Below are 113,750 nucleotides of genomic sequence, written 5' to 3'. Positions count from 1 at the left end.
TCGCCGGGCACTGCCTGGCAGGTGCAAGTTTTGCTTGAGCGCCATTCAATTCTCTTCTGGAGCCGTTTTTTCGATGCACTCCCTGTCTCCCATCGTGTTGGTATTGCTGGTCGCCGTGCTGGCGGTGACCGCGTGCCGCAGTCTGCGCGTACCACCCATGCTGGGTTACCTGGTGGTCGGTTTCATGGCCGGCCCCGGCGTGATGAGCCTGATCCCGCAGGGCGAGGAGACCGAATTCCTCGGCGAAATCGGCATCGTGTTCATGATGTTCTCCATCGGGCTGGAGTTCTCGCTGGCCAAGCTGAAGGCGATGCGGCAGCTGGTGTTCGGCATCGGCCTCGCGCAGGTGCTGCTGACCCTGTTCCTGATCGGCGCCATCGTGTGGTGGCTAACCGGCAGCCCGCTGGCCGGCTTTGCCGTCGGTGGTGCGCTGGCACTGTCGTCGACGGCCATCGTCAGCAAGCTGCTGTCGGAGCGGCTGGAAATGGCGCAGCCGCACGGCCAGCTGGCGATCGGCGTGCTGCTGTTCCAGGACCTGGCGGTGGTGCCGCTGCTGATCCTGCTGCCGGCGTTTGCGGCCAACTCTGACCGGCTGTGGATGGACCTCGGCCTCGCGCTGGTCAAGGTGGTGGTGATGAGCCTGCTGCTGGTGTTCGGCCAGCGCCTGATGCGGCCGTGGTTCCACCTGGTGGCACGGCAGCGCTCCGGCGAGCTGTTCACCATCAACGTGCTGCTGGTGACGCTGGGCATCGCCTTTCTCACCCAGCTGGCCGGCCTGTCGCTGGCGCTGGGCGCCTTCGTCGCCGGCATGCTGATCTCGGAAACGGAGTACCGCTTCCAGGTGGAGGAGGACATCAAGCCGTTCCGCGACATCCTGCTCGGTTTCTTCTTCGTCACCGTCGGCATGAAGCTGGACATCGGCGTGCTGCTCGACCGTGCCGGCGACATCGGCGTGATGCTGCTGCTGTTGCTGCCGGTGAAGCTGGCGGTGGTGTACCTGCTGGCGCGGCTGTTCGGCCATCGTGCCAGGGATAGCCTGAAAGGCGCGCTGGCGCTGGCGCAGGGCGGCGAATTCGGCTTCGTGCTGCTGGCGCTGTCCGGCAACCTGGGGCTGATCTCGTCGCCGGTGGAGCAGTCGGCGCTGGCGGCGATCGTGCTGTCGATGCTGGTGGCGCCGTTCCTGATCCAGCACGCCGAGCGCATCTGCAGCCGCCTGATCAAGCAGGACTGGGCGCTGCAGGCGGTGGACCTGCACCAGGTACTGGTGCAGAGCATGGCCAAGGACGAACACGTGATCATCTGCGGCTATGGCCGCAGCGGCCAGTCGCTGGCGCGCCTGCTGGAGGCGGAGGGCATTTCCTTTTTCGCGCTGGACATGGATCCGGAGCGGGTGCGTGAGGCGGGCGAGGCGGGGGACCCGGTGGTGTTCGGCGATGCCGCCAAGCGCGAGGTGCTGATGGCGGCCGGCGCGATGCGCGCCAAGACGGTGGTGATCACCTTTGCCGATACCCATGCCTCGGAGCGCATCATCCACATGGTGCACGACCTGCGCCGCGACCTGCCGGTGATCGTGCGTACCATCGACGACTCCGACATCACCCGCCTGCGCGAAGCCGGCGCCGACGAGGTGGTGGCCGAGGTGATGGAAGGCAGCCTGATGCTGGCCTCGCACGCGCTGATGGTGATGGGGGTGCCGATGAGCCGCGTGCTGCGCCGCATCCGCACCGTGCGCGAACAGCGCTACAGCCTGTTCACCGGCTTCTTCCGCGGCGCCAGCGACGAGCTGGACGGCATCGACGACAGCGATCAGCCGCGCCTGCTCAGCGTGCAGCTGGTGGCCGGTGCCCACGCCATCGGCATGCCGCTGGGCGGGGTGAAGCTGGACAGCCTCGGCGTCGGGGTGCGCGGCATCCGCCGTCGCAACGTCCGTCTCGCCCACGTGGCGGCGGATTCGGAATTGCAGGAAGGCGATGTGCTGGTGCTGCTCGGCCGGCCGGCGGCGCTGGCGCAGGCGGAGGCGCTGTTGCTGCAGGGCTAGTGGCGCAGACTGTTGCCGGAGATGGCGGCCAACCTTGGCTTCAGGGTTGGCCGCCATTTTTTTGGGTCCGCTGCGGTGTCGCAACGCCGGGTTTGACGGCGGGGGGCGGTGTGCATGGCGCGGGCGGGCGGTTGCTGAGCGTCGACAGCAGTTTCGTGCCCAGTGCTCACCCCGCGGTACCGCGGGGCCTGCAGCTGTCAGCATGCTGAGCCGGGCTGCCTCGTCTGCCTGCGGCACAAAGCATTGCGGCCAACCTTGATACCAAGGTTGGCCGCAATCAATGCTTCGTGCCCGGCTGCGTCTACGGTGCCGGCTTGACCGGCAGGATGCTGGTGATCTGCTTGCCCAGTTCCTGCTTCAGCACCTGCTGTTTCTCGCCCTCGGTTTTCTTGCCCTTGACCATGGCGTTGAAATCCAGCGAGTACACCGGCTGCTGCAGCGGGCCGGTTATCTTCAGCGGGATGCTGATGCCGCCCAGCCTGGCGAAGGCGCTGGGGTTGGCCTGCACGTCCAGGGTGTAGTCGATGATGCTCTGCGTCAGGTCGAACTTGCCGCTGCCGCGGACATTGACCAGCGACGACGCCAGCTTCATGTCCTGGTTGCGCGCCACGCCGTCCTGCAGCTCGAACTGTGCCGACAGCGCGGAGAAGGTGGTTTTCTGGTCCGGCGCGGTGCTGACCGGGCCGTTCCAGCGTTCGCTCTCGCCAGGCAGGTCGCGCAGCGCGGCGACGAGGTCGATACCGGTCAGCGCGCCGCGCTCCAGCCGCGCGGCGACCTTGCCGTTGAGGGTATTGCGCAGCGCCTGCAGCGACTGCCCCTTCGCCTCCAGCTGCACCCAGCCGTTGCCGCTGCCTTCGATGCGGCTGAAGGCGAACAGGTCCAGCATCAGCGGCCGGATCTGCATCCCGGTCAGCTCCTGCTGCAACGTCAGCCGCGGGATGCGCTCGCGGAACAGCGTGGCACGGCCGGTGAGGTGGCCTTCGTAGATGTCGGCGGTGAGGTTGTCCAGCTGCAGCTGCTGCGGGGTGCCGGTGACATCCGCGTTGATGCCGTTGACGCGGAAATTGCCGACCGCCAGCTCGCCGATGGCGAGCTTGCCCTGCACATTGATGAAGTCCATCCAGTCGAGGCGGAACGGCTTGTCGTTCTGGAACAGCGCCACCGCCTGCTCCGCCTTCTGTTCCGGCAGGTAGCGGTTGAGGTCGAGCTTGCCGATCGACAGCGTCGCCTCGTGGCGCGGCGCGACAAAGCCGTACTGGGTGATGGTGGAGGCGAGCTTGGCGCCGTCCAGCTCGCCGCTGACGCGCAGGTTGAGGCGGCTGTCGGCGAGGTCGCCTTCCAGCGCGCCCTGCAGCGTGGCGCGCAGTTGGCCGCGCGGCAGCTCCGGCGTTTTCAGGTGTGCCGACAGCGTCAGCGGGCTCATGCTGAGCAGGCTGAACTGCGCCAGCTTCAACGGCGCCTGCACCACCATGTTCAGCGAGTGCGGGCCGACGCTCCACGAGAAGTCGTTATTGCTGCTGGCGGCGAACAGGCCGTTCTGGTTGAGCTGCAGCTGTGCCAGCCGGCTGCTGAAACGGTACTGCGTGCGCTGGTAGCTGATGTTGCCGCTGAGGCTGGCCGCCGGCGTGCTCAGTTCGCTGAGGCTGGCGCTGACGGTGGGGATCAGGATCTCGCTGTGGCTGCTCGGCTTGGTGGTGTCGATGGCGACCTTCAGCGCTTCGCCCTGCGCCAGCAGCGTGGCCAGGTTCAGCTGCAGCTTGCCGCTGGCGTTGACGCGGATCTCGCCCAATTCTTCGCTGCTGCTGATGGCGGTGGCGCTGAATTGCGGAATGTCGATCTGGTCGTCGTTGCGGGTGAACGGCGCGGTCAGCGACAGGTTCACCAGCCGGCCGCCGCTTTGCAGGCGGCCGCCGAACGCCATCTGCGCATTGGCGCGCAGTTCGTCGGCCAGCAGGCTGGCGTCCTCCAGCTTCAGTAGCTGGCCGTTGACGCGGTCCTGGTATTCCAGGCGGGTGCCGTTGATGGCCAGCGAATCGAGGTTGAACATGAACTTGCTCGACGGGCGGCTGCGCAGCAGGTCGGCAAAGTTGAGGCTGCCGTCGGTCTGGCGCACCACGGTCAGCTGCGCGTCGTGCAGCGCGACATGGGTGATTTCCAGGCGGCCGAACAGCAGCGGCAGCCATGCCAGCCGTGCCTCGATCTGCGCGACGTGGGCAAACGGGGTCTTGCCGTCCTGTTCGCTGACGCGCACCTCGCTGATTTCCAGCCCCGGCGACGGCAACAGCATCGGCGAAATGGTGCCACCTATGCTCAGCGTGCGGCCACTGTCGGCCAGCGAACGCTCCAGGTTGCGGCGCGCGCTGTCGGCGTCAAAACGGGTAAAGAACAGCGTCAGGATGGCAACGAACAGGATGCCCAGTGTCAGCAGCGTATAGACGGAGATTTTGAGCCATAGCCGGCCGGAGTTCCAGTTCATAGGCGTGCGGTTCTGGGACGGTCAAAGGGGGAGGGCGGTCATGGAGCGGGTGAAGGGAATCGAACCCTCGTCGTAAGCTTGGGAAGCTTCTGCTCTACCATTGAGCTACACCCGCACAAGGCGAGCGCAGAGTATACGCATAGCGGGTGCGCCTTGCAACGCAGCCGTGGCCGCCAGCGGTTTCCCTGCGCCGGAAGACATGGTATTTTCGCCGATTGTATTCCGTATACAGGATCGCCCCTGCCGACATGGCCGCGGGCGGTCGTGGCTTTCTGACTAGGCCATGCGTTCTTTCCTGAGCGGGCGGCGGCGCGCAGTCAACCGGTACTGCGCCTGCCTGGCCCGCGACGGACAGCCTACCCGGCTGCAGTCATCCGCTTGCCGGCAGCAATCATGCCGGCTGGCGGCTGCAACGAGCGCCAGACGAGCCGCCCGGTTCACCGACCTGGCGGTTTCTTGCGCAGCCGGCTATCCGCCGGCGGTTTTCGTTCCGTTTTTGAAAAGAAGTGATGTATGGCTAGATCTCAATGGGGCTCGCGCCTCGGTTTCATCCTGGCAGCAACCGGCTCGGCCATCGGCCTGGGCGCAATCTGGAAATTCCCCTACGTGGCCGCCACCAATGGCGGCGGGGCGTTCCTGCTGATTTACTTCCTGATCTGTCTCAGTGTCGGCCTGGCGCTGATGCTGGGCGAAATGGCACTCGGCCGCGCCGCCGGCAACAGCGCGGTCGGCACCTTCCGCGATCTGCGCGGTGGTCGCTGGCCGCTGGTCGGCTTCGTCGGCGTGCTGGTGTGTTTCCTGGTTTACTCTTTCTATAGTGTGGTCGGCGGCTGGACCATCGCCTATATCGGCAAGTCGTTCGGCGGCGAGATCCTGACTTCCGACGCCAAGGTGCTGGGCGATATCTTCAACGGCTTCATCACCGATCCGGCGCTGCCGCTGCTGTATCACGGGCTGTTTGCCGGCCTGACGCTGGCGGTGGTGATCGGCGGCGTGCAGAAGGGCATCGAGAACCTGTCGAAATTCCTGATGCCGGCGCTGTTCGTGCTGATGCTGGTGTTGATCGCGCGCGCGCTGACCCTGCCCGGTGCGATGGAAGGCCTGCTGTATTTCCTGACCCCGGACTTCTCCAAGGTCAGCGGCAGCATGCTGGTCGATGCGATGGGACTGGCGTTTTTCTCGCTGTCGCTGGGCATGGGCATCATGATCACCTACGGCTCCTACGTCGATAAGGAGGCCAACCTGCTCAGCTCCTCGCTGTGGGTGATCGCGCTGACGGTGCTGACCTGCTTCCTTGCCGGACTGATGGTGCTGCCGGCGGTGTTCGCCTTCGGGTTCGATCCGTCGGCCGGCCCGGGGCTGACCTTCATCACCATGCCGGCGGTGTTCGCGCAGATGGTGGGCGGCCAGCTGTTTGCGGTGCTGTTCTTCTTCCTGCTGCTGGTGGCGGCGCTGACCTCGTCGGTGTCGTTGCTGGAGGTGGTGGTCAGCTTCGTGATCGACGAGTTCAAGGTTGGCCGCAAGGCGGCGGCGCTGGGCGTGTCGCTGCTGGTGTTCCTGCTGGGCATCCCGGCGTCGCTGTCGCTGGGCATCTGGAGCGAGTACACCGTGTTCGGCCTCGGCTTCTTCGACCTGCTCGACTTCCTCACCTCCAAGCTGCTGATGCCGGTGGGCGAGGTGCTGCTGGCGATCTTCGTCGGCTGGAAGGTGTGGCCGGTGATCGAGGCCGAGCTGTCCGCCGGCGCGCGGGTGCCGGCCTGGCTGCGGGCGATGCGCGGCTTCTGCCGCTACGTGGCGCCGGCGCTGATCGCCGGTATCCTGGTGCACAATCTGTAACCGTCACCTGCGGCGTGGCCTCCGGCACGGAGCCACGCCGTTTTTCCGTCTGCCCGCCACCGCGGGCGACGCCTATCATTTAGTCATTGTTGTCAGGAGTACCTGTGATGAAGCGACTGCTCATTCTCTATACCGGCGGCACCATCGGCATGGACCACACCCCCGAGGGGCTGGCGCCGGTGCCCGGCTTCCTGCCGCAACAGCTGGCGCGGCTGGCACGCGACGGGGTGAGCTGGGAGGTGCGCGAATACGCGCCGCTGCTGGATTCGTCGGCGATCACGCTGGCCGACTGGCAGCGGCTGGTGGCCGACATTGCGGCCAACCATGACGCCTTCGACGGCTTTGTGGTGATCCACGGTACCGACACCATGGCCTATACCGCCAGCGTGCTGGCGTTCTGCCTGCAGGGACTGGCCAAGCCGGTGGTGGTCACCGGCTCGCAGCTGCCGCTGGTGCACCCGCGCAGCGACGGCTGGGGCAACCTCGCCGACGCGATCGAGGCCGCCTGCCAGAGCGAGCTGCACGAGGTGGCGATCAGCTTCAACCGCCTGCTGCTGCGCGGCGTGCGCGCACGCAAGCTGGACGCCGCCAGCTTTGCCGGCTTCGACAGCCCCAATGCGCCGCCGCTGGCGCAGTTCGGCATCCAGCCGCAGTGGCACCGCGCCGGCTGGCGCCAGGCCAGCGGCCCGTTCCGGCCGCAGCTGCCGGCCAGCCCCGACATCCGCTGCGGCATGCTGCTGCCCGGCGCGATGGCAGCGGCGTTCGGCCGCTGGTTGGCGCAGGACACGCCGCAGGCGGCGATCCTGCTCAGCTACGGCAACGGCAACACCCCGGCCGACACCGAGTTGCTGGCCGGGGTACAGGCCGCCAGCGCCAGGGGCTGCGTGGTGCTGAACCTGACCCAGTGCGTGCGTGGCGCGGTGGCGGTCGGCGCCTACGCGGCCAGCCAGCCGCTGGCGCAGGCCGGTGCGGTGGCCGGTGGCGACATGACGCCGGAAGCGGCGCAGGCCAAGCTGCTGTGGCTGCTGTCGCAGCCGCTGAGCCCCGCAGAAGTCCGCGCGCGACTGGCGGAAGACTGCCGCGGCGAGCTGACGCCGGCTGCCTAAAAAACAGGCGCCGGCTTTTTCTGCCTGCCGGATCAATGGCTTGCGGTATTTGTCCACAGGCCGCCCACAGCGCTATGCAGTCCGGCCGTGGGTAAATCGTCGCCACTGCCTGTTTTTTGTGCAGCGCGCGGCTTGCCCTTTGCCATCAGTCAGTTAGCGCAGTTGTCCACAGCGCGTACACATGCCGCCCACACTGCTGTCCCCGCAGCGTGTGGGCGTTTTCCGTGCAGCCGGTGCACAGCGTATAATGGCGGCTTATGTTGCCGACTTATCCCGTGCCGTTACGGCTTGCCATTGTCGGGCCGGAGTCCTGCGGCAAGAGCACGCTGGCTGCCGAGCTGGGTGCCGCCTTGCAGGCGCAGGGCATCGCCGCCGCGTGGGTGCCGGAGTACGCGCGCGCGTATTACGCCGCGCGCGCCTACCACGTCAGCCCCGCCGACATCCTGGCGATTGCCCGTGGCCAGCTGGCGGCTGAAGCCGCCGCCGCGGCCAGTGGTGCCCGCGTGTTGCTGTGCGACACCACGGTGCTGACCTGCCGCATCTGGGCGCAGGTGGCGTTCGGCAAGGCCGAGCCGGCGCTGCTGGCGCTGGACCGGCCGCAGGACTACGCGCTGACGCTGCTGGCCTGTCCCGACATCCCGTGGCAGCCGGATCCGCTGCGCAGCCATCCGCAGCAGCGCGACTGGCTGTTCGGCCTGTATCAACAGGCGCTGGCCGACGCCGGCGTCACGCCGCTGCTGCTGGCCGGGACGCGGCAGGCAAGGTTGGCCGCAGCGTGGCGCGCGCTGCAGTCGTGGCTGCCGCAGCTGCCCAATTTTTGAACAGTCGCGACTTTTCCCTGTCTGATCAGTAGCTTGTGGCGCTTGTCCACAGCCACTCAACAGCCCTGTCCCGTCGTGGTGTGGAAAGTCTGGCGTCGCTGCCCAAAAAATGGGCAGCGTGAAAATGACTAATTTGATCAATGGCTTGTGCCGCTTATGCACAGGCCACTCACAAGGCTGTCAAAAGACAGTGTGCAGAACATGAACGAAATCTTTGAATTGCGCGGTGAATACATCGCGTTGTGTGATCTGCTCAAGACCACCGGCATCATGGAGACCGGCGGCATCGCCAAGCAGTTCATTGCCGAGGGCAATGTGCTGGTCGACGGCCAGGTCGAGCTGCGCAAGACCAACAAGATCCGCGCCGGGCAAGTGGTGTCCGGCGACGGCTTCGAGATCAAGGTGATTGCGGCGTGAGCGTGACGGACGACGTGTTCGACCCGATGCCGGAGGCACCGGAAGCACCGAGCGACGACATGTGCTGCGGCAGCGGCTGCGATCCCTGCGTGTGGGACACCTACAATGCGGCGGTGCAGCTTTACCGCCGCCAACTGGCGGACTGGCAGGCGCGCGAAGCGGCACGCCAGGCGGCCAAGCCCGGTAACTGACATGGCGAGCATCGACCTGCACTTTCATTCCACCGCCTCCGACGGCGGCCTGCCGCCGGCAGAGGTGATCCGGCGTGCCGCGGCGCGCGAGGCCCGCCTGCTGGCGCTGACCGACCACGACTGCACTGCCGGGCTGGCCGAGGCGCGCGCCACGGCGCTGGCCGCCGGTGTCGATTTCCTCGACGGCGTCGAGGTGTCGGTAACGTGGAACGCGCGCCACACCGTGCACATCCTCGGCCTCGGCATCGACCCGGACAACGCGGCGCTGTGCGCCGGGCTGCAGTCGATCCGCGACGGCCGCGTCGAGCGCGCGCGGCAGATGGGCGAATCGCTGGCCAAGATCGGCATTCCCGGCGTCTTCGACGGCGCGATGCGGCTGGCGGCCAATCCGGAGATGATCGGCCGCACCCACTTTGCCCGCTATCTGGTGCAAAGCGGCGAGGTGAAGGACGTCAAGAGCGTGTTCCGCAAATACCTGACCACCGGCAAGCCCGGCTACGTCGCGCACGAGTGGGCGACGCTGGAAGATGCGGTCGGCTGGATCCGCGGCGCCGGCGGCATGGCGGTGATCGCCCATCCCGGCCGCTACGACATGGGCCGCACCCTGATCGAGCGGCTGGTGACCGATTTCAAGGCCGCCGGCGGCGAGGCGCTGGAAGTGGTCAGCGGCAGCCACAGCCTGGACGACATGCTGCGCTTCGCGCTGGTGGCGCAGAAGCACGGCCTGTACGCCAGCGCCGGCAGCGATTTCCATGCCCCTGGCGAGGGCGGCCGCGATGTCGGCAGCACCACCGACCTGCCGCCGATCTGCCAGCCGATCTGGCAGGCGCTGGCGCCACGCATCCACCGCGCTGCGGCCAACGTTGAGGAGTAGCCGATGTCGCAATTTTTCATGATCCACCCGGAAACGCCGCAGGCGCGGCTGATCCGCGAGGCGGCCAAGATCATCCGCGAGGGCGGGGTGGTGGTGTATCCCACCGACTCCTGTTACGCGCTGGGCTGCCACCTCGGCGACAAGAAGGCGATGGAGCGGCTGCTGGCGATCCGCCAGCTCGACCTCAAGCACCACCTGACCCTGGTCTGCGCCGACCTGTCGGCACTGGCCAATTACGCGCGGGTGGACAATGCACAGTTCCGCCAGCTGAAGGCGGCGACGCCGGGCAGCTTCACCTTCATCCTGCAGGCCAGCCGCGAGGTGCCCAAGCGCACGCTGCACCCCAAGCGCGCCACCATCGGCCTGCGCGTGCCGGATCATCCGGTGACGCTGGCGCTGCTGGAGGAACTGGGCGAGCCTATCCTGTCCTGTACCCTGCTGTTGCCGGGTGACGCCGAGGCGCTGACCGATCCCTACGAAATCCGCGAACGGCTGGAACATCTGGTCGATCTGGTGATCGATGGAGGCTGGTGCGGCACCGAGCCAACCACCGTGATCGACATGACCGACGGCATCGAGCTGATCCGCCGCGGCAAGGGCGACCCGGCGCTGCTGGGCCTGTAACCCGACAAGGAAACCCTCTTGGAAGAACTGAACCTGATCCAGAAGATCGCCATCTACGCACTGCCGGTGCTGCTGGCGATCACCCTGCACGAAGCCGCCCACGCCTACGCCGCCAAGCGCTTTGGCGACGCCACCGCCTACATGATGGGGCGCATGACGCTCAACCCGCTGAAACACATCGACCCGGTCGGCACCGTGCTGCTGCCGCTGCTGTCGGTCGTGATCGGCGGTTTCCTGTTCGGCTGGGCCAAGCCGGTGCCGGTCAATTTCGGCGCGCTGCGCAATCCGCGTGTCGGCATGCGCTGGGTGGCCGCCGCCGGGCCTGCGGCCAACCTTGTGATGGCGATCCTGTGGGTGCTGCTGCTCAAGCTCGCCATCGTGATGGACAACGACTACAGCCGGCCGCTGGCGCTGATGAGCCAGGCCGGTATCGGCATCAACGTGGTGCTGATGGTGCTCAACCTGATGCCGATCCTGCCGCTGGACGGCGGCCGCATCGTGGAGAGCCTGCTGCCGCGCCCGCTGGCCTACAACTTCTCGCGGCTGGAGCCGTACGGCATGTGGATCCTGCTGGCGCTGGTGTTTACCGGCCTGCTGTCCCCGATCCTGCGTCCCTTTACCACCATGGTTTACGAGCTGCTCGGCTTTTTGCTCTGAGCCTTAACCTGTCACTCACGGAACCCGACACACCATGTTTGCCAACCGCATTCTTTCCGGCATGCGCCCGACGGGCAGCCTGCATCTGGGCCACTACCACGGCGTGATCAAGAACTGGGTCGAGCTGCAAACCCGCCACGACTGCTACTTCATGGTCGCCGACTGGCACGCGCTGACCACCAACTACGACGAAGTCGCCATCATCGAGAAGTCGATCTGGGAAATGGTGATCGACTGGCTGGCCTCCGGCGTCGATCCGGAACAGGCCACCATCTTCATCCAGTCCAAGGTGCCGCAGCACGCCGAGCTGCACCTGGCGCTGTCGATGGTGACGCCGCTGGGCTGGCTGGAGCGGGTACCGACCTACAAGGACCAGATGGACAAGCTGAACCACAAGGATCTGGCCACCTACGGCTTCCTCGGCTATCCGCTGCTGCAGGCCGCCGACATCCTGGTGTACAAGGCCGGGCTGGTGCCGGTCGGCGAAGACCAGGTGCCGCACATCGAGCTGACGCGCGAAGTGGCGCGCCGCTTCAACAACCTGTACGGCCGCGAGCCGAACTTCGAGGAACTGGCCCGCGCGGCGGTGAAGAAGATCGGCAAGGCGGGCAAGCAGTTCGAGCAGCTGCGTACCCGCTACCTGCAGGACGGCGACGGCGAGGCGCTGCTGGCCGCGCGCGAGCTGCTGGCCGCCAGCCAGAACCTCGGCAACAGCGACCGCGAGCGGCTGCAGGGCTATCTGGAAAACAAGGGCAAGATCATCCTGCCGGAGAGCGAGGCCCTGCTGACCGCGGCGTCGAAGATGCCGGGGCTGGACGGCAACAAGATGTCCAAGTCGTACAAGAACACCATCACCATGCGCGAGACGCCGGAAGAGGTCAGCAAGAAGATCCGCGCGATGCCGACCGACCCGGCCCGCGTGCGCCGCACCGACGCCGGCAACCCGGACAAGTGCCCGGTGTGGCAGCTGCACGAGGTGTACAGCAGCGACGACACCAAGCAGTGGGTGAAGGCCGGCTGTACCAGCGCCGGCATCGGCTGTCTGGACTGCAAGCAGCCGGTGATCGAGGCGGTGGTACGCGAGCAGCAGCCGATGTTCGAGCGCGCCGAGAAGTATCTGGCCAACCCGAACCTGGTCAAGGAGATCGTGTTCGAAGGCTGCCACAAGGCGGAACTGGTGGCGCGCGAGACGATGAAGGAAGTGCGCGAGGCGATGGGGCTGGGTTACTGACAGCCGTGCCGCCACCGTTGCGGCCAACCTTGCAAGGCAAAACCCCCGCCGGCGGCCGCTGGCGGGGGTTTTTGTCTGCGATGCGGCACAAGCTTGGCCGCCATGCCTTAGCCAAGTGGCCTCAGTCGTTGAGACCGAGGAAGCTGCGCAGGCGGGCTTCGATGATGCGCGGGTTCTCGCCGTTGGCGATGGCGATCAGCCCTTCCAGCGTCAGCTCCTTGAGGTTGACCTCGAGGCTGATCAGGTTTTTCAGCTTGTTGGCGATCGGCAGCAGGAATAGGTTGGCGATGCCGACGCCGTACACGGTGGCGACAAAAGCCACCGCGATGCCGCCGCCGAGCTTGGACGGGTCGGACAGGTTCTCCATCACGTGGATCAGGCCCAGCACCGCGCCGAGAATGCCCATCGTCGGCGCGTAGCCGCCGGCGGATTCCCAGATCTTGGCCGCCTGCTTGCGCGCGTGCTCGAAGATGCCGATCTCGGTTTCCAGCACGTCGCGGATGATCTGCGGCTCGGCGCCGTCGACCAGCATCTGCAGCCCCTTGCGTACGAACGGGTCCTTCTGGTTGTTGATATAGCCTTCCAGCGACAGCAGGCCGCCGCGCCGCGCCGCCTGGCTCCAGCTGACCAGGTCGCGGATCAGTTTTTCCTGGTCGTGCACCGGCGGGCGCAGCACCCAGCCGGCCATGCGCAGGCCGGTGAGGAACTGCTTCGGTGTCGACTGCAGCATCACCGCGCTGAAGGTGCCGCCGATGACGATCATGAAGGCGGTGACCTGGATCAGCGAGCCGATGTGGCCGCCTTCCAGTGCTTGTCCGGCCAGGATGGCGGTCAGGCCGCCGATGATGGCAATGAGGCTAATTTTATCCACAGGCTATGGTTTCCGTACGCGTGGCGGGTTCAGGTCCAGTCGCGCAGGCGCGTGCGCAGGCGGGCGATGGCCTGGCTGTGCAGCTGCGAGACGCGGGATTCGGAGACGCCCAGCACGGCGCCGATTTCTTTCAGGTTGAGGTCCTGCTCGTAGTACAGGCTCATCACCAGCTGGTCGCGCTCCGGCAGCAGCTTGATGGCGTCGATCAGCGCGCTGCGGAAGTGGTCTTCGGCGAGGTTGTCCAGCGGGGTGGCCGCGTCGCCGTCGACGATGTTGGCGATCTGGTTGCTGCCATTGCCTTCGTCATCGTGGAAGTCTTCGAAGTGCACCAGGGTCAGCCCCTTGCACTCCGCCAGCATCGCCTGGTAGTCGCTCAGCGGCAGCGACAGGCTGTCGGCGATCTCGCCTTCCGCCGGGCTGCGTCCCAGCTGCTGTTCCAGCTGGTGGATGGCGCTTTCGATCTGGCGCACATTGCGTCGCGCCTGGCGCGGCAGCCAGTCCTCGCGGCGCAGCTCGTCCAGCATCGCGCCACGGATGCGCTGGCTGGCGAAGGTTTCGAACAGCACGCCCTGCGCACTGTCGAACTGGCGCGCGGCCTCGATCAGGCCGATGGTGCCGACCTGGATCAGGTCGTTGATATCCACGCTGGCCGGCAGGCGCGCCATCATCATGCTGGCCAGCTTCTTGACCAGCGGCGCGTGCTGGTTGATGTCGATGGTTTCGCGCTGGCTGTGCTGCTGATAGGCCTGCCATTTGTTTGCTACTGCCATATTTAATGACCTGTCAAATCTGCAAGCGCTTTGCTTGTCATTAAAAGATGTTCGAGATAACTGCCGCGCGGGGTGTCGTCGTCGGGCGCGTGCCACTGCGGCAGCATCTGCGCCAGCTGCAGGTAGGCGTGCGCCGCCTCGCTGTCCGGAAACGCCTCCACCACCGGGCGCCGTAAAGTCTGACTCTTTCTGATGGTGTTGTCATCAGGGACGAAACCGACCCAGCGCAGGCCGACCGGCAGGTAGTCGCCGGCCACGCGCTGCAGGCGGCTGAAGATCGCCTGCGCCTCGTCAAAGTTGGCCGCACGGTTGACCAGCACGTTGAAGCGGCGGCGCGCGTAGTCCTGCGCCAGCCGTTTCAGCTGTGCGTAGCCGCCCATCAGGCTGTCGGAGGACGGGGTCAGCACCAGCACCAGGTTGTCGGCGATGCAGCAGGGGCCGGGATCTTCGCTCAGCGGCGGGGTATCCAGCAGCAGCAGCGCCGCGTCCTGTTCCACCGACGCGAACTCGTTGATCAGGCGGCGCCAGATGCGCGGCGACAGCCGCGTGCGCTCGTCGACGCTGGCGGCGAGGTTGACCAGGGTCAGGCCGTGGCGGTTGCTGACCATCAGCTCGTTGAGATCGCCGAGGCTGACCGCGACGCTGCCCAGCGTGCCGGCGGCCGGCAAGCCGAGGCGGCGTGCCAGTTGCTGGCCGTTGCGGTGCTCGATCAGCAGCGGGCGTTGCCGTTGCAGCGCCAGCGCCGCCGCCAGCTCGCCGGCAACGGTGCTCTGGCCGCAGTGGTCGGCGCCGAAAAAGGCGAAGGACGGCGGGTAGTCGTGCAGCGCCTGGCGGCGCAGGCCGGAAGCCTGATCCAGCACGCTCATGACAGCCAGCCGGACTGCGCGGCATTGAGCATCGCCATTTCATCGCTTTCCGGATTGAACGGCGAGGCCAGCTGCGCGGCGCGCAGCGCGCGGTCGATCAGCAGCTCGGCATGGGCGGCGTGGATGTCTTCCGGCACGCGCTGGCCGTTGGTGACGTAGAACAGGCGCAGGCGGTGGCGGATGACGACGTCGAGCCCCGGCCCCAGCATCAGCGCCTCGTCGATCTTGGACAGGATAGCGCCGGCGAGACCGTCGCCGCGGTAGTGGCGTACCACGTCTTCCAGCGTGTGGCCGTCGGCGTTGGCGGCCAGCAGCAGCAGGCGCTCCACCGGGCGGCCGGTCTGGTTGAACATGTCCAGCTGTGCCTGTACCCGCGCGTCGCGCTGGCCCATGCCGACGGTGTCGATCAGCACGATCTTGCGCTGCGCCAGATCAGCCAGCGTCAGCTGCAGGTCGCCTTCGTTCTGCACCGAGAACACCGGTACGCCAAGGATCTTGCCGTAGATGCGCAGCTGGTCCTGGGCGCCGATCCGGTAGGTGTCGGTGGTGATCAGCGCCACGTTCTGCGCGCCGTGGCGCATGGTGGCGCGGGCGGCCAGCTTGGCGACGGTGGTGGTCTTGCCGACGCCGGTGGGGCCGACCAGCGCATAGATGCCGCCGCGCTCGATCGGGTCGTGCTGCGGATCCATGCACTTCAGGTTGTGGATCAGCGCCGAGCGCGCCCACTTCTGCGCGACATCGCCTTCGTACTGCGGCGGCAGCTTCTGTGTCAGCTGGCGGATCAGCGTCGAGCTGAAGCCGGCGGTAAGCAGGTGGCGGAACAGCTCGGCACGGTTGGGCGTGCGCTGCTCCATGTCCGACCAGGCAAAACCGGCCAGCTGGCTTTGCAGCAGGCTGCGCAGCTGCTTGATCTCGTCGCCGATCTGTTTCAGTTCCTGCGCCATCTGCTCGCGCTCGGCATCGTTGCTGCTGGCAACGTTGGCCGCAGGCCGGGCCGGTGCCGCTTGCGGCTGTGGCGCCGCCTTCGGTGGCGGGCTGTTGCCCTGCACGTGGGCGAGGAACGGTTTCGGTTCGGTGCTGGCTTTCGCCTGCGGTGGTGGCGGCGGTGTCGGTACCGCCGGCGCTTCCAGCGGCTCCACCGGCATCGCGTAGGTGCGGGCGATGGCGCGGTTCATGCTGCCGCCAGTGGCGGCGGGCGCGGGCACCGGAGACGGTGTCGGCGCATTGCGCGGCGGGTGTTTCGGCTGCGACGGCGGTGTCAGAGTGGTGGCCAGCGCGGAAACATCGGCATCGGCGACGGCCATGATCTCTACGCCACCGCCCAGGGTAGGGCGGTTGGACAGGATCAGCGCATCGGCGCCCAGTTCTTCACGAACCTGGCGTAGCGCATCCCGTGTTGTTTTGCCGTAGAACTTTCTGACCACCATGATGCGTTAGCTTTTGCTCCCCCCGATCACCGCAATTATACGAATGGATTTGCTGTCCGGTATTTCATTATGCGAAATCACGCGTAACTGCGGCAGGGCGCGGCGCAGAAAGCGTGCCAGCAAAGGCCGTAATGCCGGTGGGGTCAATAATACGGGATTAAAGCCCTGGTTTTCGACTTGTTCCGATTGTTCCGCGGCATTGGCCAGCAGGTTTTCTGCCAGCCCCGGCTCCAGACCGCCGCCCTTGCTCTGTACCGCCTGCAGCAGGATGCCTTCCAGCTGCGGGTCCAAGGTCATCAGCGGCAGCTCCTGTTCGCCGGGGAACAGCTGCTGCACGATGGCGCGCGACAGCGCGGTACGCACCGCCGAGGTCAGCTCGTCGATGTCGGCGGTGACGCCGACGTGATCGGCCAGCGTCTCGATGATGGTACGGAAGTCGCGCAGGTGGATGCCGTCGGTCAAGAGCTGCTGCAGCACTTTCTGCAGGGTGCCGATCGGCACCACCTTCGGCACCAGGTCCTCGATCAGCTTCGGTGCTTCCTTGGCCTGATGGTCGATCAGCGCCTGCACTTCCTCGCGGCCAAGCAGTTCGGCGGCGTGGGTCTGCAGCAGGTTGGACAGGTGGGTGGCGACCACGGTGCTGGCGTCGACCACGGTATAGCCCAGCGTCTGCGCCTCGTCGCGTTTGCTGGCGTCGATCCAGATCGCCGGCAGGCCGAAGGCCGGATCGGTCGTCGGGGTGCCTTGCAGCTCGCCGCTGACCTGGCCGGGGTTGATGGCCATGAACTGGCCGACGAAGGCCTCGCCGCTGCCCACCTCCACGCCCTTGAGCAGGATGCGGTAGGCATTGGGGCGGATTTCCAGGTTGTCGCGGATGTGTACCGGCGGCACCAGGAAGCCGAGTTCCTGCGCCATTTTCTTGCGGATGCCGCGGATGCGGCGCAGCAGCTCGCCGTCCTGCTCGCGATCGACCAGTGGGATCAGGCGGTAGCCGACCTCCAGTCCGAGGGCATCGACCGGCTGCACGTCTTTCCAGCTGACTTCGGTCAGCGGCTGGTCCAGCACCGCCGGTGGCAGCACCTCGATTTCGGCCGGCTGCGTAGCGCGGCGCGCGGCGCTGATTTCCAGCCAGCGGGCACTGCCGGCGAGGATGGCGGCGATCATCAGGAAGGCGACGTGCGGCATGTTCGGGATCAGGCCCAGCATGCCGATCACCGCGGCGGTGAGGTACAGCACCGTCGGGTTGGCAAACATCTGCCCCAGCAGCTGTTCCGACAGGCCTTTTTCGGTACCGACGCGTGCCACCACCATGCCGGCGGCGGTGGAGATGATCAGCGCCGGGATCTGCGCCACCAGGCCATCGCCGATGGTGAGCAGGGTATAGGTTTCGGCGGCTTCGGCCACCGGCAGGTCGTGCTGCACGATGCCGATGATCAGGCCGCCGACGATGTTGATCACGATGATCATGATGCCGGCCACGGCATCGCCGCGCACGAACTTGGAGGCACCGTCCATCGAGCCGAAGAAGTTGGCCTCTTCGCCGATCTTGGCGCGGCGGGTGCGCGCCTCGTCCTCGCCGATCAGGCCGGCATTGAGGTCGGCATCGATCGCCATCTGCTTGCCGGGCATCGCGTCCAGCGCGAAGCGGGCCGAGACTTCGGCTATACGGCCGGCACCCTTGGTGATCACCACGAAGTTGATGATGGTCAGGATGATGAACACCACGATGCCGATGGTGACGTTGTCGCCAATCAGGAAGTGGGCAAAGGATTCGATCACCGCGCCGGCGGCGGCGGAGCCGTTATGGCCTTCCAGCAGGATCACCCGGCTGCTGGCCACGTTCAGCGACAGGCGCAGCAGGGTGGTGATCAGCAGTACCGAGGGAAAGGAGGAGAATTCCAGCGGTTCGCGCGTGTTGATACCCACCATCAGCACGATGATGGAGACGGCAATATTGAAGGTAAAGAAGATGTCCAGCAGCACCGGCGGCAGCGGCAACACCATCATGGCCAGAACCAGGATGATCAGGACCGGGCCTGCCAGGGTGTTCAGATCAATCTTTTTCAGGAAGTCCTGCAGTGTGTTCATGCCTCGTTGCGATGACGTGCTGCGTTAGGTTTTTGGCGGCGTATGTTGCTGGCGTTTGCTTTCGGGGTCAAGTTCGGCAGGGACGTCCAGCTGCTCGGGGAACACCGGGGCCAGACCGCCGCTTTGCTCGAAGTGCTTCAGCTAGTGAATATAGGCCAGCACCTGCGCGGCAGCGGTATACAGCTGCGACGGTATCTGCTCGCCCAGCTCGACGTTGAAGTACAGCGCGCGGGCAAAACTGGGCGCGCGCAGGATGGCGATGCGGTGTTCCTGTCCTGCGTTGATGATGCGCTCGGCCAGCTTCAGGCTGCCCTTGGCGATCAGCACCGGTGCGGCCATCTCTTCATCATACTTGAATGCAACGGCGTAGTGAGTCGGGTTGGTAACAATAACGTTGGCGTTGGGAATCTCCTGCATCATGCGTTTGCGTGCCGCCTCGCGCTGCAGCTGGCGGATGCGGCCCTTGACCTCGGGCGAGCCTTCCTGCTGCTTGTATTCCTGCTTCACTTCATCCTTGGTCATGCGCAGGTTCTTGTGGTACTGCCACAGCTGGAACGGCACATCCAGTACCACCAGCAGCAGCATGGCGCCGACCACCATCAGAAAGGTGTGCTCCATCAGTGCCACCAGCTTCAGCAGCGCGCCATCCAGCGGCATGCTGATCAGCCCCATCAGCTCGTCGCGCTCGTTCCAGATTGCCCAGGTGGCGACGCCGCCGATCAGTGCGCTTTTCAGTACCGCCTTCAGCCCTTCGGTGGCGGCATTGACCGAGAACAGCCGCTTGATGCCGCTGAGCGGGTTGAGCTTGCCGAAATTGGGCATGAAGCCCTTGCTGGTGAAGTTCCAGCCGCCGATCAGCAGCGGTGTTAGCGCCGCCACCAGCAACAGCCCGCCCAGCAGCGGCGCCATTTGCAGCAGGGTGTCCTGCACGCTCTGCCGTAGCCGCTCCATGATCACCAGCGGGTCGCGCAGGCTTTCCTGGTTGAAGGTAAACCAGGCGATCATGCTTTCCTTCATGGCGGCGAACAGCTGGCCGCCGGTGGCGATGAGCAGGGCCAGGCCTGCCATGGTGACGGCAAAGGTGTTCAGCTCGCGCGAGCGCGGGACGTTGCCGTCCTCGCGCGCCTGTTCGAGCTTCCGCGCCGAGGGTGACTCGGTGCGGTCTTCCTTGTCTGAGTCTTCAGCCATGGCGCGGTGATGTGACCCTGTGGATTAGTGATTCGATGCGCGATGGTAGCGCATTTGCCTGTGCTCTGCGCGCCGCGCGGCTGGTGTCGTCGCCTGCGGTTGATAGTAGAATTGGCGCATTCAATTCACAGGCGCTGTCATGAAACAGTATCTCGACCTGATGCAGCACGTGCTGACGCACGGCGTTGACAAGTCCGACCGCACCGGCACCGGCACCCGTTCGGTATTCGGCTACCAGATGCGCTTCGACCTCGCCGCAGGTTTTCCGCTGGTGACCACCAAGAAGTGTCACCTGCGTTCCATCATTCACGAACTGCTGTGGTTTCTGTCCGGCGACACCAATATCCGCTACCTGCAGGAAAACGGTGTCCGTATCTGGGACGAGTGGGCGGACGAGAACGGCGACCTCGGTCCGGTATACGGCTACCAGTGGCGCAGCTGGCCGGCGCCGGATGGTCGCCATATCGACCAGATCGCCAACCTGCTGGACATGATCCGGCGCAATCCCGATTCGCGTCGGCTGATGGTGTCGGCGTGGAACCCGGCGCTGGTGGACGAGATGGCACTGCCGCCGTGCCACAGCCTGTTCCAGTTCTATGTGGCCGACGGCAAGCTGTCGTGCCAGCTGTACCAGCGCTCGGCTGATATCTTCCTCGGCGTGCCGTTCAATATCGCCAGCTACGCGCTGCTGACCATGATGGTGGCGCAGGTGTGCGGCCTCAAGCCGGGCGACTTCGTGCACACGCTGGGCGATGCCCACCTGTACAGCAACCATCTGCAGCAGGCGCAACTGCAGCTGACGCGCGAGCCGCGACCGTTGCCGACGATGCGCATCAACCCGGATGTCAGCGACCTGTTTGCCTTCAAGTTCGGGGATTTCACGCTGGAGGGCTACGACCCGCATCCGCACATCAAGGCGGAGGTGGCGGTATGAGCGTGCGGCCAACCTTGACCCTGGTGGCGGCGATGGCGCGCGGCAACGTGATCGGCATCGCCAACACCCTGCCGTGGCATCTGCCGGAAGACCTGAAACACTTCAAGGCGGTGACGCTGGGCAAACCGGTGATCATGGGGCGCAAGACCTTCGATTCCATCGGTCGCGCCTTGCCCGGCCGGCTGAACATCGTGATTACCCGCCAGTCGGAGTGGCAGCACGAGGGCGTGACGGTGGCGCATTCGCTGGAGGAGGCTCTGGCGCTGGCGGCCAACGTTGACGAGGTGTGCGTGATCGGCGGCGCCGAGCTGTATCGCCAGGCGCTACCGCTGGCCGACCAGCTGCGGCTGACCCATATCGAGCTGGAGGTGGCCGGGGATGCCACTTTCCCGGCGTGGCGTGACGAGGAGTGGCAGGCCACGTCGCAGCCGGCGCAGACCGCGGCCAACGGGCTGGTGTACCGCTTTGTCGATTACCGGCGCCGTGCCTGACACGGCGTGAGCAAGCAAAAGGCGGCCGCGAGGCCGCCTTTTTCATGGCTGTCGCGGCTTAGCTGCCGTCGGCGCCGAGCGCCGTGGCCGAGGCTTGCGCCAGCTGGCTGTAGTCGTGGCCGAACTGCTGGATCATCTGGCGCAGCCTGGACTGGTCGCGGGCGATGATCGCCTGCAGCAGGCCGTCGAGGAAGTCGTGGGTCTGTTCGATGCGGCTCTTGCCGGCGCGCAGGATGGCAAACAGGCAACGCTGTGACAGCGGCAGCAGGTCGTGCAGCGTCTGCGCCAGGTAGCGGTTGCCGGCATGCTGGTACAGCGCACCGAGAAAGCTGACGCCGTGGCGGTAGAAGCCGTCAAGATCGTCGTTGCGGTTGCACTCGCCCAGCTCCGTCATCAGCTCGAAGAAGTCGGCGAGGTCGTCGTTCTGCCAGTTGTGCGCCAGATGCGATACCGCCTGTTCCAGCAGCACGAACCACAGCTCGAAGAAATCGCGCACGTCGCTTGCGGTCATGCTGGCGACGATGGCGCCGCGACGCGGATAGATGTCGACCAGGTGGCGGCGCTGCAGGATCAGCAAGGCCTCGCGCACCGAGCCGCGGCTGACGTTCAGTTCCGCGGCAATGCGCAGTTCCTGAATGCGTTCGCCGGGCAGCATGTTGCCGGTGATGATCTGGTTGCCGAGAAAGCGGGCAATCTGTTCGGTGAGGGAATCGTTGGCCTTGAAGCTCATTAAAGCTCCTGATGAATTCGACGGGGGCGTTGCGGCATGCATTGTAAACTTTATATTGTCCGGCAATCGGACGGTATCCGTATTCTAGCATCAAACCGGCGCCCCGGCGCGGCAGCGCCGCACGCGCCGCGTGTTGCAAAATCACCCGTTTTCGCCGCCGGCGCCCAAAAAGCACTTGCGTGAAAACGCACCTCACCTTACGATTCAAACGCTTGTTTAAATCAGGGCCGGGCGAGGATCATGAGGGGCTAACATCATAAGTGGCTCGCAAGGAAATGGTTGAGACAGCTGCTTCAAGAGCAATAACGTCGCTTGTTATTGCGTGTTCCATCGGGAACCTTGCAGGTACGACACGGGTGTTACCTCCCCACTAGGCTGGGGAGGTTTTTTTTTGCCTGCGTCAGCGTGGGCTCTTGTCGCGCGCGCGTTCGGCGGCAACCAGGTCGGACAGCAGAATATTCAGCGCGTCGGTCGACATGCGCAACTCCAGTAAGGACATGCCCAGCGAGCTGATCAGCAGCAGCAGGCTGGTGCCGAAGGTGATCTGTGCCGCCTGCGGCCAACCGGTGTAGATCTGGAACATGGCCACCACACACAGGAACAGGCTGCCCACGCCCATGCTCTGCATCCACTTGATCAGCGCGATGCGGCGGCGCAGATTGCCGATCTGCCGGACCAGCTTGTCGCTGGGGGTCTGTTGATAGTCGTCATACAGATTGCGGATGATGCTGGCCAAGGCCAGATAGCGGTTGGTGTAGGCGAGCAGCAACAGGGAAATGGCCGGAAACAACAGGGCCGGGGTGGTCAGGTTGAGCATGGCTAGTTTTCTTCGCTGATCAGCACGTCGATGCCGTTGGCGGTCAGGTTGTAGAGTTCGATCACGTCTTCGTTGCGCATGCGCACGCAGCCGCGCGAGGTCGGCGTGCCGAACGGCACGTGCTGGCCGGCGCCGTGGATGTAGATGGCTCGGTCATAGCTGTCGACCTCGCCGCCCTGGTTTTTGCCCGGCTCCAGGCCGCACAGCCACAGGATGCGGGTCAGGATCCAGTCCTTGTCCGGGTTTTCGGCGGCCAGTTGCGGCGTGTATTTCCACGGTGTCACCTTGCGCCGGTAGATGATGGTGTCGGCGGCGACATCATCGCCGATGCGTTCGCATACCCGGTGCCAGCCGCGCGGGGTCTGGTAGCTGTTGACGCGCTCGCCGACGCCGTTTCTGGCGGTGGACACGGTGTAGCGCTTCTGCGGCAGGCCGCGCTGGTCGTAAAGGGTGAGCGACTGTTCCGCGACGCTGACATGCAGCCACGGCTGGCCGGGATTGAGGCGGTTGGCATGGGCGGCCACCAGCGCTCCGTCCTGCTGCTGCAGGATGAAGTCTGCCGGGCTGGCGACGAGGCTGCCGCTGCAGCACAGCAGCAGTAGCAATAGCCGTTTCATCACGACTCCTTCCTGGCGGTGTGGCGGCGCTGGCGGAAAAAGCCGGCCAGCAGTCCGGCACAGCTTTCGGCGTCGATGCCGCCGTCGATGGCGGTCTGATGATTCAGTTTAGTCTCGGCAAACAGGTTCAGCACGCTGCCGGCGGCGCCGGTCTTGGCGTCATTGGCGCCGAACAGCACGTGGTCGATGCGCGCGTGCAGGATGGCGCCGCTGCACATCGGGCACGGCTCCAGCGTGACGTAGAGCTGGCAGCCGGCCAGCCGGTAGTTGCCAAGGTTGGCCGCAGCGTCGCGCAGCGCCAGCATCTCGGCGTGCGCCGACGGGTCGTGGCTGGCGCAGGGGCGGTTGTAGCCGCGGCCGATCACCTCGCCATTCCTGACCACCAGCGCGCCGACCGGCACCTCGCCTTCCGCTGCCGCCTGCTGTGCCAGCTCGCGCGCCAGCGCCATGAAACGCTGCCGCTCGGCCAGCGGTGGCAACGGTCGCTGCGGCGGCAACTGTGCCAGCGCCGTGCGCAGCCGCAGGCGGTCGTCGTCGTCCAGCTGCGACCAGTGCACGCCGCGGATTGCCGCTTCCAGCGCGTACAGCAGCTTCAGTGTCACGGTGTGGCCAGCGGCCTTGAGCAGGGCATAGGCGCGCGCGGCGCCGCATTGGGCCAGCGTCGGGCGGTCGCGGATGTCCAGCGCGTGCAGCCAGCGGATGGCGGCGGGGGGCAGTGGCGGGGAGAGCAGGGGTGCGGTCATGTTATCCAGACGGTTGCGGCCAACCTTAGAGCCTGTTCACGATCTGCTGCGGCTGATCTCAATGGGGCGATACGGCGTTGAAAACGGCTTCGGCATGCTTGTTTATATTTGGATAAACGCCGCTTCCTCAGCCGTTTTCGCCTTGTCTCGCTCTAGCTCGCTAGATCGTGAACACGCTCTTCGGATTGGCCGCAGGCCGTGGCTGCCTCAGGCGAGGCGGCGGGTGGCCATCAGGTAGTTGACGTCGGTGTCGTCATTGAGACTGTAGACGCGGGTCAGCGGGTTGTAGCCGATGCCGGCCAGCGTCTCCACGCCCAGCCCGGCGTTGCGCGCCATGCGCGACAGCTCGGACGGCTTGAGGAAGCGTGCGTACTCATGGGTGCCTTTCGGCAGCATGTTCAGCACGTACTCGGCGCCCAGCACCGCCAGCAGGTAGGACTTGGCATTGCGGTTGAGGGTGGAGAAGAACACCCAGCCGCCCGGCTTCACCAGCTGCGCGCAGGCGCGCACGATGCTTTGCGGGTCCGGCACGTGCTCCAGCATTTCCATGCAGGTCACCACGTCGAAGCTGGCCGGCGCCTCGGCGGCGAGGTCTTCCACCGCGACACAGCGGTAGCTGACGCTGACGCCGGACTCCAGGCTGTGCAGCTGCGCCACTTTCAGCGATTTCTTGGCGAGGTCGATGCCGGTGACGCTGGCCTCGTAGTGGGCCATGCTTTCCGACAGGATGCCGCCGCCGCAGCCGACATCCAGTACCGCCTTGCCGGCCAGTGCCGCGTGCTGGTCGATGAAGTCGAGGCGCAGCGGGTTGATTTCATGCAGCGGTTTGAACTCGCTGTCCATGTCCCACCACTTGTGGGCGATCTGGCTGAATTTGTCGAGTTCCTGTTCGTCAACGTTGCTCATGCTGGTTCCTTAATTTCCGAGAATGCGGACGCGCCAGCTGTCGGCGCGGGCTTTCAGTTCTGCTTCGTCCAGCGTGGTCAGCTTGCGCTCGCGCAGGACATTGCGACCATTGACCCACACATGGCTGACCTGTTCGCGGCCGGCGGCGTAGACGATGTGCGAGATCGGGTCGAAGTTGGGGCTGGTCTCGATCTGGGCCAGATCGACGGCGATCAGGTCGGCCTGCTTGCCGACGGCGATGCTGCCGACCTTGTGCTCGATGCCCAGTGCGCGGGCACCGTGCAGCGTCGCCATGCGGATGGCGGTGGCGGCCGGCACCGCGGTCGGGTCGAGGGTGCCGACCTTGGCCAGCAGCGCGCCCATGCGGGTCTCGGACAGCATGTCCAGCTTGTTGTTCGATGCCGCACCGTCGGTACCGATGCCGACGTTGACGCCGGCGGCCAGCAGTTTCTGCACCGGGGCGATGCCGGACGCCAGCTTCATGTTGGAGGTCGGGTTGTGCGCGATGGACACGCCGTGCTTGGCCACCAGCGCGATTTCGGCGTCGGTCAGGTGCACCATGTGGGCGGCAATCAGGCGCGGCGACAGCAGGCCGAGATTGGCCAGGCGTGCCAGCGGCCGTTGCTGGTGCTGTTCGACGCTGCCGTTGACCTCGTCCATGGTCTCGTGGATGTGGCAGTGGATCAGCATGTCCTGCTGCTCGGCCAGCGTCACCACCTTGCGGAAGGTGTCGTCGGCCACGGTGTACGGCGCGTGCGGAGCCAGGGTGAAGGTCACCAGCTCCTCGCCGAGGAACTGGCTGCGCTCGGCCATCGCCTTGCTGATGTAGTCGTCGGCGTTCTGGCCGTAGACGGTAGGGAACTCCAGGATCGAGCAGCCGACAAAGGTGCGCATGCCGGCGGCCATCGCGGCGCGCGCCATCGCGGCATGGAAGAAGTACATGTCGTTGATGGTGGTGGTGCCGCTGCGGAACATCTCGCCCATCGCCAGCAGCGCACCGTCGAACACGAAGGCGTCGCTGACGTGCTTGCCCTCTGCCGGCCAGATGTGGTTCTGCAGCCAGTCCATCAGCGCCTTGTCGTCGGCCATGCCGCGCAACAGGGTCATCGCCGAATGGCCGTGCAGGTTGACGAGGCCCGGCATCAGCACGTGGTTGTCGAGGTTCAGGTGTTCGTTGGCGCTGACGCCGGCGACTTCGGCCGGCGACAGAATGGCAACAATGCGGCCATCGCTGATCGCCAGCGAGTGGTTGTCAAGAATGACACCATCTTGTTCTACTGTAATAATCCAGCGTGCGGTGATGAGTTGGTCGTAATGACGATGCGACATTGGTGTGTGACCCTGTAAATAATTGCCGGCGATTGTAGGCAGCGCCGTGCGCTTTCGACAACCCGCCTGCGGCTGCCGGCGCGCGCGATTAAAGCATAATTGTAAGGCAAAGCGGCAGCAGGCTCGTGCTGCGCTGCGCGATGGCAAACATTTGCAGTCGCTTTGCCGCTGAGACACAATGATCCGGTACGACGATTGTAGCGCAGGCGCATAAGCGGATTCACGTTGCAGTCGTCACTGCAGGCCTGCAAGCGCCCCACCCGTGGCGAGCGGCAAATGAACTGGCTTGGTAACAGTCAGGCTTTTCTTAAAAATAAAATAATGTGGCAGCCCTGCGGCAACCCGATATATGACAAGACAAGCAGAAACGTTTGATTACTCCCAGCCTGGCGGCAGATTGTCGCTGCGCCAGGCATTCCTGATTGCCGTTGTGCTCGGCCTGCTATTCCCCGCCCTGTTGATCAGCTTCCTCAGTTTCAACCTGCAGCGCGACAAGATGGAGACGCAACTGGCCGTCGACCAGAACCGGCTGCTGGAAATCGTGGCGCTGGGGATGCAGGAGCCGCTGTGGAACCTCAGCCGCCAGGCCGGTGCACCGCTGGTATCGTCGGTGATGGACGACGAGCGCATCATTTCGGTCCGCGTTTCCGACACCCAGTCCAATACCATCTTCCTGTCCGCGCTGCGCAGCGAACGCCGTATCGGTGGCGTGGCCTTCGTGCAGAAACCGGTGGTCTATCGCGGCGAGGAAATCGGCCAGGTCAACATCGAGTTCGACACCGAGCATCTGGGCATTGCCCAGAAAAACCAGCTGAAAGACCTGCTGCTGATCGTGGCGGCGCAGCTGCTGCTGTCCATCGTGCTGATCATGAGCATTCTCAACTCGCGCTTCCTGAAGCCGATCCGCCAGCTGTCAGAGCAGGCCACGCAGTTGGCCGCACTGAAGCTCGACCAGCCGTTCCAGTGGGGACGCCAGGACGAGATCGGCACCGTCGGCAAGCATCTGGAATGGATGCGCGCCGAATTGAAGCGGCTGATCGACGAGCTGAAGGCCAAGACGCTGGCGCTGGAGGCGGACATCGAACGCCGCCGCGAAGTGGAAGACGCGCTGCGCCGCTCCGAAAACAAGTACCGCGAGCTGTTCTGGTCCAATCTGGACGGCATCGTGATCAGCTCGCTGGAAGGGCAGGTGATCGACGCCAACCCCGCCTTCCTCAGCCTGATCGGCTACAGCCTCGACCAGCTCAAGCTGCAGAACTTCTGGAAGGTGGTCTCCGACAACAGCGAGGCGGTGGAGCGCTACAACCTCGACAACAAGGTGATGCGCTTCGGTTTCTGCGACGAGTTCGAGGTCGAGTACATCAACCGCCTCGGTAGCGCCATCCCGGTCAGCGTCAAGACGGTGGCGATGCGCGATGCCGACGGCCGCATCACCGCGGTGTGGCGCATGGTGCGCGACATCTCCGAGCGCCGTGCCGCGGAAGAGCGCATGCAGCTGGCGGCTAAGGTGTTCGAGAACACCGCCGAAGGCATCATGATCACCGATGCGCAGGTCTGCATCCGCAGCGTCAACCGCGCCTTTACCGAGATTACCGGCTTCGGCCAGGATGAAGTGCTGGGCCAGCGGCCAACGGTGCTCAGCTCCGGTCGCCACAACAAGGAGTTCTACGACAGCCTGTGGTCGGTGCTCAACGAGCAGGGGCAGTGGCAGGGCGAAGTGTGGAACCGCCGCAAGAATGGCGAGGTATACCCGGAGTGGCTGGCGATCAATGCGGTGAAGAGTCTGGCCGGCGAAGTGACGCACTACGTGGCGATCTTCAGCGACCAGTCGGAGCGCAAGGCCGCCGACGAGCGCATCCAGTTCCTGGCTCACTTCGACGTGCTCACCGGCCTGCCCAACCGCGGCCACCTGCAGGATCGCGCGCTGCTGGCGATCCAGAACGCCTCCCACGACAACGGCAAGCTTGGCGTGCTGCTGCTCGATCTCGACCGCTTCAAGACCATCAACGAATCGCTGGGCCACGCCGCCGGCGATATCCTGCTGAAGATCGCCTCCGAGCGCATCCGCCGTGTGCTGGGCGCCGGCGAAGTGGTGGCGCGGCAGGGTGGTGACGAGTTCCTGGTGCTGCTGCCGCTGATCAACGATGCTGCCGATGCGGTGCATGTGGCGGAAAGCATCCTCGCCGAGTTCGCCGCGCCGATCGACGTCTACAGCCACTCGCTGGCGATCACCGCCAGTATCGGTATCAGCCTGTTCCCGGACGATGGCCGCGATTTCGACACCCTGGTGCGCAATGCCGATGCGGCGATGTATCACGCCAAGTCCAGCGGTCGCAACAACTACAAGTTCTACACCGCCGATCTCAATGCCCGTGCACGCGAGATCCTGGCCATCGAAAGCCAGCTGCGCCACGCCGTCGACCGTCACGAGTTCGTGCTGCACTACCAACCGCAGGTGGAGATGAGCAGCGGCAACATCATCGGCGCCGAGGCGCTGATCCGCTGGAACCACCCGACGCTGGGGCTATTGGGGCCGCTGCACTTCATCGATGTCGCCGAGGAACGCGGCTATATCGTGCAGATCGGCAACTGGGTGATCCGCGAAGCCTGCCGTCAGATCGCGGAATGGCACGGCAAGGGGCTGCCGCTGATGACGGTGGGGGTCAACCTGTCGGCGCTGCAGTTCCGCCACCAGGATCTGGTCGGCTTGCTGCAGGATGCGCTGGCCGAGTACCAGTTGCCGGGCAGCTGCCTCGATGTGGAAGTGACCGAGAGCGTGATCATGGACGATCTGGAATCGACGGTGCAGACCATCCGCGCCATCCAGGCGATGGGCATCCGCATGTCGATCGACGACTTCGGCACCGGCTATTCCAGTCTGGCCTACCTCAAGCGCTTCAAGGCCGACAAGCTGAAGATCGACCGCTCCTTCGTGCGCGACATTCCGGGCGACCAGGACGATACCGCGATTACCCGCGCCATCATCAACATGTCGAAAAACCTCAACATGCAGGTGGTGGCGGAAGGGGTGGAGACGGTGGAGCAGTGGCAGTTCCTGGCACAGGAAGGCTGCCACCAGGTGCAGGGCTACCTGCTGTCCAAGCCGGTGTCGGCGGAGGCGGTGGAGCCGCTGCTGCGGCAGAAGTGCCTGCTGCCGCGACTGGAGTAAGCGGTCGCGCCTTGCCCCGGCTTTGCCGCCACGCCACGAGTCTGCCTCGTGGCGTTTTTGTTGTCGTCGCATGTTGCAGCGCAGCTTGCTGATGACGGATGGCGGGTGTAGCCTGTTGTCTGTCGTGCATGGGCACGACCTGTTGCCAAGCCCTGGAGAAACTGCCCGATGAAGCGCAACGCTTGCTCGTTCCGGGCTGCCGCCATGTCCGGCTGCCTGACGGAACACTGGTACACCCTCGACATCGTTCTTGCCTACGACTTCCCGCGCGCCTGATGCCTGCCGCAGCCATCCGGCTGCCCCTGCTTTTCCTTTCCTACAATTGAATTGACGCTTGTGGCCCTCGCTGCCACGCCGCCTGCCTGCGCGCGATCCCGCTCCGGCAGCATGCCGGCGTGCGCCTGAAGCTTGGCCGCAAGGCAAGGAGCATCATCATGGCACGACGCATTCCCGAACCATTCCGCATCAAGATGGTAGAGCCGATCAAGCAGACCACCCCGGAATTCCGCCGCCAGGCACTGGCCGAGGCCGGCTGGAACCCGTTCCTGTTGCGTGGCGAGGATGTCTATATCGACCTGCTCACCGACAGCGGCACCGGCGCGATGTCCGACCGGCAGTGGGCCGGCATCATGACCGGCGACGAGGCCTACGCCGGCAGCCGCAACTACTACCAGCTGGCCGATACCGTAAAAGAGGTGTTCGGCTACCAGCACACGTTGCCGACCCACCAGGGTCGCGGTGCCGAGCAGATCCTGTTCCCGGAGCTGGTCAAGCGCTGTCAGGGTACGCAGCCGGTATTCCTGTCCAACTATCACTTTGACACCACCAAGGCCCACGTCGAGATCGCCGGTGCCCGCGCCATCAACGTGCTGACGCCCAAGGCGCTGGACACCACCACGCCCTACGACTGGAAGGGCGACTTCGACCTGCCAAGGTTGGCCGCAACAATAGAAGAAGTCGGTGCGGCCAACGTCGCCGGCCTGATCGTCACCGTCACCTGCAACAGTGCCGGTGGCCAGCCGGTGAGCATGGCCAGCATCCGCGAGGCGGCGGCGCTGGCACGCCAGCACGGCATCCCGGTGATCATCGACGCCGCGCGCTTCGCCGAGAACGCCTGGTTCATCCAGCAGCGCGATCCGGACTACGCCGGCGTGCCGGTACCGGCCATCGTGCGTGAAATGTTCAGCCACGGCGACATGTTCACCATGTCGTCGAAGAAGGACGCGCTGGTCAACATCGGCGGCCTGTGCTGCTTCAAGGACGACGTCGAGCTGTTCCGCACGGTGCAGGTGCGCTGCGTGGCGATGGAAGGCTTCATCACCTACGGCGGCCTCGCCGGCCGCGACATGGCGGCGATGGCAATCGGCCTGCGGGAGGGCATGGACGAAGACTATCTTGCCTACCGCATCGGTCAGGTGGCGTATCTGGGCGAACGGCTGGCGGCCGGCGGCATCCCGATCCAGACGCCGACCGGTGGCCACGCGGTGTTCGTCGATGCCAAAAAGCTGTTGCCGCACATCCCGGCCGAGCAGTTCCCGGCGCACGCGCTGGCCTGCGAGCTGTATCTGGAGGGCGGCATCCGCGGCGTGGAGATCGGCTCGCTGCTGCTGGGGCGCAATCCGGCCACCGGCGAGCAGGAAACGTCGCCGTTCGAGCTGTTGCGGCTGACCATCCCGCGCCGGGTGTACACCAATGACCACATGGACTACATCGCCGACTGCCTGATCGACATCCAGTCGCGTGCCGCCGGCATTCGTGGCCTGACCTTCGATTACGAGCCGCCGATCCTGCGTCACTTCACCGCGCGCCTGAAGCCGGTTTAACGCGCTCGCCCCCAAACGGACAAGCCCGGCGTTCGTCATGACGCACGGCTTGTCCGTTTTTGCTTATCGGGCGACGATAGCGCGATGAAAGCGCCCCTGGTCGTTGCCCTGCTTGCCAGCAGCCTGTCTTGGTCGGTTCCGACCGAGGCCGTCACCACCGTGACGCTGTCCTATTCCGGCCGCGCGCTGATCTACGACGGCGAGCTCACCGCCGCCGCCAATCGCCGCCTGTTCGCCCTCTATGACGCGGCGACGGTGAAGCCGGCGACGCTGGTCATCAGCAGTGCCGGCGGTCATTTCGCACACGGTCTGGAGTTGGGCACATGGCTGCATCGCCAGCCGCTGCACCTGCATGTGCCGTCGTACTGCAATTCCGCCTGTGCCAATTACGTGTTCACCGCCGCGAAAAGTCGCGAGCTGGGCGATTACGCCATCGTCGCCTTTCATGGCGGCATGACGGACACGGCCGACCGCCGCGCGCAGCTGCAGGCGCAGCTTGCACCGGCTAGCCCGGCCACGGCGCAGGCGCGGCTGGAACGCTATCTGCGCGACGGCCTGCAGCGCGAAACGCGTTTTTTCCGCGACATCGGCGTGGACCAGCGCATCACCTCCTATGCCTATCAGGCGCCGTATCGCGCCGCCCTGGCGCGCTACCCGTCGTGGACTTATTCGCTGGCCATGCTGGCGCAATTCGGCGTGCGCGATATCCGCGTCAGCAGCGGTGAGCGCTGGTTTCCGCGGCCGGCCAGGCACGGCCTGTTGCTGATCGAGGCACCGGGCCGCTTTGGCTGCATTGCGCCGGGCATGGCGATCGACCGGCTGCTGGACTGTGCCGGCGCGTCATGACGTGCTGTTGCCGATGCGGGCCGGGTTTGATGTTGCTCTGGACTGTTCTATGGTTAGGCAAGAGTGTTGCTCCGGCTGACTGCCTGTCGCGGCCGACAGTGGTGGGCCAGAGCAGCTTTTCCGGGAGCTACCAGCATGGAAATCAAGCTGAACAATCCGCACGGCACCGTCTGGTTGCGGCTGGCCGCCGTGTATTTCGTGGTCGGCGTCTGGCTTGGCATCTACATGGGCGCCTCCGGTGACCGCTCGCTGTATCCGGTGCACGCCCACCTCAACCTGCTGGGCTGGGTGTCGATGGCGCTGTTCGGCATCCTGTTCCGCAAGTTTCCGGCCATGGGGGCGTCGCCATTGGCGCGCATCCAGTTCTGGTTGTACAACCTCGGCCTGCCGCTGTTAATGCTGGCGGTGGCGGCCATCCATCGCGGCTACCGTGCCATGGAGCCGGTTGCCGGCGTGGCGTCCATCGCGCTCGGCATCGCGGTGCTGCTGTTTGCCCTCAACGTGTTCCGCAATGCCGGCAACTAGCCGGGCCTGACGGCGTTGCTGGCCAGCGGCGGTGTCTGCTTGCGCGCATCTTGTAGTTGATAGTAATTCTCGATTTGGCTATGGTGCGGTTTTCACTTTCCCCGCGCCGCGCCATGACCGCCCAGTTGCCCCCTCTCGATCACATCCCCGCCGATCTGGTGTCCGCGGCCGACTACCAGCGCTACGCCGCGCGCCACATGAGCGCCAATGCCCGTGCCTATGTCGACAGCGCCGCCGCGGACGAGCTGAGCCATGCGGCCAACCTTGCCGCCTTCGCGCGCCGGCAGTTGCAGACGCAGGTGCTGGCCGATGTCCGCGGCGGCCATTGCCGTAGCGAGCTGTTCGGGCTGTCGCTCAGCCATCCGCTGCTGCTGGCGCCGGTGGCGTACCAGAAACTGGTGCATGCCGACGGCGAGCGGGCGGCCGCCTATGCCGCCACCGCGATGGGCAGCAGCATGCTGGTCAGCACCCTGGCCAGCACGCCGCTGGAGGAGGTCGCCGCCGCGGCGCAGGGCGCATTGTGGTTCCAGCTGTACTGGCAGCACGACCGCGCGGTGGTGGCGGAACTGGTGCAACGCGCCGAGGCCGCCGGTTACCGTGCGCTGGTGCTGACGGTGGATGCGCCGCTGGCCGGGGTGCGCAATGCCGAGGCGCGTGCCGGTTTCCAGCTGCCGCCGCGGGTACAGGCCGCCAATCTGGCGGGCATGGCGCCGTATCAGCCTGCGTTGGCGGCGGGGCAGAGCATGGTGTTTGACGGGCTGATGGCGGTGGCGCCGAGCTGGGCGGATATCGACTGGCTGCGGCAACAGACGCGCTTGCCGCTGCTGCTGAAGGGGGTGCTGGCGCCACGCGATGCGCGGCGGGCCATGCAGCAGGACGTGGACGGCCTGATCGTGTCCAACCATGGCGGGCGGGTGCTGGATTCGGTGCCGGCCAGTCTCGACGCGCTACCGCGCATCGCCGAGGCGGTGGACGGTGCGCTGCCCTTGCTGCTGGATGGTGGCATCCGCCGTGGCAGCGACATCCTGAAGGCGCTGGCGCTGGGGGCCTCGGCGGTGCTGATCGGCCGTCCCTATATTCACGCACTGGCGACCGCCGGTGCACTGGGGGTGGCGCACCTGCTGCGCACGCTGCAGGAGGAGCTGGAGGTGGCGATGGCGCTGACCGGTTGCCGCACGCTGGCCGACATCTCACCGGAGGTGCTGTGGCCTGAGTGACGCGTTGCGGCCAACGTTGGCCGCAATAATCCGTAGCGTTAAAGCAAAGCGGCCCGCAATCGCGGGCCGTTTTGCTTAGAGCGTGTTCACGATCTCGCGAGCTCATGCGAGACAAGGCGAAAACGGCTGAGGACGCGGCGTTTATCTGGATATAAACCAGCATGCCGAAGCCGTTTTCAACGCCGTATCGTCCCGTTGAGATCCGCCGCAACAGATCGTAAACAGGCTCTTAGGCGGAGATCATCTGCAGAGTGATGTCCGGCGCCGCCGTGCCGCCATCCAGCACCGGATAGGGGCGGGCGCTGTGCATGCGCAGCTCGCCGTCAACGAACAGGCGCACATCCACCGCGTAGCGCTGGCCGGCGTCGATGGCCTGCGGGTCGTAGCACAGCGCGAAGGTGGCCGGAAAGCTGATCTTTTCTAGCGATTGTTCGGCGATCACCGCCGCGGCATCTGCGCTATCGCCCAGTGCCAGCAGGCGCACGCGTAGCAGGGTCTTGTCCTGCGGCCACAGTATTTTCTCGCGGTACGACACCGTGCCATTCAGATAGGCCAGGGTTGGCCGCAGCGGGGTGGCGCAGGCGGCCAGCAGGCCGGCCGACAGCACCAGCAACAATTGGCGGCGGGGAAGCGGGGTGTGCATCATGGGGTTGGCTCCGTGCTGGCCTTGCCGAGGGTGACCATCGCGCCTTCCGCCGGTAACCATTCACTCTGTACCCGCCAGCTGCCCTGTTTGTCCTGCAGCCGCACATACCAGTGGCTGACCTGGTCCGGTTTCAGTACGCCCTGATACAGCTTGTCGCCGACGCGTTGCAGTGCGATGCGCTGGTCGCCCTGCTGCCGGGTCGGGTGGAGCAGCAACAGTTCCGGCGTGCCGGTCAGCGGCTTGGCGCTGGTGTCGACCACGCGCACGCTGCGCATGTCGTCACTGAACATCACCTGGGCGTTGATGCCCAGCGACTGGGCGGCCAGGTCGCGCTTCAGCTCCAGGTTGATGTCCTTGCCCTGCTTGTAGTAGTCGTCGTTGACCATGTCGTCGGCGCCACGCACGATGATGCCAAAGGTGACAAAGCCGGCAATCACCACCAGCAGGGGCCCCGACATCAGCAGCCAGAACCAGCGCTCCTTGTACCAGGGGCGTGCCGCCCCTGTTTGTTTCTGCATCGTCATTCTCCGATAAAGCTCGATTTTTCCTCGATGGCGGTGCCATCCGGTAGCGACTCGACCCGGAAGTAGATCTTGTGGCTGCCCTTGGTCGCGTATTGTGGATCAGCCTGCACCCGCACGTCGATCTGTTCGTTCTCGGTGGCCTTGACCACGATGTCCTTGCGGTCGACCACCAGTTTCAGGTCCGGCAGGCCTTCGACCGTGATGCGGAAGTGTTGTTCCGTTTCCGACACGTTGATGATGCGCACGCTGTAGTTGTTCTCCAGCCAGCCGTCGTCGGTCTCGCGCACCAGCGAGGCGCGGTCCTTCAGGATGTCGACCTTGAACGGTTTGCGCATCACCAAGGACGTGACCGCGGCACCGAAAATGATGACCAGCAGCAGCAGGTACAGCACCACGCGTGGTCGCTTCAGACGCGACCAGAATTCGCTTTCCGGATACTTGCCTTCCAGTGCCGCCTCGGTGGTGTAGCGGATCAGGCCTTTCGGGCTGCCGACCTTGACCATCACCTCGTCGCAGGCGTCGATACAGGCGGCGCAGCCGATGCACTCGTACTGCAGGCCGTTACGGATGTCGATGCCGACCGGGCACACCTGCACGCAGATGCCGCAGTTGATGCAGTCGCCGAGATTGGTATTGTCCTGGCCCTTCTTGCGCGCGCCGCGCGGTTCGCCGCGCTTTTCGTCATAGGAGATGATCAGCGTGTCTTCGTCGAACATCGCGCTCTGGAAGCGGGCATACGGGCACATGTACTTGCACACCTGCTCGCGCATGTGGCCGGCCAGCAGATAGGTGAAACCGGCGTAGAAGAACATCCAGAAGATTTCCCACGAGCCGTAGTTAAAGCTCGGCAGCGCGGCGACCAGATCCAGCATCGGCGTGAAGTAGCCGACCAGGGTAAAACCGGTCAGCAGCGAGAACACGATCATCAGGCCCTGGCTGGTGGCGCGCAGGCGCAGCTTGCGCAGCCCCATCGCCTCCTTGTCGAGCTTGAGGCGCTTGTTGCGGTCGCCCTCCACCAGCTGCTCGATCCAGATCATGATCTCGGTGTAGACGGTTTGTGGACAGGAGTAGCCGCACCATAGCCGGCCGGCGATGGTGGTCCAGGCGAACAGCGCAAAGGCGCAGCACATCAGCAGGGCGGCGAGGTAGACGAAGTCCTGCGGCCAGATGGTGAGGCCGAACAGGTAGAACTTGCGGTTGACCAGGTCAAACAGTACCGCCTGGCGCCCGTTCCATTGCAGCCACGGCAGGCCGAAGTAGAACAGCTGGGTGGCGACCACGAACAGGATACGCCAGTTGTTGAACAGGCCGCTGACGCTGCGCGGATGGATCTTTTTCTGTGCCTCGTACAGCGACACGGTCTGCATTTCCGGTTTGGCCGGCTCGACCCTGACCGGGATGTCTTTCAGCTTTTGGCTCATGCTGCGGTTCCTGGCTAGAAAATTTCGCGAAATACACAATTCATTATGTACTGTGCGAACTGTTCTGAATGGTGATTTATTTTACCAATAGATATATTGTATGCCGCAAAAGATACTGCCCGCTTGCGCGGGCAGTATTGAGCAGCATCAATTACTCTGCTTTGGCCTTGTTGGAGAGGCCCCAGACATAAGAGGTCAGCAGGTGAACCTTGCCGTCGCCGAGGAAGTCTTTCCAGGCCGGCATCTGGTTGTTGCGACCGTTGGTCACGGTTTCGATGATGGTCTTCTCGGTACCACCATACAGCCAGATGTTGTCGGTCAGGTTCGGTGCACCCAGTGCCTGGTTACCCTTGCCGTCTGCGCCGTGGCAGGCTGCGCACACCGCGGTAAAGGTTTCCTTGCCGCGGCTGGCGCGTTCGGCGTCATGCTTCTTGCCGGACAGCGACATCGCGTAGTTGGCTACATCCTTGACCTTTTCTTCGCCGAAGGCGGCGCCGAAGGCCGGCATCTGGCCGTGACGGCCACCATCCAGCGTGGTCTTGATGATTTCCGGGGTGCCGCCGTACAGCCAGTCGTTGTCGGTCAGGTTCGGGAAGCCCTTGGCGCCGCGTGCGTCAGAGCCGTGGCACTGGACGCAGTAGGTCTGGAACAGGCGCTTGCCCATGGCCTGCGCTTCCGGATCGGCCGCCACGGTTTTCACGTCCATTTTCATGAACTTGTCGTACAGCGGCTGGTACTTGGCTTCCGCCTGGGCTTTCTCTTCCTTGTACTGGCCAACGGAAGTCCAGCCACGGATGCCTTTCCAGGTACCCAGACCCGGGTACAGCACCAGGTAGACGGCGCCGAAGATCAGGGTGATGTAGAACATCAGCATCCACCAGCGCGGCAGCGGGTTGTTGTATTCCTCGAGGTCGTCATCCCAGACGTGCCCCATGGTTTTTACTTCTTCCCCTTTTTGTACCGTGGTCTTCGACTGGCTGAACAGCAAGTACGTCAAACCGACGATACCTACGATCACGATCACCGTGATGTAGATACTCCAGAAATCACTCACGAAATCACTCATTTCTTCGCTCCGTTAGCGGCGTCAATCCCATGCTGCTCTTCCTCGTCGCCATTGAAGACAAGGTTGGCCGCATCGTCATAACGCCTCTGCGATTTTTTACCGAAGGCACCGATCAGGATCACGATAAACGTCACAAAACAGAATACCGTGAACAGGATGCGGGCCAGATTGGTCAAGTCCATGACTTAGCGCGCGTTCTTCAGCGCAAGACCAAGGCCTTGCATGTAGGCGATGATCGCGTCCATTTCGGACTTGCCTTCGACCATGGCCTGGGCTTCGGCAATTTCCTTGTCGCTGTACGGTACACCCACCTTGCGCAGCGCGGTCATCTTGGCGGCGACACCCTCGGCATCGGCCAGGTTGCGCGCCAGCCACGGGAATGCCGGCATGTTGGATTCCGGTACCACGTCACGCGGGTTGACCAGATGCACACGATGCCATTCGTCGGAGTAGCGGCCACCGACGCGAGCCAGATCCGGACCGGTACGCTTGGAGCCCCACTGGAACGGATGGTCGTACACCGATTCGCCGGCGACCGAGTAGTGGCCGTAGCGTTCGGTTTCGGCACGGAACGGACGCACCATCTGCGAGTGGCAGCCGTAGCAGCCTTCGCGGATGTACAGGTCACGGCCGGTCAGCTGCAGCGCGTTGTACGGCTTGACACCGGCGATCGGCTGGGTGGTCGACTTCTGGAACATCAGCGGCACGATCTCGACCAGTGCGGCGATGCTGATCACCAGCAGGGTCAGCACGATCAGGTAGGCGACGTTTTCTTCAATCAGTTTCTGGATTTTTTCCATGATGGTTCTTTCTGTCCCTTAGTGCGCGTGAGCGACAACGGCCGGGATCTTGGCATCAACCGGACGACCAGCGGCAACGGTACGGAAGGTGTTGTACGCCATGATCAGCATGCCGGACAGGAACAGCAGGCCACCCAGCAGACGGACGAAGTGGTACGGATAGGTTGCTTTTACCGCTTCCACGAAGGCGTAGGTCAGGGTGCCGTCCGCGTTCAGCGCACGCCACATCAGGCCTTGCATCACACCGGAGATCCACAGTGCGGCGATGTACAGCACCACGCCGACGGTGGCCAGCCAGAAGTGGGCTTCGATCAGCTTGGTGCTGTGCATGCCGTCACGGCCGAACAGGCGTGGCAGCAGGTAGTACAGCGAGCCGATGGAGATGAAGGCAACCCAGCCCAGGGCACCGGAGTGCACGTGGCCAACGGTCCAGTCGGTGTAGTGCGACAGCGCGTTGACGGTCTTGATCGACATCATCGGGCCTTCGAAGGTGGACATGCCGTAGAACGACAGCGACACCACCAGGAACTTCAGTACCGGGTCGGTACGCAGTTTGTGCCACGCGCCGGACAGGGTCATGATGCCGTTGATCATGCCGCCCCAGCTTGGCGCGAACAGGATCAGCGAGAACGCCATACCCAGCGACTGGGTCCAGTCAGGCAGGGCGGTGTAGTGCAGGTGGTGAGGACCGGCCCACATGTAGGTGAAGATCAGTGCCCAGAAGTGCACTACCGACAGACGGTAGGAGTACACCGGACGGCCGGCCTGTTTCGGTACGAAGTAGTACATCATGCCGAGGAAGGCTGCGGTCAGGAAGAAGCCCACCGCATTGTGGCCGTACCACCATTGCACCATGGCATCGACTGCGCCGGCGTAAACGGAGTAGGACTTCCACATCGATACCGGGATCGCCAGGCTGTTCACCACGTGCAGCAGCGCCACGGCCAGGATGAAGGCACCGTAGAACCAGTTGGCCACGTAGATGTGCTTGACCTTGCGCACGGCGATGGTGCCGAAGAACACGATGGCGTAGGTGACCCATACCACGGTGATCAGCAGGTCGATCGGCCACTCCAGCTCGGCGTATTCCTTGCCGGCGGTCAGGCCCAGCGGCAGGGTGATGGCGGCCAGCACGATGACGGCCTGCCAGCCCCAGAAGGTGAAGGCAGCCAGTTTGTCCGATAGCAGACGGACGTTACAGGTGCGCTGTACCACGTAGTAGGACGTGGCGAACAGCGCGCAGCCGCCGAATGCGAAGATCACGGCGTTGGTGTGCAGCGGGCGCAGACGGCCGTAGTGGAACCAGGGCCCGAAATTGAGCTCCGGCCACACCAGCTGGGCCGCAATAATGACGCCAACCAGCATGCCGACAATGCCCCAGACTACGGTCATTATCGAGAACTGGCGCACCACCTTATAGTTATAAGTGGATTGCGTTTCCATTTAGGGTTTTCTCCAAGGTTGCGAACTAGAACGTAAAACCGTAGCGACTTGAAACCCCGGTGCGTAACCCCATATGAAAATGAAGTCGGGCAAGTCGCGGGGATGGCATAGGGCCGTGGATGGCATAAGACCGGGTGACCACATTGGTGGTGCACGGTATCGGTGTTATTCCAGTCGGTGTGAAAGCGCCCCGAATCCCCATTTATTCAATCAGGCATTCTAAATCAAATCGGGTGTCAGCGGCCAGACGACAGCGCCGGTGAACCCGGCTTTTTGCGCTGTCTGTCGCGGCGTGTCAGGCTGAAAAGCCCTTTTTGCCCACTGCGATTATATTGTCATTGCCTTTGCCCATTTTGATGAAGATCAAGCGGCCACCCTGCCTGCGCCAGACAGGACATGGTGCTAGAATCCCCCACTTTCCCTTCCAGTCCGGGGTTGTGTCATGAGCTTTGCCGTCCGCTATCGCCTCTGCCCGCTTGATCCGCAGGCGCACCTGTTTGAAGTCTCGCTGACCATTCGCCAGCCCGCCGCCACAGGACAAGTGCTGCGGCTGCCGGCGTGGATTCCCGGCAGCTACATGATTCGCGAGTTCGCCCGCCACATCGTGGCCATCCGCGCCGAGAGCGGCGGCAAGGCGGTGGCGCTGCAGAAACTGGACAAGCAGAGCTGGCAGGCGGCGCCGGTGACGGGCGCACTGACGCTGCACTACACCGTGTATGCCTTCGACCTGTCCGTGCGCGGCGCCTACCTGGACCAGCAGCGCGGCTTCTACAACGGTACCAGCGTGTTCCTGCAGGCCGACGGCTTCGAGCACGCGCCGTGCGAAGTGGAACTGCTGCCGCCGCCGGACAAGGCGCTGGCCAAGTGGCAGGTGGCGACCAGCCTGCCGGCGCTCGACGTCAGGAAATCCGGTTTCGGCCGCTACCAGGCGGCCAGCTACGACGAACTGATCGACCATCCGGTGGAACTGGGCGAGTTCGAGCGCATCCGCTTCAAGGCCTGCGGCGTGCCGCACGAGTTCATCGTCTCCGGCCACTATCAGTCCGACCTGAAAAGGTTGGCCGCAGACACCAAGCGCATCTGCGAGTGGCAGATCCACTTCTTTGGCGAGCCGGCGCCGTTCGAGCGCTACGTGTTCATGCTGTTTGTCGGCGGCGACATCTACGGCGGGCTGGAGCATCGCGCCTCCACCGCGCTGGTGGCCAGTCGCGACGACCTGCCGGCGCCGGGATTGGCTGACGGCGAGATCGGCGACGGCTACCTCAAGCTGCTGGGCCTGATCAGCCACGAGTACTTCCACAGCTGGAACGTGAAGCGGATGAAGCCAGCGGTGTTCACCCCCTACGACTTGAACCGCGAAGGCCACACCACGCTGCTGTGGGCGTTCGAGGGCATCACCTCCTACTACGACGATCTCGCGCTGCTGCGCTGCGGCCTGATCGATGAGAAGCGCTATCTTGGCCTGCTGGCCAAGACCATCAGCGGCGTCGCGCGCGGCAACGGCCGCACCAGGCAGACCCTGGCCGACTCCAGTTTCGACGCGTGGACCAAGTACTACCGCCAGGACGAGAACAGCCCCAACAGCATCGTCAGCTACTACACCAAGGGTGCGCTGGCGGCGCTGGCGCTGGACCTGCACATCCGCCGCGAAACCGGCGGCGCCAGGAGCCTGGACACGGTGATGCTGGCGCTGTGGCAGAAGTGGCTGACCGATGGCCAGGGCCTGGCGGAAGACGAGTGGGAGCGCGTGGCCGAAGAGGTGACCGGCCTCAAGCTCGGCAAGTTCTTCGACATGGCGATCCGTTCCACCTCCGATTTGCCGCTGGAGGAACTCCTCGCCACGCAGGGGGTTCAGATGCAGATGGTACCGGCCGACGGCCCGGCCGACAGCGGCAGCGTGGTCGACGAATTCCGTGCCGCGCCATTGCGGCCAACCCTGGGCGTGAAGAGCGCGCCCGATGCCCTCGGCGTGCGCCTCGTCAGCGTGCTGGACGGCGGCGCGGCGCAGGCGGCCGGGCTGGCCGGCGGCGACGTGGTCATCGCCGTCAACGGGCTGAAGGTCAGCGACCTGGACAAGGCGATCAGCCGCTGCCGCATCGGCGACACGGTGAAGATCCACGCCTTCCGCCGCGACGAACTGAACACTTACAAGGTAACGCTGGCCGCCACCGCCGCCGATACCTGCCGCCTGCGCCTGGAGGACAAGGGCGCCGGCTGGCCGACGCATTAACCGGGGACGCTTTCGCGTAGACAACAAGGAGGGCGGGCAGTGCGCTGACCCGCCCCGTACCCTACACAGGAAACATGGCATGAGCCAACAAGCCCAAATCAAGTACCGGCAAGACTATCAAGTGCCGTCCTATCTGGTGGACAAGGTCGACCTGACCTTCGACATCCTCGACGACAATCTGGTGCACGTGCGTTCGCGCCTGATCATGCACCGCAATCCGGCGGCCACCGCGGCCAACGTGCTGCAGCTGGACGGCTCGGCCACGCTGCTGTCGCTGCAGCTGGACGGTGAAGTGCTGGCCGCCGACGCCTACAGCCTGCGCGATGATGGCCTGAGCATCGCCAACGTGCCGGACAGCTTCATTCTGGATGTGGAAACCGAGATCGACCCGGTGGCCAACAGCAGCCTGATGGGGCTGTACGCCTCCGGCGGCAGCAACCTGTATACCCAGTGCGAGCCGGAAGGCTTCCGCAAGATCACCTTCTATCCCGACCGTCCGGACGTGATGGCCAAGTTCACCACCACCATCATCGCCGACAAGCAGAAGTACCCGGTACTGCTGTCCAACGGCAACAAGGTCGGCGAGGGCATGGCCGACAAGAAGCGGCACTGGGTGAAGTGGGTCGACCCGTACCGCAAGCCGTCCTACCTGTTCGCACTGGTGGCCGGCCGGCTGTCGGCGCTGAAGGACAGCTACATCACCGCCAGCGGCCGCCGCGTGGCGCTGGAAATCTGGACCGTGCCGGCCGACCAGGACAAGGTGGCATTCGCGATGGGCGCGGTGAAGCGCTCGATGCAGTGGGATGAGCAGCGCTTCGGCCTGGAGTACGACCTCGACATCTACATGATCGTCGCCGTCGGCGACTTCAACATGGGTGCGATGGAGAACAAGGGCCTCAACATCTTCAATACCTCGGCGGTGCTGGCGCGGCAGGATACCGCTACCGACGCCGACTTCGAGCGCGTGGAAGCCATCATCGGCCACGAGTACTTCCACAACTGGACCGGCAACCGCGTCACCTGCCGCGACTGGTTCCAGCTGTCGCTGAAGGAAGGCCTGACCGTGTTCCGCGACCAGGAGTTCAGTTCCGACCTGCACAGCCGTGCGGTGCAGCGCATCCAGGACGTGAAAAACCTGCGCCAGCTGCAGTTCCCGGAAGACGCCGGCCCGACCGCGCACCCGATCCGCCCGGACAGCTACATCGAGATGAACAACTTCTACACCATGACGGTGTACGAAAAGGGCGCCGAAGTGGTGCGTATGTACCATACCCTGCTCGGCGAAGCCGGCTTCCAGAAGGGCATGCAGCTGTACTTCAAGCGCCACGACGGCCAGGCGGTGACCTGCGACGACTTCCGCGCCGCGATGGCCGACGCCAACGGGGTAGACCTCACGCAGTTCGCGCTGTGGTACAGCCAGGCCGGTACCCCGCAGCTGACGGTGCGCGGCGACTACGATCCGGTCGCGCTCAGCTACACCCTGCATCTGGTGCAGCACTGCCCGGCGACGCCGGGGCAGGGCGACAAGCAGCCGTTCCACATTCCGCTGGCGCTGGGCCTGGTTGGCCGCGACGGCCAGGACCTGCCGCTGCAACTGGAGGGCGAGGCCGAGGCCGGCGCCACCACCCGCGTGCTGGACGTGCGTGCCGCCGAGCAAAGCTTCACCTTCGTCAACGTCAGCCAGCAGCCGGTACCGTCGCTGCTGCGCGGTTTCTCGGCGCCGGTGAAGCTGGTGTTCGACTGGCGCGACGACGAACTGGCCTTCCTGATGGCCAACGACAGCGACCCATTCGCGCGCTGGGAGGCCGGCCAGGCCTACGCCGAGCGCCTGTTCAAGCAGCTGATCGCCGATCACGCCGCCGGCCGCCCGCTGCAACTGGCCGAGGGCTTTGTCGAGGCGTTGCGCGCGGTGTTGCGCGACCACGAGGCCGATGCCGCGTTCAAGGCGCTGATGCTGACGCTGCCGTCGGAAGCCGAGATCCTGGAAATGGTCGACGCCGCCGATCCGGCGCGCATCCACGCGGTGCGCGAATTCGTGCTGGCGGCGCTGGCGCAGGCACTGCGCGGCGAATGGCACGAGGCCTTCGACATCAACCAGTGTGCCGACTACCAGCCGGACGATGCCGGCCGCCGTGCGCTGAAGAACCTGGCGCTGGCGATGCTGACGCGGCTCAGCGACGCCTGGCCGGAGGAAGCGGCCGAGCAGCAGTGCATGAACGCCGACAACATGACCGACCAGATGGGCGCGCTGCTGGCGCTGCGCGACCGCGACGGCGATGTCCGCACCGACTGCTATCTTGCCTTTGCCGAGCGCTGGCAGGGCAACGCGCTGGTGATGGACAAGTACTTCAGCCTGCTGGCCAGCAGCCAGCTGCCGTGCACGCTGGACCACGTCCGGAACGCGATGACGCACCCGGCATTCACCCTCAAGAACCCGAACAAGGCGCGTGCGCTGCTGGGCAGCTTCGGCCGCAACATGCTGCATTTCCATGCTGCCGACGGCTCCGGCTACCGCTTCCTGGCCGAGCAGATCATGCTGCTGGACGACATCAACCCGCAGGTGGCCAGCCGGCTGGTGGCGGCATTCAACCGTCGCCGCAAGCTGGAGCCGCAACGCCAGCAGCAGATGACCGCCGCCCTGCAGCAGATCCTGGCCAAACCGGGGCTGTCGAACGATGTGTTCGAGATTGTGTCGAAAAACCTTTCGGCATAAAGCGTACCATGCTGTACTGACGCGGGCCGGATGCTTCCGGCCCGTTTTTGTTTCCTGTTTCCTTGCGGCCAACCTTATCCATCATGTCTGCTGTTTCTGACCGTACTACCAGTGTGTTGATGCTGCTGGCGCTGTGGTTCGCCTGGGGCGCCAACTGGGTGGTCACCAAGCTCGGGCTGGCCTACGCCAGCGCCTTCCAGCTCGGCCTCGGCCGTACCGTGCTCGCCATCGCCACGTTGGCGCTGATCATGCGCGCCACGGGCCGCCGCTTCACGCCGACGCCGTTGCGGCCAACCTTCTGGCTGGGGCTGACGCAGACCGCCGGCTTCGTGGTGTTCACCAATCTGGCGCTGGTGGCCGGCGGCGCCGGCAAGGTGTCGGTGCTGTGCTACACCATGCCGTTCTGGACGCTGCTGCTGGCGCGGCTGTTCCTGCACGAAAAGCTGGCGCCGCTGCAGTGGCTGGGCGTCGCGCTGGCGCTGGTCGGGCTGCTGGCGATCCTCGAGCCGTGGGATCTCGGCGGCAACTGGCTGTCGGACGCGCTGGCGATCACCGGCGGCCTGGTGTGGGCCAGCTCGGCGATCATCGCCAAGAAGCTGCGCGCGCAGCACCAGGTCGATACCCTGGCGCTGACTTTCTGGCAGATGGTGTGGGGCGCGCTGGTGCTGGCGCTGCTGTTGCCGCTGTTCCCCGGCAAGGATATCCAGTGGGGCTGGCCGCTGCTGGGCGTGCTGCTGTTCTCCGGCGTGCTGGCCGGCGGCCTGGGCTGGCTGGTGTGGATGCTGCTGCTCTCAAGGCTGTCGGCTGGCATGGCCGGCATGAGCATCCTGGCGATACCGGCGGTGGCGGTGCTGATGGCGTGGCTGCTGCTGGCCGAGGTGCCCAGTCACGCCGAAGCGCTCGGCATGCTGCTGATCGCCGCCGCGCTGATCCTGATCTCGCTGTACGCGCTACGGCGCGAGTGGCGGCGCTAGCCTAACGCCGCTCCGGCAGCGGCAGGCGCGTGGTGTGCTTGATCGGCTCCAGCGCCACCGTCGATTTCACGCTGCGCACCAGCGGCAGCGTCATCAGCTTGTTCATCACGAAACGCGACAGCGACGGCAGGTCCGGCACCACGATGCGCAGCCAGTAGTCGGCCTCGCCGGCCACCGCGTAGCATTCCAGCACTTCCGGCAGATCGGTGATGGCGGCGGCGAATTCGCGGATGGACGCCTCGCCGTGACGTTCTAGACTGACATTAGCGAAGGCCGTTACCGACAGGTCGAGCAGGTCGGGACGCAGCGCCAGATGGTAGCCCTGGATAACGCCGCACTCTTCCAGCCGCTGGATGCGGCGGCCGATCTGCGACGGCGACAGCGCGATGTCCTGCGCCAGCTTCTGGTGGGTGGCGCGCGCGTCTTTCTGCAGCGCCTCCAGAATCTGGTAATCGAAACGGTCGAAGTCGATATTGCGCATTTTGTGCATATTCCGGTTTTTGGTGCGGGAAGTATGCAAATAAACCGTGCCGATGGCAAATGTTGCGGCCAAGCCGCAGCGTAGCGCGCCTACACTGCTGGCTCTGGCCTTGCTGCCGCCTACACAAGAAGATCGATGATGGAGACAACCTCGTTTACCGTGCCGGACATCACCGTCCGCAAGAATGTCGGCCTCGACCACGCCGCCGACTTCACCCTGCCGCAACCGCTGGAGCGCTACAGCGCCGAAGATCACCAGACCTGGGCCACGCTGTACCGCCGCCAGTGCGAGATGCTGCCCGGTCGTGTCTGCGACGAATTCCTCGCTGGGCTGGAAGCGCTGGCCATCGATGCCGACCGGGTGCCGGACTTCGCGCGCCTGAACCTGAAACTGGCGGCCGCCACCGGCTGGCAGATCGTGGCAGTGCCGGGGCTGATTCCCGACGAGGTGTTCTTCGAGCATCTGGCCAACCGCCGCTTCCCGGTGACCTGGTGGCTGCGTGAACCGCAGCAGCTGGACTACCTGCAGGAGCCGGACGTGTTCCACGACCTGTTCGGCCACGTGCCGCTGCTGATGAACCCGGTATTTGCCGACTACCTGCAGGCCTACGGCCTCGGCGGCATGAAGGCGAAAGACCTCGGCGCGCTGCCGCTCTTGGCGCGGCTGTACTGGTACACGGTGGAGTTCGGCCTGATCGACACGCCGCAGGGGCTGCGCATCTACGGTGCCGGCATCGTGTCCAGCAAGTCGGAATCGGTGTACAGCCTGGACAGCGACAGCCCGAACCGCATCGGCTTCGACCTGCTGCGCATCATGAACACGCGCTACCGCATCGACACCTTCCAGAAGACCTACTTCGTCATCGACAGCTTCCAGCAGCTGTTCGACGCCACCGCGCCCGATTTCACCGCCTACTACCGGCAGCTGCAGGGCGTGGCGGCGCACGCTGCCGGCGACGTGCTGCCGCAGGACCGCGTGTTCCACCGCGGCTCGCGCGCCGGCTGGGCCGAGACCGACGATATCTGAGCAAGGTTGGCCGCAACGTAGTGCACAAAAAAGCCACGACCGAGGTCGTGGCTTTTTGTTGCTGGCGCACCGCGCTCAGCGGATGTTGATTACCTTGTGCGTCTGCACCGACAGCCGCCATTCCGGGTGCGCCATGCACCAGGCGATGGCTTCCTGCGTATTCTGCCGCTGCAGCGGGCTGTCCATCGGCTGCAGGTAGTAGTGCTCGAACTGCAGGTCGTCCGGCAGTTCCGACGGCAGCAGCGTCGGCTGCGGGAACACCAGTTTCAGCTCGTGGCCGCTTTTCTGCACCCAGTCGGCGCCGGCCTTGGGGCTGACGCAGATCCAGTCGATGCCGGCCGGTGCCGGCAGGCTGCCGTTGGTTTCCACGGCGACTTCGAAGCCCTGCGCGTGCATGGCGTCGACCAGCGCGTCATCCAGCTGCAGCAGCGGCTCGCCGCCGGTGAACACCACATAGGGCTGGCCGCCGGTACCGCGCCATTCGGCGGCGATGCGCGCGGCCAGCGCGGCGGCGCCGGCAAACTTGCCGCCGTCGTCACCGGTGCCGACAAAGTCGGTATCACAGAACTGGCAGATCGCCTTGCTGCGGTCTTCCTCGCGGCCGGACCACAGGTTGCAGCCGGAGAAGCGGCAGAACACCGCGGCGCGGCCGGCCTGGCGGCCTTCGCCCTGCAGCGTGTAGAAGATTTCCTTGACGGTATAGATGGTCATTGTCGCCTCCTTACAGCAGCGGCCACTGCATGTCGCCGCGGAAGGTCAGCGACACGCCGCGTTGCGGGGTTTCCATCAGGTCGATGCGGGCCAGCTCCGGCACCAGCGGCTTCAGCTCGCCGTGCACCCACTCCGCCACGCTGGCGGCGTCGGCGGCACGGATGCCGGGCAGCTTGTCCAGCGGGTTGTGGTCCAGCTGGCGGTAGACCGGCTTGAAGCGGTCCTTGACGTCGCCGAAATCCAGCACCCAGCCCATCACCCGGTCGACGCTGCCCTGCAGCATCAGGCGGATCAGGTAGCTGTGGCCGGTGTAGTTGCCGGCGGCGTCGAACGGCACCGCGCTCTCGAAGTGCTGTTCCTTCCAGATGCGGTAGGTCTGGCCGTCGAACTGGCTGCCGGCGGTGTGCGTCTCGCGCACTTCCACCCACGCGAGGCCGGCAAGGTTGGCCGCAAGCTCGCGATACAGCCACGCCGCCATCACTTCGCTGGTAGGGTTGTCGAGGCCGGCGATGTCGTTCAGGTATTTGTGGTTCAGCCGCGCGAACAGCGGTGGCCACGCCTTGAGCAGGATGTCGTTGAGGCTGCTGCGGCTGGCATCGGCGACGATGCGCACGCCGAAACCGTGGCCGTGCAGGCGGCCGCACTTGTGGCCGGGCGCCACGTGCGGCAGCTGGTGCGCGGCCTCGAAGCGGGTATCGACATAGACGTACTCGCTGCCGTCTTCCGCCAGCAGCACGCCGCGATCGGCGGCGCTGGCCAGCTGCAGGCTGACCGCTTGGCCACACTGCGACGCGAGATAACGTGCGATCGACAAGTCGCTGCCGTCGGCCAGCGTGGCGTTAACGTGGGCGTAATGGAAGGGCGCCACCGCGGCGGCCAGATCGGCATGCAGTACTGCCTCGCTACCGGGATGGGCATCGGCGCGCGCCAGCACACGGAAGCTGTGGCCGTGCTCGCCGATGCCGGCGAGGTTGCGTGCCGCTTCGAAGCTGGCACCGGCCAGGATATGGCTGCTGTTCATGTTCAGTGTCCCCCGCAGCGCACGACGAGCGGATCGGCGACGCCAGCCTCGGCAAAGCCCTTGGCGCGCAGCTCGCAGGCGGCGCAGTGGCCGCAGGGCGGCACGGCGCCGTTGTAGCAGGTGTGGCTCCACGCCATCGCGTCCATGGCGCCGACCTCTTGCGCCAGCTGCACCGTTTCTGCCTTGCTCATGAACATCAGCGGCGTGTGCAGGGTGACGCGGCTGTCCATGCCCAGGCGCAGCGCCAGTTCCAGTGCCTTCAGCGTGTTCTCGCGGCAGTCCGGGTAGCCGGAGTAGTCGGTCTGCGCCACGCCGGTGACCACGTGCTCGATGCCGCGGCCATAGGCAAAGGCGGCGGCAAAGCTGAGGAAGATCAGGTTGCGGCCGGGCACGAAGGTGTTGGGGATGGTGCTGTCGCCGTCGTCGCGCGCGCCTTGTTCCGGCGCGATGCTGTCGTCGGTCAGCGCGTTGCCGCCGATGGCGGCAAAGGTGTCGATCGGCAGCAGCGTCTGGCGCACGCCGGCCAGCTCGGCCACCTTGCGCGCGGCGTCCAGCTCGATGCGGTGGCGCTGGCCGTAGTCGAAGGTCACGGCCTCAACGTTGGCCGCGCCGAATTCGCGCAGCGCCCAAAACAGGCAGGTAGTGGAGTCCTGGCCGCCCGAAAGGACGACCAGGGCTTTGGATGTCTTGTTCATGATTCCGTCGAGAAACAGTCGAGGTGAGTAGGATGGCACACACGGGATCGGTCTCTCCCGGCATGGTTAACCCGCCATTTTAACCCACTATAAGCCGTTTTTGCGCAGCATTTTGCGGCGACACCGCATCGCCGCGCTGCGGCGGGCACTGGCGCGGCCAGTGCGCTGCATGCGGGTGACGGGGCTGTGGTACGGTGAGAAAGCCGGCGCGCGGCCGGCTTGTTGCATATGATGAATTATTAGCAGGATGCATGGCCGCTGGCCTCGCGGCCGGCTCCAGCAAGGAAAAGACGAGTGCCTATGTCGGATGTGTACACCATTCTGTGTGTCGAGGACGATACCAACCTGCGGCAGCTGATCAGCGAGGAGCTGCTCAGCGCCGGCTACCGCGTGCTGGAGGCGGTGGACGGCCACGCCGCGCTGGCGCTGATGGCGCAGCAGCTGCCGGATCTGGTGCTGAGCGACGTGTCGATGCCGGGCATGGACGGCTTCGAGCTGGTGGAAACGATGGCGGCGCAGGGTGGCGAGCTGGCGCAGCTGCCGTTCATCCTGCTCACCGCGCTGGCAGACAGCCACAGCCAGGTGCGCGGTCGCCTGCTGGAGGTCGACGACTATCTGGTCAAGCCGGTCGACTTCGACCTGCTGCTGGCCGCCATCGCCGCCAAGGTCAAGCGCCGCCGCCGTGGCGACAGCCTGCCGCCTCCACCGGCGGTGCCGGGACGGGCGCTGCTGCTGGCGCAGGTGGCCGCGGCACGCACGGCGCAGGCGTCGCAGACGCTGCTGCTGGTCAAGGTCGATACCTATCTGGCGCTGACCATGCGCCTGGCGCCCGCCGAACAGCCGCTGCTGCAACACAATATGCTGGCCTGTCTCGCGCCGCTGGCCGGCAGCGGGCAGGTGTTTACCTGGTCCGATGGCTGCTGGGCGCTGCTGCTGGCGGAGGATGCCGCGGCGCAGGCGGCGGCGGTGCTGGCGCAAAGGATGATGCTCGAGGTCGGCGGTGTCAGCGTCGCCTATACCTGCAGCGCGCTATGCATCCATCTGGACTGGCAGGCGCCGGCGCTGCGCCACTTCGAGGCCGCCACGCTGGTGGAATCCTGCGCGCTGCATCTCAATTTCGAGAGCGCCGGCAATCCGCGCCGCTTCATCGAGCTGGGCCGCGGCGACTACCAGGCGCTGCAGGCGGCGCGCCACGCCGAGCGCTATCTGGGGCAGGCGCTGAAATCCGGCGAGCTGACCCTGCTGTTCCAGCCGCGCGTCGACCTGCTCAGCGGCCGCATCGTCGGCGCCGAGGCGCTGGTACGTTGGCCGCATGCCGATATCGGTGCACTGTCGCCGGGGGCCTTCGTGCCGGCGGCGGAGCGCAGCGGGCTGGCCACCGACCTCGACCACTGGGTGATTGCGCAAACGCTGGAGGCGATCACCGAGCTGGTCAGTCTGCGTCCGGGCTTTATCCTGTCGTTCAACATCTCGGCGCAAAGTCTCGGTCGCGGGGTGCCGGCCTTTCTCAACGCCCAGCTGCAGGCGGGGCGGCTGGCACTGGCGGCCAACCTTGAAATCGAGGTCACCGAGACCTCGATGACCTACCTCACCGCCGCCATCGAGGCCGACATTGCCGCGCTGCGCGCGCTGGGGCTGAAGCTGGCGGTCGACGACTTCGGCATGGGCTACGCGTCGCTGGACTACCTGAAGCGGCTGCACGCCGAAGTGATCAAGATCGACCGCAGCTTCGTGATGGACATCAGCCGCCGCAGCATCGACGCGCGCATCATCGAAGGGCTGATCAGCCTCGGCCGCGCCATGGGCTGCGTGGTGGTGGCCGAAGGGGTGGAGAGCGCGGCGCAGGCGGCGCTGCTGGCGGAGCTGGGCTGCCGCTTTGCGCAGGGCTATCACTTTTACCGGCCGATGCCGCTGGCCGAACTGCTGTCGTTACTGGGGACGCCATGAGTACCGAATTGCCGCCATCACTGACCGCGGCCATGCCGCTGCTGGAACGCCTGCATCTGGCGGTCTGGTTTTTCGACATGCGCCGGCAGAGCATCGTGTGGGCCAACCGCCAGGCGCTGCAGCTGTGGGACGCGGCGGATCTGGCATCGCTGCAGGAGCGCGACTTTTCCATCAGCAGCGAGGCGCTGCGCACCCGCCTTGCCGTGTACCAGGCCGCCTTTGCCGAGCAGCGCGCGGTGGAGGAAAACTGGACGCTGTACCCGCACGGCCTGCCGTTGCAGGTGCGCTGCCACTGCGCCCGCTTCGATAACGACTGGCCCGACCTGATGAAGGTGGAGGCGGTGCCGGTGTCGGTCGACGCCGATACCGTGCGCAGCGTGGAGATGCTGCGCCACGTGCGCGAGATGGTGTCGCTGTACGACGACAACGGCATGGTGCTGCAGCGCAACCCGGCCGCCGCGCTGGCGCTGCCGCCGTCGGAGGGCGATGCGCTGCTGGCCTCGCTGCCGGACCCCAAGCTGCTGGCCGAGCTGCGGCTGGCGGCGATGGAGAGCCGCGGCGTGCGCCGGGTGGTGGACGTGCGGCTGGCCGATGGCAGCATGGTGCGCCATCAGGTGCAGCTGTTCCGCATCCGCGATCCGGCCACCGGCGAGAGCGCGATGCTGATCAGCCAGCACGATGTCAGCGACCGCGAAAAGCTGCTGCAGCTGCAGCGCGAACGCAGCGAGGAGCTGCAGGGCATTCTCGATGCGCTGCCGCTGCCGATGGTGATTTCCGAGCTGGCGTCGGAGCGCATCCGCTACGCCAACCGGCTGGCGATCGAGCGCTACGGCATGTGGCTGGGCAGCAGCAGCGAGTTCACGCCGACCTCGGCCGCGCTGTACGAGCACGCGGCGGAGCGCAAGCGTTTCCTGGAAATCCTGCAGCAGGAAGGGCAGGTGATCGACTTTCACGCGGTGCTGCGCGACCGCGAGCAGCGTCCGTTCGACGCCAGCCTCACCGGCTGCCTGATCGACTACCGCGGCATCCCCTGCGTGCTGGCCAGCATCCTCGACATCAGCCACATTCTGCAGCGCGAGCACGCGCTGGAAGCCACGCTGCAGCACGAGCGCGAGCTGGCCGAGATGCAGCGCCGCTTCGTCAGCATGGTGTCGCACGAGTACCGCACCCCGCTGGCGGTGATCGACGGCATCGCGCAGCGCCTGCAGCGCCAGCCGGAGCAGTTCCACGGCGAGCAGCTGCAAAGCCGCGCCCAGCGCCTGCGCGACATGGTCAAGCACATGGTCAGCCTCGCCGACAGCGTGCTGACGCTGACGCGGCTGGAGGAAGGGCAGCTGGTGGTGCAGCAGGGGCCGGTGCGGCTGGTGCCACTGCTGGCCGAGCTGGTGGAGCAGAGCCAGGACATCCATCCCGATTGCCAGATCGAGGTGTCGTTTGCCGCCGATGACGTGCTGATCGTCGATGGCGACGCCGAGCTGCTGCGCGTGGTGTTCGGCAACCTGATCTCCAACGCCATCAAGTATTCGCCGCGCTGGCAGCGGCTGGCGCTGCGCTGCACGGTCGCCGGACGCGAGGTGCACGTCACGGTGCAGGACTGGGGGGTGGGCATCCCGGCGGATGAGCAGGACAAGCTGTTCACCCGCTTTTTCCGCGCCAGTACCGCGCTGGGCATTCCCGGTAGCGGCATGGGGCTGGCGCTGGTGCGGGAGCTGGTACAGCGTCACGGCGGCAGCATCGCGGTGGACAGCAGCGAGGACGAGGGCACGCGCTTTACCGTGCGCCTGCCGCTGTTGCCGGCTTTGGACGAGCGCCACTAGCGCAAGCTTGGCCGCAATAAAAAAGCCGCCAGCGAGCTGGCGGCTTCATCTTTTCCATCACCGGCAGGCTTATTCGGCCTTGCTGGCTTCCAGTGCGATGGTCAGTTTCACTTCGTCGCTGACGGCCGGGATGAAGGTCTTCATGCCGAACTCGCTGCGCTTGATGGTGGCTACCGCGTTGGCGCCCCAGCTTTCCTTGCCGGTCATCGGGTGCTTGGCCTTGTTGACGTTGACCAGTTGCAGGGTGACCGGGCGGGTCACGCCCAGCAGGGTCAGCTTGCCTTCTACCGCCGCCGGCTTGTTGCCCTTGAACACGACCTTGTCCGACTTGTAGGTCAGCGTCGGGAATTTCTCGACATTGAAGAAATCGGCGCTCTTCAGGTGCTTGTCGCGATCGGCGAGGAAGGTCTGCAGCGAGGCGGCGTCGATGGTGATGTCGACATTGCCGCTCTTGGCCGCTTCGTCCACGCTCAGGTTGCCGCTGATCTTGGTGAACACGCCGCTCTGGCTGGACAGGCCGAGGTGGCCGACTTCGTAGGCGGCGTAGGTGTGGCTCGGGTCGATGGTGTAGCTGGCCGGGGCCGCAAATGCCAGACCGGCAGACGCAATGAGGGTCGCAAACAGGGTGGTACGGATCATGGTTATCACTCCGGGGTGGATCAAGGGTTGGCTACTACAAGACGGAAACGCAGGTCGACATTGTCGGCAACGGTGCCGGTGTCGCTCCAGCTGCCTTCACCGATTTTGAAGGCGAGCCGGGAAATCGGCAGGGTACCGTCGATGCTGACGGCCTTGCCCTGGCTGGTGGCGGTGAACGGCGCGCTCAGCTCGCGGGTGATGCCTTTCAGCGTCAGCTTGCCGCTGACCTGGTAACGGTTGCCGCCCAGCGGCTTGATGCTGCTGGACACGAAACGGGCCTGGGCGAACTGGGCGGTGTTGAACCAGTCCTTCTTGCGGGCTTCGGCGTTGGCGTCGGCGGTGGGCAGGCTGATGCTGTTCACGTCGATGGTGATGTCGGCGCTGCCCTTGTCGGCCTTGGCCGGGTCAAAGCTGACCTTGGCGGCGAATTTCTTGAAGCTGCCGGATACCGGCACCCCCATCTGTTTCATGGTGAACACGAGCTGGCTTTTGCCAAGGTCGACATTCTGGGCAAACACCGGGCTGGCCAGCAGCAGGCCGGCGGAGATCAACAGGGCTTTCATCGGGGCTTTCGTCCTTCGGGTTAACGACGCAGGCTCATGCGCTGCAGCAGACCGTCGCGGTCAATAAAGTGGTGTTTCAGTGCCGCCAGCACGTGGAGGATCACGGTGATCAGCAGCAGCTGGTTGAGTAGCTCGTGCACCTCGCCCAGCTGTTCGCCCAGCGCAGGGTTGGCCGCAATCAGGTCCGGCAGCGGCAGCACGCCGAACAGCACCACCGGGATGCCGTAGGCCGAGCTCATCAGCCAGCCGGACATCGGCACCGCCAGCATCAGTACGTACAGCGCCAGGTGGCCGGCGTGGGCGGCCAGTCTGGCCAGCGGCGACATGGTGGCCGGCAGCGGCGGCGCGCCCTTGAGCAGGCGCAGCACGATGCGCAGCACGACCAGCAGCAGCACCAGCATGCCGCCCCACTTGTGGTAGCTGATCAGCTGGAACTTGGCCGGCGACAGCGGCAGGCTGGCCACGTACTTGCCGAAGGCAAAGGTCAGCACGATCAGCAGGCCGATCACCGCGTGCAGCATGATCTGGCTCGGGTGGTAACGTTGGTTCATCTTCATTCAGGGCTCCAGTTTTGCCGTAATGGCCAAACGCAGGCCGGCCAACGTGGCCGTGATCTGCTTCAGTTCTTCGTCGCTCAGTGCCGCAAAGGCGCCATCGCAGTGGCCGGTGACATCCGGGAAGGTGGCGCGGAACACGCTGTCACCCTCGCTGGTCAGCGCCACGAACAGGCTGCGCCGGTCGTTGGCATCGACACGGCGGCTGATCAGCCCCTTGTCCAGCAGCCGGTCCAGTACGCCGGTCAGCGTGCCCTTGGTGATCAGGGTCCGGCTGGAGAGTTCCTTGCAGCTCATGCCCGCGGTGTTGCCCAGCGTCGCAATCACGTCGAATTGCGGCGGTGTCAGGCCGTGGCTGCGGATGCGGCTGCTGCTCAGCTGCTCGAACGCCTGGTAGGTGCGTACCAGCTCGCGTACCAGCGCCATCGAACGGGTCACACTGCGCTGTTGCATAGGAGTGTTCATCGCGGATTTGGTTCTCGTCAGGATAGTTTTAGTTAGTACAAAATAAAACACAGCATTTCTGAGTATCTATTCAGAAAAACTGAATGAGTGAAATGGGGGCTGTTCGCGGGGTGTGGTGGCCGCGCCGGGGCCGGCGCGGCAAGGCGGTGACGCTCAGCCCTGGGTGCGCTGCGCGCGCTCTTCGCGTGGCGTGATGTTGAAGTGGCTGCGGTAGGTGCTGGAGAAGTGCGGGCCGCTGGAGAAGCCGCAGGCGAGGCCGATCTGCACGATGGACTTGCTGGTCTGCTGCAAAAGCTGGCGCGCGCGGTTCAGGCGCAGCTCCAGATAGTATTTCGACGGCACGGTGCCGAGGTACTGCTTGAACAGGCGCTCCAGCTGGCGCCGCGATACGCCGACGTAGTAGGCGATGTCGTCGGTGGTCAGCGGTTCCTCGATATTGGCTTCCATCAGGCTGACCGCCTCGGTCAGCTTCGGCTGGCTGCCGCCGATGCGGGTGGCCAGCGGGATGCGCTGCCGTTCGCTGCCGGGGCGCAGCCGTTCCATGCTGAACACTTCCGACAGCTGTGCGGCGAATTCCTGGCCAAGGTTGGCCGCAACCAGCGCCATCATGAAGTCGAAGGTGGCGGCGCCGCCGGTACTGGTCAGGCGGTTGCCGTCGATCTCGTACAGGTTGGACGACACGATCACGTCGGGGAATTCGTCCGACAGGCGGCTGATTTCCTGCCAGTGGATGGTGGCGCGGTGGCCGGCCAGCAGCCCGGCGCGTGCCAGCCAGTAGCTGCCGCAGTTGATGCCGGCAAGCATGGTGTGTTCGTTGAGCTGGCTACCGATCACGCGCGCCAGCTCGTCGGCGGCGATGTCGACGCCGACTTCATCGGCCAGCACCACCAGCACGTCCAGTTTCGGCGCGTGGGCCAGCGGCAGGTCCACCGCCAGGCGCAGGCCGTTGCTGAGCGTGACCGGCAGGCCGTCCAGCGACAGCGGCAGGAACTCGTAGCACTTTTTTTCCGCCAGCTGGTTGGCGCGGGTCAGCACCTCGGTGGCGATGGCAAAATCGGCCATCGACGCGTTGGGCAGCAGCAAGAAGCCGTAGCGGACGGGTTTGGTGCCGGAAGTTACGTTGACCATGTCTGCAATCTGGTGATGGGGCGAAGGGCGATGCAAATAAGAAGGCGCCATGCCGACTTTATCGTCAGCATGGCGCGTGCTTGTCAAGCGGCGATTGTACGGCTTATTTCAGGCTGCCGGACAGGAATTGTGCCAGACGTTCGCTTTTCGGCTTGGTCAGCACTTCCTTCGGATGACCCTGTTCTTCGATGCGGCCCTGGTGCAGGAAAATGACATGGTTGGACACTTCACGGGCGAAGCCCATTTCGTGGGTTACCACCACCATGGTGCGGCCTTCGCGCGCCAGGTCCTGCATCACGCGCAGCACTTCGCCGACCAGTTCCGGGTCCAGCGCCGAGGTCGGCTCGTCGAACAGCATTACTTCCGGCTCCATCGCCAGCGCGCGGGCGATCGCCACGCGCTGCTGCTGGCCGCCGGACATGTGCGACGGGTACTTGTCCTCGACGTTCTTCAGGCCGACCTTGTCCAGGTACTTGCGGGCACGGGCGATGGCTTCATCCTTCGGCACGCCCAGCACGTGGATCGGCGCCTCGATGATGTTTTCCAGCACCGTCATGTGTGCCCACAGGTTGAAGTGCTGGAACACCATCGCCAGCTTGGTGCGCAGGCGCGCCAGCTGTTTCGGGTCTTCCGCCTTCAGTGCGCCGTTACGCTTGTCGGTGATCAGCTTCAGCGTTTCGCCGGTGACGGCGATGGTGCCGCTGTGCGGCTGTTCCAGCATGTTGATGCAACGCAGGAAGGTACTCTTGCCGGAGCCGGAAGAGCCGATGATGCTGATCACGTCGCCGGCGTGGGCGGTCAGCGAGACGCCCTTGAGCACCTCGTGGCTGCCGTAGCTCTTGTGCAGGTCGATGACGTTCAGTTTGGTGTTGCCATCAGCGGCGGCGCCGACGGCGAGATCATGTTCTAGCGGTTTCATGCTGATAGCAACTTTCCGGTTTTAAAGGATTCAGGGGTGGCCACTTTGGCCAGCCACTGGCCGGTAATGGCGTAGTGGCGGCTTTCGGTGGCGTAGAGCATGCCGGGACGGCTGGCGCGCAAGGTGGTGACGCGGTCGTTGACCGGGTCGATGATGTCGGCGATGGCATCGCCGGCGGCCACGATGGTGCCGGACTGCAAGTGGTAGTGCACCACGCCGGGATGCGGCGCCAGCAGGCTGTCGGAACCGGCCAGCGGCGTCGCCGGGTAGCGCAGTTCCGGCAGGGCCGGGGCGGTGCCGGCAATCACGCCGCGGTGCTGCAGGAAGGCGATGATGGCGTCGGCATCCTGTGCCGCCAGCGCATGGCTGACATCGGCCTGGCCGCGCAGCTCGATGGTGACGGCGAGGCAGGCCATGTCGATGGCGGCGTCAAGGTTGGCCGCAGCCGCCATGTCGCGCACTTGCCACCACAGCCGGCTGCAGGCTTCGTCAAACGGGTTGTCGCCGGATTCCTCGGCCAGCAGCGTGGCGGCGGCACCGATATAGCGTGCCAGCGGTTCGCACTGCGGCCACAGCGGCGTGCCGGTATACAGGTGCATCGCCGCGGCGCAGTCGCAGTGCAGGTCCAGCACCACGTCGGCGTCACAGGCCAGCAGCATCAGCGTCTTGCGCTGCGCGGCCAGCTCGCTCGCCGGCTCGATGGCGGCGACCTTGCTGCGCAGCCGCTCGCGGATCAGGCGGGTGTTGGCCTTCGCGTCCTGACCCAGTTCCGCTTTCAGCTCGTGAAAGATGTCGGCGGCAAAGGCCGGGTAGTGGCGGTTGAAGTTCTGGCCGCTGGCCAGCTCGAAGCGGCCCAGCATCACGCTGTTCAGGTTCTGGTCGAGGCCGATCGGGTTGGCGACCGGCACCAGCACCACTTCGCCCTGGATACGGCCCTCGGCCTCCAGTGCGGCCAACCTTTGCTTCAGCTGCCAGGCGGTGAGCATGCCTGGCAGTTCGTCAGCGTGCAGGCTGGCCTGGATGTAGACCTTCTCGCCCTCTCCGGCGCGGCCAAAGTGAAAACTGCTGATCTGGCGCGCAGTGTTCAGGCTGATGGGCGGCAGCGGATGATCGATTCTGTGCATGACGACTCCTTAGTGCTTGCGCGGCGCCAGGTAGGCCAGCCAGCGCTGTTCGGCCTTCTTGAACAGCCAGACCAGGGCAAAGGTCATCACCAGATAGATGCCGGCCACGGTCAGGAACGGCTCGAACGGCATGTAGGTATCACTGAACACGCGGCGTGCGACACCGGTCAGGTCGGCCAGTGTCACCAGGCCGGCGATCGAGGTCGACTGCATCATCATCACCACTTCGTTGCTGTAGGCCGGCAAGGCGCGACGCAGCGCGGACGGGATCACGATGCGGCGCATCATCAGCCACTTGCCCATGCCCATCGCCTTGGCGGCCTCGATTTCACCGTAGTGGGTGTTGCGGATCTGGCCGGCGAGAATCTCGGTGGTGTAGGCGGCGGTGTTCAGCGTGAACGCCAGGATGGCGCAGACGTAGGCTTCGCGCAGGTATTCCCACGCCCAGCTGTCACGCACCCAGTCGAACTGCGACAGGCCGTAGTAGATGATGAACAGTTGCACCAGCAGCGGGGTGCCGCGGAACACGTAGGTGTACAGCCACACCGGGCGCGCGACCCACTTGTTGCGTGATACCAGCATCAGCGCCATCGGCACCGCCAGCAGCAGGCCGAAGGCCAGCGACAGGCCGAGCAGCTCCAGCGTCAGTTGCAGGCCGTCGGAGGTGGACATGATCGGGGCACCGTCGGTGCCGCCGAGGAAGGCCGGAAAGCGTTCGATAATCAGGTTCAGGTCGATCACAGTTCAGTCTCCCGTACGCCGGTGGAGTAGCGCTTTTCCAGACGCTTGAGGGCAAGATCGGACACGCTGGTGATGGCCAGGAAAATACAGCCGACCACGGCGTAGACGGTAAACGGCTCCTGGGTAATGGATTTGGCGGTATCGGCGCGGTACATCACGTCATTGAGGCCGATCACCGACACCAGGGCGGTGGATTTCACCAGCACCAGCCAGTTGTTGGAGAAGCTCGGCAGCGCGAAGCGCACCATCTGCGGGAAGGTGATGCGCAGGAACACGCGCAGCGGACTCATGCCGTAGGCGAGGCCGGCTTCCATCTGGCCTTTCGGCACCGCCATGATGGCGCCGCGGAAGGTTTCGGTCATGTAGGCGCCGAAGATGAAGCCGATGGTCATCACGCCGGCGAAGAAGGAGTTGATCTCCGGTGCTTCCCAGCCCAGTTGCGCGAACAGCTCGTTGATCAGCATCTGCACGCCGAAGAACAGCAGCAGCATCCACACCAGGTCGGGTACGCCGCGTACCACGGTGGAATAGACTTCTGCCAGCCACGCGAGTGGCTTGGATGGCGACATCTTGAACATCGCCCCGATCAGGCCCAGTACCACGGACACCAGCAATGCCGACACTGCAACCTGCAGGGTCAGAATGGTGCCTTCCATGATGCTGGGCAGGTAGCCCTGTAGAAACATGGTATTACTCCGGTTTTTGCGTCTGGACGCTGCGGCCAACCCTGGGCTGGCCGCACCTTGCACGGTATTGCCTGCTGGCGCTTACTTGCCGTAGATGTCGAAGCTGAAGTACTTCTTCTGGATCTTGTCGTAGCTGCCATCGGCGCGGATCTGCTTCAGCGCGGCGTTGATGCGTGTCAGCAGCGCCTTGTCGCCCTTGCGCACGGCAATGCCGGAGCCGACGCCGAAGTATTTCGCTTCGTTGTAGTCGGGGCCGACCAGGGCAAAGCCCTTGCCGTTCGGGGTCTTGACGAAGTCCACGTCACCGACGGCGGCATCGACGAAGGCGGCGTCGACACGGCCGGCCTTCAGGTCCATGAACGATTCCGGTGCCTTGCCGTAGCTCACCAGCTGTGCACCCTGCTTGGCAAAGGTGTCACGCGCGTATTTTTCCTGGATCGAGGAACGCAGCACGCCGATCTTCTTGCCCTTGAACCAGGCCGCGTTGACCTGGGTGCCCTGCTTGGCCACCAGGCGGCTGGCCATGTTGTAGTACTTGTCGGAGAAGTCGACTGCCTTCTTGCGCTCTTCGGTGATGTTCATTGACGCGATCACGGCGTCGAATTTCTTCGCCTGCAGTGCCGGAATGATGCCGTCGAAATCCTGGGGCACGATCTCGCATTTCGCCTTCATCACCGCGCACAGCGCCTGGGCGATGTCAGGATCAAAACCGGTCATCTTGCCGTCGGCACCCTGTTTCGAAAACGGCGGGTAGCTGGCATCGGTGGCAAAACGCAGGGTTTCTGCGGACACGGTTGCGGACAGGGCAAGGGCAAGCGTGCCTAGCGCGAGCAAAGGCTTCTTCATGGATTCTCCGACAGGATATTTTTATAGGTGTGAAAACCCCGCCTTCGGCTGAAGGCGGGGTAGGGGTGGCTTAGTTGCCGTACACGTTAAAGCTGAAGTACTTGTCCTGTACTTTCTTGTAGCTGCCGTCCTTGCGGATCTGGGCGATGGCCTGGTTCAGGCGCTCGGTCAGCTGCTTGTTGCCTTTTTTCACGGCAATGCCGGCACCGTAGCCAAAGTACTTGCTTTCGCTGTATTCCGGGCCGACGAAGGCAAAGCCCTTGCCTTGTCCTGTTTTCAGGAAGTCGGCATCGCCGACCACCGAGTCGACGAACATGCCGTCAATGCGGCCGGATTTCAGGTCGAGGAAACCTTCCGGTGCCTTGCCGTAGGAAACGATGGTGGCGCCGCTCTTGCCCCAGAAGTCCTTGGCGAACTTTTCCTGGGTGGACGCGCGCAGCGCACCGATTTTCTTGCCCTTGAACGCGGCTTGGTCAACCTTGGTGCCGGCCTTGGCGATCATGCGGCTGGGGGTGTTGTAGTACTTGTTGGTGAAGTCGACTGCCTTCTTGCGTTCGTCGGTGATCGACATCGACGACAGGATGGCATCGAACTTGTTGGCGTTCAGCGCCGGGATCAGGCCGTCCCAGTCTTGCGGTACGATTTCGCAGCTGGCTTTCATCGCGGCGCACAGCGCGTAGGCGATGTCCACGTCGAAGCCCTGCAGCTTGCCGTCAGCACCCTGCTTGGCGAACGGCGGGTAGTTGCCGTCGATGCCAAAGCGGACGGTGTCGGCCTGGGCGGTGAAAGCAGAAGCGGTCATGGCCAGTGCGGCCAGAACAAATGCTTTTTTCATGTGTCTCTATCTCTCTGAAAGATGAAGGATTCCCCGGGCAGGAGAATCGTGTCCAGGTGGCTGCGTGTTACCGCTCATCCTGGACATTCGAGCCGGTCGCGGCCCTTCCCTTTGGTGCTGGATAACGTTTTGTTGTTTTACCGCCCCCTCTGTCGGGAGGCAGGCAAATGTTGGCACGCAACGCGGCGACGTACAATCCACCACCTGTCATAGCGGGGGCCAAAGCGGCAAGGGGGCGCATTCTACCGGGTTTTTGATTGTTTTGGAAATATGAGCAATATCAATGACTTGATGGGGTTTTTTGGCGAAAATGACGGCGGGTGCCTCAGGGCCATTGTGTAATTTGCCGTCGCATTGCTGTAATGAAAAATGTGCAACTGGCACCCTGTCCGACAATCACCCGATGCTTCTATGTTGCAGTGCAGCCAATGAATCTGTACGGGGATGTCGCAATATGGAAATGCCTTGTCTGTGGTGGCTCTTACAATGCGTCCACACAACACCTGTGTCCTCATAACAAACGAGAAGCAACATGTCGCTTACGAATAAGACCGAATTTGTTGGCCTGATCGCCGATATCCAAGCTGTGGCAGAGCAAAAACTGGCCGATACGGAAAGTGCCCGCCTCAGTAGTTTTATTCCCCTCTACTTTGAAGAGACCGAATCGGAAGATCTGAAGATCTTCTCCGCCCTGGACTTGTTCGGTGCGGCCAATGCACATCTGGAATTCGCGCTCAAGCGTGCGCCGGGCCAGATGAAGTCTCGTATCTACAATCCCGATTTCGAGCGGGACGGCTGGCAGAGCACCCACAGCGTGATCGAGATCGTCAACGACGACATGCCGTTCCTGATCGACTCCATCGCCATGCTGCTGACCCGCCACAACCTGAACCTGCACCTGCTGGTGCATCCGGTGCTGTCGGTTGGCCGCGATGCGAACGGCGTGATCGATGCGCTGAAGCGCACCGAAGACCGCTCGCTGCCGCTGGAGTCCTTCATCCACGTGCAGGTTGACCGCATCAGCGATCCGGACGCACTGCATGCACTGCAGCAGGACCTGGAGCAGGTGCTGACCTATCTGCGCTGCGTGGTCAACGACGAGCCGCAAATGCGCGAAGTGCTGGCGCAGCTGCGTGCCGACCTCGACAACGTGAAGGGCGAACGTGCCGCCGAAGCGGCCGAAGCCGTCGCCTTCCTCGACTGGATGGGCGCCAACCATTTCATCTTCATGGGCTATTGCGACTACGACCTGGTCAAGCGCGATGGTCAGGACAGCCTGCGCATCGTCAAGGATTCCGGTCTCGGCTTCCTGAAGGATCAGGGCGGCAAGGAATACTCGGAGAGCTTCGAGGCACTGCCGCCGGCGCTGCGCGAACTGGCGCACCAGCCGCAGCTGATCATCCTCAACAAGTCGCAATCGCGCTCCGTGCTGCACCGTCCGGCCTACATGGACTTTGTCGGCATCAAGCGTTTCAACAGCAAGGGCGAAGTGATCGGCGAGCGCCGCTTCCTCGGCCTGTACACCGCCAGCGCCTACCAGGCGGCACCGAAGGACATTCCGCTGCTGCGTCAGAAGGTGGCATCGGTCGTCAATGCCTGCGACTACGTCGACAACAGCTACAAGGCCAAGACCTTGGCCTTCGTGCTGGAAAGCTACCCGCGCGACGAGCTGTTCGAGATTCCGGTGGAAACGCTGCAGCCGATCGTGGAAGGCATTGTCAGCCTGCAGGAGCGCCCGCGCGTGCGCCTGTTCACCCGTGCCGATCGCTACCACCGCTATGTCAGCAGCCTGGTGTATGTGCCGCGTGACAGCTTCAACACCGAGATCCGCCTCAAGATCGAAAAAGTGCTGATGAGTGCCTTCAACGGCGCCGCGGCCGAGTTCAGCGTGCAGATCAGCGACAGCCCGCTGGCGCGCGTGCACTACATCATCCGCGTGCAGGGCGGCCAGCTGCCACAGTTCCACGAGCACGAGCTGGAAAAAGACATCGCCCGCGTGGTACGCGGCTGGGAAGAAGAACTGCACCAGCAGCTGCTGGAAGCGCACGGCGAAGAGAAGGGCAACCTGCTGTTCAACCGCTACCGCGGCGCCTTCCCGGTGGCCTACCGTGAAGAGTTCGCGGCCCGCAACGCGGTGCTGGACATCCAGCTGATCGAGGATGCCGCCGTACAGCACGGTCTGGCCATGAAACTGTATCGTGCCTTCCACCGCGGCCAGGGTTACAACCTGAAGTTGTTCCATGCCGGCCAGCCGCTGGGCCTGTCCGCCAGCCTGCCGATCCTGGAAAACATGGGCGTGCAGGTGCGTGACGAGCATCCGTATCTGGTGGAGCGCAACGACGAGACCGTCTGGATCAGCGACTTCGGCCTGGAGCTGGGCGCACACGCCGAGGCAATGCAGGACGAGGCTGTCCAGAAGAACTTCCAGACGCTGCTGGCCCGCGTGTTTGCCCGCGACGTGGAAAACGACGGCTTCAACCGTCTGGCACTGGTGGCCGGCCTCGACTGGCACGAGATCACGCTGGTGCGTGCACTGGCGAAATACCTGCGCCAGGGCGGCCTCACCTTCAGCCAGGCCTACATCGAAAACTGCGTCGCGCACTACCCGCAGATCACCCGCCGTCTGGTGAAGCTGTTCGCCGCACGCCTGCACCCGAGCGCGTTTGACGACGCCGCTGCGGCCAACCTGCAGGCCGAGCTGAAAGACCTGCTCAACGACGTCGCCAACCTCGACGAAGACCGCATCCTGAACGGCTTCCTGCAGGTGATCCTGGCCACGCGTCGTACCAACTTCTGGCAGAAGGATGCCCAGGGCGCGTTCAAGTCCTACATCTCCTTCAAGCTGGAATCCAACGCCATTCCGTTCCTGCCGCAGCCGCGCCCGATGTTCGAGATCTGGGTGTACAGCCCGCGTGTCGAAGGCGTGCACCTGCGCGGTTCGAAAGTCGCCCGTGGCGGCCTGCGCTGGTCCGACCGCATGGAAGACTTCCGCACCGAGGTGCTGGGTCTGGTCAAGGCGCAGATGGTGAAGAACTCGGTGATCGTGCCGATGGGCTCCAAGGGTGGTTTCGTCGGCAAGCAACTGCCGGCGCCATCCGACCGCGAAGCGTTCATGGCCGAAGGCATCGCCTGCTACAAGACCTTCATCTCGGCACTGCTGGACGTTACCGACAACCTGGTGACCGGCCAGATCATTCCGCCGCAAGACGTGCGCCGTCTGGACCCGGATGATCCGTACCTGGTGGTGGCCGCCGACAAGGGCACCGCGACCTTCTCCGACATCGCCAACGGCATCTCCGAAGCCTACAACTTCTGGCTCGGCGATGCGTTCGCCTCCGGCGGCTCCGCCGGCTACGACCACAAGGGCATGGGCATTACCGCCCGCGGCGCATGGGAATCGGTGAAACGCCACTTCCGCCATCTGGGCATCAACACCCAGGAGCAGGATTTCAGCGTGATCGGCATCGGCGACATGGCCGGTGACGTGTTCGGCAACGGCATGCTGCTGTCCGAGCACATCTGCCTGAAGGCGGCGTTCAACCACCTGCACATCTTCCTGGATCCGACGCCGAATGCGGCGGCGAGCTTCGCCGAGCGTGCGCGCCTGTTCAACCTGCCGCGTTCCAGCTGGAGCGACTACAACCGCGAGCTGATCTCGCAGGGCGGTGGCATCTTCGAACGCTCCGCCAAGTCGATCCCGCTGTCGCCGGAAGTGAAGGCCTGGCTGGAAACCGACAAGGACAGCATGGCGCCGAACGAGCTGATCCACGAGCTGCTGAAGGCCAAGGCCGACCTGCTGTACAACGGCGGTATCGGTACCTACGTCAAGGCCTCGACGCAGAGCCACGCCGATGCCCGTGACCGCGCCTGCGATCCGGTACGTGTCGACGGTCGCGACCTGCAAGTGCGCGTGGTGGCCGAAGGCGGCAACCTGACCTGCACCCAGCTGGGTCGTGTCGAGTTCGCGCTGTCCGGTGGCCGCATCTGCACCGACGCCATCGACAACTCCGCCGGTGTCGACTGCTCCGACCACGAAGTCAACATCAAGATCCTGATGGGTGCGGTGATGCAGGCCGGCGACATGACGCTGAAACAGCGTAATGACCTGCTGGCCGAGATGACCGAAGAAGTCGGTCATCTGGTACTGCGCAACAACTACCTGCAGACCCAGGTACTGGCGATCAACCGCAGCCATGCCGCGTCGATGCTCAGCGCGCACTCGCGCATGATCAACCACATGGAGAAGACCGGCGAACTCAATCGCGAGATCGAGTACCTGCCGTCGGAAACCCAGATCAACGAGCGTCGCCTGGCGCGCCAGGGCCTGACGCCGCCGGAAGTGGCGGTACTGCTGGCCTACGGCAAGATCTCGCTGGATCAGGCGATCCTGGCCACCGACGTGCCGGACGATGCCGACTTCCTGCCGGTGCTGGTCAACTACTTCCCGCAGCCGCTGCAACAGCGCTTCGGCGAGCAGATGCAGCGTCACCACCTGAAGCGCGAGATCATCGCCAACCAGCTGGCCAACCAGATCATCAACCGCATGGGCGTGACCTTCGTGTTCCGCCTGCAGGAAGAGTCGGCGTTCTCCGCTGCCGACATCACCCGCGCGTTCTGGATCGCCAGCCGCGTGTTTGACGCCGAGAGCCTGTGGACGCAGATCGAGGCGCTGGACAACAAGGTATCGGCCGACCTGCAGGTCGACATGATGGTGATGGTGCGTACCCTGGTGGAACGCGTGGTGCGCTGGGTACTGCGCAACCGCCGTCCGTCCGGCTCGGTCAATGCGGTCATCGCCCAGTACGGTGCCAAGGTGCAGGCGCTGCTGCAGCAACTGCCGCAGCTGATCAGTGCCGAGGTTTATCCGCAGGTTGCCCGTCTGGAGAGCCGCTTCAACCAGCCGAACGTACCGGCCGAGCTGGCCAGTGTGCTGGCGCGCCTGGAGTTTGCGGTACCGCTGATGGATATCATCGAGATCGGCGAAGGCAGCGAGCTGGCGCTGGACGCGATTGCGGCCAACTACCTGCAACTGGGCCGCGATCTGCAGCTGGACTGGCTGCGTGCCGCCATCACCCAGCTGCCGCGTGACAACCGTTGGCAATCGCTGGCGCGCTCCGCGCTGCGCGACGACCTGTATCGCCAGCACCGCGAGCTGACGCGTCAGGCTCTGCACGAGGCCAGCGAGACCGCCTTCGTCAATGCCTGGCTGGCACAGCGTGCCGCCGACGTCGAGGCCTGCCAGCAGATGTTCGTCGAACTGCAGTCGTTCGACGTGCTGGACCTGGCGATGTTGTCTGCCGGGATGCGCGAGCTGAACAACCACCTGCTCGATTAAGTTTCCGTTTTACTACTCCCTTTGAAGCCGACCGTAAGGTCGGCTTTTTTTTGTTGTCGCTTTACGACAAACAGTTGTTTGAATGTGTGGTGCAAGGGCGGGCTGGTTGCGGTGCACCATATTCCATTTTTTCGGCGTATCAGCAGATTTGTTGCCATAACAGCCGGATCTTGCGCACCAACAAGGTGCTGTTCATTCCCATGTCTTAGAAAGGGAGATACGGTCCGGAAGTGGGGCAAATAATTTTTGCTTGTTTTATTAAACGGTGTGGTTAAATTATTAGACGCTGGTTGAGCGCAGATTGACCGCCCCGGTATGCAGAACAAAAGCGCTTTACAGTCCAAGCGATGCTGGTTAATCTGAATAAACTGAAACACAGTTCCGCATTGCGGAATTACAATGGAGAATACTGGATGGGCATCTCAACACCGGCCAGTGACACGCTGGTCAGCTTCCGTGGCGTGCAGAAGAGCTACGATGGTGAGTCACTGATCGTCAAGCATCTCGACCTCGACATCCGTCGCGGGGAATTCCTTACCATGCTCGGCCCCTCCGGCTCCGGCAAGACCACCTGTCTGATGATGCTGGCCGGCTTTGAAACGCCGACCCACGGCGAGATCCGTCTTGACGGCCAGCTGCTCAACAACGTGCCGCCGCACAAGCGCAATATCGGCATGGTGTTCCAGAACTACGCGCTGTTCCCGCACATGACGGTGGCGGAAAACCTCGCCTACCCGCTGACCATCCGCAAGATGAACAAGAGCGAGATCGCCGAACGCGTGAAAAAGGCGCTGGGCATGGTCAAGCTCGACGCGCTGGCGCACCGCTATCCGGGCCAGATGTCCGGCGGCCAGCAGCAGCGCGTGGCACTGGCGCGGGCGCTGGTGTTCGAACCGCAGCTGGTGCTGATGGACGAACCGCTGGGCGCGCTGGACAAGCAGCTGCGCGAACACATGCAGCTGGAAATCAAGCACATCCACGAAAACCTCGGCATCACCGTGGTGTACGTGACCCACGACCAGGGCGAGGCGCTGACCATGTCCGACCGCGTGGCGGTGTTCAAGGACGGCGTGATCCAGCAGATCGATGCCGCCAACGTGCTGTACGAGGCACCGGTCAACTCCTTCGTTGCCAACTTCATCGGCGAGAACAACACCCTGCACGGCGAAGTGGTCGATGTTGCCGGTCAGCACTGCGCGGTGCGTCTGGCCAGCGGTGAAGTGGTCAAGGCCTCGGCGATCTGCGTTGGCCGCAACGGCGAACCGACCTCGATGTCGATCCGTCCGGAGCGCGTGCGCCTGAATCAGTTGGCCGAAGCCTGCGAGAACCGCCTCAAGGCCAAGCTGGCGGAGTTCATCTACTTCGGCGACCACGTGCGCCTGCGTCTCGATGTCGCCGGCCAGAGCGGTTTCATGGTCAAGGTGCCGGTCGGCGAGCTGGACAGCAGCTGGAAAACTGGCGACATGCTCGATGTCGGCTGGATGGCGCGCGATATCCGCGCCCTTGATTCCGCCATCGTCAGCCACTAAAAAACAAGCCTGCCTACAGGCGTAAAAACCCCCACGTAATGCAAATGAGCAATACCCCCAGAGGAGAATGACGATGACCAAGAAATATCTGCCACGCGTTGCTGTGTTGTCGGTTGCCATGGCGCTGGCCGCCCCGGCTATGGCCAAGGACCTGACCGTGATTTCGTTTGGTGGTGCCAACAAGGACGCACAGGTTGCGGCCTACTACCAGACTTTTGAAAAGGCTACCGGCCACAAGATCACCGCCGGTGACTACAACGGCGAAATGGCCAAGATCAAGGCCATGGTCGATACCAAGAAAGTCAGCTGGGATCTGGTAGAAGTCGAATCGCCTGAACTGCTGCGTGGCTGTGAAGAAGGCATGTTCGAGAAGATCAACTGGGCGAAAGTGGGCAACAAGGCCGACTTCGTGAAACCGGCAGTTACCGAGTGCGGTGTCGGCATGTTCGTGTGGTCCACCGCAATGGCCTACAACGCCGACAAGCTGAAAGTGGCACCGAAGAGCTGGGCCGATTTCTGGGACGTGAAGAAATTCCCGGGCAAGCGCGGCCTGCGCAAGGGCGCCAAGTACACCCTGGAATTCGCGATCCAGGCTGACGGCGTGAAGCCGGCCGACGTGTACAAGGTGCTGTCGACCAAGGCCGGCGTGGACCGCGCCTTCAAGAAACTGGATCAGCTGAAGCCGAACATCCAGTGGTGGGAAGCCGGCGCGCAGCCGCCACAGTTCCTGGCCTCCGGTGACGTGGTGATGAGCTCGGCCTACAACGGCCGTATCGATACCGCACAGAAGGAAGGCAAGAACCTGAAAGTGGTATGGGCCGGCAGCGTGTACGACGTCGACTCGTGGGCGATTCCTAAGGGCTCGCCAAAGCTGAAGGAAGCGATGGAGTTCATCGCCCACGCCAGCAAGCCGGAATACCAGGCCATCTACTCCAGCAAGATCGCCTACGGCCCGACCAACACCAAGGCGGTGCAGAAGGTGGATCCGAAGTCCGCCACCAACCTGCCGACCTGGCCGGCCAACCTGCGCAGCGCGCTGCCACTGGACGTGAACTTCTGGGTTGAGAACGGCGAAGAGCTGGAAGAGCGTTTCAACGCTTGGGCTGCACGCTAATCGCTGTCCTGGCAGCCTGACACCGTTGCGGCCAACCTTGGCCGCAGCGGGGGACGGCTGCCGTTGTCTGCTGCCATGCGGCCCGGTCCTGACCGGGCTGCACTCATCAAGTGTTTGCCCATGTCCGAGACTATGACCATGAATGCGCCACTGACTGCCGCCGACGGCGAATCCCTGAAAGTCAAGCTGGCCCGCGAACGTCGCAACAAGCAGCTGAAGGCTATCGCGCTGGTTGCGCCACTGGCGCTGTTCCTGTTGCTGACCTTCCTGGTGCCGATTGCCATGCTGCTCAAGCGCAGTGTGGATAACCCGGAAGTCATTACCTATTTGCCGCAGACCTCGGCGGAAATCGCCAGCTGGGATCGCCGCGGCCTGCCATCGGAAGCGGTATTTGCCGCGATGGCACGCGACCTGACCGTCGCCAAAGAACAAAAAACCGTTTCCGAAATCTCCAAGCGCCTGAACATGGACATCAGCGGCTTCCGCTCGCTGATCCAGCGCAGCGCGCGCAAGATGCCGCTGGAAGTGGCCGCCGGTGAATCGGTGCGCGACCAGTTCATCGCGATGGACGAACGCTGGGGCGATCCCGACCACTGGCACGTGATTGCCAAGAACGCCAAGTCGTGGACGCCGTACTACCTGTACAGCTCGCTGGACCTGCGTGAAACCAAGGCCGGCACCCCGGAACTGGCGCCGGAAGAGGAGCGCGCCTTCCTCAGCATCTTCGGCCGCACGCTGTGGATGAGCATGTGGATCACGCTGATCAGCGTGTTGCTGGGCTACCCGATTGCCTACTGGCTGGCCAACCTGCCGGCACGCAAGAGCAACCTGCTGATGATCCTGGTGCTGCTGCCGTTCTGGACCTCGGTGCTGGTGCGGGTGGCGTCGTGGATCGTGCTGCTGCAACAGGAGGGGTTGATCAACTCGGCACTGATGGGGCTGGGCATCATCGGCGAGCCGCTGCAGTTGGCGTTCAACCGTACCGGCGTCTACATCGCCATGGTGCACATCCTGCTGCCGTTCGTGATCCTGCCGGCCTACAGCGTGATGAAGAGCATTCCGCCGACCTATATGCGCGCCGCCATTTCGCTGGGTGACCACCCGTTCGCCGCGTTCTGGAAGATCTACTTCCCGCAGACGGTGGCCGGTGTTGCGGCCGGTGCCTTGCTGGTGTTCATCATGTGCATGGGCTACTACATCACCCCGGCACTGCTGGGCGGCCCGCAAGAGCAGATGGTCAGCTACTACGTCGCGTTCTACACCAACGTTACCATCAACTGGGGCATGGCCGCGGCACTGGGCTCGCTGCTGCTGGTTGCCACCATGACGCTGTACGCGGTGTACAGCAAGCTGGTGGGTGCTAACAAACTGAGTCTGGGGTAAATCATGCTGCCAAACTACGCTTCCCCGATCGAGCGCATCTGGTTCTGGACGTTCCGCATCCTGTGCGTGTCGGTCCTGATCTTCCTGGTGTCGCCGCTGCTGGTGATCATTCCACTCTCGTTTTCGGACAACACCTTCCTGCTGTACCCGATCGAGAACTTCTCGCTGCGCTGGTATCAGGAGTTCTTCGGCAACGAGGTATGGCTGAACTCGCTGAAGAACAGCTTCATCGTGGCGCCGGCGGCGACGCTGCTGGCGATGGTGCTCGGTTCGCTGGCCGCGGTCGGTCTGAGTTCCAGCAACTTCCCCGGCAAGGCGCTGCTGATGAGCATCCTGATCTCGCCGATGGTGGTGCCGGTGGTGATTGTCGGTGTCGGTTCCTACCTGTTCTTCGCGCCGCTGGGGCTGACCAACAGCTACCTCGGCCTGATCCTGGTGCACACCGCGCTGGGCGTGCCGTTCGTGGTGATTACCGTGTCGGCGACGCTGGGCAACTTCAACGTCAACCTGATCAAGGCCAGTGCCAACCTCGGCGCCAACCCGCTGACCACCTACCGCCGCATCGTGTTCCCGCTGATCGCACCGGGCGTGATCTCCGGTGGCCTGTTCGCCTTCGCCACCTCGTTCGACGAGGTGGTGGTGACGCTGTTCCTGGCCGGTCCGGAGCAGTCGACGCTGCCACGGCAGATGTTCGGCGGCATCAAGGAAAACATCAGCCCGGCGATCGCCGCTGCGGCCACGGTGCTGATCCTGTTCTCCATCGCGCTGCTGCTGACGCTGGAGTGGCTGCGCGGCCGTGCCGAGAAGATGCGTACCGCAGTCGAACACTGATCCTGGGGTTTTGTTGCTGCCACGCCCGTACCTGCCGGTACGGGCGTTTTTGTTTGTGGCCGGCGCCGCGCGGCTGTCGCGGTGTGTGACGAAGCCGTCGGCCTTGCGGCCAACCTTGGCGCTGGTGCTGGCCGCACTATGGACTAGCCAGCGGCCATGCCGGCGGCAACCCTGCCGGCAGCAGGGTTGGCGCTGGCCGGTGTGCACGCCATAATCGGCGGTTCGCCGGCGTTGCCGTCCCCGCGTTGTCGCGGGGCGGTAATGCAATCGCCATCGTTTCGCCACAGGTCTGCCCCCATGCGCCGAATGCTTGCCCTGCTACTGTGTTGCCTCAGCCTGCCCGCGATGGCGCTGTCGGTGACCTTCATCAATCCCGGCAAGCACGACGAGGTGTACTGGCTGACCGCGACGCGGGCGATGGAGGCGGCGGCAAGCGATCTCGGCATCCGGCTGCAGGTGCTGTACGCCGAGCGCGAGCATCCGCGCGTGCTGGCGCTGGCACGGCAGATCATCGCGCAGCCGGCGGCGCAGCGGCCGGATTACGTGGTGTTCAGCAACGACTACGGCACCGCACCGGAGCTGCTGCGCCTGTTCGAGGCCGCCGGCATCCATAGCTTCATGGCGTTCAGCGGCCGCGACGACCAGCCGGGCCAGCCGGCAATCGGCCTGCCGCGCATGCACTTTCGCCACTGGCTCGGCTCGCTGGAGCCGCGCGCCGAGGACGCCGGCTACCTCACCGCGCGGGCGCTGATCGAGCGCGGCCGCCGCGCCGGCCTGCCGCGTATCAATGGCAAGCTGCCGCTGCTGGCCATCGGCGGCGACCGGTCCACGCCCAGCTCGCTGCTGCGCAGCGAAGGCATGCGCCGTGCGGTGACCGAGGCCGGCGACGTGGTGCTGCTGCAGGAGGTCTACGCCGGCTGGAACCAGCAGCGCGCGCAGGAGCAGGGCGGCTGGCTGTTCCGGCGCTATCCGCAGGCGCGGCTGCTGTGGGCCGGCAACGACCTGATGGCGTTCGGCGCGATGGACGCCTGGCGCCGGCGCGGCGGCACGCCGGGCAAGGACGCCTTCTTCAGCGGCATCAATACCTCGGCGCAGGCGCTGGCGGCGCTGCGCGACGACAGCCTCAGCGTGCTGGCCGGCGGCCACTTCATTGCCGGTGCCTGGTCGCTGGTGATGCTCTACGATTACCATCATGGACGTGACTTTGGCGACGAGGGGCTGGAGCTGGTGCGGCCGATGTTCACCCTGTTCAACGACCACAGCGCGGCGCAGTTCATGCAGCGCTACGGCAAGCTGGATTTCAGTCGCGTCGATTTCCGCCGTTACAGCAAGCAGCATAACCCCGGGCTGCGTCGCTACAACTTCGATTTCCGCCAGCTGCTGTAAGAACCTGTTCACGATCTGCTGCGCTTCGGCGATACGGCGTTAAAAACGTCTTCGGAATGCTCATTTACTACTTGTAAATTCCGCTTCCTCAGCCGTTTTCGCCTTGTCTCGCGTGAGCGCGCGAGATCGTGAACACGTTCTAACATTTAAAGGATTTATGGTGACCGCTGCCTACCGTCCGCTCGCCCATGTGCTGATCCGCCGCATCGTGCTGCTGGCGACCGCCTGCGCGCTGCTGCTCAGCGCGGTGCAGGGCGTGCTGACCTACCGTCAGGTGCAGCAGCGCTTCGAGGCCACGCTGCAGGACATCGTCAGCAGCAACCTGCCGATGCTGTCGGTCGGCATCTGGGACATCGAGGCCGAGGCGGTGCGCCGCCAGGTGGAAACCATCGTCGCCAAGCCGGAGATCGGCTATGCGCGGCTGAATGTCGCCACCGGCCAGGTGTTTGAGGCCGGCGACGCCGCGCTGCTGCGGCAGCAGCCGGGCCGCCGCTTCGAGATCCCGCCGCCGCGCGGCAGCGGCGAGGCGCTGGGCACACTGCTGATCGTGGTGCAGCCGGCACTGCTGTACCAGGCGCTGACGCAGGCGCTGCTCGCCATCTTCCTCGGCTACCTGCTGCTGACGCTGCTGATCTGCAGCCTGGTCGCCTACGTGCTGCGCCGCGAGGTGGAGCGCCCGCTGCGCGGCATGGCCGAGTTTGCCGGCCGGCTGGCGCCGTCGTCGCTGACCGTGCCGCTGCAGCTGTCGCGGCCGGCGCGGCCGCACCACGACGAGATCGACCTGGTGGCGCGCGGTTTTGCCACGCTGCAGGCGGCGATCAGCCGCCACATCGATACCCTCGACCAGCAGGTGGAGGAACGCACCCGGCAGCTGGATGCCGCGCTCAGCGACATCCGCGAGCTGTCGATCCGCGACGGGCTGACCGGCTGCTACAACCGTGCGCTGCTCAGCGAGCGGCTGCCGTCGGAGCTGGAGCGCGCGCAGCGCTACCAGCGGCCGCTGGCGGTGGTGTTCTGCGATGCCGACCACTTCAAGCCGGTCAACGACCGTTTCGGTCACCTCGCCGGCGACGAGGTGCTGCGCGCCATCGCGCTGCGCATCGGCAGCCAGCTACGGCAGGACATCGACTGGGTGGTGCGCTTCGGCGGTGAGGAGTTCGTCATCGTGCTGCCGGAAACCGATCTTGCCGCGGCGCTGGTGACGGCGGAACGGCTGCGCGCGGCGATCAGCACCTCGGTGATCCTCGCCGACGGCCGCACGGTGCAGATCACCGCCAGCCTGGGGGTGGCCGCGTTCCAGAGCGGGGAGGACGTGGAGAGCCTGCTCAACCGCGCCGATACCCAGCTGTACCTGGCGAAGCAGGGCGGCCGCAACCGGGTGATGGGCTAGCCGCCGTCACCGTCTAGCCCCGCCTCTGTCGTTGCCATTGCGGCCAACCTTGTCTCAAGGTTGGCCGCAATGTTTGGTGGGTCGCGGCACGCAAGCGGGGTGCCGGCGGCAACTTGCCATATACCCTAGTGGGGTATATGATGGCTTAGCGTTGACCATTCCCGGAGCCGTGCCATGTCTGCTACCCGCATCACCCTGCCTGTCGAAGGCATGACCTGCGCCGCCTGCGCGCTGCGCATCGAAAAAGTGCTGTCACGGCAACCGGGGGTCAGCGCCAGCGTCAGTTTTGCCAGCGAAAGTGCACAGATCAGCTACGACCCGCAGCAGCGCAATGTCGAGCAGCTGGTGGCGGCGATCGAGCAGGCCGGTTTCAGCGTGCCGCCGCAAATACTGCAGCTGGAGATCGAGGGCATGACCTGTGCCGCCTGCGCCACGCGCATCGAAAAGGTACTCAACCGCCAGCCGGGGGTGAGCGCGACGGTCAATTTCGCCAGCGAAACGGCGCGACTGCAGCTGGCAGCGGGGGCGCCCGACAGCGCGCAGCTGCTGGCGGTGGTGAGCCAGGCCGGCTACGGCGCCCGCGTTGCCGAGGAGCAGGGCGGCGACAGCCGCGAGCAGCGCGCCGCCGCACGCTACCGCCACGAGTTGCGCTGGTTCTGGCTGGCGGCGGCATTGACGCTGCCCTTCCTGCTGGAAATGGTGCCGATGCTGCTGGGCAGCCATCACGGCTATCTGCCGCGCTACTGGCAGCTGCTGCTGGCCACCCCGGTGCAATGGCTGGCCGGCTGGCGTTTCTACCGCGGCGCCTGGCACGCGCTGCGCGGCGGCGGTGCCAATATGGACGTGCTGGTGGCGCTGGGCACCGGCATGGCGTGGGCGTGGTCGGCGTGGGTGACGCTGGCCGGCTGGTCGCAGCAGCACGTCTATTTCGAGGCCAGCGCGGCGGTGATCACGCTGGTGTTGCTGGGCAAGCTGCTGGAGGCGCGTGCCAAGGGCCGCACCGCCGGCGCCATCCGCAGCCTGCTGGCGCTGACCCCGAAAACCGCCCGCGTCGAGCAGGGTGGCGTGGTGCAGGAGAAACCGCTGTCGGCACTGCAAACCGGCGACGTGGTGCTGGTGCAGCACGGCGAACGGGTGGCGGTGGACGGCACCGTGATCGACGGCGCGGCGGTGCTGGACGAGAGCCTGCTCACCGGCGAAAGCCTGCCGGTGGAGCGCCGCGCGGGTGACAGCGTCTACGCCGGCACCCACAACCAGGGCGGCATGCTCAAGGTGAGCGCCACCGCGGTCGGCAACCGCACCCAGCTTGCCGCCATCGTGCGCCGCGTCGCCGAGGCGCAGGGCAGCAAGGCGCCGATCCAGCAACTGGCCGACCGTATCTCGGGGGTGTTCGTGCCGGTGGTGGTCGCCATCGCCACGCTGACTTTTGCCGCCACCGGGCTGCTCACCGGCGACTGGCAACAGGCGCTGATCCACGCGGTGGCGGTGCTGGTGATCGCCTGCCCCTGCGCGCTGGGGCTGGCGACGCCGACCGCGGTGATGGTCGGCATGGGCAACGGCGCACGTCGCGGCGTGCTGTTCCGCAATGCCGCGGCGCTGGAGCACGCGGCGGCGATCCGGCTGCTGGTGGTGGACAAGACCGGTACCCTCACCGAAGGCAAGCCGCAGGTCAGCGACCTGCTGCCGCTGGCGGAGGTGGACGAGAACGGCCTGCTGGCGCTGGCCGCCGCCGCCGAGGCCGGCTCCGAGCATCCGCTGGGGCGCGCGGTGGTGGCCGCCGCCAGCGCCCGCGGCCTGCCCCTGCCGGCGGTGAGCGCCTTCCAGGCGCACGTCGGGCAGGGCGTCAGCGTCACGCTGGCCGGCAGCACGCTGCGGGTCGGGGTGCCGGACTGGGCGCTGGGCAGCGTGCCGGCGGCGGCGCAGCCGTGGTACGCGCAGGGCAAGACGGTGCTGGCGGTCAGCCGCGATGGCGTGGCGCTGGGGCTGATCGCGCTGGCCGACCAGCTGCGCGCCAGCTCGGCGCAGGCGGTGGGCGCGCTGCAGGCGCAGGGCATCCGCGTGGTGATGCTGACCGGCGACAAGCTGGCCAGCGCCGAACACATCGCCGCGCAGGCCGGCATCGCCGAGGTGCACGCCGCGTTGCGGCCGGAGGACAAGGCGGCGCTGGTCAAGGCGTGGCAGGCGCAGGGGCAGGTGGTGGCGATGGTCGGCGACGGCGTCAACGACGCGCCGGCGCTGGCCGCGGCCAACGTCAGCTTCGCCATGGGCGCCGGCTCCGATGTCGCCATCGACACCGCCGACGTGACGCTGATGGCCGGCGACCTGCTGCACCTGGTCGACGCCATCCGCCTGTCGCGCGCCACGCTGGGCAAGATCCGCCAGAACCTGTTTTTCGCCTTCATCTACAACGTGCTCGGCATCCCGCTGGCGGCACTGGGGCTGCTCAATCCGGTGATCGCCGGCGCGGCGATGGCGATGAGCTCGGTGTCGGTGGTCAGCAACTCGCTGCTGCTGCGCCGCTGGCGCTAGCTGCGGCTGGCGTTGCGGCCAACCTTGTGCCGGCTGGCCCGGTACCGCTCGCTGCCTGCAATCCGGCGGCTTTCTCCAGCCTCAGGCCAGCGGCACGAAGCACTCCTCGTGCCGCGCCAGCGCCGCCAGCAGCGGCCGCGTCGCCAGTGCGTCTTGCAGCGCCTGCTGCAGCGCGTCGGCGTCGGCCACCGGCTCGTACACTTCCATCCAGGTCTGCGCATCGTCGCGGCGCTGCAATAATCTGCCCTTGATGCCGGTTATTTTTTCTATTTCTGCCATTAGCGACGCTATATGTTGCCGGATTGGCAGGATGTTGTCCTGCACGCGGTAGTAGACGTAAAGCGCGGCGGCCATGTTTACTCCTTTTGCACTGCAAAAATAAGGTTATGATAGCCGCTTCGATAGCGACAGAACGGGACGATAGCATGCAGGCGGGTGAGGGCAAGTTGACCCTGGTGGTGATCGGCGTCGGCCTGATCGGTGGCTCGTTCGCGCTGGCGCTGAAGCGTGCCGGCAAGGTTGGCCGCGTGATCGGGGTCGGGCGCTCTGCGGCCAACCTTGCGCGCGCCGTCGAGCTGGGCGTGATTGACGAGGCCAGCCACAGCGCCGCCGACGCGGTGCGCCACGCCGACATCGTGCTGGTGGCGACGCCGGTGGGCCAGATGGCGCGCGTGTTCGCCGAGATCGCGCCGCAGCTGCCGGCACACTGCGTGGTCACCGACGGCGGCAGCACCAAGAGCGACGTGGTGGCGCTGATGCGCCAGCATTTGTCTGCCCAGCTGGCGCAGTGCGTGCCGGCGCACCCGATTGCCGGCTCCGACCTGTCCGGCGCCGTCGCCGCGCAGTACGGCCTCTACGACAACCGCCGCATCGTGGTCACGCCGCTGCCGGAAACAGCTCCGGCCGCCGCCGCTCTGGTGCGCGAGCTGTGGCAGGCCTGCGGTGCGCGGGTTTACGAGATGAGCGCCGCCGAGCACGACGCGGTGTTCGCCACCGTCAGCCACCTGCCGCACCTGCTGGCCTTCGCCTATGTCGACATGATCGTCGCCAAGGCCGACGGCGAGCGCTGTTTCGATTTTGCCGCCACCGGTTTTCGCGATTTCACCCGTATTGCCGGCAGCCATCCGGAGATGTGGCGCGACATCGCGCTGGCCAACCGCGACGCGCTGCTGGCGGAGCTGGACGGCTACCGCGCGGCGCTGGACAGCCTGCGCGATGAGCTGGCCAGCGGCGACGCCGCGGCACTGACCGCACGTTTCGAGCGTGCGCGCGAGGCGCGTCATGGCTGGCACCAGAAGTTCCTGCGGGGCAATTCATGAGCGCGCCGCACGCCACCACCATCTGGGTCGATGCCGACGCCTGTCCGGCGGTGATCAAGGACATCCTGTTCCGCGCCGCCGACCGCACCGCCACCCGCACTGTGCTGGTCGCCAACCAGCTGCTGCGCGTGCCTCCGTCGCCACACATCCGCGCACAGCAGGTGCCGGCCGGCTTCGACGTCGCCGACAACCACATCGCGCAGCAGGCGCAGCCGGGCGACATCGTGGTCACCGCCGACATTCCGCTGGCGGCGCAGGTGGTGGCCAAGGGCGCGCTGGCGCTCAATCCGCGCGGCGAGCTGTACAGCGACGCCACCATTCGCGAGGCGCTGACGCTGCGCAATTTTATGACCGAGCTGCGCGACAGCGGGGTGCAGACCGGCGGTCCGGCGGCATTCAGCCAGCGCGACCGCCAGGCATTCGCCGCGCAGCTGGACAAGCTGCTGCAAAGGTTGGCCGCAAGGCGTCGCTGATCCGGCGCCGCGGTCATGACGGACTTGGCACTGCTCACATAGCCTACGCACCGCGTAGCTGGGCCAAGGCGCGCCACCGCCGACAGCCGCAGGCGCACGGCAAGGCGGCACAACCCCGCCTCAGGGGGGGGGGGGGGCGGTGTTTAGCCGCCGTGCTGGCGGATCACGCCTTCCTTGTCCGCCGGCCGCCAGCCGGCTGGTTTCAGGATCTTGCCGTCTGCCCGACGCGCCACCTTGCCGTCGACGCACTTGGCGAGGTTGGCCGCGTGGATCGCGTCGAACATCTTTTCCACCGGCAGCCCCTGCGACAGCAGCAGGCCGAGCAGCACGTTGAGCACGTCCACGCCTTCGGCCGCCAGTTCGGCGCGCAGCCGCGTCTGCTCTGCCGGCTCGGCCTGCTGGATGCGCTGGTAGTCCTGCAGTGCGACGGAAAACTCCTGCCACTCTTCCTGCAGCATGGTGTGCCACATCGCGAGGGCGGCGGCGTCGAACTGCGGCGTGGCCGGCAGGCTCATGTCGAAGCGCGCCATGAAGTCGCGGCGCAGGGTGAACGGGTTGCTCATCTTGTGTTGTGTGTGGTTTGTTGACGCAATATTTTGTGTTCTGTGCCCGCCGCTGGCAAGTGCCGGCCACGAAAAAAGCCGCTGCATTTGCAGCGGCTTTTGGCTTGCGGCCAACGTTCAGCGGTTTGCCAGCTGGCCCAGCACCTCGAAGTAGTCGGGGAAGGTCTTCGCCACGCACTTGGGGTCGTTGATGATTACCGGGGTACCGAGCAGGGCCACCAGCGAGAAGCACATCGCCATGCGGTGGTCGTCGTAGGTGTCGATCTCGGCATTGGGCGTCAGCGTCGCCGGCGGGGTGACGCTGATGCTGTCCTGCGTCTCCACTACCGTGGCGCCAACCTTGCGCAGTTCGGTGGCCATCGCCGCCAGGCGGTCGGTTTCCTTCACGCGCCAGCTTTCCACGTTGCGGATGGTGGTGGTGCCCTTGGCGGCCAGCGCCGCCACCGCGATGGTCATCGCCGCGTCCGGAATGTGGTTGAGGTCGACGTCGATCGCCTGCAGGCCACCGGCCGGCGCGCGCGCCTCGATCCAGTTGTCGCCGATGCTGATCTCGGCACCCATCAGCGCCAGCGCGTCGGCGAATTTCACGTCGCCCTGGATGCTGCTGCGGCCAACCCCTTCCACCCGTACCGGGCCGCCGGCCAGCGCGCCGGCGGCGAGAAAGTAGGAGGCGCTGGAGGCATCGCCCTCGACGTGGATCTCGCCCGGCGAGCGGTAGCGCTGGCCGCCGGCGATGCTGAAGCGCTGCCAGCCGTCACGCTGCACCGGCACGCCGAAGCGCGCCATCAGGTTGAGGGTGATCTCGATATAGGGCTTGGAGATCAGCTCGCCGACCACCTCGATGGTGACTGCCTCGCCGGTCAGCGGCAGTGCCATCAAGAGCGCGGTGAGGAACTGGCTGGAGACGTTGCCCTTCACCGGAATGACCTTGCCGCTGTTGACGCCGGCCGGCTTGATCTGCAGCGGCGGGTAGCCGTCGTTGCCGAGGTAGGCGATATCGGCACCGGCCACGCGCAGTGCGTCGACCAGGTCGCCGATCGGACGTTCGTGCATGCGTGACACGCCGTGCAGGTGGTAGTGGCCCTGCATCAGCGCCAGCGCCGCGGTCAGCGGGCGGAAGGCGGTGCCGGCGTTGCCGAGGAACAGGTCGGCTTCCTTGACCGCAAACGTGCCGCCGGTGCCGTGCACCAGGAAGTCGCGGCTGTCGCCTTGCTGCTGGACGGTGACGCCCAGCGTGGCCAGCGCTTCCAGCATGCGGCTGATGTCGTCGGAGTCAAGCAGGTCGCGCACCAGCGTCTGGCCGTCGGCCAGCGCGGCCAGCAGCAGGGTGCGGTTGGAAATGCTCTTCGAGCCGGGCAGTTTGACGGTGCCGGCAAGGCGGGGAATCGGGTGTAGCGTCAGTTGTTCCATGGCGGTCTTGCTCTTTGATTTTGTTCGGGCGCGGCGCTGGCCGCTGTCTGCACCGGTCGCGCGTGCGGCGCGTCGGCATCGGGTGATCTCTGTACCGACTGTACCGTTATTGTGCATTGCCGCGCAAACATCCGCTGCGGCGGCAGCTGCGTTACAATATCGGGTTTTCAGTCAGGCTTTCTGTCATGGTCATGCTCCGCCCCGTTATTACCATCGATGGCCCGTCCGCCTCCGGCAAAGGCACCGTGGCGGCACTTGTTGCCCGCGAGCTGGGCTTCCATTATCTCGATTCCGGCGCGCTGTACCGGCTGGCCGCGCTGTACGCGCTGCGCGAAGGCGTGAGCTGGGAAGACGAAAACCAGGTCGCCAGGTTGGCCGCACAGCTGCCGGCGGCCTTTAGCGACGACAAGGTGTGGCTGGATGGCCACGATGTCAGCGCCGCGATCCGCGCCGAGGATATCGGGATGGGCGCCTCCAGAATCGCCGCGCTGCCAAGCGTGCGCGCCGCGCTGCTCGAGCGCCAGCGTGCCTACCAGCAGACACCGGGGCTGGTGGCCGACGGCCGCGACATGGGTTCGGTGGTGTTTCCGCGCGCCGAGCTCAAGGTTTTCCTGACCGCCAGTGCCGAAGAACGTGCCGCGCGACGCTATAAGCAGTTGATCGCAAAAGGGGAATCTGCTAACCTCCCACAGATTCAGCAGGATATTTGTGACCGTGACGCGCGTGACGCGGCACGGAGCGTTGCCCCGTTGAGACAAGAACCGGATGCCCGTTTGCTGGATACCTCCGCGCTCACCATTGACCAGGCGGTCAAGCAGGTGCTGCAGTGGTTTCGCGAACGATAAAGGCGCCCGGTTGTTCATTTTTGTAGCACGCTGCTTCGGTTTCCTTGCACCGGCAGCCCTCAAACCTAACCCCGCGTGACGCAAGGCATGCAACAAGAGTAAATCTGATGACTAACCTCGTAATGGATAGCTTCGCCGCCCTGTTTGAAGAGAGCCTGGCTCTGCAAGAAATGCGCGCCGGTGAAGTAATCACTGCTGAAGTCGTGTCCATCGACTCCAACTTCGTTACCGTTAACGCCGGTCTGAAGTCCGAGTCCCTGATCCCTGTTGAAGAATTCAAGGGTGACAATGGCCAGGTTGAAGTAGCAATTGGCGATTTCGTCACTGTTGCCATCGACTCCCTGGAAAACGGCTTTGGCGAAACCAAGCTGTCCCGCGAAAAAGCCAAGCGTCTGGCTGCGTGGATTGACCTGGAAGAGGCTCTGGAAGCTGGCAAGATCCTGTCTGGCGTGATCAGCGGTAAAGTCAAGGGTGGTCTGACCGTTATGGTTAACGGCATCCGCGCCTTCCTGCCGGGTTCGCTGGTAGATGTACGTCCGGTGAAAGACACCACTCCTTACGAAGGTAAGGAAGTTGAGTTCAAGGTTATCAAGCTGGATCGCAAGCGCAACAACGTGGTTGTTTCGCGCCGTGCGGTTCTGGAAGAAACCCTGGGCGAAGAGCGCAAGGCACTGCTGGAAACCCTGCGTGAAGGCCTGGTGGTTAAGGGTATCGTCAAGAACATCACCGACTACGGTGCGTTCGTTGACTTGGGCGGTATCGATGGCCTGCTGCACATCACCGACCTCGCATGGCGCCGTGTCAAGCACCCGTCCGAAGTACTGGCCGTTGGTGACGAAGTTGAAGCCAAGGTTCTCAAGTTCGACCAGGACAAGAACCGCGTTTCGCTGGGTCTCAAGCAGCTGGGCGAAGATCCGTGGGTGGGCCTGTCCCGCCGTTACCCTGCCGGCACCCGCCTGTTCGGCAAGGTAACCAACCTGACCGACTACGGTGGCTTTGTTGAAATCGAACAGGGTATCGAAGGTCTGGTTCACGTGTCCGAAATGGACTGGACCAACAAGAACGTACACCCATCCAAGGTAGTTCAGGTGGGCGACGAAGTTGAAGTCATGATCCTCGAGATCGACGAAGACCGTCGTCGTATCAGCTTGGGCATGAAGCAGTGCCAGGCCAACCCATGGAACGCCTTCGCTGACGACTTCAAGAAGGGTGACAAGATCAAGGGCGCCATCAAGTCGATCACCGACTTCGGCGTGTTCGTTGGTCTGCCAGGTGGCATCGACGGCCTGGTTCACCTGTCCGACCTGTCCTGGAACGAGACCGGCGAAGAAGCCGTTCGCCGCTTCAAGAAGGGCGACGAAGTTGATGCCGTGGTTATGTCCATCGACGTTGAGAAAGAGCGCATCTCCCTGGGTATCAAGCAGCTGGAAGGCGATCCGTTCAACAACTACGTTGCCATGAACGACAAGGGCGCGCTGGTTAAGGGCGTGGTGAAGTCTGCTGATGCCAAAGGCGCCGTGATCCAGCTGGATAGCGACGTTGAAGGTTACCTGCGTGCTTCCGAAGTGTCGCGTGACCGCGTTGAAGACATCCGCACCCACGTTAAAGAGGGTGACGAAGTTGAAACCGTGATCATCGCTGTTGACCGCAAGGCTCGCTCCATCAGCCTGTCGATCAAGGCGAAAGACATGCAGGAAGAGAAAGCCGCCATGGGCGCGATCTCTGCTGATGCCAGCGCGAACGTGTCTGCCGGTACTACCAGCCTGGGCGCCCTGCTCAAGGCTAAACTGTCCGGCGGCAACGAATAAGTGATGGATATGACCAAATCTGAGCTTATTGCGAGGCTTGCCGAGCGTTATCCTCAGTTGGTCGCCAAAGATGCTGAACTGGCCGTCAAAACCATTCTGGATGCGATGGCCGGCAGCCTGGCAAAAGGGCAGCGAATCGAGATTCGCGGCTTCGGTAGCTTCGATCTGAACTACCGTCCGCCGCGGGTTGGCCGCAACCCCAAGTCCGGCTCCAGCGTTGTCGTTCCTGAGAAATACGTGCCTCACTTCAAGGCAGGCAAAGAGCTGCGCGAACGCGTGGATCTTGCCCCGGGGGCTTCCGAGTAAGCTTCCGATGTGCCTGTCTGCAAAACGCTGCGGTTTACCGCAGCGTTTTTTTATTCCGCTTCCGGCTTGGGGGGGCGCACGCTTTCGTTTAAACTTGCGATAATTTTTGATCAGGCCGGAGTCGTTATGCGTTACCTCGTTCGCTTGCTGGAGCTGGTGCTGCTGGTGCTGCTGGTGGCGGTAACCGTGCAGAACAGTGCCATCGTCGAGTTCAAGCTGTTTTTTGGACAAAGCTGGAATGCGCCGCTGATCCTGCTGTTGCTGGTGTTCTTTGTTGCCGGTGTGCTGATTGCAATGCTGGCTACCTTTACCTATTCCCTGCGTGTCCGTCGCGAGCTGTCGCAGCTCAAGAAGGAATTGCGCTCCAGACAGGCCAGCAGCAGGGTGACCAAAGACCCGAGCGACGCGCTGGCTGACTGATTTGCTTCTGCCGTTTGCCGGCATTCCCGTACCGAGGTTGGATTTTGGATATTGATCTGTGGTGGCTGTTGCTGTTCCCGGCATTTTTCGGTCTGGGCTGGCTGGCCGCGCGCGTCGACATGCGCGCAGTACTGAAACAGGCGCGCGAAGTGCCGGCCGGTTTTTACAAGGGGCTGGACGCGCTGGTCGATGACAAGACCGATGTCGCCGCCCGCTCGCTGGCGGAAGTGGCACGCGCCCATCCGCAGGCACTGGAAGTGCAGCTGAGCCTGGGCAAGCTGTACCGCCGCCGCGGCGAAAACGACCGCGCCATCCGCCTGCACCAGCAGGTGCTGGAACTGCCCGATCTCAGCAACGAACAAAAGGCGCAGGTGCGTTTCGAGCTGTCGCAGGACTTTCACAAGGCCGGGCTGGTCGATCGCGCCGAGGAAATCCTGGTCAAGCTGCTGCCCAGCCAGACCATGGGCCGTGCCGCGCGCGAACAGCTGCTGAGCATCTACCAGCAGGACCGCGACTGGGAAAAGGCGGTCGCCACCGCGCGCGAGCTGCGCAGCGACGCGCACTCCTTCCAGCACGAGGTGGCGCAGTTTTTCTGCGAGCTGGCGCAGGGTGCGCTATACCAGTCCGACTACGACAAGGCGCGCGGCTACGTGCAGGAAGCGTTTGCGGCCAACCGCAAGTGCGTGCGCGCCAGCATCCTGCTCGGTGACATCGAGGTCGCCACCGGCCAGCCGGAAGCCGCCATCGCCGCCTGGCAGGCGATCGAGAAGCAGAACTACGAATACCTGGCGATGGTCGCCGAGCGCCTGTTCGACGCCTACGAGTCGCTGGGCAAGGCGGCGGAAGGCATTGCGCTGCTGCGTGGCTACCAGCGCACCTTTTCGCAGCTGGAACTGACCGACCTGCTGTACCAGAAGGTGGCCACCTACGAAGGCGAGGCCAAGGCACTGGAGGCGGTGCGCGAAGCGGTACACGCGCGGCCGAACCTGCTTGGCGTCTACCGCCTGGTGGAAGCACAGATGGACGAGCTGAGCCCGGAAGGGCGCATGGATGCCGAAGTGGCGCGCGCGCTGATCATGAAGCACGCGCAGCGCCTGACCGTGCACCGCTGCAAACGCTGCAATTTCCGCTCGCGGGCCTTCTTCTGGCACTGCCCGGCCTGCGGCGAGTGGGAGAGCTTCACCCCCAACCGCTCGGAAACCCATTGATTTCAAGCATTGAAGACTGGAACAACATGAATCCCTTGATGGCGCCTGGCCTTGCGGCCAACGTTACCTCGCCGGTGCTGGTGGCACTGGATTTTGCCACCGCCGATGCCGCGCTGGCCTTTGCCTCCCGTCTTGACCCGCTGCAGTGCCGGCTGAAGGTCGGCAAGGAGCTGTTTACCGCCGCCGGCCCGCAGCTGCTGCAGCAGTTGCAGGCGCGCGGCTTCCAGGTGTTCCTGGATCTGAAATTCCACGATATTCCCAACACCGTGGCGCACGCCTGCAAGATGGCGGCCGAAGCCGGGGTGTGGATGGTCAACGTGCACGCCTCCGGCGGCCGCCGCATGATGACCGCCGCCGCCGAGGCGCTGGCGCAGTACAGCCAGCGCCCGCTGCTGATCGCGGTCACGGTGCTGACCAGCATGGAGGCCAGCGATCTGGCCGAGATCGGCATCACCGTGCCGCCGCAGGAGCAGGTGCTGCGCCTGGCACGGCTGACGCGCGACAGCGGCCTGGACGGCGTGGTGTGCTCGGCGCAGGAAGCGCCATTGCTGAAGGCCGAACTGGGCCGCGACTTCAAGCTGGTGACGCCGGGCATCCGCCTCGCCGACAGCGCCGCCGATGACCAGCGCCGGGTGATGACGCCGGTGGCCGCGCTGCAGGCCGGCGCCGACTACCTGGTGATCGGCCGTCCGATCACCCAGGCCGCCGATCCGCTGGCCGCGCTGGCGGCGATCAATGCCGACATTCAATCCTATATGGCGACACAAGCATGAAAATTACCGTAATCGGATCGGGCTATGTCGGCCTGGTCACCGGCACCTGCCTCGCCGAAGTGGGCAACCATGTGCTGTGCCTGGACGTGGATCCGGCCAAGATCTCCATGCTGCAGGCTGGCGGCATCCCGATCTACGAGCCGGGGCTGGACGAGATGGTCAAGCGCAACGTCGCCGCCGGTCGCCTCAGCTTTACCACTGATGTCGCTGCGTCGGTGGCGTTTGGCGACATCCAGTTCATCGCCGTCGGTACGCCGCCGGACGAGGACGGCTCCGCCGACCTGCAGTATGTACTGGCCGCCGCGCGCAATATCGGCCAGCACATGAACGGTTACAAGGTCATCGTCGACAAGTCGACGGTGCCGGTCGGTACCGCCGACAAGGTCAACGCCGCGATCGCGGCAACGTTGGCCGCACGCGGGGTCGATATCGATTACAGCGTGGTGTCCAATCCGGAGTTCCTGAAAGAGGGCGCCGCGATCGAGGACTTCATGAAGCCGGACCGCATCGTGGTCGGCGCCGGGGACGAGCGTGCCATCGACATGATGCGCCGCCTGTACGAGCCGTTCCAGCGCAACCACGAGCGCATCCTGTTCATGGACGTGCGCTCCGCCGAGCTGACCAAGTACGCGGCCAACGCGATGCTGGCGACCCGCATCTCGTTCATGAACGAACTGGCCAACCTCGCGGAAACGCTGGGTGCCGACATCGAGCTGGTGCGCAAGGGCATCGGGTCCGATCCGCGTATCGGCTACCACTTCCTGTATCCGGGCACCGGCTACGGCGGTTCCTGCTTCCCGAAAGACGTGAAGGCGCTGGTGGCCACCGGCCGTGACAACGGCCACGCGATGCGCGTGCTGACCGCGGTGGAAGCCGCCAACGACGCGCAGAAGCTGCGACTGGTGGAAAAAGTGGTCGCCAAGTTTGGCGCCGACCTGAGTGGTCGCCGCTTCGCGCTGTGGGGGCTGGCGTTCAAGCCCAACACCGACGACATGCGCGAGGCGCCGAGCCGCGTGATCGTCGACGAGCTGACCCGCCGCGGCGCACAAGTGGTCGCCTTTGATCCGGTGGCGATGCACGAAGCGTCGCGCACCATGGCCGACATCGCCGGCTTTGCCTTTGCCGACGACATGATGAGCCCGCTGCACGGCGCCGATGCGCTGCTGATCGCCACCGAATGGAAGGCGTTCCGCAGCCCGGACTTTGCCGAGCTGAAACGCCTGCTGCTGCAGCCGCTGATTTTTGACGGCCGCAATATGTACGATCCGGCCTGGCTGCGCGCGCAGGGCTTCGAATACCACGCCATCGGCCGTTGAGGTGAGCATGAACCTGTTGAACACGCTGGGCCTCCCGCCCGCAACGTTGGCTGCACAGCTGGCCGCAGCCAAGGTGCTGGTGGTCGGCGACGTGATGCTGGACCGTTACTGGTTCGGCGATGTGAGCCGCATCTCGCCGGAGGCGCCGGTGCCGGTGGCCAAAATCAGCCGCATGGAAGAGCGTGCCGGCGGTGCGGCCAACGTGGCGCGCAATATCGCCAGCCTCGGTGGTCAGGCCACCATCCTGTCAGTGGTTGGCGACGACGAGGCCGCGACCGCGCTGGAGCGGCTGCTGGCCAATGACGGCATCCGTGCCTCGTTCAAGCGCGATGCCGGCATCGCCACCACGGTGAAACTGCGGGTGGTGGCGCGGCAGCAGCAGCTGATCCGCCTCGATTTCGAGGACGCGCCGAGCCATGAAATCCTCGCCGACAAGCTGGACGAGTACGCCGCCATCGTCGCCGAACACGACGTGGTGATCCTGTCCGACTACGGCAAGGGCGGCCTGACCCACGTCGCGCGCATGATCGCGCTGGCGCGTGAGGCCGGCAAGCCGGTGCTGATCGACCCGAAAGGCGACGACTACAGCAAGTACGCCGGCGCCACGCTGCTGACGCCCAACCGCAGCGAATTCAAGCAGGTCGCCGGCAGCTGGCAGACCGAGGCGCAACTGTCGGCCAAGGCCGAGGCGCTGCGTGCCGAGCTGGATCTGACCGCGCTGCTGGTGACACGCAGCGAAGAGGGCATGACGCTGTACCGTGCCGACGGCGCGGTGCACGAGCCGACACTGGCGCAGGAGGTATACGACGTGTCCGGTGCCGGCGATACCGTGATCGGCACCCTGGGCCTGATGCTGGCCGCAGGTCTGGCGCTGCCCGTGGCGATGCGGCTGGCCAACGCCGCCGCCGGTATCGTGGTGGCAAAGCTGGGCACCGCGGTGTGCCACCAGCGCGAACTGTTTGCACTGTGACTTGAAGCGAGGCGGCGATGACGGAGTGGGTGACGCAGGTAGTGCAGTTCTGGTTTGACGGCACGGACGAAGCGCAGCTGGCCACGAGCCGCAACGCTTGGTTCCGCAAGGATGCCGCCTTCGATGACGCCATCCGCCAGCGCTTCCTGCCGCTGTGGCAACGCATCGCCGCCGGCGAACTGCTGCCGGATCCGGCCGACGCGCACACGGTGCTGGCGTGGCTGATCGTGGCCGACCAGTTCTCGCGCAACCTGTTCCGTGGCGAGGCGCAGGCGTTTGCGCTGGATGCGCAGGCGCGGACGGTGGCCAAGGCGGCGCTGGCTGTCGGGCTGGAGCAGCAACTGCCGCCGGTGGCGCGCTGGTTCTTCTACCTGCCGCTGGAGCACAGTGAAGCGCTGGCCGACCAGGATGAATCCGTCCGCCGCTTTGAAAGCCTGCCGCCGGACAGCCCCGACCGCGCCGGTGTCGTCGACTACGCCGAAAAGCATCGGGCCATTATCGCCCGCTTTGGCCGTTTTCCCCACCGCAATGCCGCGCTGGGGCGCCCCTCTACCGCGGACGAGCTGCAGTTTCTGGCCCAGCCGGGCAGCTCGTTCTGACTTCCTAAAGGAAATGCTATGACCATCGTGGTGACCGGCGCTGCCGGCTTTATCGGCTCCAACATCGTCAAGGCGCTCAATGCGCGCGGCGAAACCGACATCATCGCCGTCGATAACCTCACCCGTGGCGACAAGTTCGCCAACCTGGTGGACTGCGAGATCAGTGACTACCTCGACAAGCAGGACTTCATCAGCCTGATCGGCAGTGGCGATTTCGACGGCGAGATCCGCGCCATCCTGCACCAGGGCGCCTGCTCCGACACCATGAACCACGACGGCAAGTACATGATGGAGAACAACTACCAGTACACGCTGGAGCTGTTCGAATTCTGCCAGGCGGAAGAAATCCCGTTCCTGTACGCCTCCAGCGCCGCCACCTACGGCAAGGGCAGCGTGTTCAAGGAAGAGCGCCAGCATGAAGGTCCGCTCAACGTCTACGGCTATTCCAAGTTCCTGTTCGACCAGGTGCTGCGCCGCCGCATGAAGGAAGGTCTCACCGCGCAAGTGGCCGGCTTCCGCTACTTCAACGTCTACGGCCCGCAGGAGCAGCACAAGGGGCGCATGGCGTCGGTGGCGTTCCACAACTTCAACCAGTACCGTGAATCCGGCAAGGTCAAGCTGTTCGGCGGCTACGACGGCTGGGACAACGGCAGCCAGAGCCGCGACTTCGTGTCGGTGGAGGACGTGGTCAACGTCAACCTGTTCTTCCTCGATAATCCGGACAAGTCCGGCATCTTCAACCTCGGCTCCGGCCGTGCGCAGCCGTTCAACGATGTGGCGGTGGCCACCGTCAACGCCTGCCGCCGCCACGAAGGCAAGCCGGCGCTGACGCTGGCCGAACTGGTGGAGCAGGGCATCCTGGAATACATCGAATTCCCGGAAGCGCTGAAGGGCAAGTACCAGAGCTTCACCCAGGCCGACATCGGCAAGCTGCGCGAAGCGGGCTACGACGCGCCGATGCTGACCGTGGAGCAGGGGGTCGACCGCTACGTGGACTGGCTGATCGCGCGCCAGGGCTGAGCCTTGCGCCTTGCCGCCCGCAAGCCCCGTCCCTGGACGGGGCTTTGTCGTTTGCGGCTGTCACGGTGCTGTCACGACACTGGGCTAGCGTGACGTCTTTCTGACGATACCGGAGGGGATTTCTTATGCGCCGTTCTCTTGCTGTGCTGTTTGCCGGGCTGGCCATGCCGGCGCTGGCCGCGCCGTTCACCCTGTTGCCGGTATCGCATCCGGCGCTGGCGGCGGTAGAACGCTACGAGGTCAGCGCACCGGCGCTGGCCTATCGCGGTGCCGATGCCGCGGCCTTCGCTGGCAGCCTGCCGCTGGCAGTGGGTTCGGCGCTGAGCTTCAAGGGTTATGAAAAAGGCAGTGCAGCGCTGGAATTCTGGGCGGTGACCGATCGCGGCCCGAATGCCGATTCGCCGGAGGTGCTGAACGGCGGCACGCGCTACGCCAGCAAGCTGTTCCCGGTGCCGGCCTTTGTGCCGACGGTGGTGCAGCTGCGTGTGTCGTTGGCGGAGGCCGCCACGGTTGGCCGCATGCTGCCGCTGCGCGAAGCCGGGCGCGCCATCAGCGGCCTGCCGCTGCCGCAGGGGGCGGTGGGCGCCAGTGGTGAAATCGGCCTCGATGAAAAGCTGCAGCCGCTGCCGTACGACACGCTGGGCTTCGATCCGGAGGGCATCGCCGCTGACAAGCAGGGCAACCTGTGGCTGGTGGACGAGTACGGCCCGTTCCTGGCCCGGGTCGATGCCGCCAGTGGCGAGATCCGGCAGCGCTATGCGCCGGGCAGCGGCCTGCCGGCCATCCTCGCCGCGCGGCAGCCCAACCGTGGCTTTGAGGGCGTCACCGTGACGCCGTCCGGCAAGGTGGTCGCCATCGTGCAGAGTACGCTGGATGTCGATGGTCGCACCCGCCATGGCGCGCGTTTCAGCCGCATCGTCGAGCTGGACCCGGCCAGCGGCACGGTGCGCCAGTTCGGCTATCCGGTGCCGGCGCACTACAACAAGGCCGGCGACATGAAGCTGGGCGACATCGTGGCGCTGTCCGACAGCCGCTTCGCGGTGATCGAGCAGGGCAAGGATCAGGACAAGCGTATGCACAATGACATCACGCTGATCGACCTCGCCACGGCCACGGCACTGGACGGCAAGACGCTGGCCGACGGCCGCGCGCTGGAATATGGCGATGACGCGATGCTGGCGGCGGCCGGCATCCAGCTGGCACGGCGGACACTGGCGCTGGACCTGCGCGCGCTGGGCTGGACCGCGGAAAAGGCGGAAGGGCTGACGCTGGTGGAGAACAACCAGCTGGCGCTGATCAACGACAACGATTTCGGCGTGCGCAGCGAGGTGCAGGGCAGTGCCGCCAAGCTGGCGCAGCTGCAGGTCGCCGCTGGCCAGCTGCAGAACCTGGCGGGCCAGCGCCAGGATGGCGTCCGCGTTGCCATCGCGCCCAATCGTGAGGCCACCGAGCTGTGGCTGATCACGCTGCAGAAGCCACTGCACGCGCTGCCCTGAGCGCGCCTCGGCGTGAACGCAAAAAACCCGTACCGCTGGTGCGGGTTTTTTTGCGGCTGCTGCCGGCGACATGGTGCATCTGGTTATATTCAAGGTAGCCAAAATTCCAAAAGCCACGCTGATGGCAAGTGCTTGATCCGTATCGTGATTATTGATGCTGCTGCGGCAGGCTTGGCCGCGGGGCGGCGACAGCGGGGTGCAAGCCGGTATAATGCGGCGCACTAGGAGACGCCAATGACCCTGCCCGTATTCAAACATCTCGAAGATTTCGTCGGTAACACCCCGCTGGTGCGCCTCAAGCGCCTGCCGGGCAACAGCAGCAACGTGGTGCTGGTCAAGCTGGAGGGCAACAACCCGGCCGGTTCGGTGAAGGACAGGCCGGCACTGTCGATGATCCGCCACGCCGAGGCGCGCGGCGAGATCAAGCCCGGTGACACCCTGATCGAGCCGACCAGCGGCAACACCGGCATCGCGCTGGCGATGGCGGCGACCATGATGGGTTACAAGATGATCCTGGTGATGCCGGAAAACTCCAGCCAGGAACGCATCGACACCATGCGCGCCTACGGCGCCGAGGTGATCCTGACGCCGAAGGCGGCGTCGATGCCCGGTGCCATCGACGAGGTGCGGCGCCTGGAGGCCGCCGGGGTTGGCCGCATCCTCGACCAGTTCGGCAACCCGGACAATCCGCTGGCGCACCTCGAGGGCACCGGGCCGGAGATCTGGCGCGACACCGCCGGCACGGTCACCCACTTCGTGTCCAGCATGGGCACCACCGGCACCATCATGGGCACCAGTGCCTACCTCAAGCAGCAGAATCCGGCGATCCGCATCATCGGCGTGCAGCCGCAGGTTGGCAGTCAGATCCCCGGCATTCGCAAGTGGGAAGACGAATACCTGCCCAAGATCTGCGATTTCTCGCGCATTGACGAGCTGCTGCTGGTCGACCAGCAGACCGCGGAAGACACCGCGCGCCAGCTGGCGCGCGAGGAGGGCATCCTCGCCGGGCCGTCGTCCGGCGGCGCGCTGGCGGTGGCGCTGCGTCTCAACCAGCAGCTGGAGAACGCGGTGATCGTGTCCATCGTCTGCGACCGTGGTGACCGCTACCTGTCCACCGGCCTGTTTTCCTGAGCCAACGTTGGCCGCACGCTGCGGCCAACCCTGAACCGAAGCGATTATGTCCCAACACGTTTTTTCGCCGCCGAGCGACGGCTCGATGAGCCCCAAGACCTGGTACCAGGCGGCCAGCCAGCAACCAGGCTTTATCCACGACGCGGCGCAGGCCGCCGCCATCGAGCGGCTGGACGAGCTGTGGCAGACGCTGGTGGAATTCAAGGACAAGCGCAACCGCTTCCTCGGCCGCAGCCTGCGCAAGCCGGAAGTGCCGCGCGGCCTGTATTTCTGGGGTGGCGTCGGCCGCGGCAAGAGCTTCCTGATGGATGCCTTCTTCGGCTGCGTGCCCTACAACCGCAAGCGCCGCGTGCACTTCCACCACTTCATGGCGGAAATCCACAAACAGCTGCGCACGGTGTCGAACGAGGCCGACCCGCTGAAAACGGTGGCGGCCCGCATCGCCCGCGACGTGCGCCTGCTGTGCTTTGACGAGTTCCACGTCAGCGACATCGCCGACGCGATGATCCTCGGCCGCCTGTTCGCTGCGCTGTTCGAGCAGGGCATCATCTGCGTGATGACTTCCAACTACCCGCCGGAAAACCTGTATCCGAACGGCCTGATGCGCAGCAACTTCCTGCCCACCATCGCCTTGCTGCAGCGGCATCTGGAGGTGATCAACGTCGATGGCGGCAACGACTACCGCCTGCGCGAGCTGACGCGCGAGCCGCTGTTCCATGTGCCGGCCGATGCTGACGCCGAGGCGAAGATGCAGGACATGTTCGAGCGGCTGGCCGGTGCCTCCGGCGAGCTGGAACACTCGCTGACGGTGCTGGGGCGCGACATCCCGCTCAAGCGCCATGCGCCGGGGGTGATCTGGTTCGATTTCCACGCCATCTGCGACGGACCGCGGGCGCAGACCGATTATCTGGAAATCGCCAGCGAATACCACACCGTGTTCGTATCCGATATTCCACAGCTGGCGGTGCGCGACGCGTCGATGGCGCGGCGTTTTACCTGGCTGGTGGACGTGTTCTACGACCATCGCGTCAAGCTGGTGGCGTCCTGTGCGGTGGCGCCGGAGCTGATCTACACCGAGGGGCCGCAGGCCAGCGAGTTTTTCCGTACCGCCAGCCGCCTCACCGAGATGCAGTCGCGCACCTATCTGGAGTTGCCGCACCTGGTGGACGACTTCAAGATCGCCGACGGCATTACCGAGACCTGAGCTGCGTTTGCCGCGCCCCATGAAAAAAGGTTGGCCGCAGTGTTGCGGCCAACCTTTTTACGTTGCGGGACGGTGTCTAGAGCATGTTTACGCTCTAGAGAGCGCTTAGCGCTGGCCGGCCGGAATCAGCAGCGGCTGGTAGCCGAGGGCGCGCAAGCGCTGCATCGCCTCTTCCGCCTCGGCACGGGTGCGGAACGGGCCCAGCTGGACGCGGGTTTCGGTGCGCGCGGTGATGCCGCGCTTTTTCAGGTCCGCCACCAGCTTCTCGGCATTGTCCGGGCTGGAGAACAGGCCCAGCTGCACCTGGTAGCCGAAGGAGCTGCCTTGCGGCGCGATGCCGGGTGTCGCGAGGCGTGGCGGCGTGACCGGTTTTTCGGCCAGTGGTACGCGGAAGGCGGGTGCGGGTGCCGGCGTGGTGGCGATGGCCGGGGCCGGCACGGTGCTGTCGCGGCGCGGTGCGACGGTGGTGACGCTCTTGCCCTTGTCGGCTGGCGGCGCCGTATTGGCGGCGATGGCCGGCGGGCGCGCTTGCTGCGTTTCGAGCTGGGGTGTCTGAATCTGCGGCGGGGTGAGGGGGGTGACGCCGGCCGGGCTGCCGGGCGCCGGTGCCAGCGGCGAGCTGCCGGCTGGCGCACTGGCGCTGACGGCAGCACTGGCCTCCAGCGGCGCGCTGCTGTCGATGGCGCTGAGGCTCAGCGAGGCGCTGTCGCTGCTGTCTTTCTGGATGATGCGGCCGGAGCTGATCGGGGTGCTGGCCGGGGTCGGCGGTGTCGCCGGTGGATTGAAACTGTCGATGATCGGTATCGCCGCCAGTGCCACCAGAACCAGGCCGCTGGCAATCGCAATCCGTTTCTTGATCTGGGGCGACAGCCCGCTATCGCCGCCGGGGGCGCGCTCTTGTGGCGTTGGATTCATCTCGGTTTACATTCTGTGCAGCAAACGCTGGTGAACACTGGTAAAATACCGGGTTCCTCAAAATTGGGTAACCCGTCAAGCTTGAAAATAGCTTGGCAAGTGTAACCATTTCGCTTGTAAACAGGGAGAATTTATATGGCAATCGAACGTACGCTGTCCATCATCAAGCCAGACGCAGTCGCCAAGAACGTTATCGGCAAGATCTACGACCGTTTTGAATCCGCCGGCCTGAAAGTCGTGGCCGCCAAGCTGAAGCAACTGTCGCGCGCCGAAGCCGAAGGCTTCTACGCCGTGCACAAAGAGCGTCCTTTCTTCAACGACCTGGTGAGCTTCATGATCTCCGGTCCGGTGATGATCCAGGCGCTGGAAGGCGAAAACGCCGTCCTGAAAAACCGCGAACTGATGGGCGCGACCGATCCGAAGAAAGCCGAAGCCGGTACCATCCGTGCCGATTTCGCTGATTCCATCGATGCCAACGCCGTTCACGGCTCCGACAGCCTCGAAAACGCCGCGATCGAAGTAGCCTACTTCTTCGCTGCAACCGAGATCTGCGCACGCTAAGCTGTACCCGGCGGCTGCCTGTGGCGGCCGCCATTTCCAGAGATTGACATGAAGACCAACCTGCTCGACTTCAACCTTCCCCAGCTCACCGACCACTTTGCCGCGATGGGCGAAAAGCCATTCCGCGCCAAGCAGATCATGCGCTGGATGCACCAGATGGGCGAAGCCGACTTCGACGCCATGACCGACATCGCCAAGAGCCTGCGTGCCAAGCTGCACGACTGCGCCATTGTCGGTGTGCCCGATCTGATGGTGTCGCAGGAATCGGAAGATGGTACCCGCAAGTGGCTGCTCGACGTCGGCACCGGCAACGGCGTCGAAACCGTGTTCATCCCCGAGGATGACCGCGGCACCTTGTGCATATCATCTCAGGTCGGCTGTGCGCTGGAGTGCACCTTCTGCTCCACCGGCCGTCAGGGCTTCAACCGCAACCTCAGCACCGCCGAGATCATCGGCCAGCTGTGGTGGGCGAACAAGGCGATGGGCGTGACGCCGAAGAACGAGCGCGTGGTGTCCAACGTGGTGATGATGGGCATGGGCGAGCCGCTGGCCAACTTCGACAACGTGGTGTCGGCGCTGCAGATCATGCTCGACGATCACGGCTACGGCCTGAGCCGCCGCCGCGTGACGGTGTCGACCTCCGGCATGGTGCCGCAGATGGACAGACTGAAAGAGGCCTGTCCGGTGGCGCTGGCGGTGAGCCTGCACGCTTCCAACGACCGCATCCGCGACGAGATCGTGCCGCTGAACAAGAAGTACCCGCTGAAAGAGCTGATGGCGGCCTGCCAGCGCTATCTGGTGAAGGCGCCGCGCGACTTCATCACCTTCGAGTACGTGATGCTTGACGGGGTCAACGACAGACCGGAACATGCGCGGGAGCTGATCGCGCTGGTGCGCGACGTACCGTGCAAGTTCAACCTGATTCCGTTCAACCCGTTCCCGAATTCCGGTTACGAGCGTTCCAGCAACAACGCGATCCGCAATTTCCGCGAAATCCTGCAGGAAGCCGGCTTCATCGTCACCGTGCGCAAGACGCGCGGCGACGACATCGACGCCGCCTGCGGCCAGCTGGCCGGCCAGGTGCAGGACAAGACCCGGCGCCAGGAAAAGTGGATACGCATCGCCGAGGAAAAAGACCAATGAAGCTAGCCCGTGTCGTCGTCCTGTTGGCCACCCTGCTGGCCAGTACGCTGACATTCGCCGACGGCGCCACCCCGCGCGAGCTGGCACAGACACGGGCCCTGTTGGCAATCGAGTACATGAAGATCGGCAACATGCGCGTGGCGCTGGAAAACGCCGATCAGTCCATCAAGTTTGATCCTACCTTTCAGGCCGGCTACCTCGCCCGCGCCCTGATCTACATGCAGCTGGGTGTCGACACCGAGGCGGAAGCCGCCTTCAACCGCGCGCTGAAGCTGGATGCGGCCAACCCCGAGGTCAACAATAATTTCGGCTGGTACCTGTGCAGCCGCGGTCGTTACGAAGAGGCGATCGCGCGTTTCGATCGCGCGCTGGCCGATCCGCTGTACCAGTCGCCGCAATCGGCGATGGTGAACAAGGCGGCCTGCCTGGTGCGCATGGACCAGCGCCCGCTGGCCAACCAGTGGCTGCTGGCCGCGCTGCGCCGCGCGCCGAATGACAGCGCCGCGTTGCGCGAACTGCTGAACTTGTCTTTGTTGGATAAAAATGTCACGCTGGCGACCTTTTATTACGAACGCCTGAAGTTTGACGAGCGTCGTATGTCGCCAGCGGAATTGATGATGGGGATTCGTCTGGCACGTTTAAAACAGGATCGGGCGATGGAGACACGCCTGGCCGATTATCTGAAAACGCGTTTTCCCGATACCGGGGAAGCCCAGATGTTGCTTAGCGGAAACTGAAAAAGCATGGAAGCGGATAACCAACAACAAGACAGCACTGCCGTGGCAATCGGGCAGGAATTGCGTGCTGCCCGCGAGGGCAAGGGCCTGAGCATCGGCGAGGTCGCCGATCGACTGAAATTGTCGGTCAAGCAGTTGAATGCCATCGAGCGTGGTGATTTCGCCAGCCTGCCAGGCGCGACCTTCGCCCGCGGCTTCGTGCGCAGCTATGCCCGTTACATGGAAATGAATGCCGATGCGCTGGTGGCGCGTCTGGACCAGTGTGTGCCGCTGGACACGCCGCCGGCAGCGCTGGTGCCGGTCAACGAAGCGCCGGCCAAGGCCTCGCTGGCCTTGCCTCTGTCGCTGGGCGCGCTGCTGGTTATCGCCGGCGGCTGGTTCCTGCTGCCGGGCGCGGCGGAGCCGGAAGTGCAGTCTTCGGTGCCGCTGGCACTGGTACCGACGGTGGCCGATCCCGACGCCAGCGCCTTGCAACCGACCACCTCCGACGTGGTGGCGGTCACTCCGCCGCTGGTGCCGGCCTCGGCGCCGCAGCCGGCCGCTCCGGCGGTGACGGTGCCGCTCGCCGTGGCCGCCTCGGCCCCAAGTGCCGCCGCGCCGGTTGCCGGGCAGGGCCGTATCGAATTGCGCGTGCGCCAGGAAGCCTGGGTGTCGATTACCGATGCCGACGGCAAGAAACTGGTATACGCCACGCTGGCCGCCAACGACAGCCGCCAGCTGCAGGGCCGGCCGCCATTCCGCGTGGTGATCGGCAATGCGGCCAACGCCGAGCTGGCCTATAACGGTCAGCCAATCGACCTTGGCAGCAAGATTCGCGGGACCACCGCCAAACTGGAACTGAACTAACACGCAGATGGACGCAACGATCAAACGCCGTCAAACCCAGCAGGTGGCCATTGGCCACGTGATGGTGGGTTCCGCGCACCCGGTGATGGTGCAGTCGATGACCAATACCGACACCGCCGATGCCGCTGCCACCGTGCAGCAGGTGCAGGCGCTGGCGCAGGCCGGCTCCGAGGTGGTGCGCATTACCGTCAACAGCCCGGAGGCCGCCGCCCGCGTGGCGGAAATCCGCCAGCGGCTGGACGACCTCGGTTGCGACGTGCCGCTGGTCGGCGACTTCCATTTTAACGGCGACCGTCTGCTGAAAGACTACCCTGACTGCGCGCGTGCGCTTGGCAAGTACCGCATCAACCCCGGCAACGTCGGCAAGGGTGCCAAGGGCGACGACAAGTTCGCGTTCATGATTCGCACTGCCATCGAGTACGACAAGCCGGTGCGCATCGGCGTCAACTGGGGCAGCCTGGACCAGGCGCTGCTGGCGCGGATGCTGGACGCCAATAATCATGCGGCCAACCCCAAGGCGCTGGATGTGGTGATGCGCGAGGCGCTGATCGTGTCGGCGCTGGAATCGGCCGACAAGGCGATGGAGCTGGGGCTGGCTTCCGACCGCATCCTGCTGTCGTGCAAGGTCAGCAACGTGCAGGACCTGATCACCGTGTATCGCGATCTGGGCAGTCGCTGCGATTTTCCGCTGCACCTGGGCCTGACCGAGGCCGGCATGGGCAGCAAGGGCATCGTCGCCTCCAGCGCGGCGCTGGCGGTGCTGCTGCAGGAAGGCATCGGCGATACCATCCGCATTTCGCTGACCCCGCAGCCGGGCGAGGCGCGCACCAAGGAAGTGGTGGTGGCGCAGGAGCTGCTGCAGACCATGGGCCTGCGCTCGTTCACGCCGCTGGTCACCGCCTGTCCCGGCTGTGGCCGCACCACCAGCACCTTTTTCCAGGAACTGGCGGACAGTATCCAGACCTACCTGCGCGAGCAGATGCCGATCTGGCGCCTGCAGTATCCGGGGGTGGAAGACATGAAGGTGGCGGTGATGGGCTGTGTGGTCAACGGCCCGGGCGAGTCCAAGCTCGCCGACATCGGCATCAGCCTGCCTGGCACCGGCGAAGTGCCGGTGGCGCCGGTATACGTCGACGGTCACAAGGACGTGACGCTGAAGGGCGATCACATCGCCACCGAGTTCAAGGCCATCGTCGATCAGTACGTGCAGACCCGTTATGGCGAGGGTGGTGCCAAGCGCCGCGAAGTGGTGGCGCGCACCATCCCGATCAAGTCCGTGTAGGGCTTGCGGCCAACCTTAGAATCGAATCCAGAGAATTTCGGAAGAACAATCGTAATGGCTCAAAAGTTGCAAGCGATTCGCGGCATGAATGATGTGCTGCCGGCCGAGTCGCACCAGTGGGAGTATTTTGAAAACACGCTACGCGGCTGGCTGGCAGACTACGGCTACCAGAATATCCGCACCCCGATCGTGGAAAGCACGCCACTGTTCGTGCGCTCCATCGGCGAAGTGACCGACATCGTCGAGAAGGAAATGTACTCCTTCACCGACAGCCTGAACGGCGATTCGCTGACGCTGCGCCCGGAAGGCACCGCCGGCACCCTGCGCGCGGTGGTCGAGCATAACCTGCTGTACAACACCACGCAGAAGCTGTGGTACATGGGCCCGATGTTCCGCCATGAGCGGCCGCAGAAAGGTCGCTACCGCCAGTTCCACCAGATCGGTGTCGAGGCGCTGGGCATGAACGGCCCGGACATCGACGCCGAGATCATCGCGATGACCGCCGAGCTGTGGCGTCGCCTGGGCCTGGCCGACAGCGTGCAGCTGGAAATCAACACCCTGGGCAACAAGGAAGAGCGTGCCGCGCATCGCGAGGCGCTGATCGCCTACCTGGAACAGCACGTCGCCATTCTGGATGAGGACGGCAAGCGCCGCATGTACAGCAACCCGCTGCGGGTGCTGGACACCAAGAATCCGGCATTGCAGGAGATGGCCAACGCCGCGCCGCGGCTGAGCGACTACCTCGGTGACGCCTCGCGCGCGCACTACGAGGGCTGGAAGGCGCTGATCGACGCGCTGGGCATCTCTTACGTGGAAAACCCGCGCCTGGTGCGCGGTCTGGACTACTACAACCAGTCGGTCTTCGAGTGGGTGACCACCGAGCTGGGCGCGCAGGGCACGGTGTGTGCCGGCGGTCGCTACGACGGCCTGATCGAGCAGCTGGGCGGCAAGCCGGCGCCGGGCATCGGTTTTGGCATGGGCATGGAGCGCGTGCTGCTGTTGCTGGCCGAAAAGGGTTTGTTGCCGGCACGTCGCAGCGTCGACGTGTTCATCGTCAACCAGGGGCAGGGCGCCACCGCCTACGCCATGCAGCTGGCCCAGTCGCTGCGCATGGCCGGCCTGAGCGTGATCCAGCACATGGGTGACGCCAGCTTCAAGTCGCAAATGAAAAAGGCCGATGGCAGCGGCGCCGCAGTGGCGCTGATCATCGGTGAAAACGAAGTGGCGACGGCACAGGTGGTGATCAAGCCATTGCGTGCCGACGCCGCGCAGGAAACCGTTGCCGCGGCCGACGTGGCCGCGGCGGTTTCCCGCTTCAAGTCTTGACGAGGGGGATGCATGGCTTTCGATTTGCAGGAACAGGAACAGATTGACTGGATCAAGACCTTCTGGGCACAGTGGGGCAAGCTGCTTTCCGCAGTCGTGCTGGCGGTGTTGCTGTCCTATCTGGGTTACAAGGGCTGGCAGATGTACCGCGCGGCGGAAAGCGCCAAGGCGGCCACCATCTATTCGCAGCTGGAACAGCAGGTGCAGGCCGGCACGCTCGACAAGGTCAAGGCCACCGCTGCCGCGCTGCAGAGCGCGCATCCCGGCTCCGCCTATGCCGCCAATGCGGCGCTGCTGGCGGCCAAGGCCGCCTTCGACAAGGGCGATCTCGCCTTTGCCCGCGCCCAGCTGAAGTGGCTGCTGGCCAGCGGCCAGCAGGACGAATCGTTGCAGGCGGTTGCCCGCCTGCGTCTGGCGACCGTGTTGCTCGACGAAAAGCAGTACGACGCGGCACTGGCCGAGCTGGCACAGGCGCATCCGGCCAGCTTTGACACGTTGTTCCTGGACCTGAAGGGTGATGTGCTGGTGGCGCGCGGCGATGTGTCCGGTGCCCGTGACAGCTACAAGGCCGCACTGGCCAAGGCGTCGCCGGATGCAACTTTGCGCGACTTTATCCAGACCAAGCTCGACTCCCTGGGAAATTGATCATGAAGCGACGTCTCATTTGTGCCGCCCTTGTTTTGCCGCTGCTGAGCGGCTGCGCCAGCTGGTTTGAAGGTTCGGTCGGTTTCGAGCCGACCCCGTTGCAGCCGCTTGCGCAGCAAAGCGCGCTGAAAGTGCAGTGGCAGGCCAGCGTGCCGGCGGCGGAGGGCGGCCTGTTCACGCCGTTCTACGACCAGGGTCTGCTGTGGGTGGCCGGTGGTGATGGCAAGGTCAGCGCCATCAACGTGCTGAACGGCAGCCAGAGTCGCTGGTTCGACTTCGAACAGAAGCTCAGCGCCGGTGTCGCCATCGCCGACAAGCTGATTTTTGCCGGCAACGACCAGGGCAAGCTGATTGCGGCCAACCTTGAGACCGGCAAGATCGTGTGGGAACAGACGCTGACCAGCGTGCTGGCCGAGCCGCCGCAGGTCGGCGGCAAGGCGGTGGTGACGCGCAGCAACGACGGTCGCATCAGCGCCTTCGACATCCAGAGCGGTCGCCAGTTGTGGACCGAATGGCAACCATTGCCGGCGCTGACCGTCAAACAGACCACGCCGCAGCTGAAGGTGGAAGGTGACGACGTGCTGCTGGTCGGCTCTGCCTCCGGCAAGCTGGCGGTGTATGCACTGGAACAGGGGCGCATGCTGTGGGAGGCGGTAGTCGCTTCGCCGCGTGGCGCCAGTGAACTGGAACGGGTGACTGACGTGGTCAGTCAGCCGGTTTTTGATGGCCGCCGCGTTTGCGCCGTGGCCTATCAGGGGCGGATCGGCTGCTTCGAGGCCCGTGGCGGCGAGCAGGCGTGGGCGCGCGAGCTGGCCAGCAGCCGCGGCCTGTCGATGGATGCCAAGGGCGTGTATTCCACTGCCGATGACGGCTCGATCTGGGCGTTCGACCCGGATACCGGCCGCAACCTGTGGAAACAGGACGCACTGCGTTATCGCAACGTGACCGCCCCGGTAAAGCTGGGTAATAACTTACTGGCAGTAGATGGCGAGGGCTATGCACATTTGCTCTCGCCTGTTGATGGACAAATCGTTGGCCGCAGCCAGCTGAAGGTGGAAGGAACCATTGCACGCCCGCTCGTGCTCGGCAATATTGCCTACGTTCTCGACACCAACGGCACCTTGTCGGCGGTCACACTCTAAAAGCAGTGCTGAATGAAACCGACTATTGCCCTGGTAGGGCGCCCCAATGTGGGCAAATCGACCCTGTTCAACCGTCTGACCCGTTCGCGCGATGCGCTGGTAGCGGATCAGCCGGGTCTTACCCGTGACCGTCACTACGGCCACGGCCGTGTCGGCAGCAAGCCGTACCTGGTGATCGATACCGGCGGCTTCGAGCCGGTGGTGGACGAGGGCATCCTGTTCGAGATGGCCAAGCAGACGCTGCAGGCCGTAGACGAGGCGGACGCCATCGTGTTCCTGGTGGATGGCCGTACCGGCATCACGCCGCAGGACAAGATCATCGCCAACCGCCTGCGCCGCAGCAACCAGCCGGTTTACCTGGTGGTGAACAAGGCCGAAGGCATGCGCAGTGCAGTCGCCACCGCCGAGTTCCACGAGCTGGCGCTGGGCGAGCCGCTGTCGATCTCCGCCTCGCACGGTGACGGCGTGCGCGAACTGATGGAGATGGTGCTGGAGCACTTCCCGGATGCCGAGGAAGAGCCGAAGGTCAACCATCCCAAGTTCGTCATCATCGGCCGCCCCAACGTCGGCAAGTCGACGCTGGTGAATGCTGTGCTGGGTGAAGATCGCGTGATCGCCTTTGACCAGGCCGGCACCACCCGCGACAGTATCTACATCGATTTCGAGCGCGAAGGCCGCCAGTACACCATCATCGACACCGCCGGCGTGCGTCGTCGCGGCAAGGTGGACGAGGCGATCGAGAAGTTCTCGGTGATCAAGACCATGCAGGCGATCGAAGACGCCAACGTGGCGGTGCTGGTACTGGATGCGCAGCTCGATATTTCCGAGCAGGACGCCACCATCGCCGGTTTTGCGCTGGAGGCCGGCCGGGCGCTGGTGGTCGCGGTGAACAAGTGGGACAACCTCGACAATCACCAGAAGGAAACCATCAAGCACGAGATCGCGCGCAAGCTCGGTTTCCTTGATTTCGCCAAGTTCCACTACATCTCGGCGCTGGAGCGCAAGGGGGTTGCCGACCTGTTCAAGTCGATCGACGACGCCTACCGCGCGGCCATGACCAAGCTGCAGACGCCGAAGCTGACCCGCATCCTGCAACTGGCCGTCGAGCGCCAGCTGCCACCGCGGACCGGTCCGATTCGTCCGAAGCTGCGCTACGCCCACCAGGGCGGCATGAACCCGCCGATCATCGTGGTGCACGGCAACGCGCTGAGCAAGATTCCGGACAGCTACACCCGTTATCTGGAAAACATGTTCCGTAAAGCTTTTCAGCTGCAAGGCACGCCGCTGCGGGTACAATACAAGTCCAATACCAACCCCTTTGAGAAGGAAGCAACAGGCACCAAGCCGAGTTTGCTGGTTCACAAGGGCCGAAAATAGTACGGCGGTTTTTTTTATGCTAAAAAGAGTCTTAGCGCCGCTTGCTAGTAACGAAATTACAATTCCACGAAATCGGAGAACAAAATGAGCTCTAAAGGGCAAATGCTACAAGACCCGTTCCTTAATATCCTGCGTAAGGAGCATGTGCCGGTTTCCATCTACCTCGTCAACGGTATCAAGTTGCAAGGCCAGATCGAGTCGTTCGACCAGTATGTGGTGCTGCTGAAAAACACGGTAACCCAGATGGTTTACAAGCATGCCATTTCTACCGTGGTGCCAGCGCGCCCGGTAAACATTCCGCATGACAATCACGGCGCCAAGTCCGACGCTGCCGACGCTTGAGTCACTGCCTGTTCCGCCTGAATGCCGGTCCGGCAAGCGATTGCCGACCGGTTTTCTCCCTCAGAAAGATCTTTCGTGTTTGATCGCCCGGATCTAGGAGACATCGCCGTACTGGTCTGTCTCGACTTTGGTGCGCCCGACTATGACGAGGGTGTACAGGAATGCGTTGACCTGGTGCGCAGTGCCGGTGTCACCGTTGCCGGTACCATCCATGGCAAACGCCAGCGTCCTGATGCCGCGCTGTTCGCCGGCAAAGGCAAGGTCGAGGAGATCGCCGCCCTGGTCAATGCGGTGGCGGCCAACGTGGTGATCTTCAATCACGCTCTGGGGCCCGGGCAGGAGCGCAATCTGGAGCGCGTGCTGCAGTGCCGCGTTGTCGATCGCGTCACCCTGATTCTGGATATCTTTGCCCAGCGCGCCCGCAGCCATGAAGGCAAGCTGCAGGTCGAACTGGCGCAGTTGTCCCACCTGTCGACCCGCCTCGTGCGCGGCTGGACCCACCTCGAGCGGCAAAAGGGGGGCATCGGCCTGCGCGGACCGGGCGAGACGCAGCTGGAAACCGACCGCCGCCTGCTCGGCTTGCGCGTGAAAATGCTGAAGGATCGTCTGGCTGCAGTTGCCCGCCAGCGCAAGACGCAGCGCCGCAGCCGCGAGCGCTCCGGATTGCAGTCGGTATCGATTGTCGGCTATACCAATGCAGGCAAGTCCACCTTGTTCAATGCGATGACCAAGGCGCAGGCCTATGCTGCGGATCAGCTGTTTGCGACACTGGATACCACCAGCCGCAAGCTGTACCTCAGCCCAGAGTTGTCCATCGTGCTGTCCGATACCGTGGGCTTCATCCGCGACCTGCCGCACTCGCTGGTGGCGGCGTTCCGCGCCACGCTGGAGGAAACGATCCAGGCCGACATGCTGCTGCATGTGGTCGACTCGGCGTCGCCGGACAAGGATCGCCAGATCGAGGAGGTGGACAAGGTGCTGGCCGAGATCGGTGCCAGCAGTACACCCCAGTTACTGGTGTGGAACAAGACCGACTTGCGCGGTTTGCCGCCGCAGATCGAACGCGGCGAACATGGCGAGCCGGTCGCGGTCCGCGTTTCGGCGCTGACCGGCGAAGGGCTGGAACTCTTGCGGCAGGCGATTGCCGAACGGCTGCACGGCTTTAATAATGACCATAACATAGAAGATCGAGACCGCTATGGCACAGAATGATCCTAACTGGGGTGGTAAACGTCCGAACGATGGCCCGCCGGATCTGGACGAAATTTTCCGCAAGCTGAACCAGCGCCTGTCGCGCCTGCTGGGTAATCGTGGTCCGGATGAAGAGCCGCCGGTTGGTAATGGCAACGGCAGCGGCGAGTCGCCACGCGGCATGCGCTTTGGCGCAGCCGGCGTGCTGGCGGCACTGGCCGGCCTGTGGCTGCTGAGCGGTTTCTACATCGTCGATGCCCGCGAACAGGGGGTGGTGCTGCGCATGGGCAGCTTCAACCGCACGACCGACTCCGGTCTGCAATGGCGCGCACCGTATCCGTTTGAAACGGTGGAGATCGTCAATCTGACCGAGGTGCGCAGCATCGAGGTCGGCTACCGTGGCAGTGCCAAGAACCGCATCAATGAAGAATCGCTGATGCTCACCGAAGACCAGAACATCATCGATGTGCAGCTGTCGGTGCAGTACGACGTCAAGGACGCGCGCGACTTCCTGTTCAACAACCTAGCTACCGAGGCGGATGCCCGCGACGTGGTGAAGCAGGCGACGGAAACGGCGATTCGCGAAGTGGTTGGCCGCAACAAGGTCGATTTTGTGCTCAACGAGGGTCGTGCCCAGATTGCGGCCGATACCCAGCGCATCATTCAGTCGATTCTGGATCGCTACAAGTTGGGCGTGCGCGTGGCCAAGGTCAACATCAACGGCGTGCAACCGCCGGAGCCGGTGCTGGCGGCGTTCGATGACGCGGTGAAGGCGGGCCAGGACAAGGAAAAGCTGCGTAACGACGGTGTCGCTTACGCCAACGACGTGGTGCCGAAGGCCAAGGGTATGGCCGCGCGCCTGCTGGAAGAGGCCGAGGGCTATCGCCAGAATGTGGTGGCCACCGCCGAGGGTGACGCCGCGCGTTTCAACAGCGTGCTGTCGGAATACGCCAAGGCGCCGAAGGTGATGCGTGACCGCCTGTACTTCGACATGATGCAACAGGTGATGAGCAATACCACCAAGGTGCTGGTTGACCAGAAGGGTGGCAACAACCTGCTGTACCTGCCGCTGGACAAGCTGATCCAGCAGTCCAGTGTCGCCGCGCCGTCGCTCCAGTCCGGCAGCGCTACACAGCCTGCCGAGGTGCCGCCGGTGGTGGCCCCCGTCGCGCCGTCTTCGTCCGGTTCCACCAGCCGCGATGTGACTCGCGGGCGTAACTAATAACAGGAGCCCCCATGGAGCGACTTCTTCCTTCTTTGATCGGTGTGGCAGTTCTGTTGCTGATTGCCTCATCGTCGCTGTTTACCGTAGACCAGCGCCAGTTCGCGATGGTGTTCCAGTTTGGCGAGGTGGTACGGGTCATCGAGCAGCCTGGTATCCAGTTCAAGGTGCCGGTGTTACAGAACGTGCGTTACTACGATCGCCGCATCCAGACGATCGATCCGGAAGAACCGGAGCTGTTCAACACCCGCGAAAAGAAAAACGTGCTGGTGGACAGTTTCGTCAAGTGGCGCGTGCGTGATGTCGAGCAGTTTTACAAGAGCGTCGGCGGCAACGAGCTGGCCGCAGTGGCTCGCCTGAAGCAAACCATCAACGATGGCCTGCGAGCCGAATTCGGCCAGAAGAGTGTTGCCGATGTCGTATCCGGCCAGCGCGACCAAGTCATGGAGGATGTCCGCAAGAAGGCCAACCTCGACGCGCAAAAAATTGGTATGGAAATTCTGGATGTGCGCTTAAAAAGAGTCGACTTTCCGGATAAAATCAGTGCTTCGGTTTTTGAACGGATGAACTCCGAGCGTCGCACCGTGGCCAGTCAGTTGCGCAGTGAAGGCGCGGCCGAGGCCGAGCGTATCCGTGCCGATGCCGACCGCCAGCGCGAAGTGCTGCTGGCCGAGGCCTATCGCAAGGCGCAGACGATGAAGGGCGAGGGCGATGCCCGTGCCGGCGCGATTTACGCACAGGCCTACGGCAAGAATCCGGAGTTCTACGCTTTCTGGCGCAGCATGGATGCCTACAAGCAGACGATGCGCAACAAGAGTGATGTGCTGGTGCTGGATCCGAGCTCCGAGTTCTTCAAGTACTTCAAGAGCACCAAGCCCGCGGCCAAGTAAGCGCGGGCAACGAGCCGGGGATAGACGGCAAGCTTATCAACAAGGCGGGATCGCGAATCCCGCCTTTTATTGTGTGTAGAGATAGATGCGTAATTGGCTGTTACCCGAATATGTTGCGGACATTCTGCCGGCCACCGCCCGTCAGGTTGAGTCTGCCAAGGCATCGATGCTTGAGCTGTTTCGTACCTCCGGCTACGAACTGGTCCTGCCGCCGCTGATTGAATACTACGATGCACTGGTGACCCCGGAAGACGGCGCGCTGGCGATCAAGACCTTCAAGCTGGATGACCATTTCTCCGGTCGCCAGCTGGGGCTGCGTGCCGACATCACGCCACAGGTGGCGCGTATCGATGCCCATCTGCTGTCGCAGCGCACCGGTGTGACCCGGCTGTGCTACGCAGGCAGCGTGGTGCATTCGCGCCCGGACGGCCTGATGAGCTCGCGCGAGCCGCTGCAGGTGGGGGCGGAACTGTACGGCTATGCCGGCATCGAGGCCGACCTGGAAATCATCCGGCTGATGCTGACCTCGCTGCGCCAGATTGGCGTTGAAGGTCTGCGCCTGGATGTCGGCCATATGGGCCTGTTCCGCGGTCTGGTGCAGGCCGCCGGTCTTGGTCATGAACTGTCTGCCGAGGTGTTCTCGGTACTGCAGGCCAAGGATCTGTCGACGCTGCGCGAGTTGCTGGTCGATGTTGCCGAGCCGTATCGCAGCGCCTTCCTCGCGCTGCCGGAGCTGTATGGATCGCGCGCGGTGCTGGACAAGGCGCGTACCCGCTTGCCGTCGCTGCCGGAAGTCGAACTCGGCCTGATGCAGTTGGCCGCGGTGGCGAACTCGCTGGAAGGCGAGGTCGAGCTCAACTTTGACCTCACCGAATTGCGCGGCACCCACTACCACAACGGTCTGATGTTTGCCGCCTACGCCCCTGGCTGGGCGGAAGAGCTGGCGCGTGGCGGCCGTTACGACAACGTTGGCCGCCGCTTCGGTCGTGCCCGTCCGGCGACCGGTTTCAGTCTCGACCTGCGCGACCTGATCCGTATCCTGCCGCAGAACGAAAGTGCCAAGGGAATCAAGCTTGCGGCCAACCTGTTGCCGCAAGCGACAATAAAAGTGGCCGAACTGCGTGCGCGCGGCGAGAAGGTCATTGTGGATTATCTGGGCGAGTCTGCTGCCGCCCTGAATTGTGATCGTGAACTGGTCAAGGCTGGTGAAAACTGGCAGCTTGTACCGTTTAAGTAATTTGATTTCTGAAGAGAAGAGGTTTACCAATGTCCAAGAATGTCGTCGTAATCGGCACCCAGTGGGGTGACGAGGGCAAGGGCAAGATTGTTGACTGGCTGACAGACCATGCTCGCGGTGTTGTCCGCTTCCAGGGTGGTCACAACGCTGGTCATACTCTGGTTGTGAATGGCAAGAAGACCGTGCTGCGCTTGATTCCATCGGGCATTCTGCGTGCCGGCGTCGAGTGCTTCATCGGCAACGGCGTAGTGCTGTCGCCGGAGGCGCTGCTCAAGGAAATCGACGAGCTGGAAACCGCCGGCGTCAATGTCGCCAGCCGCCTGAAGATCGCCGAAGCCTGCCCGTTGATCCTGCCATACCACGTGGCGCTGGATCTGGCACGCGAAGCGGCCAAGGGTGCCGGCAAGATCGGTACCACCGGTCGCGGCATCGGCCCGGCTTACGAAGACAAGGTGGCACGCCGCGCGCTACGCGTGATCGACCTGTTCGATCGCGAAGCCTTTGCCGCCAAGCTGAAGGAAAACGTCGACTACTACAACTTCCAGCTGACCGAGTACTTCAAGGTCGAGCCGGTAAGCTACGAAGCGATCCTGGAACAGACCATGCTGCTGGCCGAGCGCATCAAGCCGATGGTGGCCGATGTGTCGCGCACGCTGTACGACCTGAACCAGGCTGACGTACCGCTGCTGTTCGAAGGCGCGCAAGGCACGCTGCTGGACATCGACCACGGTACCTACCCGTTCGTGACCTCGTCCAACTGTGTGGCCGGTGCCGCTGCGCCTGGCGCCGGTGTGGCACCGCAGATGCTCAACTACGTGCTGGGTATCGTGAAGGGTTACACCACCCGTGTCGGTTCCGGCCCGTTCCCGACCGAGCAGGACAACGAGATCGGTGCCTTCCTGGCCAAGCGCGGTAACGAGTTCGGTTCGGTCACCGGTCGTCCGCGTCGCTGTGGCTGGTTCGATGCCGCGGCACTGAAGCGCTCGATCCAGATCAACGGTGTTTCCGGTTTGTGTGTGACCAAGCTGGACGTGATGGACGGCCTGGAAGAGATCAAGCTGTGTGTCGGCTACACCCTGGATGGCAAGCAGGTTGATATCCTGCCGTTCGGCTCCGATGCGGTAACCAAGTGCCAGCCGGTGTACGAGACGCTGCCAGGTTGGAGCGAGTCCACCTTCGGTACCAAGCGCTGGGAAGATCTGCCTGCCAATGCGCAAGCCTACCTGACCCGCATCGCCGAAGTGTGCGGCGCACCGGTGGACATCGTATCGACCGGCCCGGATCGCGAAGAGACCATCGTGCTGCGTCATCCTTACGGTCTGTAAGGTTGCATGCTTCATGCAAGAGCCCGCTTCGGCGGGCTTTTTTGCGTCTGCGGCAAACGGTGTGACGATTGGCAAAGGTTGGCCGCAGTGCCGGGCTCGGGTGCGGCAGCTACGTTGCAGTGTTGCGTGATGGTTGGCTACCCGCGTGCCAGCTGGGGATAGGGTAAGGCTTGTCGGGTGATGCGTGGCGCCAACGACGGCGGTGGGGGCGTGACCGGCTGGCCGGCGCGGGAGGGGAGGGCGATACGGATTGCTGCAGTTTTTGCTGTGCAAACGCAAAAACACCGTTGAGATATCTCAACGGTGTTTTTGTTTTGGTGCCCAAGAGAAGACTCGAACTTCCACACCCTTGCGGGCGCTAGGACCTGAACCTAGTGCGTCTACCAATTCCGCCACCTGGGCAAAACCTTTTGCTGCTTCTACTGCTTCAAGCAACAGCCCGTTTGCACGTGCTGCATTAATTCTGTTGGTGCCCAAGAGAAGACTCGAACTTCCACACCCTTGCGGGCGCTAGGACCTGAACCTAGTGCGTCTACCAATTCCGCCACCTGGGCCAACCAGATTTTTCAGCTATACATATTGCATCAATCAACTAAAGTTGAATGGTGCCCAAGAGAAGACTCGAACTTCCACACCCTTGCGGGCGCTAGGACCTGAACCTAGTGCGTCTACCAATTCCGCCACCTGGGCTATGCATTTGCTGTATCATCGTTTTCACTGCGTTGCAGCGGTAGCGATGAAGCCCTGCATTATAAGGACGTTTTTGGACGTGTCAATGGTTATTACTAAAAAATCTTCCCCTGAATCGGCTATTCGCCTGTCTGACCCATTCTTGGAGCGGGAAAAGTCCCAATATAACAATCCCTTGCCTAGTCGCGAGTTTGTTTTGCAAATTCTTGCGCAGCAGGGGGTGCCGATGCAATTTGGCGAGCTTGCCGCCGTACTGGAAATCACCGACGAAGAGCAGCCATTGTTCGAGCGCCGCTTGCGTGCGATGGAGCGAGCCGGACAAGTGCTGATCAATCGCAAGGGCGAGGTCTGTGTCGCCGACAAGCTGGATCTGCTGCCTTGCCGTGTTAGCGGCCACAAGGACGGCTTTGGCTTCGCGGTGCCGGATGGTGTCTCCGGCGAGGATATCTATCTGCCCGAGCGCGAGATGCGCAAGGCGATGCATGGCGACCATGTCATGGTGCGGCTGGCGGGTACCGATCGCCGCGGTCGCCGCGAAGGGCGCATTGTCGAGGTGCTGGAGCGGGCGCAGTCGACGCTGGTCGCCCGCGCCTATTTCGATCATGGTGTCGGCGTAGCCAAGGCCGAGGATCGCCGCATTGGCCAGGAGCTGCTGCTGGAGCCTGAAGGGCACGGTGGCGCCGGTCATGGCCAGGTGGTGATGCTGGAGATCGTTTCCTATCCCGACGAGCATCGCCCGGCAATCGCCAAGGTTATCGAAGTGCTGGGCAACTACGCCGACCCGGGCATGGAGATCGAGGTGGCGCTGCGCAAGCACGACCTGCCGCATGTGTTCTCCGATGCTGCACTGGCACAAGCGGCTGCGACACCGGCCAAGGTGCGCAAGAAGGATCTGGACAAATCGCGGGTTGACCTGCGCTCCTTGCCGCTGGTGACCATCGACGGTGAAACGGCGCGCGATTTCGACGATGCCGTTTTTGCCGAGCGTCAGGGCAAGGGCTTCCGGCTGGTGGTGGCGATTGCCGATGTCAGCCACTACGTGCAGCCGGGCGATGCGCTGGACGGCGATGCCGTGGCGCGTGGCACCTCGGTGTACTTCCCGCGGCGGGTGATTCCGATGCTGCCGGAGGCACTGTCGAATGGTATTTGTTCGCTGAATGCCAATGTCGATCGTCTGTGCATGGTGGCCGACATGCAGATTTCGGCAAAAGGCAAGATCAAGGGGTATCGCTTCTATCCGGCGGTGATGAACTCCAAGGCGCGGCTGACTTACACCCAGGTGTGGGATTGGCTGCAGAAGGGCAGTGACAGCCCCTTGTTGCCGCAATTGCAGACACTGCATCAGCTGTTCCAAGTGTTGTTGGCCGCGCGTACCCGCCGTGGTGCCATCGAGTTTGAAAGTGTCGAGACGCAGATGGTGTTTAACGAGCACGGCAAGATCGACAAGATCGTGCCGGTGACGCGTAATGACGCCCACCGTCTGATCGAGGAGTGCATGCTCGCGGCCAACGTTTGTGCGGCGGACATCCTGCTCAAGAACCGGCACAAGTGCCTGTTCCGCATTCACGAGGGGCCGACGCCGGAAAAACTGCTCAATCTGCGCAATTACCTGCGCCTGCTGGGACTGGCGCTGGGGGGGGAAGACAAGCCGACGCCCAAGGACTACGCAGATTTGGCGGAGAGGGTTGTCTTGCGTCCGGATGCGCCGGTGGTGCAGACCATGATGCTGCGTTCGATGCAGCAGGCGGTGTACGCGCCGGACAATGTCGGCCACTTCGGTCTGGCGTACGACGCCTATACCCACTTCACCTCCCCGATCCGCCGCTATCCCGATTTGCTGGTGCATCGTGCCATCAAGGCCGTGCTGGCCGGTGGCAAGTACAAGCCGGGCAAGTGGTTGGCACTGGGCGAGCATTGCTCGATGACGGAGCGCCGTGCCGATGACGCCAGTCGCGAAGTGCAGGCGTGGCTGAAAACTTACTATATGCAGGACAAGGTAGGCGAGGTGTTTAGCGGCAAGATCAGTGCGGTAACCGGCTTTGGTGTGTTCGTGTTGCTGGATGATCTCTATGTCGAGGGCCTGTTGCACATTTCCGAGCTGGGCAAGGACTACTTCCACTTCAAGAAAGAGCAGCAAGCCATTGTCGGCGAGAAGAGCGGGCTGCAATACCGGCTGGGCGATGCGGTGCAGGTGCGAGTGGTGCGGGCGAATCTGGAGACGGTACAGGTCGAGTTTGCTTTGGCAACCCGTAGTGTGCCGGCTGCTGGAGAGGAAAAAGCGCCAGCCAAGCGTAAGTCGTCGCGCAGTCGCTCTAAAGCAAAGCCGCCTGCGGTTATGGCGGCGGTAGAGGAGGTGTCCCCGCTTGCGGAAGAGGTGGCGCCGACTGAATCACAGCCGCCGGCGCCGACTCGTCGCCAGCCGGCACGCAATCGCAGGGCAAAGCCAGCTGTTACGCCGCAGGCGGTGGTGGCCGATGTGGTGCCGCCCGCTGAAACTCCGGAACCGGTTTCGACGTCAGTCATTGAGTCGACTCCGGAGCCGGTGGTTGTCGAGCGGGCAAAGCGCCCTCCACGTCGTCGTCGCACTCCGTAATTCACCATGTTTTGACTCGCAAAGGTTGGCCGCAAACATTGCGGCCAACCTTTTTCATTTTTCTTGGCGGCGGGGTGGCTATGGAATCAAGGACTTGCCGCTTTGGTGTCAAAAAGTCCGTTTGCGGGTGTTGACGCGGCTGGCGGATTTCGCTATAGTTCGCCTCCTCAGCTGACGCCGCAAACGAAACGCGACGCAGCACTGCTCTTTAACAGAACGAATAACCGATAGGTGTAAGTGTCTGGCTTAGCCAAATACTTGCACTGTCAAGATTCTGAGAAACGA

101 protein-coding genes and 4 tRNA genes are annotated in these 113,750 nt (G+C 64.3%); 62 read left to right on the top strand and 43 right to left on the bottom strand.

All coding sequences use genetic code 11. The features are described from left to right. The first annotated feature begins 73 nt into the window (after positions 1-73). The gene (locus C8E02_RS15120; protein WP_120812095.1) at positions 74-2,038 is read left to right on the top strand and encodes a monovalent cation:proton antiporter family protein; all 1,965 of its coding nucleotides are present in this window, start codon (positions 74-76) and stop codon (positions 2,036-2,038) included. Positions 2,039-2,339: 301 nt separating this feature from the next. Here C8E02_RS15120 and C8E02_RS15115 read toward each other — a convergent pair whose 3' ends face one another. Both C8E02_RS15115 and C8E02_RS15110 read right to left on the bottom strand, forming a co-directional pair. Beyond that, a complete protein-coding gene (locus C8E02_RS15115; protein ID WP_120812092.1) occupies positions 2,340-4,514 on the bottom strand; it encodes an AsmA family protein in 2,175 nt (724 codons plus the stop codon). A gap of 41 nt (positions 4,515-4,555) precedes the next feature. Beyond that, positions 4,556-4,629, bottom strand: a tRNA-Gly gene (locus C8E02_RS15110). Between the two features lie 398 nt (positions 4,630-5,027). Here C8E02_RS15110 and C8E02_RS15105 point away from each other — a divergent pair. From C8E02_RS15105 to C8E02_RS15065, 9 genes are all read left to right on the top strand, one after another. Continuing rightward, positions 5,028-6,350, top strand: coding sequence for a sodium-dependent transporter (locus C8E02_RS15105; protein ID WP_120812089.1), 1,323 nt, complete (start codon positions 5,028-5,030; stop codon positions 6,348-6,350). A gap of 107 nt (positions 6,351-6,457) precedes the next feature. After that, on the top strand, positions 6,458-7,456 hold the full coding sequence (locus C8E02_RS15100) for an asparaginase (RefSeq protein ID WP_245961172.1): 999 nt from the start codon (positions 6,458-6,460) through the stop codon (positions 7,454-7,456). Positions 7,457-7,731: 275 nt separating this feature from the next. Beyond that, positions 7,732-8,277 (top strand): AAA family ATPase, encoded by a 546-nt coding sequence (locus tag C8E02_RS15095; RefSeq protein ID WP_245961171.1) that lies wholly within the window; start codon positions 7,732-7,734, stop codon positions 8,275-8,277. A 201-nt stretch (positions 8,278-8,478) separates the two neighbouring features. Further along, positions 8,479-8,694, top strand: coding sequence for an RNA-binding S4 domain-containing protein (locus tag C8E02_RS15090; protein WP_120812230.1), 216 nt, complete (start codon positions 8,479-8,481; stop codon positions 8,692-8,694). Beyond that, positions 8,691-8,885, top strand: coding sequence for an oxidoreductase-like domain-containing protein (locus tag C8E02_RS15085; protein ID WP_245961170.1), 195 nt, complete (start codon positions 8,691-8,693; stop codon positions 8,883-8,885). The genes C8E02_RS15090 and C8E02_RS15085 overlap by 4 nt, the downstream gene beginning before the upstream one ends. A gap of 1 nt (position 8,886) precedes the next feature. Next, positions 8,887-9,759, top strand: coding sequence for a 3',5'-nucleoside bisphosphate phosphatase (locus C8E02_RS15080; RefSeq protein ID WP_120812081.1), 873 nt, complete (start codon positions 8,887-8,889; stop codon positions 9,757-9,759). 3 nt (positions 9,760-9,762) lie between these two features. Then, positions 9,763-10,383, top strand: a complete 621-nt coding sequence (locus C8E02_RS15075; RefSeq protein WP_047966185.1) for an L-threonylcarbamoyladenylate synthase — start codon at positions 9,763-9,765, stop codon at positions 10,381-10,383. A gap of 18 nt (positions 10,384-10,401) precedes the next feature. After that, positions 10,402-11,040 carry a site-2 protease family protein gene (locus tag C8E02_RS15070; protein WP_120812079.1) on the top strand — a complete coding sequence of 213 codons (639 nt, stop codon included), beginning with the start codon at positions 10,402-10,404 and terminating at the stop codon, positions 11,038-11,040. A 34-nt stretch (positions 11,041-11,074) separates the two neighbouring features. Continuing rightward, positions 11,075-12,271, top strand: a complete 1,197-nt coding sequence (locus C8E02_RS15065) for a tryptophan--tRNA ligase (RefSeq protein ID WP_047966183.1) — start codon at positions 11,075-11,077, stop codon at positions 12,269-12,271. 121 nt (positions 12,272-12,392) lie between these two features. On the opposite strand, the gene C8E02_RS15060 is transcribed toward C8E02_RS15065, so the two are convergent. From C8E02_RS15060 to flhB, 6 genes are all read right to left on the bottom strand, one after another. Beyond that, positions 12,393-13,142: a flagellar motor protein gene (locus C8E02_RS15060; RefSeq protein WP_047966182.1), complete on the bottom strand. Its 750-nt coding sequence runs from the start codon at positions 13,140-13,142 to the stop codon at positions 12,393-12,395. Positions 13,143-13,171: 29 nt separating this feature from the next. Further along, the gene (locus C8E02_RS15055) at positions 13,172-13,912 is read right to left on the bottom strand and encodes an RNA polymerase sigma factor FliA (protein WP_120812076.1); all 741 of its coding nucleotides are present in this window, start codon (positions 13,910-13,912) and stop codon (positions 13,172-13,174) included. Positions 13,913-13,914: 2 nt separating this feature from the next. Beyond that, positions 13,915-14,778 (bottom strand): MinD/ParA family ATP-binding protein, encoded by an 864-nt coding sequence (locus C8E02_RS15050; RefSeq protein ID WP_211329262.1) that lies wholly within the window; start codon positions 14,776-14,778, stop codon positions 13,915-13,917. Then, positions 14,775-16,205 carry a flagellar biosynthesis GTPase FlhF gene (flhF, locus tag C8E02_RS15045; protein WP_120812073.1) on the bottom strand — a complete coding sequence of 477 codons (1,431 nt, stop codon included), beginning with the start codon at positions 16,203-16,205 and terminating at the stop codon, positions 14,775-14,777. The genes C8E02_RS15050 and flhF overlap by 4 nt, the downstream gene beginning before the upstream one ends. Positions 16,206-16,211: 6 nt before the next feature. Further along, positions 16,212-18,293 carry a flagellar biosynthesis protein FlhA gene (gene flhA, locus C8E02_RS15040; protein WP_047966179.1) on the bottom strand — a complete coding sequence of 694 codons (2,082 nt, stop codon included), beginning with the start codon at positions 18,291-18,293 and terminating at the stop codon, positions 16,212-16,214. 141 nt (positions 18,294-18,434) lie between these two features. Continuing rightward, positions 18,435-19,481 carry a flagellar biosynthesis protein FlhB gene (flhB, locus tag C8E02_RS15035; protein ID WP_245961169.1) on the bottom strand — a complete coding sequence of 349 codons (1,047 nt, stop codon included), beginning with the start codon at positions 19,479-19,481 and terminating at the stop codon, positions 18,435-18,437. A 139-nt stretch (positions 19,482-19,620) separates the two neighbouring features. Between flhB and C8E02_RS15030 the strand changes: the two genes are divergently transcribed. Next, positions 19,621-20,415 (top strand): thymidylate synthase, encoded by a 795-nt coding sequence (locus tag C8E02_RS15030; protein ID WP_120812071.1) that lies wholly within the window; start codon positions 19,621-19,623, stop codon positions 20,413-20,415. Next, a complete protein-coding gene (locus tag C8E02_RS15025; protein ID WP_120812068.1) occupies positions 20,412-20,906 on the top strand; it encodes a dihydrofolate reductase in 495 nt (164 codons plus the stop codon). Before C8E02_RS15030 ends, C8E02_RS15025 begins: the two co-directional genes overlap by 4 nt. Positions 20,907-20,964: 58 nt before the next feature. On the opposite strand, the gene C8E02_RS15020 is transcribed toward C8E02_RS15025, so the two are convergent. The 6 genes from C8E02_RS15020 to C8E02_RS14995 form a co-directional block, all read right to left on the bottom strand. After that, on the bottom strand, positions 20,965-21,636 hold the full coding sequence (locus C8E02_RS15020) for a GntR family transcriptional regulator (RefSeq protein ID WP_120812066.1): 672 nt from the start codon (positions 21,634-21,636) through the stop codon (positions 20,965-20,967). A 400-nt stretch (positions 21,637-22,036) separates the two neighbouring features. Then, a complete protein-coding gene (locus C8E02_RS15015; protein WP_047966174.1) occupies positions 22,037-22,453 on the bottom strand; it encodes a DUF2721 domain-containing protein in 417 nt (138 codons plus the stop codon). 2 nt (positions 22,454-22,455) lie between these two features. Continuing rightward, the gene (locus tag C8E02_RS15010) at positions 22,456-23,070 is read right to left on the bottom strand and encodes a L,D-transpeptidase (RefSeq protein ID WP_120812221.1); all 615 of its coding nucleotides are present in this window, start codon (positions 23,068-23,070) and stop codon (positions 22,456-22,458) included. After that, positions 23,070-23,813 carry a tRNA adenosine(34) deaminase TadA gene (gene tadA, locus C8E02_RS15005; RefSeq protein WP_120812063.1) on the bottom strand — a complete coding sequence of 248 codons (744 nt, stop codon included), beginning with the start codon at positions 23,811-23,813 and terminating at the stop codon, positions 23,070-23,072. The genes C8E02_RS15010 and tadA overlap by 1 nt, the downstream gene beginning before the upstream one ends. Positions 23,814-24,020: 207 nt before the next feature. Then, a complete protein-coding gene (gene ubiG, locus C8E02_RS15000; protein WP_047966172.1) occupies positions 24,021-24,719 on the bottom strand; it encodes a bifunctional 2-polyprenyl-6-hydroxyphenol methylase/3-demethylubiquinol 3-O-methyltransferase UbiG in 699 nt (232 codons plus the stop codon). 9 nt (positions 24,720-24,728) lie between these two features. Continuing rightward, entirely contained in the window at positions 24,729-26,048 is a 1,320-nt protein-coding gene (locus C8E02_RS14995; protein ID WP_120812061.1) for a TRZ/ATZ family hydrolase, read from the bottom strand. A 349-nt stretch (positions 26,049-26,397) separates the two neighbouring features. Between C8E02_RS14995 and C8E02_RS14990 the strand changes: the two genes are divergently transcribed. The 5 genes from C8E02_RS14990 to C8E02_RS14970 all read left to right on the top strand — a co-directional run bounded on the left by C8E02_RS14990 (position 26,398) and on the right by C8E02_RS14970 (position 33,628). Further along, complete coding sequence (locus tag C8E02_RS14990) at positions 26,398-29,217, top strand: EAL domain-containing protein (RefSeq protein WP_047966170.1); 2,820 nt, start codon at positions 26,398-26,400, stop codon at positions 29,215-29,217. 434 nt (positions 29,218-29,651) lie between these two features. Continuing rightward, on the top strand, positions 29,652-31,040 hold the full coding sequence (locus C8E02_RS14985; RefSeq protein WP_120812058.1) for a tryptophanase: 1,389 nt from the start codon (positions 29,652-29,654) through the stop codon (positions 31,038-31,040). Positions 31,041-31,124: 84 nt separating this feature from the next. Beyond that, positions 31,125-31,886, top strand: coding sequence for a hypothetical protein (locus C8E02_RS14980; RefSeq protein WP_120812056.1), 762 nt, complete (start codon positions 31,125-31,127; stop codon positions 31,884-31,886). 135 nt (positions 31,887-32,021) lie between these two features. After that, positions 32,022-32,411, top strand: coding sequence for a hypothetical protein (locus tag C8E02_RS14975; RefSeq protein ID WP_120812053.1), 390 nt, complete (start codon positions 32,022-32,024; stop codon positions 32,409-32,411). Positions 32,412-32,524: 113 nt separating this feature from the next. Continuing rightward, the gene (locus C8E02_RS14970) at positions 32,525-33,628 is read left to right on the top strand and encodes an alpha-hydroxy acid oxidase (protein ID WP_120812050.1); all 1,104 of its coding nucleotides are present in this window, start codon (positions 32,525-32,527) and stop codon (positions 33,626-33,628) included. 229 nt (positions 33,629-33,857) lie between these two features. On the opposite strand, the gene C8E02_RS14965 is transcribed toward C8E02_RS14970, so the two are convergent. The 7 genes from C8E02_RS14965 to ccoN form a co-directional block, all read right to left on the bottom strand. Further along, positions 33,858-34,274 carry a YbaY family lipoprotein gene (locus C8E02_RS14965; protein ID WP_170152174.1) on the bottom strand — a complete coding sequence of 139 codons (417 nt, stop codon included), beginning with the start codon at positions 34,272-34,274 and terminating at the stop codon, positions 33,858-33,860. After that, positions 34,271-34,792 carry a FixH family protein gene (locus C8E02_RS14960; protein WP_047966165.1) on the bottom strand — a complete coding sequence of 174 codons (522 nt, stop codon included), beginning with the start codon at positions 34,790-34,792 and terminating at the stop codon, positions 34,271-34,273. The genes C8E02_RS14965 and C8E02_RS14960 overlap by 4 nt, the downstream gene beginning before the upstream one ends. Positions 34,793-34,794: 2 nt before the next feature. Further along, the gene (gene ccoG / locus C8E02_RS14955; RefSeq protein ID WP_120812045.1) at positions 34,795-36,219 is read right to left on the bottom strand and encodes a cytochrome c oxidase accessory protein CcoG; all 1,425 of its coding nucleotides are present in this window, start codon (positions 36,217-36,219) and stop codon (positions 34,795-34,797) included. Positions 36,220-36,370: 151 nt separating this feature from the next. Next, positions 36,371-37,285: a cytochrome-c oxidase, cbb3-type subunit III gene (gene ccoP, locus C8E02_RS14950; protein WP_047966163.1), complete on the bottom strand. Its 915-nt coding sequence runs from the start codon at positions 37,283-37,285 to the stop codon at positions 36,371-36,373. Further along, the gene (locus C8E02_RS14945) at positions 37,282-37,467 is read right to left on the bottom strand and encodes a cbb3-type cytochrome oxidase subunit 3 (RefSeq protein WP_047966162.1); all 186 of its coding nucleotides are present in this window, start codon (positions 37,465-37,467) and stop codon (positions 37,282-37,284) included. Before C8E02_RS14945 ends, ccoP begins: the two co-directional genes overlap by 4 nt. A gap of 3 nt (positions 37,468-37,470) precedes the next feature. Continuing rightward, positions 37,471-38,085: a cytochrome-c oxidase, cbb3-type subunit II gene (ccoO, locus tag C8E02_RS14940; protein WP_047966161.1), complete on the bottom strand. Its 615-nt coding sequence runs from the start codon at positions 38,083-38,085 to the stop codon at positions 37,471-37,473. Positions 38,086-38,103: 18 nt separating this feature from the next. Beyond that, positions 38,104-39,528, bottom strand: a complete 1,425-nt coding sequence (ccoN, locus tag C8E02_RS14935) for a cytochrome-c oxidase, cbb3-type subunit I (protein WP_047966160.1) — start codon at positions 39,526-39,528, stop codon at positions 38,104-38,106. A gap of 442 nt (positions 39,529-39,970) precedes the next feature. Here ccoN and C8E02_RS14930 point away from each other — a divergent pair, with 442 nt between their 5' ends. The 3 genes from C8E02_RS14930 (at position 39,971) to C8E02_RS14920 (ending at position 45,445) form a co-directional block, all read left to right on the top strand. Then, positions 39,971-41,758: a M61 family metallopeptidase gene (locus tag C8E02_RS14930; RefSeq protein WP_120812042.1), complete on the top strand. Its 1,788-nt coding sequence runs from the start codon at positions 39,971-39,973 to the stop codon at positions 41,756-41,758. 79 nt (positions 41,759-41,837) lie between these two features. Beyond that, entirely contained in the window at positions 41,838-44,471 is a 2,634-nt protein-coding gene (gene pepN / locus C8E02_RS14925; protein ID WP_120812039.1) for an aminopeptidase N, read from the top strand. 83 nt (positions 44,472-44,554) lie between these two features. Continuing rightward, entirely contained in the window at positions 44,555-45,445 is an 891-nt protein-coding gene (locus C8E02_RS14920) for a DMT family transporter (RefSeq protein ID WP_120812037.1), read from the top strand. A 1-nt stretch (position 45,446) separates the two neighbouring features. Here C8E02_RS14920 and C8E02_RS14915 read toward each other — a convergent pair whose 3' ends face one another. Next, positions 45,447-45,926, bottom strand: a complete 480-nt coding sequence (locus C8E02_RS14915; RefSeq protein WP_238377257.1) for an Lrp/AsnC family transcriptional regulator — start codon at positions 45,924-45,926, stop codon at positions 45,447-45,449. Between the two features lie 135 nt (positions 45,927-46,061). Between C8E02_RS14915 and phhA the strand changes: the two genes are divergently transcribed. Next, positions 46,062-46,952 (top strand): phenylalanine 4-monooxygenase, encoded by an 891-nt coding sequence (phhA, locus tag C8E02_RS14910; protein ID WP_120812034.1) that lies wholly within the window; start codon positions 46,062-46,064, stop codon positions 46,950-46,952. Positions 46,953-47,027: 75 nt separating this feature from the next. Here the strand turns inward: phhA and queE are convergent, their stop codons facing one another. The 3 genes from queE to queC are packed head-to-tail and all read right to left on the bottom strand — an operon-like array spanning position 47,028 to position 49,379. Then, positions 47,028-47,663 carry a 7-carboxy-7-deazaguanine synthase gene (gene queE / locus C8E02_RS14905; RefSeq protein WP_120812031.1) on the bottom strand — a complete coding sequence of 212 codons (636 nt, stop codon included), beginning with the start codon at positions 47,661-47,663 and terminating at the stop codon, positions 47,028-47,030. A gap of 10 nt (positions 47,664-47,673) precedes the next feature. After that, positions 47,674-48,684 carry a 6-pyruvoyl trahydropterin synthase family protein gene (locus C8E02_RS14900; RefSeq protein WP_120812028.1) on the bottom strand — a complete coding sequence of 337 codons (1,011 nt, stop codon included), beginning with the start codon at positions 48,682-48,684 and terminating at the stop codon, positions 47,674-47,676. Positions 48,685-48,686: 2 nt separating this feature from the next. Continuing rightward, positions 48,687-49,379, bottom strand: coding sequence for a 7-cyano-7-deazaguanine synthase QueC (gene queC / locus C8E02_RS14895; protein WP_120812025.1), 693 nt, complete (start codon positions 49,377-49,379; stop codon positions 48,687-48,689). A 300-nt stretch (positions 49,380-49,679) separates the two neighbouring features. On the opposite strand from queC, the gene C8E02_RS14890 reads away from it, so the two are divergent. Together C8E02_RS14890 and C8E02_RS14885 are read left to right on the top strand one after the other, a co-directional pair. Beyond that, positions 49,680-51,326: an EAL domain-containing protein gene (locus tag C8E02_RS14890; RefSeq protein ID WP_120812022.1), complete on the top strand. Its 1,647-nt coding sequence runs from the start codon at positions 49,680-49,682 to the stop codon at positions 51,324-51,326. Beyond that, positions 51,323-53,143 (top strand): sensor histidine kinase, encoded by a 1,821-nt coding sequence (locus C8E02_RS14885; protein WP_120812020.1) that lies wholly within the window; start codon positions 51,323-51,325, stop codon positions 53,141-53,143. The genes C8E02_RS14890 and C8E02_RS14885 overlap by 4 nt, the downstream gene beginning before the upstream one ends. A gap of 69 nt (positions 53,144-53,212) precedes the next feature. On the opposite strand, the gene C8E02_RS14880 is transcribed toward C8E02_RS14885, so the two are convergent. The 11 genes from C8E02_RS14880 to C8E02_RS14830 form a co-directional block, all read right to left on the bottom strand. Continuing rightward, on the bottom strand, positions 53,213-53,782 hold the full coding sequence (locus C8E02_RS14880; RefSeq protein ID WP_120812017.1) for a YceI family protein: 570 nt from the start codon (positions 53,780-53,782) through the stop codon (positions 53,213-53,215). A 20-nt stretch (positions 53,783-53,802) separates the two neighbouring features. Continuing rightward, positions 53,803-54,345 carry a YceI family protein gene (locus tag C8E02_RS14875; RefSeq protein ID WP_047966149.1) on the bottom strand — a complete coding sequence of 181 codons (543 nt, stop codon included), beginning with the start codon at positions 54,343-54,345 and terminating at the stop codon, positions 53,803-53,805. A gap of 20 nt (positions 54,346-54,365) precedes the next feature. Continuing rightward, complete coding sequence (locus tag C8E02_RS14870) at positions 54,366-54,902, bottom strand: cytochrome b (protein WP_120812014.1); 537 nt, start codon at positions 54,900-54,902, stop codon at positions 54,366-54,368. Continuing rightward, positions 54,903-55,364: a MarR family winged helix-turn-helix transcriptional regulator gene (locus tag C8E02_RS14865; protein ID WP_238377256.1), complete on the bottom strand. Its 462-nt coding sequence runs from the start codon at positions 55,362-55,364 to the stop codon at positions 54,903-54,905. Between the two features lie 153 nt (positions 55,365-55,517). Then, a complete protein-coding gene (locus tag C8E02_RS14860) occupies positions 55,518-56,492 on the bottom strand; it encodes a GlxA family transcriptional regulator (RefSeq protein ID WP_120812012.1) in 975 nt (324 codons plus the stop codon). 103 nt (positions 56,493-56,595) lie between these two features. Continuing rightward, positions 56,596-57,411: an ABC transporter ATP-binding protein gene (locus tag C8E02_RS14855; protein ID WP_047966145.1), complete on the bottom strand. Its 816-nt coding sequence runs from the start codon at positions 57,409-57,411 to the stop codon at positions 56,596-56,598. Further along, positions 57,408-58,535: a succinylglutamate desuccinylase/aspartoacylase family protein gene (locus tag C8E02_RS14850; protein WP_120812009.1), complete on the bottom strand. Its 1,128-nt coding sequence runs from the start codon at positions 58,533-58,535 to the stop codon at positions 57,408-57,410. Before C8E02_RS14850 ends, C8E02_RS14855 begins: the two co-directional genes overlap by 4 nt. A gap of 9 nt (positions 58,536-58,544) precedes the next feature. Beyond that, positions 58,545-59,276: an ABC transporter permease gene (locus C8E02_RS14845; protein ID WP_120812007.1), complete on the bottom strand. Its 732-nt coding sequence runs from the start codon at positions 59,274-59,276 to the stop codon at positions 58,545-58,547. After that, the gene (locus C8E02_RS14840) at positions 59,273-59,962 is read right to left on the bottom strand and encodes an ABC transporter permease (protein ID WP_047966143.1); all 690 of its coding nucleotides are present in this window, start codon (positions 59,960-59,962) and stop codon (positions 59,273-59,275) included. Before C8E02_RS14840 ends, C8E02_RS14845 begins: the two co-directional genes overlap by 4 nt. An 81-nt stretch (positions 59,963-60,043) precedes the next feature. Next, positions 60,044-60,808 carry an ABC transporter substrate-binding protein gene (locus C8E02_RS14835; protein WP_047966142.1) on the bottom strand — a complete coding sequence of 255 codons (765 nt, stop codon included), beginning with the start codon at positions 60,806-60,808 and terminating at the stop codon, positions 60,044-60,046. Positions 60,809-60,878: 70 nt separating this feature from the next. Beyond that, positions 60,879-61,643 (bottom strand): ABC transporter substrate-binding protein, encoded by a 765-nt coding sequence (locus C8E02_RS14830; RefSeq protein ID WP_047966141.1) that lies wholly within the window; start codon positions 61,641-61,643, stop codon positions 60,879-60,881. A 532-nt stretch (positions 61,644-62,175) separates the two neighbouring features. Here C8E02_RS14830 and C8E02_RS14825 point away from each other — a divergent pair. The 8 genes from C8E02_RS14825 (at position 62,176) to C8E02_RS14790 (ending at position 77,140) form a co-directional block, all read left to right on the top strand. Then, positions 62,176-66,978, top strand: coding sequence for an NAD-glutamate dehydrogenase (locus C8E02_RS14825; protein WP_120812004.1), 4,803 nt, complete (start codon positions 62,176-62,178; stop codon positions 66,976-66,978). A gap of 413 nt (positions 66,979-67,391) precedes the next feature. After that, on the top strand, positions 67,392-68,507 hold the full coding sequence (locus tag C8E02_RS14820) for an ABC transporter ATP-binding protein (protein ID WP_120812001.1): 1,116 nt from the start codon (positions 67,392-67,394) through the stop codon (positions 68,505-68,507). Positions 68,508-68,580: 73 nt separating this feature from the next. Further along, positions 68,581-69,621 carry an ABC transporter substrate-binding protein gene (locus C8E02_RS14815; RefSeq protein WP_238377255.1) on the top strand — a complete coding sequence of 347 codons (1,041 nt, stop codon included), beginning with the start codon at positions 68,581-68,583 and terminating at the stop codon, positions 69,619-69,621. A 120-nt stretch (positions 69,622-69,741) separates the two neighbouring features. Further along, entirely contained in the window at positions 69,742-71,004 is a 1,263-nt protein-coding gene (locus tag C8E02_RS14810) for an ABC transporter permease (protein ID WP_120811999.1), read from the top strand. 3 nt (positions 71,005-71,007) lie between these two features. Next, complete coding sequence (locus tag C8E02_RS14805) at positions 71,008-71,835, top strand: ABC transporter permease (RefSeq protein WP_120811996.1); 828 nt, start codon at positions 71,008-71,010, stop codon at positions 71,833-71,835. Between the two features lie 297 nt (positions 71,836-72,132). Then, positions 72,133-73,221: an ABC transporter substrate-binding protein gene (locus C8E02_RS14800; protein ID WP_120811994.1), complete on the top strand. Its 1,089-nt coding sequence runs from the start codon at positions 72,133-72,135 to the stop codon at positions 73,219-73,221. A gap of 157 nt (positions 73,222-73,378) precedes the next feature. Beyond that, a complete protein-coding gene (locus C8E02_RS14795) occupies positions 73,379-74,611 on the top strand; it encodes a GGDEF domain-containing protein (RefSeq protein ID WP_120811991.1) in 1,233 nt (410 codons plus the stop codon). Positions 74,612-74,785: 174 nt separating this feature from the next. After that, complete coding sequence (locus C8E02_RS14790) at positions 74,786-77,140, top strand: heavy metal translocating P-type ATPase (RefSeq protein ID WP_120811988.1); 2,355 nt, start codon at positions 74,786-74,788, stop codon at positions 77,138-77,140. An 81-nt stretch (positions 77,141-77,221) separates the two neighbouring features. Here C8E02_RS14790 and C8E02_RS14785 read toward each other — a convergent pair whose 3' ends face one another. Further along, a complete protein-coding gene (locus C8E02_RS14785; RefSeq protein ID WP_120811986.1) occupies positions 77,222-77,494 on the bottom strand; it encodes a DUF4936 family protein in 273 nt (90 codons plus the stop codon). A 71-nt stretch (positions 77,495-77,565) separates the two neighbouring features. Here C8E02_RS14785 and C8E02_RS14780 point away from each other — a divergent pair, with 71 nt between their 5' ends. Together C8E02_RS14780 and C8E02_RS14775 are read left to right on the top strand one after the other, a co-directional pair. Next, on the top strand, positions 77,566-78,459 hold the full coding sequence (locus C8E02_RS14780) for a prephenate dehydrogenase (protein WP_120811983.1): 894 nt from the start codon (positions 77,566-77,568) through the stop codon (positions 78,457-78,459). Further along, positions 78,456-78,932 carry a YaiI/YqxD family protein gene (locus tag C8E02_RS14775; RefSeq protein WP_120811981.1) on the top strand — a complete coding sequence of 159 codons (477 nt, stop codon included), beginning with the start codon at positions 78,456-78,458 and terminating at the stop codon, positions 78,930-78,932. Before C8E02_RS14780 ends, C8E02_RS14775 begins: the two co-directional genes overlap by 4 nt. A 143-nt stretch (positions 78,933-79,075) precedes the next feature. On the opposite strand, the gene C8E02_RS14770 is transcribed toward C8E02_RS14775, so the two are convergent. Both C8E02_RS14770 and aroA read right to left on the bottom strand, forming a co-directional pair. Then, positions 79,076-79,495 (bottom strand): pyrophosphohydrolase domain-containing protein, encoded by a 420-nt coding sequence (locus tag C8E02_RS14770; RefSeq protein ID WP_120811978.1) that lies wholly within the window; start codon positions 79,493-79,495, stop codon positions 79,076-79,078. A 117-nt stretch (positions 79,496-79,612) separates the two neighbouring features. Then, complete coding sequence (aroA, locus tag C8E02_RS14765; RefSeq protein ID WP_120811975.1) at positions 79,613-80,905, bottom strand: 3-phosphoshikimate 1-carboxyvinyltransferase; 1,293 nt, start codon at positions 80,903-80,905, stop codon at positions 79,613-79,615. A gap of 191 nt (positions 80,906-81,096) precedes the next feature. Here aroA and cmk point away from each other — a divergent pair, with 191 nt between their 5' ends. The 13 genes from cmk to zapE all read left to right on the top strand — a co-directional run bounded on the left by cmk (position 81,097) and on the right by zapE (position 94,001). After that, the gene (cmk, locus tag C8E02_RS14760; protein ID WP_120812218.1) at positions 81,097-81,750 is read left to right on the top strand and encodes a (d)CMP kinase; all 654 of its coding nucleotides are present in this window, start codon (positions 81,097-81,099) and stop codon (positions 81,748-81,750) included. A 107-nt stretch (positions 81,751-81,857) separates the two neighbouring features. Continuing rightward, complete coding sequence (rpsA, locus tag C8E02_RS14755; protein WP_120811973.1) at positions 81,858-83,558, top strand: 30S ribosomal protein S1; 1,701 nt, start codon at positions 81,858-81,860, stop codon at positions 83,556-83,558. Between the two features lie 9 nt (positions 83,559-83,567). After that, positions 83,568-83,864: an integration host factor subunit beta gene (locus tag C8E02_RS14750; protein WP_047966245.1), complete on the top strand. Its 297-nt coding sequence runs from the start codon at positions 83,568-83,570 to the stop codon at positions 83,862-83,864. A gap of 126 nt (positions 83,865-83,990) precedes the next feature. Next, on the top strand, positions 83,991-84,284 hold the full coding sequence (locus C8E02_RS14745) for a lipopolysaccharide assembly protein LapA domain-containing protein (protein ID WP_047966126.1): 294 nt from the start codon (positions 83,991-83,993) through the stop codon (positions 84,282-84,284). A gap of 44 nt (positions 84,285-84,328) precedes the next feature. Further along, positions 84,329-85,492, top strand: a complete 1,164-nt coding sequence (gene lapB / locus C8E02_RS14740; protein WP_047966125.1) for a lipopolysaccharide assembly protein LapB — start codon at positions 84,329-84,331, stop codon at positions 85,490-85,492. A 26-nt stretch (positions 85,493-85,518) separates the two neighbouring features. Then, a complete protein-coding gene (pyrF, locus tag C8E02_RS14735; RefSeq protein ID WP_120811971.1) occupies positions 85,519-86,265 on the top strand; it encodes an orotidine-5'-phosphate decarboxylase in 747 nt (248 codons plus the stop codon). Beyond that, positions 86,262-87,581, top strand: coding sequence for a UDP-glucose dehydrogenase family protein (locus tag C8E02_RS14730; protein ID WP_120811968.1), 1,320 nt, complete (start codon positions 86,262-86,264; stop codon positions 87,579-87,581). Before pyrF ends, C8E02_RS14730 begins: the two co-directional genes overlap by 4 nt. Positions 87,582-87,588: 7 nt before the next feature. Continuing rightward, positions 87,589-88,551 carry a D-glycero-beta-D-manno-heptose-7-phosphate kinase gene (gene rfaE1 / locus C8E02_RS14725; RefSeq protein ID WP_120812215.1) on the top strand — a complete coding sequence of 321 codons (963 nt, stop codon included), beginning with the start codon at positions 87,589-87,591 and terminating at the stop codon, positions 88,549-88,551. A gap of 17 nt (positions 88,552-88,568) precedes the next feature. After that, complete coding sequence (locus C8E02_RS14720) at positions 88,569-89,150, top strand: DUF924 family protein (protein WP_120811965.1); 582 nt, start codon at positions 88,569-88,571, stop codon at positions 89,148-89,150. A gap of 18 nt (positions 89,151-89,168) precedes the next feature. Continuing rightward, positions 89,169-90,170: an ADP-glyceromanno-heptose 6-epimerase gene (gene rfaD / locus C8E02_RS14715; RefSeq protein ID WP_120811963.1), complete on the top strand. Its 1,002-nt coding sequence runs from the start codon at positions 89,169-89,171 to the stop codon at positions 90,168-90,170. Between the two features lie 125 nt (positions 90,171-90,295). After that, positions 90,296-91,666, top strand: a complete 1,371-nt coding sequence (locus C8E02_RS14710) for an esterase-like activity of phytase family protein (RefSeq protein ID WP_120811960.1) — start codon at positions 90,296-90,298, stop codon at positions 91,664-91,666. 234 nt (positions 91,667-91,900) lie between these two features. After that, positions 91,901-92,797 (top strand): cysteine synthase CysM, encoded by an 897-nt coding sequence (gene cysM, locus C8E02_RS14705; protein ID WP_120811957.1) that lies wholly within the window; start codon positions 91,901-91,903, stop codon positions 92,795-92,797. Positions 92,798-92,843: 46 nt separating this feature from the next. Beyond that, positions 92,844-94,001 carry a cell division protein ZapE gene (zapE, locus tag C8E02_RS14700; RefSeq protein ID WP_245961168.1) on the top strand — a complete coding sequence of 386 codons (1,158 nt, stop codon included), beginning with the start codon at positions 92,844-92,846 and terminating at the stop codon, positions 93,999-94,001. Between the two features lie 105 nt (positions 94,002-94,106). On the opposite strand, the gene C8E02_RS14695 is transcribed toward zapE, so the two are convergent. After that, the gene (locus C8E02_RS14695) at positions 94,107-94,916 is read right to left on the bottom strand and encodes an SPOR domain-containing protein (RefSeq protein ID WP_120811952.1); all 810 of its coding nucleotides are present in this window, start codon (positions 94,914-94,916) and stop codon (positions 94,107-94,109) included. 135 nt (positions 94,917-95,051) lie between these two features. On the opposite strand from C8E02_RS14695, the gene ndk reads away from it, so the two are divergent. From ndk to C8E02_RS14620, 15 genes are all read left to right on the top strand, one after another. After that, a complete protein-coding gene (ndk, locus tag C8E02_RS14690) occupies positions 95,052-95,477 on the top strand; it encodes a nucleoside-diphosphate kinase (RefSeq protein WP_047966118.1) in 426 nt (141 codons plus the stop codon). 48 nt (positions 95,478-95,525) lie between these two features. Next, complete coding sequence (rlmN, locus tag C8E02_RS14685) at positions 95,526-96,620, top strand: dual-specificity RNA methyltransferase RlmN (protein ID WP_047966117.1); 1,095 nt, start codon at positions 95,526-95,528, stop codon at positions 96,618-96,620. 23 nt (positions 96,621-96,643) lie between these two features. Beyond that, positions 96,644-97,357 (top strand): type IV pilus biogenesis/stability protein PilW, encoded by a 714-nt coding sequence (pilW, locus tag C8E02_RS14680; protein ID WP_053068059.1) that lies wholly within the window; start codon positions 96,644-96,646, stop codon positions 97,355-97,357. A gap of 6 nt (positions 97,358-97,363) precedes the next feature. Beyond that, positions 97,364-98,203 (top strand): RodZ domain-containing protein, encoded by an 840-nt coding sequence (locus C8E02_RS14675; RefSeq protein ID WP_120811950.1) that lies wholly within the window; start codon positions 97,364-97,366, stop codon positions 98,201-98,203. Between the two features lie 7 nt (positions 98,204-98,210). After that, the gene (gene ispG / locus C8E02_RS14670) at positions 98,211-99,485 is read left to right on the top strand and encodes a flavodoxin-dependent (E)-4-hydroxy-3-methylbut-2-enyl-diphosphate synthase (RefSeq protein ID WP_120811947.1); all 1,275 of its coding nucleotides are present in this window, start codon (positions 98,211-98,213) and stop codon (positions 99,483-99,485) included. 54 nt (positions 99,486-99,539) lie between these two features. Next, the gene (gene hisS, locus C8E02_RS14665; RefSeq protein ID WP_120811944.1) at positions 99,540-100,811 is read left to right on the top strand and encodes a histidine--tRNA ligase; all 1,272 of its coding nucleotides are present in this window, start codon (positions 99,540-99,542) and stop codon (positions 100,809-100,811) included. A gap of 12 nt (positions 100,812-100,823) precedes the next feature. After that, on the top strand, positions 100,824-101,456 hold the full coding sequence (locus C8E02_RS14660; protein WP_120811941.1) for a YfgM family protein: 633 nt from the start codon (positions 100,824-100,826) through the stop codon (positions 101,454-101,456). Positions 101,457-101,458: 2 nt separating this feature from the next. Continuing rightward, a complete protein-coding gene (gene bamB / locus C8E02_RS14655; protein ID WP_120811939.1) occupies positions 101,459-102,598 on the top strand; it encodes an outer membrane protein assembly factor BamB in 1,140 nt (379 codons plus the stop codon). Between the two features lie 12 nt (positions 102,599-102,610). Next, positions 102,611-103,975, top strand: coding sequence for a ribosome biogenesis GTPase Der (gene der, locus C8E02_RS14650; RefSeq protein WP_047966111.1), 1,365 nt, complete (start codon positions 102,611-102,613; stop codon positions 103,973-103,975). Positions 103,976-104,059: 84 nt separating this feature from the next. Continuing rightward, positions 104,060-104,317 carry an RNA chaperone Hfq gene (hfq, locus tag C8E02_RS14645; RefSeq protein WP_047966110.1) on the top strand — a complete coding sequence of 86 codons (258 nt, stop codon included), beginning with the start codon at positions 104,060-104,062 and terminating at the stop codon, positions 104,315-104,317. A gap of 75 nt (positions 104,318-104,392) precedes the next feature. After that, a complete protein-coding gene (gene hflX, locus C8E02_RS14640) occupies positions 104,393-105,529 on the top strand; it encodes a ribosome rescue GTPase HflX (RefSeq protein WP_047966109.1) in 1,137 nt (378 codons plus the stop codon). After that, positions 105,516-106,730 carry an FtsH protease activity modulator HflK gene (gene hflK, locus C8E02_RS14635; RefSeq protein ID WP_120811937.1) on the top strand — a complete coding sequence of 405 codons (1,215 nt, stop codon included), beginning with the start codon at positions 105,516-105,518 and terminating at the stop codon, positions 106,728-106,730. Before hflX ends, hflK begins: the two co-directional genes overlap by 14 nt. Before the next feature lie 14 nt (positions 106,731-106,744). Then, positions 106,745-107,620, top strand: coding sequence for a protease modulator HflC (gene hflC / locus C8E02_RS14630; RefSeq protein WP_047966107.1), 876 nt, complete (start codon positions 106,745-106,747; stop codon positions 107,618-107,620). Between the two features lie 85 nt (positions 107,621-107,705). Continuing rightward, a complete protein-coding gene (locus C8E02_RS14625; protein ID WP_047966106.1) occupies positions 107,706-108,857 on the top strand; it encodes an ATP phosphoribosyltransferase regulatory subunit in 1,152 nt (383 codons plus the stop codon). A gap of 29 nt (positions 108,858-108,886) precedes the next feature. Then, entirely contained in the window at positions 108,887-110,182 is a 1,296-nt protein-coding gene (locus C8E02_RS14620; RefSeq protein ID WP_120811934.1) for an adenylosuccinate synthase, read from the top strand. Between the two features lie 315 nt (positions 110,183-110,497). Here C8E02_RS14620 and C8E02_RS14615 read toward each other — a convergent pair. The 3 genes from C8E02_RS14615 to C8E02_RS14605 form a co-directional block, all read right to left on the bottom strand. Further along, positions 110,498-110,584: transfer RNA gene (locus C8E02_RS14615), tRNA-Leu, on the bottom strand. Between the two features lie 65 nt (positions 110,585-110,649). Next, positions 110,650-110,736 (bottom strand) — tRNA-Leu (locus tag C8E02_RS14610). A gap of 49 nt (positions 110,737-110,785) precedes the next feature. Continuing rightward, positions 110,786-110,872, bottom strand: a tRNA-Leu gene (locus C8E02_RS14605). Between the two features lie 85 nt (positions 110,873-110,957). On the opposite strand from C8E02_RS14605, the gene rnr reads away from it, so the two are divergent. Continuing rightward, complete coding sequence (rnr, locus tag C8E02_RS14600; protein ID WP_120811932.1) at positions 110,958-113,465, top strand: ribonuclease R; 2,508 nt, start codon at positions 110,958-110,960, stop codon at positions 113,463-113,465. The last annotated feature ends 285 nt before the right edge of the window (positions 113,466-113,750 follow it).

Source organism: Vogesella indigofera (assembly GCF_003633895.1).
Classification (GTDB): Bacteria; Pseudomonadota; Gammaproteobacteria; order Burkholderiales; family Chromobacteriaceae; genus Vogesella; species Vogesella indigofera.
This window is presented reverse-complemented; position numbering and strand designations above follow the sequence as displayed.

Bases quoted from the DNA above. Each gene is read 5' to 3' on its own strand.
- C8E02_RS14885 (WP_120812020.1), top strand. From the start codon at position 51,323: ATGAGTACCGAATTGCCGCCATCACTGACCGCGGCCATGCCGCTGCTG.
- ubiG (WP_047966172.1), bottom strand. From the start codon at position 24,719: ATGAGCAACGTTGACGAACAGGAACTCGACAAATTCAGCCAGATCGCC.
- ccoG (WP_120812045.1), bottom strand. From the start codon at position 36,219: ATGAGCCAAAAGCTGAAAGACATCCCGGTCAGGGTCGAGCCGGCCAAA.
- C8E02_RS15010 (WP_120812221.1), bottom strand. From the start codon at position 23,070: ATGAAACGGCTATTGCTACTGCTGCTGTGCTGCAGCGGCAGCCTCGTC.
- rnr (WP_120811932.1), top strand. From the start codon at position 110,958: ATGGTTATTACTAAAAAATCTTCCCCTGAATCGGCTATTCGCCTGTCT.
- C8E02_RS15120 (WP_120812095.1), top strand. From the start codon at position 74: ATGCACTCCCTGTCTCCCATCGTGTTGGTATTGCTGGTCGCCGTGCTG.
- rfaE1 (WP_120812215.1), top strand. From the start codon at position 87,589: ATGAACCTGTTGAACACGCTGGGCCTCCCGCCCGCAACGTTGGCTGCA.
- C8E02_RS14860 (WP_120812012.1), bottom strand. From the start codon at position 56,492: ATGGTCAACGTAACTTCCGGCACCAAACCCGTCCGCTACGGCTTCTTG.
- ccoN (WP_047966160.1), bottom strand. From the start codon at position 39,528: ATGGAAACGCAATCCACTTATAACTATAAGGTGGTGCGCCAGTTCTCG.
- C8E02_RS14800 (WP_120811994.1), top strand. From the start codon at position 72,133: ATGCGCCGAATGCTTGCCCTGCTACTGTGTTGCCTCAGCCTGCCCGCG.
- rfaD (WP_120811963.1), top strand. From the start codon at position 89,169: ATGACCATCGTGGTGACCGGCGCTGCCGGCTTTATCGGCTCCAACATC.
- C8E02_RS15020 (WP_120812066.1), bottom strand. From the start codon at position 21,636: ATGAGCTTCAAGGCCAACGATTCCCTCACCGAACAGATTGCCCGCTTT.
- C8E02_RS14920 (WP_120812037.1), top strand. From the start codon at position 44,555: ATGTCTGCTGTTTCTGACCGTACTACCAGTGTGTTGATGCTGCTGGCG.
- C8E02_RS14900 (WP_120812028.1), bottom strand. From the start codon at position 48,684: ATGAACAGCAGCCATATCCTGGCCGGTGCCAGCTTCGAAGCGGCACGC.
- C8E02_RS14795 (WP_120811991.1), top strand. From the start codon at position 73,379: ATGGTGACCGCTGCCTACCGTCCGCTCGCCCATGTGCTGATCCGCCGC.
- hisS (WP_120811944.1), top strand. From the start codon at position 99,540: ATGGCTCAAAAGTTGCAAGCGATTCGCGGCATGAATGATGTGCTGCCG.
- C8E02_RS15025 (WP_120812068.1), top strand. From the start codon at position 20,412: ATGAGCGTGCGGCCAACCTTGACCCTGGTGGCGGCGATGGCGCGCGGC.
- der (WP_047966111.1), top strand. From the start codon at position 102,611: ATGAAACCGACTATTGCCCTGGTAGGGCGCCCCAATGTGGGCAAATCG.
- C8E02_RS15055 (WP_120812076.1), bottom strand. From the start codon at position 13,912: ATGGCAGTAGCAAACAAATGGCAGGCCTATCAGCAGCACAGCCAGCGC.
- C8E02_RS14855 (WP_047966145.1), bottom strand. From the start codon at position 57,411: ATGAAACCGCTAGAACATGATCTCGCCGTCGGCGCCGCCGCTGATGGC.
- C8E02_RS14890 (WP_120812022.1), top strand. From the start codon at position 49,680: ATGTCGGATGTGTACACCATTCTGTGTGTCGAGGACGATACCAACCTG.
- phhA (WP_120812034.1), top strand. From the start codon at position 46,062: ATGATGGAGACAACCTCGTTTACCGTGCCGGACATCACCGTCCGCAAG.
- pepN (WP_120812039.1), top strand. From the start codon at position 41,838: ATGAGCCAACAAGCCCAAATCAAGTACCGGCAAGACTATCAAGTGCCG.
- cysM (WP_120811957.1), top strand. From the start codon at position 91,901: ATGACCCTGCCCGTATTCAAACATCTCGAAGATTTCGTCGGTAACACC.
- C8E02_RS14985 (WP_120812058.1), top strand. From the start codon at position 29,652: ATGGCACGACGCATTCCCGAACCATTCCGCATCAAGATGGTAGAGCCG.
- C8E02_RS15090 (WP_120812230.1), top strand. From the start codon at position 8,479: ATGAACGAAATCTTTGAATTGCGCGGTGAATACATCGCGTTGTGTGAT.
- C8E02_RS14810 (WP_120811999.1), top strand. From the start codon at position 69,742: ATGTCCGAGACTATGACCATGAATGCGCCACTGACTGCCGCCGACGGC.
- C8E02_RS14960 (WP_047966165.1), bottom strand. From the start codon at position 34,792: ATGCAGAAACAAACAGGGGCGGCACGCCCCTGGTACAAGGAGCGCTGG.
- C8E02_RS14980 (WP_120812056.1), top strand. From the start codon at position 31,125: ATGAAAGCGCCCCTGGTCGTTGCCCTGCTTGCCAGCAGCCTGTCTTGG.
- C8E02_RS14840 (WP_047966143.1), bottom strand. From the start codon at position 59,962: ATGTTTCTACAGGGCTACCTGCCCAGCATCATGGAAGGCACCATTCTG.
- C8E02_RS14780 (WP_120811983.1), top strand. From the start codon at position 77,566: ATGCAGGCGGGTGAGGGCAAGTTGACCCTGGTGGTGATCGGCGTCGGC.
- C8E02_RS15075 (WP_047966185.1), top strand. From the start codon at position 9,763: ATGTCGCAATTTTTCATGATCCACCCGGAAACGCCGCAGGCGCGGCTG.
- C8E02_RS15105 (WP_120812089.1), top strand. From the start codon at position 5,028: ATGGCTAGATCTCAATGGGGCTCGCGCCTCGGTTTCATCCTGGCAGCA.
- C8E02_RS14850 (WP_120812009.1), bottom strand. From the start codon at position 58,535: ATGCACAGAATCGATCATCCGCTGCCGCCCATCAGCCTGAACACTGCG.
- C8E02_RS15030 (WP_120812071.1), top strand. From the start codon at position 19,621: ATGAAACAGTATCTCGACCTGATGCAGCACGTGCTGACGCACGGCGTT.
- flhA (WP_047966179.1), bottom strand. From the start codon at position 18,293: ATGAACACACTGCAGGACTTCCTGAAAAAGATTGATCTGAACACCCTG.
- C8E02_RS14770 (WP_120811978.1), bottom strand. From the start codon at position 79,495: ATGAGCAACCCGTTCACCCTGCGCCGCGACTTCATGGCGCGCTTCGAC.
- C8E02_RS14965 (WP_170152174.1), bottom strand. From the start codon at position 34,274: ATGATGCACACCCCGCTTCCCCGCCGCCAATTGTTGCTGGTGCTGTCG.
- C8E02_RS14695 (WP_120811952.1), bottom strand. From the start codon at position 94,916: ATGAATCCAACGCCACAAGAGCGCGCCCCCGGCGGCGATAGCGGGCTG.
- C8E02_RS14745 (WP_047966126.1), top strand. From the start codon at position 83,991: ATGCGTTACCTCGTTCGCTTGCTGGAGCTGGTGCTGCTGGTGCTGCTG.
- C8E02_RS14835 (WP_047966142.1), bottom strand. From the start codon at position 60,808: ATGAAGAAGCCTTTGCTCGCGCTAGGCACGCTTGCCCTTGCCCTGTCC.
- hfq (WP_047966110.1), top strand. From the start codon at position 104,060: ATGAGCTCTAAAGGGCAAATGCTACAAGACCCGTTCCTTAATATCCTG.
- tadA (WP_120812063.1), bottom strand. From the start codon at position 23,813: ATGACCGCACCCCTGCTCTCCCCGCCACTGCCCCCCGCCGCCATCCGC.
- C8E02_RS14805 (WP_120811996.1), top strand. From the start codon at position 71,008: ATGCTGCCAAACTACGCTTCCCCGATCGAGCGCATCTGGTTCTGGACG.
- rlmN (WP_047966117.1), top strand. From the start codon at position 95,526: ATGAAGACCAACCTGCTCGACTTCAACCTTCCCCAGCTCACCGACCAC.
- ndk (WP_047966118.1), top strand. From the start codon at position 95,052: ATGGCAATCGAACGTACGCTGTCCATCATCAAGCCAGACGCAGTCGCC.
- C8E02_RS14750 (WP_047966245.1), top strand. From the start codon at position 83,568: ATGACCAAATCTGAGCTTATTGCGAGGCTTGCCGAGCGTTATCCTCAG.
- C8E02_RS15050 (WP_211329262.1), bottom strand. From the start codon at position 14,778: ATGAGCGTGCTGGATCAGGCTTCCGGCCTGCGCCGCCAGGCGCTGCAC.
- C8E02_RS14865 (WP_238377256.1), bottom strand. From the start codon at position 55,364: ATGAACACTCCTATGCAACAGCGCAGTGTGACCCGTTCGATGGCGCTG.
- C8E02_RS14990 (WP_047966170.1), top strand. From the start codon at position 26,398: ATGACAAGACAAGCAGAAACGTTTGATTACTCCCAGCCTGGCGGCAGA.
- C8E02_RS14875 (WP_047966149.1), bottom strand. From the start codon at position 54,345: ATGAAAGCCCTGTTGATCTCCGCCGGCCTGCTGCTGGCCAGCCCGGTG.
- ccoO (WP_047966161.1), bottom strand. From the start codon at position 38,085: ATGGAAAAAATCCAGAAACTGATTGAAGAAAACGTCGCCTACCTGATC.
- C8E02_RS15115 (WP_120812092.1), bottom strand. From the start codon at position 4,514: ATGAACTGGAACTCCGGCCGGCTATGGCTCAAAATCTCCGTCTATACG.
- flhF (WP_120812073.1), bottom strand. From the start codon at position 16,205: ATGGTGGTCAGAAAGTTCTACGGCAAAACAACACGGGATGCGCTACGC.
- queC (WP_120812025.1), bottom strand. From the start codon at position 49,379: ATGAACAAGACATCCAAAGCCCTGGTCGTCCTTTCGGGCGGCCAGGAC.
- C8E02_RS14815 (WP_238377255.1), top strand. From the start codon at position 68,581: ATGACCAAGAAATATCTGCCACGCGTTGCTGTGTTGTCGGTTGCCATG.
- C8E02_RS14915 (WP_238377257.1), bottom strand. From the start codon at position 45,926: ATGCGCAATATCGACTTCGACCGTTTCGATTACCAGATTCTGGAGGCG.
- ispG (WP_120811947.1), top strand. From the start codon at position 98,211: ATGGACGCAACGATCAAACGCCGTCAAACCCAGCAGGTGGCCATTGGC.
- C8E02_RS14970 (WP_120812050.1), top strand. From the start codon at position 32,525: ATGACCGCCCAGTTGCCCCCTCTCGATCACATCCCCGCCGATCTGGTG.
- C8E02_RS14625 (WP_047966106.1), top strand. From the start codon at position 107,706: ATGCGTAATTGGCTGTTACCCGAATATGTTGCGGACATTCTGCCGGCC.
- hflK (WP_120811937.1), top strand. From the start codon at position 105,516: ATGGCACAGAATGATCCTAACTGGGGTGGTAAACGTCCGAACGATGGC.
- C8E02_RS14945 (WP_047966162.1), bottom strand. From the start codon at position 37,467: ATGGACTTGACCAATCTGGCCCGCATCCTGTTCACGGTATTCTGTTTT.
- C8E02_RS14880 (WP_120812017.1), bottom strand. From the start codon at position 53,782: ATGATCCGTACCACCCTGTTTGCGACCCTCATTGCGTCTGCCGGTCTG.
- C8E02_RS14720 (WP_120811965.1), top strand. From the start codon at position 88,569: ATGACGGAGTGGGTGACGCAGGTAGTGCAGTTCTGGTTTGACGGCACG.
- ccoP (WP_047966163.1), bottom strand. From the start codon at position 37,285: ATGAGTGATTTCGTGAGTGATTTCTGGAGTATCTACATCACGGTGATC.
- C8E02_RS14790 (WP_120811988.1), top strand. From the start codon at position 74,786: ATGTCTGCTACCCGCATCACCCTGCCTGTCGAAGGCATGACCTGCGCC.
- C8E02_RS14675 (WP_120811950.1), top strand. From the start codon at position 97,364: ATGGAAGCGGATAACCAACAACAAGACAGCACTGCCGTGGCAATCGGG.
- flhB (WP_245961169.1), bottom strand. From the start codon at position 19,481: ATGGCTGAAGACTCAGACAAGGAAGACCGCACCGAGTCACCCTCGGCG.
- C8E02_RS14620 (WP_120811934.1), top strand. From the start codon at position 108,887: ATGTCCAAGAATGTCGTCGTAATCGGCACCCAGTGGGGTGACGAGGGC.
- aroA (WP_120811975.1), bottom strand. From the start codon at position 80,905: ATGGAACAACTGACGCTACACCCGATTCCCCGCCTTGCCGGCACCGTC.
- C8E02_RS14830 (WP_047966141.1), bottom strand. From the start codon at position 61,643: ATGAAAAAAGCATTTGTTCTGGCCGCACTGGCCATGACCGCTTCTGCT.
- C8E02_RS14930 (WP_120812042.1), top strand. From the start codon at position 39,971: ATGAGCTTTGCCGTCCGCTATCGCCTCTGCCCGCTTGATCCGCAGGCG.
- rpsA (WP_120811973.1), top strand. From the start codon at position 81,858: ATGACTAACCTCGTAATGGATAGCTTCGCCGCCCTGTTTGAAGAGAGC.
- zapE (WP_245961168.1), top strand. From the start codon at position 92,844: ATGTCCCAACACGTTTTTTCGCCGCCGAGCGACGGCTCGATGAGCCCC.
- C8E02_RS15080 (WP_120812081.1), top strand. From the start codon at position 8,887: ATGGCGAGCATCGACCTGCACTTTCATTCCACCGCCTCCGACGGCGGC.
- C8E02_RS14975 (WP_120812053.1), top strand. From the start codon at position 32,022: ATGGAAATCAAGCTGAACAATCCGCACGGCACCGTCTGGTTGCGGCTG.
- C8E02_RS15015 (WP_047966174.1), bottom strand. From the start codon at position 22,453: ATGCTCAACCTGACCACCCCGGCCCTGTTGTTTCCGGCCATTTCCCTG.
- queE (WP_120812031.1), bottom strand. From the start codon at position 47,663: ATGACCATCTATACCGTCAAGGAAATCTTCTACACGCTGCAGGGCGAA.
- C8E02_RS15065 (WP_047966183.1), top strand. From the start codon at position 11,075: ATGTTTGCCAACCGCATTCTTTCCGGCATGCGCCCGACGGGCAGCCTG.
- C8E02_RS14775 (WP_120811981.1), top strand. From the start codon at position 78,456: ATGAGCGCGCCGCACGCCACCACCATCTGGGTCGATGCCGACGCCTGT.
- cmk (WP_120812218.1), top strand. From the start codon at position 81,097: ATGCTCCGCCCCGTTATTACCATCGATGGCCCGTCCGCCTCCGGCAAA.
- C8E02_RS14730 (WP_120811968.1), top strand. From the start codon at position 86,262: ATGAAAATTACCGTAATCGGATCGGGCTATGTCGGCCTGGTCACCGGC.
- pyrF (WP_120811971.1), top strand. From the start codon at position 85,519: ATGAATCCCTTGATGGCGCCTGGCCTTGCGGCCAACGTTACCTCGCCG.
- C8E02_RS14825 (WP_120812004.1), top strand. From the start codon at position 62,176: ATGTCGCTTACGAATAAGACCGAATTTGTTGGCCTGATCGCCGATATC.
- bamB (WP_120811939.1), top strand. From the start codon at position 101,459: ATGAAGCGACGTCTCATTTGTGCCGCCCTTGTTTTGCCGCTGCTGAGC.
- C8E02_RS14995 (WP_120812061.1), bottom strand. From the start codon at position 26,048: ATGTCGCATCGTCATTACGACCAACTCATCACCGCACGCTGGATTATT.
- C8E02_RS14710 (WP_120811960.1), top strand. From the start codon at position 90,296: ATGCGCCGTTCTCTTGCTGTGCTGTTTGCCGGGCTGGCCATGCCGGCG.
- C8E02_RS14785 (WP_120811986.1), bottom strand. From the start codon at position 77,494: ATGGCCGCCGCGCTTTACGTCTACTACCGCGTGCAGGACAACATCCTG.
- C8E02_RS14870 (WP_120812014.1), bottom strand. From the start codon at position 54,902: ATGAAGATGAACCAACGTTACCACCCGAGCCAGATCATGCTGCACGCG.
- hflC (WP_047966107.1), top strand. From the start codon at position 106,745: ATGGAGCGACTTCTTCCTTCTTTGATCGGTGTGGCAGTTCTGTTGCTG.
- C8E02_RS15100 (WP_245961172.1), top strand. From the start codon at position 6,458: ATGAAGCGACTGCTCATTCTCTATACCGGCGGCACCATCGGCATGGAC.
- C8E02_RS14820 (WP_120812001.1), top strand. From the start codon at position 67,392: ATGGGCATCTCAACACCGGCCAGTGACACGCTGGTCAGCTTCCGTGGC.
- C8E02_RS14660 (WP_120811941.1), top strand. From the start codon at position 100,824: ATGGCTTTCGATTTGCAGGAACAGGAACAGATTGACTGGATCAAGACC.